This is a genomic window from Bacteroides timonensis (assembly GCF_000513195.1).
GTDB lineage: Bacteria > Bacteroidota > Bacteroidia > Bacteroidales > Bacteroidaceae > Bacteroides > Bacteroides timonensis.
Genome location: NZ_CBVI010000057.1, coordinates 57672 through 140836 on the forward strand (window position 1 = coordinate 57672; position 83165 = coordinate 140836).

Genomic DNA, 83165 nt, shown 5'->3' on the forward strand with positions numbered 1-83165 from the left:
TCAAGGTAGAAGGAAATGACTTTTCTTACTCAATGCCTGCTTATTCGTTTACAGTGATACGTATCCATCAGAATATTGAAAAGAAAAAATAAGATATAATAATGAGAAAGTTAACTGCCCTTTTTGCTTTGTCTCTTGCTTTGAGCATGCAGGCGCAGCAACATGTGATGACCGTCGACGTTTCCAAACCGACGGCAAAGATACAACCTGAAATGTATGGTATCTTTTTCGAAGATATCAACTTCGGTGCCGATGGCGGTCTGTATGCCGAACTGGTAAAGAACCGTTCGTTTGAATTCCCACAACCTTTCGTGGGTTGGGTACCTTTCGGTAATGTAACCATTCAGGATGCAAATCCTTGTTTTGACCGCAATCCTCACTATGTACGCATAGTGAACGACGGCCGCCTGCTGCGTGCCGGACTGGATAATGAAGGTTATCGCGGTATCGGTGTGAAGCAAGGCGAAGAATACCGTTTCTCCGTTTATGCCCGCACGCCGGATGCGAAGCCGATGAAGCTCTCCATTGAGCTCGTCAACTCCAATGCACAGAATCTGTTGAAGAAAGAAATCGAAGTCAGCGGCAATAACTGGCAAAAGCTGACGGCGGTGCTGAAATCTCCTTTCACAGACGCTCATGCCCGCCTGCGTATCGTCCTCGAAACACAGGGTACGGTAGATATGGATCATATCTCCCTGTTCCCTGTCGATACTTGGAAAGGACGTGAGAACGGTCTGCGTGCCGACCTCGCGCAAGCCCTTTATGACCTTAACCCAGGCGTATTCCGTTTCCCCGGTGGTTGTATCATCGAGGGTAACAGCCTTGAAACCCGTTACCAGTGGAAGAATTCCGTAGGCCCTGTTGAAAACCGCCCTCTGAATGAAAACCGCTGGAACTACACCTTCAAACATAAGGCCTTCCCTGACTATTTCCAGACTTTGGGACTTGGTTACTTCGAATACTTCCTGTTGAGCGAAGACCTCGGTGCAGAACCTCTTCCGGTAATCAGTTGCGGGCTCTCCTGCCAGTACGAAAGCAACGAAGTGGTTCCGATGGATGAACTCGATCCGTACATACAGGATGCACTCGACCTGATTGAATTTGCCAACGGCCCTGTTACTTCCAAGTGGGGAAAGGTGCGTGCCGATATGGGACATCCCGAACCCTTCAATCTGAAGATGATCGGTATCGGTAATGAACAGTGGGACAAGGTTTATGTAGAACGTTTGGAAGCTTTCACAAAAGCTATCCGTGCGAAATACCCTAATGTGAAGGTTGTAGGTAGTTCCGGCCCGAGTGCCGGCGGTGATAAGTTCGATTATCTCTGGCCCGAAATGAAGCGTATCGGTGTAGACCTGGTGGACGAACATTATTACATGAATCCTGATTGGTTCTTTGGCAATGCGTCACGCTATGACAATTACGACCGTAAAGGTCCGAAGGTTTTCGCCGGAGAATATGCTTCACACGATCATTCCACGAAGAAGGATAACAATTTCCTCGCCGCCCTTTCCGAAGCTGCCTTTATGACGGGGTTGGAACGGAATGCGGATGTCGTTCATCTGGCTACTTATGCGCCGTTGTTTGCTCATGTGGATGCCTGGCAGTGGAATCCGGACCTGATCTGGTTCGATAACCTGCGCATGATGCGCACACCGAACTATTACGTTCAGCAAATGTACGGCATGAATGCCGGTACCGATGTGCTCAGCCTGAAGATGGATGGCAAAGCAGTAGCAGGGCAGGACAGTCTCTATGCAACAGCTGCACTGAATGCACCTACCGGAGAAATCATCCTGAAACTGGTGAATGCAAGCAGTCGGCCTGCCGATGTTCAGATCGATTTCAATGGTTTGAAGAAACGTCAGTTGGTTGCCGGTTCCTGCACTTACTTACAGAACGACAATTGGCGCACAGTAAATACGCTGGATCAGGAAGCAATTGTTCCCCGTGTACGTCCGGTGCAGGTAGAAGGGCAATCTCTGAAACTGAAACTTGAACCACGTTCGTTTGGAGTGTACCGGATACAGTAGCTCTTTGAACTCTATTCCCCCTTTTTTGAACTATTATTCCCCCTAAAAAAGTTTATTTATCCTATCTTTGTAGCGGTATGCAGAAAATATTCTTCATACCGCTACAAATGTACTAATTTTATATCCATGAAGAAACATCTTATTACCGGACTCTTTGCGGCCCTGGCTCTGACTGCCAATGCACAGTCCTTTAAAGAGTGGCTTGATCCGGAGATCAATGCCGTGAACCGTGCTCCCATGCACACTAATTACTTTGCCTATGAATCGGCGGATGCCGCCATGCAAGGCAAGAAAGCCCAATCTACTAATTACATGACTTTGAACGGTACCTGGAAATTCTCTTGGGTACGCAATGCCGACCAGCGTCCTACCGACTTCTGGAAACTGGGTTTCAATGACAAAGGATGGGATAATCTGCAAGTCCCCGCTGTGTGGGAACTGAACGGTTACGGTGATCCTATTTATGTGAACACCGGCTATGCCTGGCGTAATCAGTTCCAGAACAACCCTCCTGAAGTTCCTACAGAGAACAATCATGTAGGTTCTTACCGTCGTGAAATCATTGTTCCCGCCGACTGGAAAGGGAAAGACATTATCGCTCATTTCGGTTCTGTAACCTCCAACATGTATCTCTGGGTAAATGGCCGCTATGTAGGCTATAGCGAAGACAGCAAGCTCGAAGCCGAATTCGACCTGACTCCTTATTTGAAACCCGGACAAACGAATCTCATCGCTTTCCAGGTATTCCGCTGGTGTGATGGAACCTACCTGGAAGATCAGGACTTCTTCCGTTACAGTGGTGTGGGACGTGATTGCTACCTCTATGCCCGCAACAAGAAACGCATCCAGGACATCCGTATCACTCCGGATTTGGGCGAGACATACAAAAATGGTTCTCTGCGTGTGACGCTCGACCTGAAAGGCAGCGGTAACGTAAATCTGGAATTACTCGATGCTGCCGGCAAGGCAGTAGCTACGGAAACAGCCAAAGGTAGCGGCACCATTCTGATGAATGTGGAAAATCCGCATAAATGGACAGCCGAAACTCCTTACCTCTATACACTGCGTGCCACTTTGCAAGGCAGCAACGAAGTGATCTCCGTAAAGGTCGGTTTCCGTAAGATAGAATTGAAAGGTGACCAGATATTAGTAAACGGCCAAGCCGTTCTCTTCAAAGGTGCCGACCGTCATGAACTCGATCCGGATGGTGGTTATGTCGTATCTCCTGAACGCATGATCCAGGATATCCAGGTGATGAAGAAATTCAATATCAACGCTGTGCGTACCTGTCACTATCCTGATGATAACCTGTGGTACGACCTTTGCGATCAATACGGCTTGTATGTAGTGGCTGAGGCTAATGTCGAATCACACGGTATGGGTTATCGTGAAAAGACACTGGCTAAACGCGCCGACTATGCCAAGGCTCACATGGAACGTAACCAGCGCAACGTACAACGCGGCTTCAATCATCCCAGCATCATTTTCTGGTCGTTGGGTAACGAAGCCGGCTTCGGACCTAACTTTGAAGCTTGCTACCGTTGGATTAAGAATGAAGACTCTAGTCGTGCCGTACAATACGAACAGGCACACGGAAATGAATTTACCGATATTGACTGCCCCATGTATGCCGATTACAAGCACATGGAAAGATATGGTCAGCGTACAGATGCCAAGAAGCCTCTTATCCAGTGTGAATATGCCCATGCTATGGGTAACTCACAGGGCGGTTTCAAAGAATATTGGGATTTGATCCGTAAATACCCCAACCTGCAAGGCGGTTTTATCTGGGACTTCGTAGATCAGTCCGTTCGTTGGAAAGGTAAAGACGGTGTGACTATCTACGCTTATGGCGGTGACTTCAACCGTTACGACGGTTCGGACAAGAACTTCTGTGATAATGGTCTGATCAGCCCTGACCGTGTTCCCAATCCGCACATGTACGAAGTGGGTTACTACTATCAGAACATCTGGACAACTCCCGCTGATCTGAAGAACGGCGAAGTGAACGTGTACAATGAAAACTTCTTCCGTGACCTTTCCGCTTACTGCCTGGATTGGCAATTGCTTGCTAACGGTAAAGTAATCCGTACCGGTCGTGTAGAAGACCTCAACGTAGCTCCGCAGCAGACTGCCAAAGTGAAATTGAACATCGGCAAAACCTGCGAATGCAAAGAATGGTTGCTGAATGTAACTTATCGCCTGAAGAACCGCGAAGGTCTACTTCCTGCCGGATATGCCGTAGCCAAAGATCAACTTGTGCTGAACCCTTACAAGGCTCCTGCCATGGACCTGAAGAATGTGGAAGTTGTGAACACCCCCACCATTGCTCCTCAAATCCAGGAAAACGACTGGCGTTATCTGATTATTAACGGTGATAACTTCCGTCTGGAATTCAATAAGCATACCGGTTACCTGAATCGCTACAACGTAGCAGGCACGGAATTGATGAACGAAGATGCCGAACTGGCACCTAACTTCTGGCGTGCACCTACAGACAATGATTTCGGTGCAGGTTTGCAACAGAAATTCGCTGTCTGGAAGAACCCGGGTCTGAAGCTGACTTCCTTCAAATGGGAGACAGTAGACAACCAGACAGTGGTACGTGCAGAATACGAAATGAAGAATGTTTCCGCCAAACTGGATCTCACTTATGCAATCAACAACAAGGGGGCTGTAAAGGTGACTCAGAAAATGACTGCCGATCCGCAGGCTAAGGTATCTCATATGTTCCGTTTCGGCATGCAGATGCAGATGCCCAAGACTTTTGAAACAGTAGAGTACTATGGTCGTGGCCCGGTAGAGAACTACAGTGACCGCAATCATTGTACAGATCTGGGATTGTATCGCCAAAGCGTAGATGAACAATTCTACTCTTATATCCGTCCGCAGGAAACAGGTACGAAGACCGATATCCGCTGGTGGAAGCAACTGAACGATGCCGGACGCGGTTTGCAGATTGTAGCTGACGCTCCATTCTCCGCATCAGCCCTGCACTATACTATCGAGTCTCTGGATGATGGTTGGGACAAAGGTCAGAGCCACTCTCCCGAAGTGAAAGAAGCTAACCTGACAAATCTCTGCATCGACAAGGCTCAGATGGGCTTAGGATGTGTGAACAGTTGGGGTGCATGGCCGTTGCCACAATATCAGTTGCCTTATGGTGACTATGAATTTACGTTCATCCTTACTCCGGTACAACACGGTATAGAAATTGAATAAGTAAATCTATCTCAATTCTCCTCCTCCTGGGAGGAGGAGTACCCGAAGGGGGAGGTGGTAGGTGAGATAATAAAATACCTATTTAGCATGAGTCAAAGGTATTTTGTCTTTCCTACCACCCCACCCTAAAGGGTACCCCTCCTCCCAGAAGGAGGGGAATTGAGATACTCTTTATTATACTCATTATTATTATAGCATGAAGAAAAGAGAACTATTACTCCTTTTATTCTCCTTGTGTTCTGTCCTTGTATCTGCGCAGCAGAAGGTCCCAAACCGCTTCCGTACCAACATCCCTCTTGATTCCATCCACTTGAGTGACCCCTGCATACTGGCCGATAAGAAAACCTCCACTTATTACATGACCGGTACCGGCGGCCTCCTCTGGAAAAGCAAAGACCTTGCCCATTGGGAAGGCCCTTATCGTGTAGCAGAAACTGATCCTGACTCCTGGATGGGCCCTAAACCCGAAATTTGGGCAGCCGAACTACACGAATACAACGGAAAATATTACTATTTCGCCACTTTTACGAACAACGCCATCAAGATTGATACCGTAAAAGGAAACGTCATCCCCCGTCGTGCCAGCCACATCTTGGTCAGTGATAAACCGGATGGCCCTTATAGGTCTATGAAAGACCCCACTTACCTGCCCGAGAATATGCCTACCCTTGATGGTACATTCTGGGTAGACAGTGACGGCAAGCCTTATATGGTCTATTGCCACGAATGGCTGCAAAACTGGAACGGTACGATGGAAAAGATCGAATTAAAGCCCGATTTAAGCGGTTCCATCGGCAAAGGAAAGATTCTTTTCCGCGCCAGTGACTCTCCTTGGAGCCGCGAGAAGATGGGAGACAAAGTATTGCCCAACCGTGTAACCGACGGACCATGGCTTTTCCGCACAGGTACAGGTCGGTTAGGTATGATATGGACAAGCTGGGTATTCCAGGACTATACACAAGGCGTTGCCTATTCCGAAAGCGGAACTCTGGATGGCCCCTGGATACAAGAGAAAGAACCGGTCACTCCGCCTAACTTCGGACATGGAATGTTGTTCCGTACTTTGGATGGTGAGTGGATGATGTCGGTTCATAGTCATAAAGATGTGAACGGGCGATATATTCGTATTCCGCACCTGTTTAAAGTCGATTTATCGGGGGATAAACTGAAAATTGACTGATTTATCACCTTTTATGAAACAATTGTGCTACTACTGAATAGAAATTTCACCCTATCTTTGCAACATCGACAATAGGTTATAGATTAACATAAGATTGGTATTAATAAACAAAGGGTAGTTTTTTAAGTCACAGTTTTCAGTAGGTAGTATTTATAAGAGAGGGCAATCTTCGAATCAGAAGATTGCCCTTTTATATTAACCATATGAAGATTCCTTGTACTGTTTAGGCGACGTACCCAAATGCTGTTTTACGTACTTTCCAAAAAAAGACAGATTGGGGAAATTCAGTTCATTGGCTATTTCTTTAATACTCTTCTGAGAGTTTCTCAATTTTACAGCCTGTTCTATATTTAAACTTTGCAATTCATCAATGATAGCTATGCGGTTGTCATTATATACAGATATCTTTTTTACCAAGACATCATCCAAACATCCTGATCTCAGTTTTGCCTCCATACACTATATTTCTTTTGGGTTGCAAATAAACAGAATATCCGGTAGATGTAGATGATAGATATTTCCAGAATAGTGTCCTATTTAGCTTATTTGATATTTGTTTTGAAAAATAGAACACTTCTGTGGTAATATGGAAATTAAGCTCTTTCGAAAAATCATTTTCCTTTGCACCGGAAATAACGAACTAAAAATGGAAAAAAGTATGAGACAACTTTGTAATGTAACGGTGCTATTGCTATTATTTGGCCTGACGAGTTGCCAGAATAATGGAGACAAACAGACTACTATGAGTCCGGTAAAGGTGAAAGTTTTACGGGTTTCTTCTTCTGAAATAGATGGAACGGAACGTTTTTCGGGTACGGTGGAAGAAGCGAATAGCACTTCGCTTAGCTTTTCGATCATGGGAACGGTGAAAAAGGTACACGTGGGTTTGGGTGACCGGGTAGTGAAAGGCCAACTTATTGCTACGGTCGATCAGCTTTCCATGCAGAGCAGCTACGATGCTGCCAAAGCCTCACTGGCACAAGCGGAAGATGCCTATCGGAGAATGAAGGAATTGTATGATAAAGGAAGCCTTCCCGGGATAAAGTGGGTGGAAGTGCAGAGTAAGTTGCAACAGGCAAAGTCAATTAAAGAAGTGGCTCGTAAGAATCTGGATGATTGCAAACTCTATGCGCCCTTCAGTGGAATTATATCGGAAAAGATGGCAGAGGTAGGGCAGAATATAGTGCCGGGCTTACCGGTGGTCAAATTAGTGACAGCCAATCAGCTGAAAGTGAAGATTGCCATTCCAGAGACAGAGATTGCCGCCATTGCCACGGGACAAAAAGCAACGATTACCGTCTCTGCCTTGAACGGGCGTGTCTTCGCGGGACCAGTAACAGAGAAAGGAATTGTTGCCAATCCGCTTTCACGCTCATACGATGTCAAGATACGGGTGGATGATGCTGATAACGAGTTGATGCCGGGTATGGTGGTGGAAGCGGTCTTGTCCGGTACGGGGATGGGAACACTTCATGTTATTCCTGCCCACATTGTCCAACTGGACGAACAGAACCGTTCCTTCGTCTGGATGAATGCCCGAGGAAAAGCCAGTAAACGCATTATCCAATGCGGAGGATTTACAAATGAAGGAGTCGTTGTGCTGTCCGGTTTGGAGGAGAGTGAGGAAATCATTGTGGAAGGACAGCAGAAGGTATGTGAGAATACATCCGTAGTTTTATAACTATTTAATGAGGAACAATCAAAAGATGAGCCACATCACCGACAAAATATTAAGATAATGAATAAGAAACGTAACGCAGTAGAATGGGCGATGCACTATCGCCAGATTATAATTCTCGTTGTGTGTTGCCTTGTTGCTTTTGGAATTTACAGTTTGCCGAATATGCGCAAGAATGAATTTCCTGACTTCACAATCCGTCAGGGTATTGTAGTGGCAGTAGCTCCGGACAACACGGCAGAGGAAATGGTGGAACAGGTAGCCAAACCCTTGGAAAATTATATTTTCAGCTATAAAGAAGTGAAGAAAGATAAGAATTTCTCCATGAGCCGCGATGGCATTGTCTACATTCAGGTACAGCTCAATGACGAGCTGAATAACAAAGATGAGTTCTGGAGCAAGTTCAAGCATGGTGTTTCCACTTTCAAGGCGCAATTGCCCAAGAATGTACTGGCTGTACAGGTGATGGATGATTTTGGCGATACTTCCGCCTTGCTCATCACTATGGAAAGCGTGGACAAGACTTATCGTGAACTGGACGACTATATGGATGCCCTACAAGACCGCCTGCGCCGTATCAACAGCATCGGGCGTATGACGGTAAGCGGAATGCAAAAGGAACAGGTCTCCATATATCTGGATACCCATAAACTTTCGCAATACGGGCTGACTGAACAGACACTCGCCGTTACCCTTTTTACGAAAGGTTTCACTACTTCAGGCGGTCGGGTGAAGAATCCTGTATATGTTCAGCCTGTCTATGTGGCTAAGTCATTGAATACGGTACGCGATGTGCAGGAACAAATCGTTTATACCAATCCGATGGGAAATAACATTCGCCTGAAGGACGTGGCCCGTGTGGTAAAAGAATATCCTGCCCCCGACAGCTATATCACTAACAATGGTAAAAAATGCCTTTTGCTAAGTATAGAGATGAAGAAGGGTAAGAACGTCGTTCAAATGGGAGAGGAGATAAACCGGACGATTGCAGAGTTCCAACCGTCATTACCGTCGGATGTCAACCTTTTCTGCATCACCGATCAAAGCCAGGTAGTAGGAGATAGTGTGGATAATTTCCTGCACGAACTGTTGGTTGCTATTATAGCGGTGATTATAGTGGTGATGCTCCTGTTGCCTATGCGTGTGGCACTGGTAGCCGCGTCAGATTGTACGTCGCAACGGCATTTATACAATTACTGTCATGGCAGACATCCCGATGATACTGGGAGGCAGCGGACTGTGGATGCCAATGGGAACCGTTATTTGCTACGGCACACTCATCACAATGGTATTTTTGCTTACAGTACTTCCGGTCTGCTACTGGTTCATGTTCAGTGGCTCTACACGTAAATGCATAGCTATGGAGAAAATGGAAAATGAGTAAAACAATCAATAGATACAGCATTATGAAACAGAGATTGAATCGATATATATTTCTTTTGTTAGTAGGTTTCACACAGTTGATTCCGGTTTCTGCCCAGCGTGTGTATACTCTGGGCGAATGCCTGCAACGGGCTCTTGAAAACAATGTGCGGATAAAGAATGCCGGAAATAATCTGGAAATAGCCAAACAAGGCAGTCAGGAAGCATTCACTAAATATTTCCCTTCTTTGAGTGCTACAGGTACGGGATTTATGGCTGATAAAGGATTACTCCAGTTGGACATGGGACCTGGAATGCAAATGTCACTTATGAAGAAAGGAGTGGTAGGAGGCGTATCGGCCTCAATGCCGCTTTTCACGGGAGGGCAGATTGTAAACGGTAATAAGTTGGCGAAGGTAAACATTCAGGTTTACCGGTTGCAACATAACCAGTCGGAAAATGAAGTGAAACTTACTACTGAGAACTATTACTGGCAGGTTGTGATGTTGAAAGAGAAGTTGCAGACCATTACCGTGGTCGAGGCACAGTTGGCTAATCTGCTGAAAGATGTCGAAGCTTCGGTAAATGCCGGAGTGACAACGCGCAATGATCTGCTCCAGGTACAGTTGCGGCAGAACGAGATAGAGAGCAGTCGCAGCCAGATTGAGAATGCGTTGACGCTTTCACAACAAGTGCTAGCACAGTATATAGGAGAAGATTCCGGAATTGTGGATGTTCCTCCTGTCGCTGGCGAAGTCTTGCCGGAACATCCGCAGGGACTTTACCGTAGCCCTGAGTCCTCCCTGGTTCTGACCAATGAATATCACTTGTTGCAGCAAAACCTCAAAGCCAATAAGCTGCAACGCCGCATAACCGTTGGCAAATATCTGCCTACCGTTGCCATTGGCGGTGGATATATGTATGACAATCTGATGGATAAAGACCACCCTTTCTGGATGGGTTTTGCCACAGTCTCAATCCCTTTATCCGGTTGGTGGGGCGGCTCGCATGACGTGCGGAAGCAGGAACTCCAGGTACGCAATGCCGAGAATCAGCTTACGGACCAGAGCGAACTGCTTATCCTCCGTATGCTACAGAATTGGAACGACCTGACGGATGCTTACAAACAGATGCAAATATCCATGCGATCCATTGAACAGGCCACAGAGAATCTTCGCCTGAATACGGACTACTACAAGGCCGGAACCTGTACGATGAATGACTTACTGGATGCCCAAACGCTTTTCCAGCAAAGTAAGGACCGCTATGTGGAGTCTTATGCCCGGTATGAGGTGAAGAAGTGCGAATATTTGCAGGCTACGGGGCGTTAGTCTTACGATTTCCGTAACCTGATATATTCCGATGGTGCCATTCCATATTCCTCCCTGAAGCAGGAGCGGAAATATCCAAGGTCATTGAAGCCGCTTGCATAGGCTGCTTCTGAAATATTATGCCCTTCTTCCATCAATAACCGCAAACTGTTTTTCAGTCTGATTTTCCGGATGAGTTCATTGCCTGACATTCCGGTCAGGCTCTTGATCTTCCGGTAGAGTGTGGAATGGCTCATGTTCATTTTCTCCATCATGAAGGACATGTCCATCTTTTCCATGTCTATATTCTCCTCCACAATGGTGGTGAATTTAGTCAGGAATTCTTCATCCAGCTTATTAAGTTTGATGGTTTCTTTCTGTTGTTCCGGTTTCAACTCTTTGGTGCGGTTGGCTACTATAAGTGCCAGCTTTTTGCGGGATTCCAGCAGGTTGTGTACACGGCTGTTCAACAGTTTGGCACTAAAGGGTTTAGTCAGATAGGAATCTGCACCACTTTCGTATCCTTCTTCTTTATCTTGGATGGAATCTTTGGCTGTGAGCAGGATGACGGGGATATGGCTGGTGCAAACATCTTCTTTCACCAGTTTGCAGAGTTCGATGCCATCCATTTCCGGCATCATGATGTCACTGATGATGATGTCCGGAATATATTTCTGCGCTTGCTCTAAGCCCTCATTACCGTTCGTTGCTGTTAAAATGCGGTAGTTGCTGCTGAATGAAGTGGCAATATATTCGCGTATATCGTCATTATTTTCCACTACCAGTACTACAGGGCGGGTATCAGCCTCTTCTTTTTCTTCTTCCACCGTTTCCGCGATTTCTGTCTCTTCCTGTGCAAGCGTTTCCTTTTCCTCTCTATGTAGTGCATTCGGGTACGTGTTTTCAGTCAGAAGACGGAAGGTGAAAGTAGTTCCTTTACCTATTTCACTTTCCACTTGGAGTGTTCCTTCGTGCAGGTCGGCAAGCGACTTTACTAAAGCAAGTCCTATACCCGTACCGGATGCTTGATGCTTCCCCTTTGCCTGATAGTAACGGTCGAAGATATGAGGAAGTGCCTCAGCATCTATGCCATATCCGGTATCGCTTACGATGATTTCCGTATATTGATTTCCTCCATTATCGGCAGAACGCAGGATAAGGTTGATTTCTCCTTCTGAGGTATATTTTATCGCATTACTCAGCAGATTGTTCAATATGGTGGAAATGACATCGGTATCGAAATAAATCTTTGCATCTTTTGCTGCAATATTGATGCGGAACTTCACTTTCTCATTTCTGTTCAGTTCTTTATAGCGCAGTCCTGTTTCTGTCACCAAGCTACTCAGATTCCCTTTCGCTACGGTCAGTTTCCGGTTTTGCGTTTCTGTTTTGCGGAATTCCAGTATCTGATTGATAAGGTTCAACAATCGTAGTGCACTGCTGTGAATGACTTTAATCTTATTACCGTAAAAAGCCGGTATTTTCGGATCATTAATCAGATCCTCCAACGGACCGAGTATCAATGTCAGCGGTGTGCGTAGCTCATGCGTGATATTGGTATAGAAGCGCAGGCGTTCGTTATTGAGCTCCTGTTCGTTCTGGCTCTTCTTCTTCTCCAGTTCGAGTGAACTTTCCAACAGCAACTTGCGTTTGTAGAAACGGAACCAACAGTAGATGCCCAGCAATACCAGCAGGATATAGAAAATCTTTGCATACCACGTCAACCATAGTGGTGGATGGATATATACTTTCAAAGTTGCCACATGACTGTCGTCCCATTCCTGATTTCTCAAACGCGCCTTTACCTTAAAGGTATATTCACCGGGAGAAATGTTGCGGAATGTAATCTGGCTCTCGCCTAAAGTATTGGTCCATGTATTCTCCAAGCCTTCTATCAGATATGCATACTCTACCTGCCCACTTTGTGAATAGTCCGATATGGAAAATGTGATCCGGAAAGAATTTTGGTCGTACGGTAAATCAATGTGCCCGTTTGTAATTGGAATCAATGCTTCCGCCCGGCGACTTTCTATCTGGTTATTGAGGTGCCTGCATTCCATAATCTGTACAGGGGCTACTTGGCGGTCCGTAGTCAGGCTTTGCGGATTGAAGTAACAGACACCGTTCAGTGAGGCGAAGTAGAGAGTACCGTCTGGTGTGCAGCAGGCTGAACCTTCTATGAAATTTCCCATCGGTATCCCATCCCGGTAATCATAGTTCTCGAATTGCAGTTTTTGCTTGTTCCATAAAGAAATGCCATTGTTGGTACTGATCCAGATATTTCCTTGTAAATCTTCCTGGATGCTGCGTACGAAAGTATCTTCAAGCCCGTGGCTGTAACCATAGAGTTCAAACTCTTCCGGTTTACTGGTATCTTTTATATAACCAATTCCATTGCGGGTTGCTGCCCACACACCACCTTGCGAGTCCATAAAGAGATCATTGATTCCGTTGGTTTTGAATCCGTTGCTGTGATCTAACCGCGTAACTACTTTATAATCTTTGTCGAATATTGTTATTCTGCCACCATAAGATCCCATCCATAACCTTCCTTGCCGGTCGCGCAAAATGCCATATATCGATTTATCGGACAGTTCCCGGATAATATCTTCCTCTTTCCGTATGACTCCGTTTTTATAGGTGTATATGCCGTATTCGGCACCTATCCACATGGTTCCGTCGTTGTCTTTGAAAAAGGAAAGAATGTCTATGTTGCTCATGTCGAGCTTAATACGTTCTATTCGGTTGTTTTTTGTATCGAGTTTCAGCAGGCCGTCATCGTATATTCCAAGCAGAAAAGTGCCGGGAATCATTTCATGGAGGGAAAATACTTGCCCGTAAGGTCTGGACAAATACTTTGTGATATCGAAACTTTTCAATTTTTTATTGTCTTTAAATACGACTGCCTCATTTTCTCCACCCAGCCATATCTCTCCTTCACTGTCCTGAAATAGTCCCCAAACCGGTTTGTTTTTCTGTTTATCTTTGCCCTGGGTGGTATAGGGAAGTGTATGAAAGATAGGTTGGGTATGACTGATAAAGTCTACTCCACTGCTATAATTACCTATCCATATATTGCCAAACTTGTCTTGTAACAGGCTTCGTATATTTCCCGATGAAAGTCCATATTTATCCATCGTTGCAGTGATGTTATAGAACTGTACGTTTTGGGGAGATTTGAAAGTGATGTTATGCAAATCGAGTATACTGATTCCGCCGATGTCACTGGCTATCCATAAGGTGCCGTCTTCCATTTCCTTTATGTCATATATATGGTCGGCTATCAATGAATATGGATTATTGGACTCATGTTTGAAGATGGTAAATTCATCCGTCTTAGGATTGAGCAGCCCGAGCCCTTGATTTGTGCCCACCCAGATATTCTCCAGATGGTCTTTATAGATTGCATAAACGCTGTTTCCGGGCAGACTGTTGGGATTCTCGGGAATGTTGGATAGAGTGCGGATTGTTTTGTTTTCCAGATCAATGATGCTCAATCCACCTTGTGCATGCCCTATGTACAGATGCCCGTCTTCATCATCGAAAGCGCACCAGCTTGACGGTTTCAGTTCTCCTTTGATTTGATCTGATAATAAGGTGTACTTCTCATCTTTTTTGTTATAGTGTACTATCTGCCCCGTGTGGGCAACAATCCATATTCCGTCGTTAGAAGCGGGAGTTAGATATGAAACATTGTTGATCGCTATCCCTTCTGAGGGCGTGCATCTTCTGATTTTCTCTGTAGAGCAATCGAGTATATACAGTCCGCTATTGCTTCCTATCCATAGTTCATCTTCTTCTTCATCGTAGAGTAACGCATTCAGCGCATCATTCCCTAATTTAGAATTGGTACTTTTGTAAGTGGTGAACTTAAGTCCGTCGAACCGGTTCAGCCCTAGTACGGTTGCAATCCAGATACATCCCCGTTTATCTTGCGCAATGTCCTGGACATAATTATTCGATAGTCCATCTTCTATACTTAGGTGTTGTAATATGTAAGGCTGCGCTGTGCCGCTTGTTGTAAAAAGCAGCAAAAACAATAGAATCAATAGGGATGAATGTCGTTGCATAATCAGTTTGGTTATGAATTTGTCTTTGCAACAAAAATACAATAAATTCGCATTGCAGCTATCTTAAACAAGTGTTTTGCCCAATCTGTCACTGCTGTTTGACGAATTTACCTTTGTATATACACCTTATGTGTGCCTCGTCCGGAAGTTGTAATACCACTTTCCGGATTCTCTGCCCATTTCCTTAACTCTACAGAGGCGGTAGTGGGCCGCAACCCTGTTAGCTGGACATAATCCCTGACCGTCATATAAGGATGTCCGGTAAGATATTGCTTTGCCCGTTCCAGGCGTTCTTCCGGTGTGCATTTCTACGAGGAACGGCGGAATTTCTACTGTGAACGTTCCAGATCATAGTTATAATTGGTATTGTGAATCAATGATTTCTCTGCTCTGAAGTTGATGCTGCCTACTACGATGCTTCTTGCATTTCTTCGGGTGTTATCTGCTTTTCCAGTTTCCCGTTCCTTGTCCCATTTGGTAAGCCAGTTCATCGGCCAGTTCCTGTAGCAAACCTTTGATGTCACCTCTGGTAAATGAACTCTTTTCGGACAGTATCTTTGCGATGTAATCCGTACTTGCTTGTCTGGATTGTACGAGGCGGGGATAGAGTATGGGGTTCCTGTCTTTGTTCGGCAGGTTCATCTCCTGCATTTCATATTCAGCCATAAATAGATTTATTTAGTAGTTATATGTTTCCTGTTTGCTCCGTATAGGGAAGAAATCTGCTCTCTATTCGTACAAAACTTATTTTCTCTTTATACAAAACCTGTCAAAGTTAATAGAAAAGTATATTCTTAGTCTGCGAATATAAAAATGTAATTTACGAATTTATATTTGTAGATTACGAATATATAAATGAGACTGCAATTTATAGTTTGTCTCCTTTCATTATGGACGAATTGTAGTTTACCATTCAGATTATGCAGTCCGGAGACTATGAGCTAAGAATCGGGGTAAAATGGTCAGAAAAGAGTGACAAAATGGGCATGACGAATTTGTCCTTTATCGAAGCAATATTTGTCATCGGTTCTTTTAAATTAGTTCCTATACATTTGCATATCCCTTTTAGGGGGAGACTCAAGAGATTTAATTAACCTTTTTAATTATCTAATTTAAAGAAAAACAATGAAATCAAATTCTTTAAGGAACAATCGGAAGGCGCTTGCAGCCTTGTTGCTTTGTACTGGTTTCATTGCAGGACATCCTCTTTCGATGATGGCTGGAAGCAATGAAACAAGTCTGGAAATCGTTCAGCAACAAATTAAGGTTTCGGGAGTTGTGAAAGATTCAATGGGAGAACCGGTAATTGGTGCAAGTGTGGTGGAAAAAGGAACTTCTAATGGTATCATTACCGATATAAACGGTAATTTTTCCCTCTTGGTAACTTCGGGCGCAACACTCGCTATTTCCTATATTGGTTATAAAACGCAGGAAGTACAGGCCGTTACAGGTAAAGTCATAGATGTAACTCTGAAAGACGATACGGAAATGCTTGAAGAAGTTGTAGTCGTGGGTTTTGGTACACAGAAGAAGGTAAATCTGACCGGATCAGTAGGGATTGCTACAGCCAAAGAATTAGAGTCTCGTCCGGTATCGTCGGCGACACAAGCCCTGCAAGGTTTAGTACCGGGACTTAAAATTACCACTAGTTCCGGAGCTTTGGACCAAAATATGGATATTTCCGTGCGTGGTACCGGAACTATTGGTTCTTCAAGTGGATCTCCACTCATCTTGATTGATGGTATGGAAGGGGATATTAACACTGTGAATCCGCAGGATATTGAGAACATTTCGGTATTGAAAGATGCGGCTGCATCTTCTATTTATGGTTCCCGGGCACCGTTTGGGGTCATACTTATTACTACAAAGAAGGGGAAAGCTGGAAAAGCTACGATCAATTATAATAATAGTTTCCGTATAGCCAGCCCTATAGGGTTACCGGAATCTATGGACTCGTATACTTTTGCTGTTTTTATGAATGAATCTCTCAAGAACAGTGGTAAGGCAGTCAGGTTCTCCAATGAAACTATGCAGAAGATGCTTGACTATCAGTCTGGCAAACTAACGGCTGGTATGGATCCCAGTCCCAGTAATCCCGCAGCGTGGAATGATGTGTGGCAGTATGCTTATGGTAATACGGATATTTATGGTGAGCTTTATAAAAGTACGGTATTCTCTCAGGAACACAATGTGAGTGTATCGGGTGGAAGTGAGAAGATGACCTATTATGGTTCTTTTAATTATCTTGATCAGGGCGGTTTATTGAAGATAGGTGAAGACGGTATGAAACGCTACAATGCAACCGGTAAATTCACCAGTGAACTGACTGATTGGTTGAAGTTTAACTTTACCGCACGTTTTACTCGTAATGATGTTTGGCGCCCGCGTAAATTCAATGATACTTTTTATCGTATGTTTGGTCGTCAGAACTGGCCCAATATTCCTATGTATGATCCAAGTGGTAATATCTTCGGTTATAATGCTGTGGAACTGGAACAGGGTGGGCAACGTGATGTACAGACGGACCGCCATTATTATCAGGCGGCTCTTATCTTTGAACCTATAAAGAACTGGGTAACGAATGTGGAGTTCAACTATAGTATCATGAACCAGAAAGTTAAAGAAACAACTTTGCCTTCCTATCAATTGGGACCCACCGGAACCGAACTCTATCGCGAAAAAGATTCGGGGTTGTATCAGGAGGATAAGAAGGAAAATTATCTGAATCTGAACGTTTATAGCGAATACGCACGTACATTCAATGATTCCCATAATTTAAAAATAATGCTTGGATTCCAGGCGGAAGAGATGGAACAAAGCGATTTGAATGTATTTAAGAATGGATTGATAATGGCAGATATGCCCGAATTTGACCTGACGAACGGACAATTGAACAGTGGCCTGTCCAAAGATGCTACTGTACATGGTTATAGTAACAGATGGGCTACTGCCGGTTTCTTCGGACGTTTGAATTATGACTATCAAGGGCGCTATCTGGCAGAAGCCAATATTCGTTATGATGGAACTTCCCGTTTCCGTCGTGGTAACCGATGGCAGTGGTCTCCTTCCTTTTCTTTAGGTTGGAATATTGCACAGGAGAAGTTCTGGCAACCCATACAAAATGTGGCAAACTTGCTAAAGCTTCGTTTTTCTTATGGCCAGCTGGGTAATCAAAATACGAATCAGTGGTATCCTACTTACCGGACTATGACGTTAGGTATCTTGGATGGAGGATGGTTGCAAAATGGGACAAAACCCAATACGGCAAGAGTCGGTGACCTGATCAGTACGGTTTTGACTTGGGAAAAAGTACGGACTTGGGATATTGGACTTGATTACGGTCTTTTCAACAATCGTCTGACGGGCTCGTTCGATTACTTTATCCGTTATACGAAAGATATGGTGGGCGATGCTCCGGAGTTACCTTTGACTTTGGGAGTTAAAGCACCTCAAACGAATAATTGTGATCTTAAAACAAAAGGTTGGGAAGTCTCGCTTGCTTGGAGAGATCGCCTGAAGAATGGATTGAATTATGGTGTCAGCGTATCGTTGTCCGATCAACAGACCTACATAGACAGTTATCCAAGTAATAAAACCGGATCATTGACTTCGGGAAGTTCCAATACAGGTATAAAGTGGTCGTATATCGCCGGACAGAAAATAAATCAGATTTGGGGATTTGAAACAATTGGCATAGCTAAAACACAAGCTGAAATGGATGCGCATATTGCTTCGTTGCCCAATGGTGGACAAAGTGCTATCGGAACACAATGGGGAGCCGGTGATATCATGTATAAAGACCTGAATGGTGATGGCAAAATTTCTACAGGAGCCAATACATTGAATGACCATGGTGATTTAAAAGTACTGGGTGATGCCAATCCGCACTATTTCTTTGGGATTGACCTTACTGCTGATTGGAAAGGATTCGATTTCCGTTGTTTTCTGCAAGGAGTATTGAAACATGATTTCTGGGCTGGAGGTGACTCTACGACGAACAATGATAATGCGGGTGGTTACTTCTGGGGTGCTCGCGGTAATGTAAGTGAATGGCATATACGCGGATTTGTACAACACAATGACTATTTCCGCGCAGAGTCGGTTGGACTGGAAGGGTATGAAATCCCGGCAAATGTAGATTCGTATTTTCCCCGTCCTCTTCTAAGTTATGCAGATGGTGGTAAAAACCAGCGTGTACAGAGTCGTTACATGCAGAATGCGGCATATATGCGTTTGAAAAATTTGCAATTAGGCTATACCCTGCCTGCAACATGGACCAAGAAAGCCGGTATTTCAAAATGTCGTTTGTTCGTTTCAGGTGAGAATTTGCTGACTTTCACTTCCTTATTTGATGTGTTTGATCCTGAAACATGTACCGGAGGTGTCGGAGGAAATGTTTATCCGTTGTCAAGTACATGGTCATTCGGATTAAGTTTAACTTTTTAAATAGATTAGTAATATGAAAACATTATATAGAATAGCTTTAGCTGCAATCTTCACTATGGGTCTCACGGCTTGTGATGATTTTCTGGATAGTGAACCGAAATCTTCTGTAGATCCGGATAAGTATTTTACGGAAGCTTCCCAGTTGCAAGCCTATGCGGACGAGATATATCCCCGTATTCTTCCGGGCAGTAATTATGGATATTACGGTACCGACGATCAGTATACTGACAATCAGATACCGGAGACGGCTCCCGACCGTTTCTTTGAAGGCCAGTGGAAGGTTCCGTATTCGGAAGGAAACTGGTCGTTTGAAACAATTTATAGATTGAATTTCTTCTTTTCGGAAGTATTACCTCGCTTCGGGGAAGATTTAAGTGGTTCACAGAATACAATTTCGGGTGATTTGGTGAGTATCAAACATTATATCGGAGAGATGTATACCTTGCGTGCGCTCGAATATTTCAAACGCTATCAAAATTTCGGTGACTTCCCTATCATTACCGAACCTCTGCCGGATGATGAAACGGCACTGATTGAGGCCAGTAAGCGTATGCCACGTAACGAAGTTGCACGCTTCATCCTGTCAGATTTAGATAAGGCAGCTGTTTTGATGAATGGGAAAGATATGGTAACTACTCGGATTAACCGCGATCTGGCTCTTTTGATAAAATCTCGTGTAGCTCTTTATGAAGGTACATGGCTGAAATATTTTAAAGGTACTGCATTTGTTCCCAATGGAGAAGGCTGGCCGGGTAAATCAAAAGAATATAATGCCAACTATCAGTATCCGAGTGGAAGTATTGAAAATGAAATTAATTACTTTCTTGATGAGGCTATCTCAGCTTCGAAGGAAGTAGCTGAGAAGTATAAGAATTCGTTAACTGCTAATACAGGTACATTGCAACAAAATTCAGGAGATTCAGAAAACCCGTTTTATGAAATGTATGCAGTGGAAGATCTTTCTTCCTATCCTGAAGTTTTGCTTTGGAAGCAATATACGTATGGCGTATCTACACATGGGATATGTGTCGGTGCCAATCAGGGTAACTGGGCTTTAGGCATAACTCGTGCTTGCGTGCAGAATTTCCTGATGGCGGATGGTACGCCTGTTTATAAGAACGGTTCCTATTCCGATGGTAATGGAGTTTATAAAGGAGACAAAACAATAGCTGATGTCCGTGCCAACAGAGATTCCCGCTTATCTGTTTTCCTGAAAGAGCCGGGACAGAAAAATATTCTTGTTGATGGAACAAGCCCACTTAGTACTTTTTATCGTACTGAACCTTATCCGGGAATCACAGATGGTGCCAATCAGACACGTGCAACCACTGGTTATCTTTTACGAAAAGGGGGTGCTTTCGATGTTAAGCACTATCAAGATGTGTGGGCTGGCTTTGTAGGGGTAGTGCTTTATCGTTCGGCAGAAGCATTATTGAATTATATGGAAGCCAGTTATGAAAAGAATGGGACATTGGATGGTACTGCACGTGAATATTGGCAGATTCTTCGTCGTCGCGCTCATGTCAGCGAAGATATTGATGCGACAATTATGGCTACTGATATGGCAAAAGAAGCGGAAAATGACTGGGGAGCTTATTCAGCAGGACGGCTTTTGACAGACAAAACATTGTATAATATCCGTCGCGAACGCCGTTCGGAATTCCTTTCAGAAGGTTTACGATATATGGATGTATGCCGTTGGAGAGCTATGGATCAGATGCTTTCAACCCCTTATATTCCCGAAGGTATGCACCTCTGGAATACACCGATGGAAGAATGGTACAATGGTTTGGTGGCAGACGGTTCTGCTAATGCAACTGTATCACAGAAGTCGGATAGTGAGTATCTTCGTCCTTATCGTAGAACCAGTACTCAAAAGTGCTATGGAGGCTATAAGTGGAAAATGGCTCATTATTTGGAGCCGATAATGGCCAAACAATTTCTGATAACGGCTTCTGATGGAGTAACGATTGAAAGTTCTCCTATTTATCAAAATCCTTATTGGAAAACTGCTGCTGATACTCCTGCTGAACAATAAATAGGGATAGGTGAGATGAGTATTCTAGAAAGGTCACTTGCCTTTATGTAAGTGACCTTTTTAAAAGCTATTTATGACTTTTAATAAGACGAGAATGCAAAAAGAATTCTTAAAAAGGGCTTTATCTGTGTTAGGTGTATTTATGGCCTCTTTATTCCCGGTTTTCGGACAATATATTACGGTGAATGTTGATGCTCCTTTTCCTATGGATCCGATAAAAGAGTTTATCTATCCTCAGAATGATTTTTCTATTTTAGAATATGGTGCTGTAGAAGGAGGAAAAGTCGATAATACCTTTGCCATAGCTAAAGCCATCGATGCCTGCCATAAAGCAGGTGGCGGCAGAGTTGTAATTCCTGAAGGAGAATGGTTGACCGGTCCTGTGCATTTGAAAAGTAATGTCAACTTATACTTATCGGAAAATGCTGCGTTATGTTTTACGGACAATCCATCTGATTATCTGCCTGCTGTAATGACTTCATGGGAGGGTATGGAATGTTATAATTACTCTCCGCTGGTCTATGCTATTGGTTGTGAGAATATAGCGATTACCGGAAAAGGCATGCTGAAACCTAAAATGGATACTTGGAAAGTGTGGTTTGCACGTCCGGAAGCCCATTTGAATGCATTGAAAGAGCTCTATACGATGGCCTCTACGGATGTTCCCGTAGAGAAGCGGCAAATGGCGGTGGGAGAAAACAATCTTCGTCCGCATCTGATACATTTCAACCGTTGCAGGAATGTATTGCTTGACGGATTTAAAATTAGGGAAAGCCCGTTTTGGACTATTCATATCTACATGTGTGATGGCGGCATTGCACGGAATCTGGATGTAAAAGCACACGGTCACAATAATGATGGAATCGATCTGGAAATGACCCGTAACTTCTTGGTAGAAAACTGTACTTTCGATCAGGGAGATGATGCGGTGGTTATCAAGGCAGGACGCAACCGGGATGCATGGCGACTGAATATACCAACTGAAAATATAGTGATCCGTAATTGTAACATTGTGGAAGGGCATACTTTACTGGGTATCGGTAGTGAAATATCAGGAGGCATTCGGAATGTGTATATGCATGATTGTAAGGTGCCGCAATCTGTCAGGCGACTTTTCTTTGTGAAAACCAACCACCGCCGGGGAGCATTTGTGGAAAATATTCACATGGAGAATATCAGGGCCGGCCATGTACAGCGGGTACTTGAGATAGATACGGATGTGCTTTACCAATGGAAAGACCTTGTGCCTACGTATGAAGAACGCATTACGCGCATTGATGGCATTTACATGAAAAATGTGGTGTGTACTTCGGCCGATGCCATCTATGAGTTGAAAGGAGATGCGAAGCTGCCGGCCAGAAATGTAGTGATTGAAGACGTGCATGTAAATGAAGTGAGAGATTTTGTGAAAAAGATAGATAATACGGAAAATGTGACGGAAAGGAATGTGACTTATTCATTCTCCGAGCACTAAAGACGATAAAATTAATGGGTTTATTAATCAACATTGATATGGTGAAATTAATATTGTTATTAGCTTTTTTTTGTGTAGGCTGTTCGGACGCCTTCAATGAAGGTTCTGAAAAAATTGTTTATAATGGTATCCCCTGGTTTGACGATCAAGGCAATATAGTCAATGCACATGGTGCCTGTATCGTGGAAGACGGCGGCAGATATTATCTTTTCGGGGAATATAAATCGGACAAAAACAATGCCTTTCCGGGATTTAGTTGCTACTCTTCGGATGATTTGGTGAACTGGAAATTCGAAAGGATAGTGTTACCCGTACAATCTGACGGAATACTGGGGCCTGATCGTGTAGGTGAGCGTGTGAAGGTGATGAAATGCCCTTCTACCGGAGAGTATATCATGTATATGCATGCTGATGATTTAGGTTATATGGACCCATACATAGGCTATGCTACCTGTAGCACGATCAATGGGGAATATAAATTGCAGGGGCCGCTGCTCTATGAAGGTAAGCCTGTGAAACGTTGGGATATGGGAACATTTCAAGATACGGACGGTAAGGGATATCTGCTGATTCATCATGGACCTATCTATCGTTTGAGTGACGATTATTGTTCGGTTGAGGCGGAAGCTGCTTATATAAAAGATTCGGGTGAATCGCCTGCCATGTTCAAGAAAAATGGCATGTATTATATGCTGTACTCTAATCTGACCAGTTGGGAGAAAAATGATAATTTCTATTTTACAGCACCGAAGATTGAAGGCCCATGGACGAAGCAAGGACTATTTTGTCCCGAAGGAAAACTGACTTATAACTCACAAAGTACTTTTGTTTTTCCTTTGAAAAGAGGGAATGATACAATCCCGATGTTTATGGGCGACCGTTGGTCTTATCCTCATCAGGCCTCGGCCGCTACTTATGTGTGGATGCCTCTGCAAGTGGATGGAACGCATATTTCCATTCCGGAATATTGGCAATGCTGGGATATCAACCGGCTGAAACCTGTAGATGCATTACGCAAAGGAAAGCAGATTCCTGTTTCAAAGATGGAATTTACACCCGACTGGGAGAAAGACAACGGGCGGTTACTGTCGAATGTGAAGGGCAGTGTTCTGAGTATTCCTTTTAAAGGGACTCATACTGCGGTGATCGGGGAATCGAATCCTCATAGCGGATATGCAAGAGTGAGTTTGCTGGATGCAAAGAAGGATACGGTATATGTTTCTTTAGTGGATTTTTATAGTAAATATCCGGAAAAGGCAATTCGTATCATGACTCCGGAAATGCCGGAAGATAATTATACCTTATTAATAGAAGTGACAGGTATTATGCCTGTGTGGACTGATAAAACAAAGGCTGTTTATGGAAGTGACAATAGTTTTGTGACTGTCGATAGTATTTATTATTTTTGAAAAGTCAAAAAAGAATAGAGAGCCAAATTATTAAAAGCCATAACTATTGCCATGAAGAACGAACTGATAAAAAGAATCGGAATTTTTGTTTGTCTGTTGATCGCAGTCAATTGTTTATCTGCCGGGAATTTTCCTGTGGAGATGCGTATTAATCCCTCTACCGGTGCCATTAGTGAACTGACCTTGAAGGGCGATAATCGTAGTATGAACTGGGTAGTGAAAACTGATGGGACTCAATATCCCTGGGTTAAAGATAACTATGGTTGGGGATTGGGATACTTTACGGTGGTTAAAGGAAGGGAAACTGTAAAGCGGGAATGGAGGATACCTGTGGAAATCAGTCCTGACGGAATGAAGGTTTTATATCGTGAAAGTGATATATGCATTCTGGTAAAAAGAGAAATAAAACAGGGCGATTTGGTAGAAGAATATTCTTTTACCAATGAAGGAGAAGAACCTGTGTCTTTATATGATGTGGCTATCTATACTCCTTTCAATGATAATTATCCGGATGCACAACAATGCATTAATTCCCGTGCTCATACGCATATTTGGAAAGGTGGAAGTGCTGCCTATGTCAATGCTATCCGTATGGGAGCTTTTACTCCCCATCTGGGACTGGTGGTGACGAACGGAGCTATCAGGAACTATGAAATCTGGGAACGTGGACGTAAAAAGGCAAACTCACAGACAAGAGGTATCATTGCATTGGATCTACCGGATTTGTTGTTGCAGCCGGGAGAAAGCTATTCATTAGAGTGGCATATCTTTGCTCACAATGGGAATGATGATTTCCGCTGTAAGCTTCTGGAAAAAGGGAGTGTACTTGTATCCTGTAATAAATATGTGTTTGAGAAAGGAGAGAAAGTCCGTGTGGAATGTCGGAGTCTGGAACCTTTGAAAGCGTGTACCGCTAAAATGAATGGAGTACCTGTCCCCGTAAAGCAGGAAGGGAATCTTTGTTTTGTGGAAGTACCGATGGAACAGGCTGGAGAGGTACGTTTTGATTTCTATTACAATGGAAATAAGCAAACTCATGCAGACTGTCTGGTCATCAGCAATATGGCTGATTTAATCCGAAAGCGTGTCGATTTTATTCGTACCCGTCAACAGATGAACAATCCGTCTGATTTGCGTGATGGGGCTTATATGGTTTATGATAATGAAGGTGATAGCATTTATCTGAATGATACGCCAAACTGTAATCCGGTGGATCGCGATGAAGGAGCGGAACGCCTGGGTATGGGGGTATTACTGGCAAAACAGTATTTGCTGACTAAAGACCCGGAATTAAAGCAATCTCTTTTGAGGTACGCTAATTTTGTACGCCGGAAACTGCAAACGGATAATTACGTAACCTATTCGAGTGTAGGCCAGAAGAATCGCAACCGTGGGTATAATTATATGTGGGTAGCAGAACTCTATTTTCAGATGTATAAAGTGACTGGCGACAAACAATTTGTAACTGATGGCTATAAGACTCTGAAATCTATGTTCCAGCAGTTTGGTTATGGCTTTTATGCAATAGGCATTCCTGTTCGGTTGGGACTACAAAACCTGAAAGAAGCCGGAATGAAGAAAGAATACACGGATTTGCGGAACGATTTTATAAAGACAGGTGATGTGTTTGTAAAAAATGGTTTGAATTACCCTGCGCATGAGGTAAATTATGAGCAAAGCATTGTGGCTCCTGCCATCCAATTCCTTGCACAGCTTTATCTGGAGACAGGCAGTCAGAAATATCTGGATGAAGTGAAACGGCAAATGCCTGTACTGGAAGCATTCAATGGTTTCCAACCCAGCTACCATCTGAATGAAGTTGCGATTCGTCATTGGGATGGTCATTGGTTTGGCAAACGTGAACTGTTTGGTGATACTTTTCCCCATTATTGGAGTACGATAACCGGTGCGGTGTATTATTACTATGCGTTATGTACCGGTGATAGCTCTTATCAGAAGCGTGCGGAAAATGTAGTGAGGAATAATCTCTGTCTTTTCTTCGAAGATGGGAAGGCGTCTTGTGCTTATATGTACCCCTATAAGATTGACGGTGTGAAGGCGGAATTTTACGACCCTTATGCGAATGATCAGGACTGGGCGTTAGTCTATTATCTGTTGGTCAATAAGGGATTATAGAAAAAAGGTACTTCTTTATGTACGATAATACATCTAATTGTACGTAGCTCCATACGCCGTATCTATGAACTTACTTATTTTTACTGAAATTTTTTTAGCATGAAAAATCTGAAAATAAAACTACTGTTTGCACTCTGTGTGATATTACTCTTTTCAGCCTTTATAACGGAAAAGAAGGACGTTATCACCATCTTTATGATAGGCGATTCTACTATGGCTAACAAAAGCCTGAAGAATGGTAACCAGGAACGTGGTTGGGGACAGATGCTTCCCTGTTTTCTGACGGAGGATGTCGCAGTGGACAATCATGCCATGAATGGACGGAGTTCATTGAGTTTCATCAATGAAGGGCGTTGGGATGCGGTGCTTGCCCAATTGAAAAAGGGAGATTATGTATTTATTCAGTTCGGACATAATGATGAGAAAGCTTCCAAAAAATTGCATACCGATCCGGGAACTACATTCGATGATAACCTGCGTCGTTTCGTAAGAGAAACCCGCGAAAAGGGGGCTTATCCTGTACTGTTTAATTCCATTGTACGGAGAAACTTTCCTCCCGAAGGGGTGACGGAGCCTAAAGGAAGTTATGAGGTGGAAGGGAATGTGCTTGTGGATACACACGGAGAGTATCTGAATTCTCCCCGCCGGGTAGCTGAAGAAATGGACGTGCCTTTTGTCGATCTGAATAAACTGACGCATGACCTGGTGGTCAATATGGGCGTAGAAAAATCAAAAAGCCTCTTTATGTGGATACCTGCGGGGATTTATGATTTTTGTCCAAAAGGAAAAATAGACAATACGCATCTGAATATTTATGGTGGAAAGATAGTGGCTGGCATTGCTATGGAAGCTGTAGCTAAGGTTGTTCCGGCACTGGCACCTTATGTCCGGCACGATGATTCGGAAGTATATGTGGCCGATTATAAGGATAATAGAATCAGTTTTTGAAGAAATGTATAGAATATATCTTTGAAAAATAAATTGAAATATATGAAGAAGGGATTTATAGGTTTAGTTTTTCTTTGGGTGACACAGATTTGTTGTGCACAGTTTAGTCTGCGTTCCGACCAACCGATCAAGTTGGCTTGTGATAATGCGGAAGAGAAGGTAGTGCAAACTGCATTGAAACTGTTTATACGTGATTATCAATCGGTATTTTCTGCATCTGCCGCCGTAGATGTCCGACAAGGGAATATCATAGTAGGTACGGTTGGAAAAAGCCCATTGCTGAAAGCTGTGAGTGCGGACATAAGTGCTTTGGCAGGCAAGAAACAGGCTTTCCTTTTGCAGGTTCTGCCGGATGGAAAATTGCTGGTAGCAGGTAGTGATCCGCATGGTACGGCTTACGGTATCATGGAATTATCCCGCCTGATAGGTGTATCTCCCTGGGAATGGTGGGCGGATGTAACACCGGAGAAGAAGACTTCTTTTGTGCTGTCGGCAGAGTATCAGACATTGCAATCGCCTTCCGTGGAATATCGGGGTATATTTATCAATGACGAAGACTGGGGATTGATGCCTTGGAGTAGTCAGACGTATGAACCGTCGGATATAAAAGGACATATCGGTCCGAAGACGAATGCACGTATCTTTGAACTGTTGCTGCGTTTACGTGCCAATACCTATTGGCCTGCGATGCACGAATGTACTTTGCCTTTCTTCCTAACGGAGGGAAACAGGAAAGTTGCGGAAGAATATGGTATTTTTATAGGTTCATCGCATTGCGAGCCGATGGTGTGTAGTGCTGCCGGTGAGTGGCGCCGTCGCGGTCAGGGGGATTATGACTATGTGAATAATAGTGCGTCTGTTTATAAATTCTGGGAAGACCGGGTGAAAGAGGTTGCTCAACAAGGTAATATCTATACTTTGGGTATGCGTGGTGTACACGACGGACAGATGCAGGGAGCCAAAACCGTAGCAGAACAGAAAGCTGTATTGGAACGTGTGCTTAAAGATCAGCGCGGACTCTTGCAGAAGTATGTCAATAAAGATGTTACAGCTATTCCGCAAGCATTTATTCCTTATAAAGAGGTGTTGGATATTTATAATGCCGGCTTACAAGTGCCTGATGATGTAACGTTGATCTGGTGTGATGATAATTACGGGTATATCCGTCACTTCCCGACGGTGGAAGAGCGTGCCCGTAAAGGAGGTAACGGTATTTATTACCATGTATCTTACTGGGGCCGTCCTCACGATTATCTTTGGTTGGGAACTTTCAGTCCTTATCTACTCCATCAACAAATGAAGTTGGCTTACGACCGTGGCATTCAGAAGATATGGGTATTGAATGTAGGTGATATCAAGCCTGCGGAATATCAGATAGAGCTTTTCCTGGATATGGCGTGGAACATAGATGAAGTGAACGAAATAGGAGTCACTGCCCATCTGAAATCCTGGTTGGAGCGGGAATTTGGAAGTAATTGTGCTGAGGAACTGTTGCCTGCCATGGAAGCACATTACCAGCTATCTTACATCCGTAAGCCCGAATTTATGGGAAATACGCGTGAAGAAGAGCGTGATCCGAAATACAAGGTAATTAAAGATCTGCCTTGGAGCGAGCAAACCATTAGTGAGCGTCTGAGATCTTATATCGTCTTGTCCGATGTTGTCGAGAGAATGGAGAGTAACATTCCGGCGGACAGGCAGGATGCTTACTTCCAGCTTGTGAAATATCCGGTGCAGGCCGCTGCACAAATGAATCGGAAAATTCTGACTGCCCAGCTTGCCCGTCACTCTAAGGCTGACTGGAAACAAAGTGATGCTGCCTTTGACAGCATTACATCCTTGACGCAGCAATATAATTCATTGCAGAATGGCAAATGGAACCGCATGATGGATTTTCAACCCCGTAAGTTGCCGGTATTCAAGCGTGTAGAGCATACTGCCGCTACCGAGCCTATGGTGACAGACCGGAAAATGCTCTGCAAATGGAATGCTATGGAGTGTACGTATGGGAAACCTGTTCCGTGCGAGGGCTTGGGGTATGAAAGAAAAGCGGCGGGTATCCGTAAAGGTTCTTCTCTGACCTTCGCTTTTGATGATTATGGAAAAGATTCTGTTGAAGTTGAAATCAGACTATTGCCAAGTCATCCACTGGATGAGAAACAGCTTCGTTTCGCTATATCTGTAGATGAGGCTATTCCGCAAACGGTATCTTATGAGACGAAAGGACGCAGCGAAGAATGGAAAGAGAATGTATTGCGTAATCAGGCTATTCGGAAAGTGACTTTACCGATTAATAAACAGGCTTCTCATAAGTTGGTTATTACGGCTTTGGATGAAGGAGTGGTGCTGGACCAGGTGATACTCTATTAAGATCTCACCCCAGAGTAGCACGGAGTCCCACGGAGTTCTATTGATTTAAAATCAAATGAATGAACTCCGTGGGACTCCGTATTACTCTGGGGTGAAACAGATTAGTATTTGAAGTTTTCCCCCTTCACATAAATCTTGAAATCCTTGATGCCTCCCGGTACTTCGCTTTCCATTCGGGGCAAGCATTGGAAACCTGTCAATGCATGACTGGCGCCCAGATCGATTACAATCGTATGCGGATAAGGACTACCTTTCTCTGTGCTCCAATAGGTGGATTCCTGAAGATCGAAAGTCTTGTCGGCAGAGCGGTTGACGTGAGCTACGTCTTCGCTGTCGGAATACTTCACAGTCCAAGGCTCGCGGGACAGACGGCTACCATCCTTGTCCAAGAAATACATTTCGGCAATACAAGCCAGGTCTTTTCCATCCTGTGAGTTTAATGCTTCAATGCAAACATAGCGTCCGGTGACCGGTTTGTTGAATTTAACTTCCTGCCAGCCGTTACCCGGTTTGAAACTTCCCGTAAATATAGGCTTTTCACCTGACAAGTTCAGGTTTTCGCCTTCATTGCGATGTGTCAAGGGTTTCTGTACAAGCAGCTGGTCAAGGAGCGGTTCACTTAAACCTTCGGACTTAGCTTCTTTAGGACCTACGATATCGAAAACTACGATTTCATTCTCACCTTTCTTCAACCAGCATCCCGGTACATAAAGAGTCTGCTGAGGACCGATCTCCCAGATACGGCCTAATGCATAACCGTTCACATAAACCAATCCTTTGCCCCATGTCTCGAAGTTCAGGAAAGTATCGCTCGGTTTCTTCACCTGGAATTTAGCACGGTAAACACCCGGAATACGTTGTCCGAGACGGTCTGTCAATGACTCTATCGGCTGGAACTTCATGCCCTGATAGAATTCATAGGTATCTTCAATGTTGAAAACTTCCCAGTTCTTCAGGTTGCAAACGAAAGGATATCCGTTGATGTCCATAGAAAGTTCTACGTTTTTCGTGATTCCTTTGAAGTCTTTGATGGCACGACCGAAGTTGATGCGACCCATGGCTTCTACCAGAATATCAAGTCTAGAACCTTTGACGCAGGCGGGGAGTACCAATTGCTTTTCACCGTTTCTTCTATCGAGTTTGCCGATGTATTTCCCGTCTAGGAATACCTGTGCATAGTCGTGCGCATCGTTCACTGTGAGGGTAGCGGGCGACTTCAATTCAGGCAGGGTAGTGCGGTAGAGGATGCTTCCGAAGCCTTGGTTGTATTCTTCCATGGTGCGGATGTTTTCATCCTTCTTTGCTGTGGGCAGGTTCTCGAACAATGGCGCCATTTCTGTGAATCTGAAAGCAGGGATGCTGATAGGTTTGATCAGTGCAGGTACTTTCGCCTGTTTCTCACCATCCATGTATTTCGCCATGGCTTCTCTCAGCGCCCAATACTTAGGAGTTGTCTGACCGGATTCACTGATAGGCGCATCGTAATCGTAAGACGTCACGTCGGGTGCAAAGCCGGGAGAGTTGGCGCCTGCCCAGTGTCCCCAGTTCGTACCTCCGTGTGTCATATACAGGCTGAATGAAATGCCTCTCGATAACATATCATCGATACCTTTGATCATATCAGCGGCAGGACGCGTTTCGTGGTTGGCACCCCATTTGTCGAACCAACCGCTCCAGAATTCAGAACACATCAGCGGACTGTTGGGACGAAGTTGTTTCAGTTTGGCAAATTGCTGGTCGACGTTGGCACCTGTACCGAAGTTCATGGTCCAGATCAGATCGTCGAGTCCGTTCAGGGTGAAGTTAGAGGCCCAGTCGCATTGGAACAGAGCGATGTCATTTCCGAAGTTGGCACGTACGATGTCTCTGATTTGGGATACATAACCCTTATCTTCTCCGTAAGATCCATATTCGTTTTCTACCTGTACCATGATGATGGGGCCGCCATTGGCAATCGTCAGGTCTTTCACTTGCTTGGCTACGGCTTCTTCGAACAGAGCTACACGTTCAATGAAGTAAGGATCGGATTCGCGCAGACGTACATCCTTTTTCTTAAGCAGCCACCACGGCAGACCACCCATTTCCCATTCGGCGCAAACATACGGTCCGGGGCGGAGGATGACATACATATCATTTTGCTGGCACAGACGGCAGAACTCGGCCAGGTCGTTTTGCTCCGTAAAGTCATATACGCCGGGTTGCGGTTCGTGAGAGTTCCAGAACACATAGAGGCAAACGGTATTCATACCCAGTGCTTTGCACAACTTGATGCGTTGGTCCCAATAAGGTTTCGGGATGCGTGGGTAGTGCAGTTCGGCGGCTTTAACTACAAATGGTTTGCCATTTAGCAGGAAAGTTCCTTTGCCGGCTTCAAAACGACCTTGATCGGCAAAGCTGTCGAAGTTCCATTTGTCACGCCAGGGAATGGTGATTTTATCACCTTCGAAGGAGAAAGGAAGCCATACATAACGTGAGTTTTCCAGGTCTTTCTTATTCCAGCGGTCGAACATGGCAATGTACATGTCTTTCTTGTCCATAACTTTCTGCACGTAAGTGCTTTGAGCATAGAATGTCTTGTCGGCATCTGTTCCGGTACAAGGGTTGCCGATTGTTTTCCATTCACCCATAATGGAATCTGCCACAGCCAGTTCAGCCTGGTTGGGATCCCAACCGGTACAGCCGGAAGAGAGCATGTAGTATTTTCCGTTACGCTTGAAGACGGCGGGAGCTTCGCGGCTTTCCTTGACGAAGTTACGGGTGTAGCGTCCGCTCGGTCTTTGATAATCGTCCGTTAATTCGCTAATGTACAGCGTTGCATTGTTTTCTGACGAATAAAAGTGGTAGGCACGGCCATCATCGTCTACGAATACGGTTTGGTCGCGGCTCATGGCACCGTTGGGGCGGAAACTGCCCAGATAGGTGAATTCTCCGGTAGGGGAGTCACTGATGGCTACTCCGGCGCATGCCTTGCTGTAGTCGGCACTTTCCACGTGTGCCCACATCACGAATTTCTTGGTTTTTGGGTTATAAATCACCTTCGGACGTTCCAGTACCTTGCTGGTGTGCAGGTCGTGGCCTTGGTCGTCCTTCACTGCGGGAAGCACGATACCTTCGAACTTCCAGTTCAGCAGGTCTTTGGATGAATAGCAACTCACGCCGGTTACATCCGTGCGGTAACACTCCCATGTGGCCCATTCGGGCAGGATGGTTTTACCTTTTTTGTACTCACCGTACCAGTAGTACGTTCCTTCATGGTAGAGGATACCGCCGCCATGTGCATTGATGGGGTTACCGTCGGTGTCGTTCCATACTTCACCCGGTACGATGGCATTGTTGGTGGTTACTTGTTTTTGGGCTTGCGCTGTAGCGGCTCCAAACAAACAGGCAACAACTAATGTCATACTCCAGAAAATGTTTCTCATGATTTGAATGGTTTATTGTTAGTTTACGAATTAATTTCTGTTGCAAAGATAAGAACGACTTATCATTTAATGTTCCACAAATAATTCAATATAGGTAGACAGATGTTTCAATTTAATACGATTTATAATTTATATCTTTGTAGTCAGTAAACGAAATTATAGAAAACATTAACATGAAACACTTACAATGGTTATTGGCAACTGCTTGTATGCTTGCGGTTTGTCTGTCTGTCTCTGCTCAAAGTGGCAAGAAAGTAAAAAGTATCTCGCCTGAAAAATGGGTAAAATCGAAAGTCTGGAGTGAAGGTTTGAAGGCGAAGCCCCATTCTTCTACGAATTTAGCGGAATTCAAAGCGCAGTACGAAGCGAATCCGGAACAATGGAAGGCGGCTTTTCGCTGGTTGGCGTCGCACGACCTGACTACTATCGAGAAGGGAAAACATCCGATAGAAGGAACGTCACTTGTGGTTTCTGTTGAAGATAGTAAGAATGAACCGTTAGAGAAGCGGACATCCGAATCACACCGGAAACATATAGATTTGCAATATGTGGTGAAAGGAACGGAACGTTTTGCATTGCTGGATCATGAGTCTTCAAAGGCTAATTGCGAATATAGCGAGAAGAAAGATGTTATTCACTATGATTTTGATCCGGAAAAAACTACCTTTATCGACTCTGTTCCCGGTGAGTTTTTCTTGTTCTTCCCGTCCGACTGGCATATTGCAAAGATAGCTACGGATAAGGAAGATCAGGATATAAGGGTGATCGTGATTAAGTTGGATTATATGTGATACACGCGCGTACCTATATTATAATAATGGCCTCATCTTATGAAATAAGTCTATTGATAAAAGTAAAGGTGTAGTCGTAAGATTGCGCCCTTTCTTGTGATTAGGAGGAGAGATACTTTAGCTTTGTCAGGCTCTTGTTTGTTTCATTTTGTTTCTTCCCACTGAAACAAAAGTTTCTTGCCTGAGAAACAAGAGTGCCTTAACTGAGAAACAAAAGTGCCTTGCCTATGCCTTTCGGGATGAGTAGGCACCGGGTTTATTTATTCCTTCGAAATGCCGCCGCTTTATCAACCAGAAAGTGGAAGAACCTGGCAGATATACTATCGCCTGCTACTGTTAATGCTTCCGGGTGGAACTGTACTCCCCAAATGGGCTTTCCATTGATATTTTCAATGGCTTCAGGAATACTATCCGTGGCCCATGCCGTGATGCGGAAACCGGGTGCTGCCAGCTTCACCGCCTGGTGATGATGCGTATTTGTGAAAAGCTCCGTTTGCCCCGTAATCTGAGCTATCGTGGAGCCTTGCAGGAGATGAACCGTATGCGTGGGCACGCTGCTCGGTTCTTTTTGATTATGTCGTACGGTAGTGTCCGGGTATTGTGCCGGTATGTCCTGATAGAGTGTCCCGCCGAACGCTACATTTATCAATTGCTCACCCCTACAGATGCCTAACATCGGTACATTGCGCTGTGCTGCAAGACGAATCAGGGCGATGTCGTAAACATCGCGTAGCGAATCAACCTCCCCCAGTTGCTCGATAGGTTCTTCATTATAATAAGAAGGGTGAATGTCAGCCCCTCCTATTAATATAATTGCATCCAGCCGGCTGACGATATCCGCCAACACCGTACTGTCCGTTGTGATAGGGATGAGCATCGGGGTACCTCCGGCTTGTATCACAGATTCTGTGTAAGTCATTCGGGCAGTCGAATAATCATTGGGGTGGGAGCAGGATATGCCGATCAATGGCCGTTGCCTGTGCGAGGCACCATTGGATTGGCATCCGCTGAACAATAGAAGAATCAACAGCGTGGTGACGGATAGCAGTGCTTTCATTGTAAGTTTAAAGATTAGTGATTTACGCTGTAAAGTTAAGAAAATCTTTCTGTTAGTCGTGATGTGTTACATAACATAGTTTAGTAACACTATCGATTTATTGCTTTTCTTTTGATAAATTCATAATTTGCGCCTCACAAAAATTAAGGGTATGCGAAGGCATACTGAGTTATTCATTTTAAATCTTATATATCATGAAAGTATATCAGACGAATGAAATTAAGAACATTGCCCTGCTTGGCAATGATGGCTCGGGTAAAACCACTCTCACAGAAGCGCTGCTCTTTGAGAGTGGTATTATAAAACGTCGCGGCAGAATTACTGCCAAGAATACAGTCAGCGATTACTTCCCGGTGGAGCAAGAATATGGCTATTCTGTGTTTTCCACCGTTTTCCATGTGGAGTGGAACGGTAAAAAACTTAATATTATAGACTGTCCGGGAAGTGATGACTTTGTTGGAGCTGCCATGACAGCACTCAATGTTACCGATACTGCAATATTACTTCTGAATGGCCAATATGGTCCTGAAGTGGGTACCCAAAATCATTTCCGATATACAGAAAAGTTAGGCAAACCGGTGATTTTCCTGGTGAACCAGCTTGACCATGAGAAGTGTGATTATGATATGGTACTGGAGCAGTTGAGGTCTGCTTATGGTTCGAAGGTAGTTCCCGTGCAATATCCGTTGGCTACCGGACCGAACTTTAATTCGTTGATTGATGTACTTTTGATGAAAAAATATTCGTGGGGCCCCGAAGGTGGTGCACCCACCATTGAAGATGTTCCTGCAGAGGAATTGGAAAAAGCAACCGAACTGCATAAAGCATTGGTAGAAGCTGCTGCTGAACACGATGAAAGCCTGATGGAGAAATTCTTTGAACAGTATTCACTGACAGAAGACGAAATGCGCGAGGGTATCCGTAAAGGTTTGGCTTCACGTGGCATGTTCCCCGTATTCTGTGTTTGTGCAGGTAAAGATATGGGTGTGCGTCGTTTGATGGAATTCCTGGGTAATGTGGTTCCGTTTGTAAACGAGATGCCGCCCGTACACAATACCCGTGGCGAGGTTGTGGAACCGGATCCGAATGGACCTACTTCTCTCTATTTCTTCAAGACCGCTGTTGAACCTCATATCGGTGACGTTCAATACTTCAAGGTTATGAGCGGTAAAGTGCACGAAGGTGAAGATTTTACGAATGCCGACCGTGGTTCGAAAGAGCGTATCGCTCAGATTTATGCCTGTGCAGGTGCCAACCGTATTAAGGTGGAAGAAATGGTGGCCGGTGATATCGGTTGTACTGTGAAATTAAAAGATGTGCATACAGGTAATACTCTGAATGGTAAGGGTACTGAAAACCGTTTCAACTTTGTCAAATATCCCAATTCAAAATATTCCCGTGCTATCAAACCCGTGAATGAGGCCGATACGGAAAAGATGATGGCCATATTGAACCGTATGCGCGAGGAAGATCCGACTTGGGTGATAGAGCAGTCCAAGGAATTGCGCCAGACTATTGTTCACGGACAGGGTGAATTCCACTTGCGTACGTTGAAATGGCGTTTGGAGAATAATGAAAAGTTGCAAATCAAATATGAGGAACCGAGAATTCCGTATCGTGAAACCATTACAAAGGCGGCTCGTGCAGACTATCGCCATAAGAAACAATCGGGTGGTGCAGGCCAGTTTGGTGAGGTGCATCTGATTGTAGAACCTTATTACGAAGGTATGCCGCTGCCTGATACTTATAAGTTTGGTGCGCAGGAGTTTAAGATGAACGTGAAAGGTACCGAAGAAATCCCATTGGAATGGGGCGGTAAATTGGTATTTATTAATAGTATCGTAGGTGGTTCTATTGACGCGCGTTTCATGCCGGCTATCCTGAAAGGTATCATGTCTCGTATGGAACAAGGTCCGTTGACCGGTTCGTACGCTCGTGATGTACGTGTTATCGTGTATGATGGTAAGATGCACCCGGTAGACTCCAATGAAATTTCCTTCATGTTGGCCGGCCGTAATGCATTTAGTGAAGCATTCAAGAATGCAGGACCGAAGATCCTTGAACCTATTTATGATGTGGAAGTATTTGTTCCGTCGGATAGAATGGGTGATGTGATGGGTGACTTGCAGGGACGCCGTGCCATGATTATGGGTATGAGTAGTGAAGCCGGTTATGAAAAGCTGAGTGCTAAAGTACCTTTGAAGGAAATGGCATCTTACTCCACAGCCTTGAGTTCTTTGACAGGAGGACGTGCTTCGTTTATCATGAAATTTGCCAGCTATGAACTTGTTCCAAGTGATGTACAAGATAAGTTGGTTAAGGAGTTCGAAGCTAAGCAAGCTGAAGAATAAAAGACTTCACTTCGTCTGTTTTTATAATTTGTTAAAGCCGTTACTCCCTCAGAACGAGGGGTAATGGCTTTTTTATTAACACTGATTAAGAACATGCGTAAATGTGAACGAGAATGATTAATTTTTTATTAAATTTGCAAACCAAACACACGCTGATTTGTTATAATGCTCGTAATGCAACTTAAAAAACTCTTTTCGGTTAATTTACGAGAACTTGCGGTTAAATCAGGTTAATAGGTTAGGAGTGTTAATTAGGGAGTGTTAATTTTGTGACTATGAAGAAGTCAACAATATGGATATTAGGTATCGTTATGGGGTTATCTTTCCTCAGCCTCTTGTATCTGCAAATCAGCTACATAGAGAAGATGGTAAAGATGCGTAACGAGCAATTTGATGAATCTGTGAAGCGTGGACTGATGGCTGCTTCTAAAGAAGTAGAGTCCGCTGAGGTTGCCCGTTGGTTGCGGGAAGACATCTCTGAGGCAGAAAAGAGAGCGTGGGAATTGACTGAGCAAGGGCAGGCATTGGTGCAAACACAACGGTTTACGGTGACGTCGCCGGATGGTTCCAAGTATTCGGCCATGGAACTTCAGACGATCACAAATAAGCCGTCAGAGCTGCCGAGAGCGATGATTTCGCGTAAGCATGGCGCTAAGACGATTCCTAAAACAGCTCGTACACAAATCGATTTAATGAAAGAACGTTATGTGTACCAGCGTGGTTTGTTGGATGAAGTTGCCTTGCAGATGTTATATACGGCAAGTAGCAAGCCGATTGAGGAACGCATCAACTTTAAGAATCTGGATCAGTACTTAAAGTCGGGCTTGGTAGATAATGGCATTGATCTGGAATATCACTTTAAGGTGATCGACCGGGATGGACGGGAAGTATACCGTTGTTCGGACTATGTCGATGAAGGTAGCGAGTATTCTTACTCCCAGCCTTTGTTCCTGAATGATCCACCTGCCCGTATGAGTATCGTAAAGATACATTTTCCGGGCAAAAGAGATTATATTTTCGACTCGATCAACTTTATGATACCGTCGATGATATTCACCTTTGTGTTGCTGATTACGTTTATCTTCACGATTTATATCGTGTTCCGCCAGAAGAAACTGACGGAGATGAAGAATGACTTTATCAATAATATGACGCATGAGTTTAAAACGCCGATATCGACCATTTCGCTGGCGGCGCAGATGTTGAAAGACCCTGCAGTGGGTAAGTCGCCTGCCATGTTCCAGCATATATCGACGGTCATCAATGATGAGACGAAACGGTTGAGGTTCCAGGTGGAGAAGGTGCTCCAGATGTCGATGTTCGACAAGCAAAAGGCTACTTTGAAAATGAAGGAACTGGATGCCAATGAATTGATTACAGGTGTTATTAATACATTCACCTTAAAGGTGGAGCGTTATAACGGTAATATAGAGTCGGAACTGAACGCAACAGACCCGAATATCTTTGCAGATGAAATGCATCTTACGAATGTGATTTTCAATCTGATGGATAATGCGGTGAAGTATAAGAGACCGGATGCGGATTTGGAATTGAAAGTGAAGACCTGGAATGAACCGGGAAAGCTGATGATTTCTATTCAGGATAACGGTATAGGTATTAAGAAAGAAAATTTGAAAAAGATATTTGAAAAGTTCTACCGCGTGCATACAGGTAATCTGCACGATGTGAAAGGCTTTGGATTAGGATTGTCTTATGTGAAGAAGATTATTATGGACCATAAGGGAACCATCCGGGCAGAGAGTGAACTAAACGTTGGAACTAAATTTATTATTGCATTACCTTTACTTAAAAATTAATGATATGGACGAGAAACTGCGTATTTTATTGTGCGAAGATGATGAAAATCTTGGCATGCTTTTAAGAGAATATTTACAGGCAAAAGGTTATTCTGCGGAGTTATATCCCGACGGCGAAGCTGGATACAAAGCTTTTCTGAAGAATAAATATGACTTGTGTGTGTTTGACGTGATGATGCCGAAGAAAGATGGTTTCACTTTGGCTCAGGAAGTGCGTGCTGCAAATGCCGAAATTCCCATCATCTTCTTGACCGCAAAGACACTGAAAGAAGATATTCTGGAAGGCTTTAAAATCGGTGCGGATGATTACATCACCAAGCCGTTCAGCATGGAAGAGCTGACCTTCAGAATTGAAGCAATCCTGAGACGTGTACGTGGAAAGAAGAACAAAGAGAGTAATATCTACAAGATCGGTATGTTTACTTTCGATACACAGAAACAGATTTTGTCAACGCCTGAAAAGCAGACGAAGCTGACTACGAAAGAGTCTGAACTCTTGGGTTTGCTCTGTGCTCATGCTAACGAAATCCTACAGCGTGACTTTGCTTTGAAGACCATCTGGATTGATGATAACTACTTCAATGCACGTAGCATGGATGTGTATATCACGAAGCTGCGTAAGCATCTGAAAGAAGATCCTTCCATTGAAATCATCAACATCCACGGAAAGGGATATAAGTTGATTACACCGGAACCGGAGTCTTGATAGACTCCTTGCTTAAGAATAAAAAAGGCGGTCGCTATCAAAGCAACCGCCTTTTTTTATTCTTTTTCTGACGATTAGTCTGCCAATTTCTTATTGATGATAATGTATGTAACCAATCCCAATACCAACAGGACAGCTGATGTTCCTAAAATGGTATTGTTGTTTACATTACCGGTAAAGGAACATGCAACCAAGATTACAGCTCCCACCAAGACTAATATCAAGCCCAGATTTTTTAATAAACCTTTCATGTGTGTGTATTTTAATAGATTATTATATTCTTGTCACAAAGAAAAGCATAATTCTTTAACAAGCGAAATTATTTTTGCAAAAAAACCATATTTTAATAAAGAATGAAGAATGATGAATGAAAAATGAGGCTGAATACCACATCTTTTGCCTGAACCTCCTCATTCCTCATTCTTCATTCTTCATTTATTTCAGTCTTTCGTATTGAAAAATATTTTTCTTAATACTTCCTGGCTTATGCTCAGCTCTTCTACGGTGATACCGTGTAATGCCTCTTTCAAAGTTTGGTTAGCGATTACCCGTGCGCGTTCTTCCAGTTCTTTTCCATCTTTGGTGAGGTGGATAAGATTGGTGCGGCGGTCTTTTTTATCAGAAATGCGGACTACCAGATGTTGACGTTCCATGTTATCAATCAGGCGCGTCATACTGGGCTTATCCTTAAAAGTTGCATTACACAACTCTTGTTGCGTCACTCCGTCTTTTTCCCACAAAAAGATGAGGACAGTCCACTGTTCCGGAGTAATCTCCAAACCGTTCTGGCGGAAGTTGCGGGACAGTTTTCGGTTGATTGCAGCGGAAACTTTACCGTTCAGGATGGCAAAAATCAGCCGGATGTCAAAGTTAAATTGCTCGATCATGAAATTATTGTTTAAACAACTTTGCAAAGGTAAGTCACTTCTATGATAAATCCTACCTTCGGGCACAAAAAAACATTAAATGTTTGTAGATCAAAATAAAATCCCTACCTTTGCACCGCAAATTTTTAAACGAATTATTAATTCATTAATTAAACAAGTATGAATCAATACGAAACCGTTTTCATTTTAACTCCCGTTTTGTCTGATGTTCAGATGAAGGAAGCGGTAGAAAAATTCAAAGGCATCCTTACTGCTGAAGGTGCTGAGATCGTAAATGAGGAAAACTGGGGACTGAAAAAACTGGCATATCCTATCCAGAAGAAGTCAACTGGTTTCTATCAGCTGATTGAGTTCAATGCAGACCCTACTGTAATTGACAAGTTAGAGCTTAACTTCCGTCGTGATGAGCGCGTTATCCGTTTCTTGACTTTCAAGCAAGACAAGTACGCTGCTGAATACGCTGCGAAGAGAAGAAGTGTTAAATCAACTAAAAAGGAGGATTAATCATGGCACAAGTTCAATCAGAAATCAGATATTTAACTCCGCCGTCAGTGGACGTTAAGAAGAAAAAATATTGCCGTTTCAAAAAGAGTGGTATTAAGTATATCGACTATAAGGATCCTGAATTCTTGAAGAAATTCTTGAATGAGCAAGGTAAGATACTTCCGCGTCGCATCACCGGTACTTCTTTGAAGTTCCAACGTCGTGTAGCTCAAGCTGTAAAGAGAGCCCGTCACTTGGCATTGCTGCCTTATGTAACTGACATGATGAAATAATAGGAGGAGGAAAGTATGGAAATTATATTGAAAGAAGACATTGTAAACTTGGGTTATAAGAACGACATCGTAACTGTTAAGTCTGGTTATGGTCGTAACTACCTCATCCCGACAGGTAAAGCTGTGATTGCTTCTCCTGCTGCAAAGAAAATGTTGGCTGAAGATTTGAAGCAACGTGCTCACAAATTGGAAAAAATCAAGAAGGATGCTGAAGCATTGGCAGCTAAATTGGAAGGCGTATCTTTGAAGATCGCTACTAAAGTTAGCTCAACCGGTACTATCTTCGGTTCTGTTGGTAACATCCAGATTGCAGATGAATTGGCTAAGTTAGGTCATGAAATTGACCGTAAGATCATCGTTGTAAAAGATGCTGTGAAAGAAGTTGGTCAGTACAAAGCTATCGTTAAGTTACACAAGGAAGTTTCTGTAGAGATTCCTTTCGAAGTTGTTGCTGAAGAAGCATAATTGAATACTTCATATATAGAAAAAGTCCGGTTTCCGAAAAGGAGCCGGCTTTTTTGTTTTACTTACTCATATTCTTTCTCAATGGCAGCTACTGCTTTATCAATGGCTTGTAAATATTGACCGTATATTTGGACAGGATTCGAGTGGGTATCATAAATGCTCTTTATTAAGGTAGTTCCTTCCGGACTCCTCTGTTCATTTTGTTGTTTTTATAGGATGTAGCTGTTTTGTAAGCCCTCTCTATAGTCGTATAAGTTTTTATAAGTTGGGTGGCTATTTTTTTATTATCAATACTTTGTGATTGTATTTGTTCCTTTGGTTTGTGCAGGATTACTTATACTCCTTGTCAATTGCTGCAATGGTTTCATCAAGTTCTTCTATACTGGCAAAAAAATGAGTTTTGGGATTAAGGATATTGGGCATGGTCTGGAGTAGACCTAAGCCTTCTGGTAAAGTGAGTACCAGGTAAAGTTCTTCCGACAGGTCATTTTCTTCAGAGTATTCAACTTTTTCTCTTTTTTTTATTTGGTTGTAAAAGCAAGCAGCTACTTGGGGATTGGCATTGAATTCATCTTGTGCCTGTTTTTTGTACTCCTTATACATTTCGAAAGAGGATTCTGCGGTTTTGATTGTTCCGTATGCTTTTATAATTTGCAGGGAAAGTTCCTTATTCTTGATCTTTTGGATGAGTGAAGATGTTTTGAGCATTTCCATGGCATCATTGATGAATGTGTACTTACTCCATTGAAAAATAACAGGTAAATATTGTTTCACAGAGTCTTGAGAGATTTCATCCTTCTTGTTTTTATGTTCAAACAGATATCGTGCGGCATTTTGTTCGAATACTACTCTGCTTCCCATCTCCTTCAATGTTTCTCTGTTTAGAATTAGTTCGCTTTTAACCAACTGTATAGACTTCTCAACTTCTTTTTGGGTATTTCGTTCTGAAATCCAGTCACTTCCAACAAAGGTGATAATGATGCCTAATACTACGGCGATGAGATTGCGGACGAAATCACCTAACTTATACTCTTTGGCTATGTACTTTAGTTTGTCTGACAGTTTTATTTTCATAATATTATTATTTAGTGTTTTAAGGCAAAGATAGGCATTATTTGAAACAAAAAAAGAAAAGAAGTATAAGAAATAATGTTGTAGGGCTAAGGAAACAAAAGGGCATAAAAAAAGTCTGTTCGTGCTTTTGCACGTCAGACTTTCAATTCTCTCAGTGTGTTGTTCTGAAATTATTCAGCTACAACTGCTGCGCTATCTACTGCTACAGTATCAGCTGCTGCGGCTGCCTCAGCTGCTGCGGCTGCTGCTTCTTCTACTGCTGCGATTGAATCAGCAATACGGATAGAATCTGCTGCTGCTTTTTCAGCGTCAGCTTGTTTGTTACCACAAGATGCGAAAGATACTGCTACGATAGCTACAGCCATCAAAACTAATTTTTTCATTTTCTTTGCTTTTTAAAAACGTAATACAATCAATTGCTTTATTAAAACGTTGCAAAGGTATGTACTTTTTCGATATGTTGTTCTCCAAATCCCAACTTTTTTTATGTTTTTTTTGGAGGTTAGCCCCTTTTGACTACTTTTTGTATGTTTAATAACATACTAATCTTCTGCAATACTGTTATATAAGTAGCGTTTGATGCTCCTTTTAGGAGTTTTCTCAAACTCGGTAGGATAGAGCTGAATCTGGCTGACTTTCTCGTAACTGGCCACACTGCTATTCAGGTTCTTCAAGTTCTCGTTCATGATGGTTTTGAGGTTTTCCTCTTGGTTCAGTCCCAGGGAATCCAAAGCTTCGTAATCTGCATAGACTAAAGCTACCAGTTTTTTATTGCGTTCGATAACAAGACTTTCTAGTACGAAAGGCAGGTTGTTGAGCCGTGCCTCGATTTCTTCGGGGAAGATGTTTTGTCCGCTGGAACTCAGGATCATGGTCTTACTGCGGCCACGAATATAAAGGTTTCCTTTTTCATCCAGTTTACCCAAGTCACCGGTACGTAGCCAGCCGTCTTCGGTGAAGACTTCTTTAGTGGCTTCCGGATTCTTATAATAACCTGTCATTACATTTTCGCCGCGTACCTGGATTTCACCGATTTCTACCTCCGGATTTTCTTTGTAGATACGGGCTTCCATGATGTCGAGCACTCGCCCGGAAGAAGTCGGGATGAATTCGTTCCAGGGAGCGTAACTGATTAACGGCGCACACTCCGTCATGCCATAGCCGATGGTGAACGGGAACTTGATGCGATGGAAGAATTCTTCCACTTCCGGGTTCATGGCAGCACCGCCGATAATGACTTCTTTGAAACGTCCGCCCAGAGCATCTATCAGTTTCTTCCGGATTTGCCCATAGATTTGTCCGTCGAGCAAAGGAATGCTGAGCGCCCATTTCATTGTCTTTTTATTTATGATGGGCTGAATGACATTCTTATAGATTTTCTCGATAACGAGTGGCACGGTAATAATCAAGCTGGGTTTTACCTCTTCAAAGGCTTTCATCAGAATCTTTGGAGAGGGGACTTTGCCCAAAAGTGTGACGTGAGTACCCACGGCAGTAGCCGTAAGAAAGTCGAAAGCGCAACCGTAGGCGTGAGCCAAGGGTAAGAAGGAGAGTACTTTATCTCCCTTTTTCAATAATTCGGTGCGGATACCGAAAGTGACATTTCCTGCGAGATTGTTTCCTGTCAGCATCACGCCCTTACTGAAACCGGTGGTGCCCGAGGTATAGTTCAGCAGCATTACCTTATCATTGGAAAGAGTGGTATACTGCACGTCTTCCCGGTGGAAACCTTTCGGGTAAGTTATGTGCATTTCTTCATCCAGGTGTTTGAGGAAACGATTGATTGTTTCACCGTCGCGCTGATGCAGGCAACGGAAATCGGAAAGGGAGAATACGGCACGCAATCCGGTCAGGCGTTCTTCTTCCAGATGTTCCCAGATGGAATCGCTCGTAAAGAGGAAAACAGACTCGGAGTGGTTGACGATATGATGTACATCATTCGGATTAAAATCCTGAAGAATGGGAACAACGATAGCTCCGTAAGTGATGGTGGCCATATAAGCGATGCACCAACGGGCATTGTTCTTACCGATAATAGCAATTTTGTCGCCCCGGCGCAGACTGCAATGTTTGAATAGCAAGTGCAATTTAGCTATCTCTTGCGCCACTTGTCCATAGGAATAACTCTCGTCTTCACCGTAATCGGTATAGCAAGGAAGGTCCCAGTTTTCACGGAAACTCTGCTCGTAGAGTTTGATAAAGTTCTCTTGTATCATTGCACGAAAATTGATGATTTGTGCAAAAGTAGGAAAAATCTAATAATTATATGTAACTTTGTAGCAGAAATGTGTTTAGAATAGATATGATTGATACCAATATATTTCAAGATAAGACAGCGGTTTACTATACATTAGGTTGTAAGTTGAACTTCTCGGAAACCTCTACTATCGGTAAGATTTTGCGGGATGCAGGTGTGCGTACGGCACGTAAAGGGGAGAAAGCGGACATCTGTGTGGTGAACACTTGCTCGGTGACGGAAGTGGCGGATAAGAAATGCCGCCAGGCTATCCATCGCCTGGTGAAGCAGCATCCGGGGGCTTTCGTGGTTGTGACCGGATGTTATGCCCAGTTGAAACCCGAAACCGTTGCAAAGATTGAGGGGGTGGATGTGGTGCTTGGTGCCGAACAGAAAAAAGACTTGCTTCAATATCTCGGCAACCTGCAAAAGAATGAGTCGGGAGAAGCTTATGCTTCGGCGCTGAAAGATATCCATTCGTTTGCACCGTCCTGCTCACGTGGCGACCGTACCCGCTATTTCCTGAAAGTACAGGATGGTTGCGATTATTTCTGCTCCTACTGCACTATTCCTTTCGCCCGCGGGCGGAGTCGCAACGGAACAATTGCATCCATGGTGGAACAAGCGCGCCAGGCAGCAGCTGAGGGAGGAAAGGAAATTGTGCTGACAGGTGTCAATATCGGGGATTTCGGTAAAACCACCGGAGAAACTTTCTTCGATCTGGTGAAGGCGCTGGATGAGGTGGAAGGTATCGAACGTTACCGTATTTCCTCCATAGAGCCCAATTTGCTGACTGATGAGATTATAGAATTTGTTTCTCATTCCCGCAGTTTCATGCCTCATTTCCATATTCCGTTGCAGTCCGGTAGTGACGAAGTGCTGAAGCTGATGCGCCGACGATATGATACGGAACTTTTCGCTTCCAAAGTGCGGAAAGTGAAAGAAGTGATGCCCGATGCCTTTATCGGCGTGGATGTGATTGTGGGTACACGTGGTGAAACGGATGAATATTTTGAGCAGGCCTACGAATTTATCAAAAGCCTGGATGTGACCCAGCTTCATGTGTTTAGCTACTCCGAACGTCCGGGTACGCAGGCATTAAAGATAGACCATGTGGTAACTCCCGAGGAAAAACACCGTCGGAGTCAGCGCCTGTTGGAACTTTCGGACGAAAAGACGCATGCATTCTATGCCCGTCATATCGGACAAACCCTGCCTGTGTTGTTGGAACGTTCCAAGCCGGGAACTCCTATGCATGGCTTCACTGCTAACTATATCCGGGTGGAGGTTCCCCACAATGATACATTGGATAATCAGGTGGTGTCTGTTCGTTTAGGCGATTTTAATGAAGACGGAACCGCATTGCAGGGAACTGTGCTATTATAATAAGGTATAAGAAAAGTATGAAATCGAAACTTGTCTACTGGCTGACTTACGCCGGCATGTGGCTTTTGGCTTTGCTTCCTTTCCGGGCACTTTATATCTTGTCCGATGGGTTTTATTTTCTGATGCGTCATTTGGTGCATTACCGTCGGAAGGTAGTTCGTAAGAATCTGAAGAACTCTTTTCCCGAAAAATCCAAGGCTGAACTGCGCGAGATTGAGCGTGAGTTTTATCACTATATCTGCGACTACATGCTGGAAGAAATAAAGATGATGCGTATGTCGTTCGAAGATCTTTCCCGCCGTATGGAATATGGTAATACTGAAGAATATCTCGGCATGCTTGAAAAACATGGAGGCATTGTTGTACTCATTCCTCATTATGCCAATTTTGAGTGGCTGACGGCGATGGGAGCCTTCATGAAGCCGGAAGATGTACCCTTGCAAGTGTATAAACCTTTGCGAAACAAATATATGGATGAAATGTTTAAGATCATCCGTGCCCGTCATGGCGGCTATAATGTACCGAAACATTCCACTGCCCGCGAAGTGATCCGGTTGCGTCGTGAAGGGAAGCATGTAGTGATCGGACTGATTACCGATCAGTCTCCCAATCGCAATGAAGCCCATCACTGGACTACTTTCCTGAATCAGGATACCGTGTTTATGGATGGTGGTGAACGTATTGCCAGAATGATGAATTATCCTGTTTTTTATTGCGAATTGGAAAAACAGGGTAGAGGATATTGCAAAGCATACTTTGATCTGTTGACTGAAACCCCGAAGCAAACTGCCGAGGGAGAAATAACCGAACTATTTGTGCGTCGCTTGGAGCAAACCATTCGCCGTGCTCCTGCTTATTGGTTCTGGTCGCATAAACGGTGGAAACTCACACGGGAAGATTTGAAGAAACAACATGAATAAGATAGCAGTTGTCATATTAAACTGGAACGGGTGCGATATGCTCCGCTCGTTTCTTCCTTCCGTAGTACGCTTTTCCGAGGCGGACGGTGCGGCAGTGTATGTTGCTGATAATGGTTCTACGGATGCATCTGTTGATATGCTTTGTCGTGAATTCCTTACCGTCCGATTGATTCTGTTGGAAGAAAATCAAGGTTTCGCTGATGGTTATAATATGGCATTGCAAGAGGTCGATGCCGAGTATGTAGTACTTCTCAATTCAGATGTGGAAGTGACGGAACATTGGCTTCAGCCACTGATTGGCTATATGGATGCTCATCCTGAAGCAGCGGCTTGCCAGCCGAAGATACGCAGTTGGAGGCGGAAGGAGATGTTCGAGTATGCCGGTGCGGCGGGCGGTTTTCTTGATCGTTACGGTTATCCGTTCTGTCGCGGTCGGATTATGGGTGTGGTAGAAGAGGATAAGGGACAATACGACACTATCATTCCCGTCTTTTGGGCTACAGGTGCAGCTTTGTTTATCCGCTTGAAAGATTATCGTGAAGCCGGTGGACTGGATGGACGTTTTTTTGCCCACATGGAAGAGATCGATCTTTGCTGGCGGCTTCGTGCACGTGGCCGGCAGATTGCCTGTGTGCCGCAAAGTGTGGTTTACCATGTAGGCGGTGCTACGCTGAAGAAAGAAAATCCCCGAAAGACTTTCCTTAATTTTCGTAATAATCTTGTCATGCTCTACAAGAACCTGCCATCCCGGGATTTTGCTTCCGTGATGCGTACCCGTGCAGTTCTTGACTATATAGCTGCATTGAGTTTTATACTTAAACTACAGTTCCCCAATGCATTGGCAGTGCTTCGTGCACGGCGTGAATATCGTTTGTTACGTTCTTCTTTTACTCCTGCACGTGAAGAGAACCTGAAAAAAACTTCCCTTTCCGTGATACCGGAATGGACAAAAAGCAGTATCTTGGCGCAGTATTATTTACGTGGAAAGAAATTTTTCTCGCAATTATAGCTTTTTCTTTTTACCGATTGTTTATTATTTAAACGGTATTGGCTTATGATAAAATTAGTTAGAAAGATTGGATTGGTGGCGCACGACGCCATGAAGAAAGACCTCATCGAGTGGGTTCTCTGGAACTCCGAATTGCTTATGGGGCACAAGTTTTACTGTACAGGTACTACGGGAACTCTTATTCTTGAGGCTCTTAAGGAAAAGCATCCCGATGTTGAGTGGGATTTTACCATTCTGAAATCCGGTCCCCTGGGTGGTGATCAGCAAATGGGATCCCGCATTGTGGATGGCGAGATTGATTATCTTTTTTTCTTCACTGATCCTATGACGTTGCAGCCGCACGATACGGATGTGAAAGCGCTGACTCGTCTTGCCGGTGTTGAGAATATCGTTTTCTGCTGTAATCGCAGTACGGCAGACCATATTATTTCAAGCCCGCTATTCGTTGATCCAACGTATGAACGCACTATTCCAGATTACACCGGCTACACCAAACGATTTGAAAACAAACCGGTGGTTGCCGAGGCTGTGGAATCTGCAAAAAAGCGGAAGAAAAAGAGAGGATAAAGTAAGTTCTCCGATAAGAATAAAAAAGGGGAGAAGGACTTCACATCGGAAAGTCCTTCCCCCCTTTTCTATGTGAAGCTTTCGGATAGTTATAACAAAAATAAGGACGACTTTCTGTATATATCATGTTTTTTGCAGAGTTAATTCCGCAAAAAACATGATATATCGGGATTTGGGATTGAAGTGTGTTTACAATATATATCCCAAAGAGAAAGTGAAACTTCTATTTTTGTATGTATAGTCTTTAGCTTTAGATACATTCATTAAACTCCAATCAGCTCCGAATGAGAGTTGAAAATGTTTTGCATACTCTACGCCCACATTGAATCCGCATCCCCAATCGAATCTTTTGTACCCATATTCGCCACTGAAAATGTCACTTTCAGTGTGAAACTTCTTCCCGTCTCTATAAGATTTCTCTTTGCCCCACAATGCTACTCCGGCATATGGACCTACATTGGCGAAAAGTGAAACCGATTTACTGCATTCTATTTTATATCCTATATGGATAGGAACAACTAAATAGTTGAGATTCTCTGTAAAATACCTTCCATTAGTTCCGTATTCATACTTGTAACCTTTTGCGGACAGATGTAATCCGAATTCGGTATAAAAACCTTTTGTAACGGACGGTATTCCTAGTTCTCCTTTGGCTCCCAAGAGAAGTCCTGCTTGGCATTGGGGTTCTATGTCTCCCATAGGTTTACTTAAATTGACACCGCCAGTAAAGCCGTATCTGAAATTTTGTGCGTACGATAATGAAGATATCATACACAGTAGGCAAATTGTAGCGAATAGTTTTCTCATCATGAATAAAGTTTTTGTTTTCATCTTGAACTTGTTTTATTGGTTTATGGCGGCAAAGGTAGAGTAATAAAATAGTCTAGAAATATATTTAATTAGACTTTTCTCTTTACTTTCTTTTGTTAGTTAAGCTTTCATTTTTAACTCTCTTTGTTCGCCAGGTTTACTAATAAATTAAAAATATCATGGTTTTTACGAATTTTGCTCCGTAAAAACCATAGTATTGAGTATGTTTTCGGAAATCTATGATTATATTCTCATTTATTTCCTGAAGTGAGTTTTATTTATGGTATATATACAGTAAAATCTACGTTTCCAACTTCTCCTTCGCAACATCCGGTTGTGAAATTTCTGAATGCACATTTTACATTTCTCTTGCTGTATTGTCTTGCATTTATTGCAACTGGCTCTTTTTTAGGGCTACTACTACCATTATTTGCTAACGAAATATGAACATGACCTCCTTCTACCCATAAGTCTGCTTCATAGTTTGTAGGGTGTCTTCTGCTCCATAGTTTCTTTTTTTTCTGTGAGGCAGCTCGTACCATAAAAATATTGCCATATTCGTCAATACCAAGGCTAATATCACTTCTATATTTCCCTTTCTTAATTGTTACACCAAGCACATCTCCCACAAGTGCTTTCCATGTAGGATTAGTAGACGGGACTCCAGCGCGCGTACTTACACTCATTGCGTCTTGTTTATAATTCGGCACATCGTTATTCGGTGCAATGACTTCATTACCTATAATCAGATAGCCTTGATTACTACCCAAGAGTTCGAGTTTAGCATCTGTAAAAGGAAGATACGGAGATAAATCATACGTATTTTCTGTATTAAAGAGGTATGTATCCTCATATTTATCTTTGAATTCCTTGTATGCTTCAAGAAAAGCATTGTCATCTTCAATATCGAAAATTTTGTCTAACTCGTCATCAGCTTCTTTTAACGATGAGTAAGCACCTTTAAATCCCAAATCATTGAAGAATGCTTCCTTCTGTTCCAGACTCATTTCTTGCAGTTTATTCAAAGTCTCTTGGTAAACATTGTAATCTTTAAATCTCAAAACAGCTTGGTTCTCTACGTTACTGGATCTTGTCGTGTTGCCATTGTTGATAAAGTCGTTTAAACTCACCACTTCCAAGTCTTTGGAATTACTTGTGTTTTCTAATGTTTCATCATTAGAGCACGAAATGCATAATAGTAGTAATGCAATAGAAATAATACTTTTAAATTTCATTTTTAGTTATTTAATTGGTTAATGTATATAATTGATTTCTCATCGTTTAGTTAGTGAGAATCAATTTATCGTTATTGATAAATTAAATCTCTTCTTGTGTGATTTCTCCTGTTATATCCATAGCGGGTGAAGTTATCTCTATAGTATAGGGATAAGTTTCCGGTACAGGAATACTCACTGTCTTTCCTTCATAAATGGAGGTTTGTGTTTCAGAAATAACCGTCTTTCCATTCTTATCAGTCACGTAAATGTCTGCTTCCTCTAAAGAGGATTGGAAAGTAATAATTAAGGTATTATCTACTTCATCAGCGGTTAGGTTAAAAAATAAAGGGCTGCGAGTGGTAGCTTTTTCTTGAAAACTAATAATATGGGCCTTCACTTTGTGCCGATGTCTTTTGTATGGCATTGCATTCACTGGTATAATGAATAATACCGATAATAGAATCAATAATACTTTTGTTTTCATTTCTATATTTAATTAATTGTTTACGGCTGCAAAGTTAGGGCAAACAATTATCATAAATGCATTTTTGTAATCACACTATAGAAATGTAATGTATTGATAAATAGGAAGATAATAAAAGTGGTAATCACATCTTGCTTTCTTCTTCAATCATTCTTTCTTTTATTCTATATTTTTTCTGATTGAGAGGATGTGTATCGCTATAACCAAAGCAAATAGCGATGGATTGCGAATCAAGAGAGGTTTCCTGCAAACAGAGGTATAATAAATCGCTTTCTGTCAATTTGGAATATTTTTCTTGAAGGAAAGATATGTAATCATGGTATATTTCAAATATGGTCTTTTTTAATTGTTCTTGCTCGGCTGTGGTCAACACTTTCATTGCTTTTTTATTCGAAACAGCTTGTTTTGAAAGAGTAATCACTCTCTTATAAATATTGCTTTGCTCCAATAACCAGTTAAGTAGTCGTTGCTTTTCTTTCTTTAAGTCAGCTATACTTTGCTCTCTTTCTTCTATTTGCCTTTTTTTATTTTCTTGTTCTTGCTTTAAGTTATTCTGCTCTTGGTGTAATAAGTCAATTATTAATTGATTATTTTCAATTGTACCTTGTAGAGAAGATAATTTATTCTGTGTTTGCTCTAATGATTGTTTGTATTGGAGTTGAATACGTTTCTTTCGATTAATACGATTTTGATAGACAAGTATAATTAGGAGGCTAATTAGTATAAAGCCTGCGGCAGTGCTTCGTACAATGCGATTTCCTTTTATTTGTTCCTCTCTTACTCTCATTTTAGTGTTGTATTCATAAATCAACTGTTGTATTTCAGTTGACTGCTCCATGTAATATAGAGAATCTATGATGGCGGCATGTTCTTCTAAATAAATATTTGCTGTCTTGTAATCTCCGTTTTCTTTTTCAAGGTTGTATAAATTATTTAAACATGTAGACTTGCCTTCAATAGATAATCCTTCTAGGCTTTTATTCAAATAATGACGGGCTGAGTCTTTATTTCCTCCTGTTTTAAAAATTAAATATCCTAGATTACTATAATAATTTCCATGATTCTCCTTTTTAGGTAGTTCTTTAAGGGCACTTTGTGCATAAAATAAGGCAGAATCAAGTTCATCAAAACTATCAAACTCCAAACTTAAATTGTGCTTAGACATTGCAATCTGTAGAGAATCTCCCGAAGAGATAGCATAATTTAGTGCTTTATGCTGGAACATGAGTGTGGAGTCCTTTTCATCTATTAAGCAGTAATATGTACTAATATTGTTGAGGGCTATTGATTTATCCAGCTCTGTGATGGAACATTGATACATAGCTTCGTACATTTCTATAGCTTCGTCATAATATCCGGCATCAAAGTAGAGATTTCCTAATGAGCTGAGGAACAGGCTTTTGGTTTTAAGCTCTTTCGGAAAATTTTGTATGATGGTCAATCCTTCCTGAAGATATGAGATAGCTTCTTTTTCCTCTTCCATTTCTACCGCCAGTCTTCCTTTATAAAGCAACGCTACTGCTTTTTCTTTCTCGTCATCGTCATAATACTCTAATGCTACATTCAGCAGTGAGTCGCAAGGTAGCAGAGATTGTTTGCATTTATCCGTTGCACGTGCAAGTAGCAGTGCATAACGCGCGCATTCATTGTCGGAAAGTTCTTCTATTTCTTCCGGCGGTAAATCCAATAATCGGAGTACACTGTCGGGATGTTCCTCCATCAATGCATCGGCATGTGAGAATAAAGTTTCTGTTTCGCTTTTGTGTGAACAGGAAAAGACTAGTAATAAAATGGTAAATACCGTTGCTGTTATTTTTAGGTTTGTCATAAGGTAGGTTGCTTTGTCGGCAGCAAAGGTATGAATAATTATTTATATAAGTAGTCAATCAGAATTAATTCGTAGTATAAATGGGAATTTAGCGAAGCGGAGCTTCGTAATTATAAATTATGAATTACCATGCTGTATTATAATTGAGATAGTACTGCTTGTCATTTGACTCATTACCGCCCCGAAAGAGAGAAACTACGCATATCCGTAATGACACTATTATATTAGTATTCATAGCAGAATAACACAGCATTCTTCTTTTTCCTGACTTACGCCTTTTTACAAATTTACGTTCCAGAGAATTTTGTAAATAAAGAAAGGATAATAATGCACCACTATTGCATATTCTTTCGCTTTTCGGTGCAGTTTATGCAGAAAGGATTACTACTTCCGGGTGAAAGGGTTACTACATTTAGGCAAAAGGGTTACGGCATTTGGGTAAAAGGGTTACTACATTTGGGCAAAAGGGTTACGGCATTCTGAAAATGTACTTATTTGCATCTGGTTTAGGGTTATAAGTGTGCTGTTTAGGGAGCATTTCATTCTAAAATAAATGTAGTGATTTCGATATCCATCTTATAGTCTGCCACTTATCATTTTTTAGTGGCGTATTTTCAATTTTGCGGGCATCGACACGGAAATACGGCGCTCTCAGCAGGCTAAAAATGCAAAGTGACAGAATGAAAGTATTACAATAGGGGATAATCGGCAGAGTATGATTTTGCTCGTTTCTGTAGGGTTTTGAGGTAAATATTTATTTAGTGAGTCGCATCCAAGTCCGCATCGGGGGATGCTCCCATAATAACAGAGGTACATTCCCATAACGACTGAACCTATTTCCCATAACGACAGAAAGCATTTCCCATAACGACTGAATGAGCGTTCCACTACGACTGAGCAAGGTGGAACACCAACCATTCATCCAGTCAGCAACTTACGTATTCCTTCATGAGGATGACTTAGCTCTGGTTTTACACATTCCTGACGGCTAAAGAAGTATTTGCCGGTAGTTACTTCTGTAATAACCGGCGGTAGGTGATGTTACAATAGAAACTCCTCTACATTATCTCGTGTGATAACTTTGAATGTGGCGTTCGGGTAACTGTTAGTGAATGTTTTTGGAACTTTGGCGATTCTCTTGGGATTCCATTTAAACTCATAAGCTGTCAGTTGCCCGTTGCCTTCTTCGATGAAGTCAATTTCCTGCATGGCAGTAGTGCGCCAAAACCATGTATTATACCACAGGTGGTGGTAATGCAAGAACTTCATTCGTTCCGATACTACAAAGTTTTCGAATAAGGCTCCGATATCGGGACGGGTTTCGGCTAATGCAAAATTGGCGATGACTGCGTTGCGGATGCCATTGTCATAGAAGTATATTTTTCGGCTACTCTTTAACTCGTTTCTTAAATTCCGGCTGAAAGAACCTAAACGGAAGATGATATATGACTGTTCCAGTAGAATTATATAGCGTTCCACCGTCTTTGGGTCTAAATCACATAGTTGCCCTAACTCATTGTATGAAACTTCTGAACCCAACTGGAAAGCAAGGGCTTGCAATAGTTTCACTATTTTATCGGCTTTTTTGATGTGTTCCCAGTCTAAAATATCTTTATATAAATAACTGTCGGAAAGTTGTTTCAGTATTTCGATTTCCGTGCCGGGATGATTCACTACGTCCGGGTAATATCCATATACCAGTCGGTGGGGAAGTAGTCTTTTTTCGTCCATAAGTCCGTGAACATTTACCATCTCTTCAAAGGAGAGGGGATACATTTTATATTCCCATTTCCTTCCGGTCAGCGGTTCATTGATTTTGTTGGCGAGGTCGAAGGAAGAACTTCCGGTCGCTATCAGTTGTATGCCAGGCAGTTGGTCGGTGATGAGTTTGAGTCTTATTCCGATGTCTTCGATGCGTTGTGCTTCGTCAATGATAACGGTTTTTTTATTTCCGAAGATATACTTCAGGCGGGTTGCTGAAATACTCTCAAAAAGTGCACGGGTATCTTGTTCGTCTCCGTTGAGCCATAATACATCTTCTTTTCCTTTGAATAAGTGTTTTAACAAGGTCGTTTTACCTACCTGGCGTGCTCCCATAATGATGATTGCTTTATCTTGCCCCAACTTATTCCGGATACTTTCTTCTAATATTCTTGTTATCATACTCTTATAGCTTTATTTATGAAAACAAAGATAATAGATAATAAACGTAAATCCAAAAATATCATGTTTTTTACGGATTTCATTCCGTAAAAAACATGATATTTTTGGATTTGAGAACGTCCTTTTCACCGTTTACCTTATTGTTTTCAACCCACTCTTCCTTAATCTTTGCTGTTTTGTCCGGGTGATACACTGCAGAGTGATATTTGTATACAAAGCATTTCTTGCGAAATAATTCAGCTTAAGTTCTCTCGCAGTGCACCTCCACCCCTGCCGCATCCATATCCGCTCCCATAGGCGGATTGCGCTTGGCAAGTTTCAGCTCAATACCCTTGATAGCAGGGAATGTACGGAACAACCGTTTCACGATCCGCCCGCAAACATGCTCCAACAGTTTGGATGGAATCTCCATTTCGGACTTCACATTTTCGTATACATCGGCATAGCTCACGGTATGCGTCACGTCGTCCGTTTCGGCTGCACGGGCAATATTGACTTTCAACCTCAGGTTAATGACAAATTCATTACCCACTATGCGTTCTTGTTCACCTACGCCGTGATAGGCAAAGAATCGGACATTTTCAAGGAATATATAACTGTTCATAATCAATATAGAATAATCGATGCGCAACAAAAATAAGAATAACCTGCCAGCAAACAAAGAAAACAGGTATATTTGTGGCAACAACTAAAAAAGACAAGACATGAAACACTTGTATTGCTTTCTTTTGTTCGCCTTCGTCTGCGTTTCTCTCCCGGCACAGGACAAGGTAAATGGCGACTCTCTTGCAACCGATTTCCGGTATCTGGTGAAGCAACTTGAAGTCACGCATCCCGATCCGTACACAGGTTTCGGTGGAAAGGTTTTCTTCCATAAACAAGCATTCGAGTTGGAGAATGAGTTGCGAAGTCAGCCCCACACCCTTCAGCAATTCTGGAATAAGTCGATGGCTTTCCTTTCTTCCATTCAGGATGGGCACACTTATCTTCGTCCTCTTGCACCCAAGCAGCAACAGCAACAACGTTTTCAACTTCTTGGTTTGAGGTGTATTCCCGACGGGGTGATTGTGCAAACGCTTCCGGCTTCGCATAAAGATTTATTGGGTAGTCTTCTTGTTGAAATCAACGACAAGAGCCTGGACGAGCTGTTAGCGCGTACGGCTAATCTTTTTGCGTGCGAGAATCAATATAACCGTTATTCTATTTTCTGTCGCCATGTATCGGGAGAGCAATTCTTGCGACAATTGTTACCGGATTTGGAAGATACGATTTCTCTCAATCTGCGTATGCCGGACGGAAAGGAGGTAATTCTTGAATTGCCTTTTATGGAAAGAGCCGAACTGGAAAAGGTTGAAAAAGCAAGTCTGCCGTCTTGGGACGGATGCCCTACCGAACAAATGGCTTATCGCTACATTGACGAGCAGCAGCAGGTGATGATGTTCAAGGTAAACAGCATAATGGCGCGTGATAACTTTGAATATATGTACCAGTATATGAAGGGTGATTTGCTTCGGCAGCTTGGATTCTATTATCAGCAGGTTTTGAAAACAGAAATGCCTGCGGACACTTTACAAGCCATCCGCGAATTACCTTCGTTCTCGGGAACCTTTGGTGCGATGCTGAAAGAGATGAAAAAGAATCATTCGGAATATCTCATTATCGACCTTCGCGGCAATAGCGGCGGCTGGACTCCCATTGTCCTTGCCACTTTGTATCAGCTTTATGGTGATAGATATTTGCAGACGGATATGAAGACTGAATATTACCGGATTGTTTCTCCTCTCTATATGAATAAGTTGGAGACAACTCTGGAGGAATTCAATAAAAAGCGCGGAACTCATTATGCTTTCGGTGATTACACCTTTAGTGAGGAAGAAGAGGATGATGCTACTCCGCTCGATACTTTGCGGCAGCAGTTCATAGATGGATGTAAGTAGTGTGAAGGAAGAGTTGCGCGCGCAGCAGGGTGCTCCGGTGTATACTCCAAAGCAGATTTTTGTGGTGACGGACGAGCGGACTTTCAGTGCTGCATTTCACTATGCTTTTATGTTGTGGAAGATGGGCGCCACAGTGGTAGGCATTCCCAGCGGTCAGGCTCCGAATACTTTTATGGAGCAGACGCTTTTCAAACTACCTTATACCGGAGTGGAAGGGTCTATTTCTAATTCGATGCAGATATTCCTATCGGGAAAGGATAAGCGTGCAAAGACTTTCTGGCCGGACATGATGCTAACCTATGATGAGTATAAAAAGTATAGTTTTGATAAACAAGCGGAAATCCTCTTTTTGCAGGAAAAAACAGGAAAGCTTGAAGGTGATTTGCGTTCCCGCTAAGCATAATAGTAACCTGTTGAGGGCGTTGTAGATCCGGTTAAGTGAGATGACGCTTCCAGTCAAGAGGAACAACGCTTCCAGTTAGGAGGAACAAAACTTTCAGTTAAGTGGAATTATGATTTCAGTTAACTGAAACAACTGTTCCAATTAGGTGAAACAAGAATGGAACAATCTGTAATAGGAAAGGCGCCCATTAAGAGCGCCTTTTCTATTGTTATATTTCAGGGATTTTATCCTTTCCGTCCCGTCTGTTCTATCAATCCTTTAATCTTTTCGTTCAGGCTTTCCGCTTTCATCAGTTGTTCCAGCGTCAGGTGCATGCGGTAGCGCCAGTAGTGTCTGGGATTGGCAGGCACGTTGATGCGCTCTTCCTGTACATTGGGGTTGCGCCATTTTTCGTCCATAGCCATCCAGTCCTGCAGAGAGAGGATGCACAGGATAGAGTTGCTGTAAAGATGGTTGCGTACCACTTGTTCGCAAAGTTCCGGAGTGGCAACGGCAGGTGCAGCGCCGTAATGTCCCAGCATGCTGTTGTAGTACCGTTGAGTTTGCTGGAAATCTTCTTCCCACCAGCCGCGCAGCGTAGACATATCATGCGTAGAGATGGTGCAAACCGAGCGGTACGGATACCAGTCCGGATGTCCGAATTCCTGTGAAGGATCTTTCGGCATACGCTGTATCTCCAGACTAAGGATGCGCAGGTCGTTCATCACCCAAGCTACACAGTCGGGGATCATGCCGAGGTCTTCGCCACATACCAGCATACGGGTGGATTGCGTCAGTTGCGGCAACTTCTTCATGGCTTGTTCACGCCAGAACTCATTGTGGCGATGATAGTAATACTGATCGTACAAACGATTGAACGCCGCCTTCTCCCAATCATTCAGGGCACGGTAGATATAATCGTGTTGCACCCCGATGCGTGGATGGAATTTGTGCGGGTCTTCGCGGTCGGGCACAAACAGTACATCACTGATTAATGCGTACAGTCCGTCGCGTATCCAGATGCTGTCTTCGTCCGTCTTTCCGGCAAAGTAAGCCTCTACTTTGCGCTGTGTGTCGAACTCGGGACGCATGCGATATATTTCCCATGTTTCCGTAGGCTCTATGAAGGTCTGCTTTACATAATCAGTATGCGGGCCGAACATTTGTCCGAGGAAGTATTCATGGATATAGGGTTTCGTAAAGAAATCTTCGCGGAATGCCATTCCGTAGCCTTCTATTTCTTCGCGCGTCATCGGCAGGGCGGGAACAAACTGACCCAGCAGTCCGTGTACGGCATGCATCGGGATTTCCCAAATACGGAAGAAGCCCAGGATGTGGTCGATACGGTAGGCGTCGAAGTATTCCGACATCTTGCGGAAACGCTTCATCCACCAGGAATAACCGTCTTTCTCCATTACGTCCCAGTTGTAAGTAGGGAAGCCCCAGTTCTGACCGTTCACGGAGAAGTCATCGGGTGGTGCACCCGCTTGTCCGTTCAGGTTGAAGTAGTAGGGTTCTGTCCATGCTTCTACGCTGTTGCGGCTGATACCGATAGGAATGTCACCTTTCAGTACTACACCATTGGCTCGTGCGTGTTCCGTTGCAGCCAGCAGTTGCAGGTGCAGGTGGAACTGGATGAAGAAGTAGATGGCGATATGCGGATAGTCGGGAGATTCCGGCTGGCATAACTTTTCTATTTCTTCTGCTTTATATTCTGTGAATTTCGGCCATTCGCGGAAATTAGGTGTCTTGTAGGCATCGCGCAGATAGCTGAACACAGCGTATGGCTGTAACCATTCTTTGTTGTTCTCGAAGAACTTCCGGAAGGCATCGGATGCCAGAACTTGTTCGCCTTCTTGTTTGTATATCAGGCGGAAAAACTCCCATTTTGTCTGGTTTACTGCTTCATAGTCTACGGTAGGCAGGGCATTCAGCTCTTTCTGCCGTTTGTTGAATTCTTCCATTGCCTTTTTGTCCTTCAACGTACCCATCTGTTTCAGATCGGCATACATGGGGTGGAACGCATAAATGGATATGCTGTTGTACGGATAAGAATCTGTCCATGTATGTGTCATGGTGGTGTCGTTGATAGGTAATATCTGTACGGCTTTCTGGCGGGTAAGCACAGCCCAGTCTATCATCTGTTTCAGGTCGCCAAAGTCACCTACGCCGAAGCTCTTTTCGGAGCGCAGCGAGAAGATGGGCACGGCTACTCCGGCGCCTTTCCAGTCGGGTAGGGCGAAGTAAACGTAACGGTCACCGATCACCAGTGTTTCGTTAGCGCCTATCTGCGGATCGGCCATGTAGCGGTTGGGATTGTTCTCCCATGCCACGGCACGACGTTCTTTCTTATTATAAAGGATGAATTTATACTCCAGCGGGAAGCTGATTTTCGAGGCGTCTACTTCAACCTGCCATTCCGGGAAGTTGGCGTCGCTCATCAGAACGGCTTTATCCGCGTCCCAATCTCCCAGAATTTTCTGGTTGCCGCAAATGCCCAGACAGTGCTCATTGTCGATGCATGGAGCATACGCCTTGATCAATAATCCTTTCTTGTGGCTCTTTGGAGCGGCGCTACGTTCGGGATGTGCAAGCAGGGACTCCGTGAAAGCAGACGTGTAGAAGTATTGCTGTTCGGGCAGATTCTTCCAGCAGTCTTGCAGGCGGTAGACTTTCTTCTTGTCAGCCGATACATAGAGCGTGCGGGGAAGGCTGTTCCACTCCGTACGTGTATCTTTGCCGTCGCGATAAATGTGATAACTGTATTGTACGATGCCGTTTTCAGGCGCTTGAATGTCCGCATCTAAAGTCCAGTGAATGCCATCCACTGTTTGTAAAGGTATGGCTTTACCAGGCTGATTGTTACCCAGTTCAAGAATAGATCCTAAGACTCTGACCTCTTCACCCCAACTTGTGCGGTACTCGATATGAAAAGATAGTATCATATAATATTAGATTTAGTAATAGCTGCATTGACTATGCAAGTATAGACATTATTCCGCATAATCAAGCAGCTACCGCTATCTAAGTTTTTTAAATTCCTATGCAAACGTTTGTGCTTGCATTTCGCAGATCTGTTTTTATCCGCAACGTGAAGCTCCGCAAGTGGTACAAATGAGGCAACCTTCCTGATATACAAGTGTTTCGTTGCCGCAGTTCGGACATTTCTTGCCTTTGGCTTCTGTGCCGTCCGTTATGTATTTCTTCAATGCGCGTTCCACACCGTTCTTCCAGGTATTGATGCTTTCGCTGTCCAGTTGCAAAGAGCCGACCAGCTTGATAACCTGTTCGATAGGCATACGATAACGCAATACTCCGGAGATCAGTTTGGCGTAGTTCCAGTATTCCTTGTTGAACTTTTCGGACAGACCTTCGATGGTGACTTTATATCCGCGTTTGTTCTGGAACTGGAAGTCGTAACGCTTACTGCCGTCTTTGTCCACCTTCTTAATAATGTGTCCGGAAGTAACGTTCTTCGGCAGGATAATGCCTTCATCGTCGTCCTGAAGACCGGTGAAGATTTCGTAAGGATGTCCGTCCAGCAAACCGACGAATGCCACCCACTTTTCTTTATTATTCTGGAAACGTACGATGTCGGCGTCCAGAACTGACGGACGGGTTTCTACTACCGTAGGCGGTTTGCAAGGAGGCATTTCTTCTTTCTTATCGCTCTTGGCAGAAATGAGCACGCCCGAACGTGAACCGTCACGATAAACCGTACAACCTTTACAACCGGATTTCCATGCCTCTACATACAGGCGGTTTACCAGGTCTTCATCCACATCGTTCGGCAGGTTGATGGTCACGCTGATGGAGTGGTCTACCCATTTTTGGATACGTCCCTGCATCTTGACTTTCATCAGCCAGTCTACGTCGTTTGAGGTTGCTTTATAATAAGGTGATTGCTCAACCAATACGTCGATCTCTTCTTGTGTGTAACGTTTAGAAGGATTGTGTCCTTGTGCTTCCATCCATGTAACAAACTTGGGGTGGAAGACAATATATTCTTCAAAAGCATCTCCTGTTTCATCCACGAAGTCTACGTGTACGTTGGTGTCGTTCGGATTTACTTTACGGCGACGCTTGTATACGGGCAAGAATACAGGCTCGATACCTGAGGTAGTCTGAGTCATCAGACTGGTGGTTCCCGTCGGTGCAATGGTGAGGCAGGCAATATTGCGGCGACCGTATTTCTTCATATCCTCATACAACTGGGGATCTGCTTCGCGCAAACGATTGATGAACGGATTATTCTTTTCACGTTCGGTATCGTAAATTTCGAATGCACCACGTTCTTTTGCCATTTCTACCGATGAACGGTAAGCGCTCAGGGCAACGGTCTTGTGTACTTTTTCAGAGAATTCGGTAGCTTCTTCCGTACCGTAACGCAATCCCAGTGCAGCAAGCATATCACCTTCGGCAGTAATACCTACACCGGTACGGCGTCCTTGTCCGCTCTTCTTATAAATCTTGTCCCACAATATACGTTCTGTATGTCTCACATCTTCGCTTTCGGGGTCAGCATCAATCTTTTCCATGATGCGTTCTATCTTCTCCAATTCCAGATCGATGATATCGTCCATAATACGTTGAGCTAACGCTACATGTTTCTGGAACAATTCAAAGTCAAAGTATGCATCCGGTTTGAAAGGATTTACCACATAAGAATAAAGATTGATAGCCAGCAAACGGCAGGAATCATACGGGCACAAAGGAATTTCACCGCATGGATTGGTGGAAACAGTGCGATATCCCAGGTCTGCATAGCAATCGGGTACGGATTCTTTTAATATGGTATCCCAGAACAATACACCCGGTTCTGCCGATTTCCATGCATTGTGAACGATCTTCTTCCACAAATTGGTTGCATTGATTTCCTTCTGCACAGTTGGTTCAGCAGCATTGACAGGATATTGTTGAATATATGGAGTACCTGTGATAGCAGCGGTCATAAATGCATCGTCCAGTTTCACAGATACATTGGCACCTGTTACTTTGCCTTCCGTCATTTTAGCATCGATGAATGCTTCTGAATCGGGATGTTTGATAGATACACTTAGCATCAGTGCGCCACGCCGTCCGTCCTGAGCGACTTCACGTGTAGAATTGGAGTAACGCTCCATAAATGGCACCAGGCCGGTAGAGGTTAAAGCCGAATTTTTCACCGGAGAACCTTTCGGGCGGATGTGCGACAAATCGTGTCCTACACCACCACGGCGTTTCATGAGTTGTACTTGTTCTTCGTCTATTTTGAAGATGGCACCATAAGAATCCGCCTCTCCATCTACTCCGATCACGAAGCAGTTAGACAAAGAGGCTACCTGATAGTTGTTACCAATTCCGGTCATCGGACTTCCCTGCGGAACGATGTACTTGAAGTGGTCGAGCAGATCGAATAGTTCCTCTGCACTTAATGGATTAGAGTATTTAGCCTCGATGCGGGCTACTTCATTGGCTATTCTCCAATGCATGTCTTTCGGAGATTTCTCGTAAATATTTCCGAAAGAGTCTTTTACTGCGTACTTGTTTACCCAAACACGTGCAGCTAACTCGTCGCCCTGAAAATATCGTAAAGATTCTTCATAAGCTTCCTCGTAAGAATAAGTTTGTTTTTCCACGATTCTTTTTTCCTTAGATTTATTTTTTAATAAGTAAGAGTGTAGAAGTAATACCTATCATTAACAAATGCGATTGCAAAGCTAAGAATGTTTTTTATTATAGCAAAATAAAAATAGAATAAATTATGAACAGGCTGTGAGATTTCCATTTCTGAATAATAGTTTGCTGATTTATAAAATATTAGCATTGTTGTATGAACAAAAAGTTTCCAAAAAAGAAAATTGTTTTTGGACTTTGATTAAACAGGCTAATTGATTTTAGAAAACGTAGATAAACTTTAAACTCGTTCTTTGACAACAATTTGCTATTCTTTTTCTATATTTGCAAAAAAATAAAAGAATGGAAATCCTAAAACAGAGAAGAACAATCCGCAAATATCAACAGAAAGATATTTCTTCGGATTTGTTAAATGATTTGCTTGATTCTGCATTTCGGGCCTCTACAGTCGGAAATATGCAGGTGTACAGTGTAATTGTAACGCGTGATGCAGAACGGAAAGCTAAGTTGGCACCGGCTCATTTCAATCAGCCGATGGTGAAAACTGCACCTGTGGTTTTGACATTTTGTATAGACCTGCGCCGTTTTACTAAATGGTGCGAACAGCGAAAAGCAACTCCCGGGTATAATAACTTAGAGTGGTTCGTAACTGGCTCTGTAGATGCCCTGCTGGCAGCACAGACTTTTTGTGTGGCTGCGGAAGAAAAAGGATTAGGTATATGTTATCTGGGTACGACGACTTACAATCCGCAAATGATAATCGAAGCCCTGGAGTTACCAGAATTGGTATTTCCTATTACAACAGTGACGGTAGGTTGGCCTGCCGAGGAGCCTGCACAGGTAGATCGATTACCGCTGGAAGCTATTGTACATGAGGAGACGTATCATGATTATACTCCTGAAGACATAGATCGTCTGTATGCCTATAAGGAATCTTTGCCCGAAAATAAGCAATTTATTTTTGAAAACAACAAAGAAACTCTGGCTCAAGTCTTTACGGATGTACGTTATAAGAAAGAAGATAACGAAGTGATGTCGGAGAATCTTTGGAAAGTAATAAAAAAGCAGGGTCTTTAACCCTGCTTTTTTAATGATGTTTGGATATCATCTATTTCTGCGCGGAAAGTTTTGTCTACTTCCCGTAATTCTTTAATGGTTTTGCAGGCGTGCAATACGGTTGCGTGATCTTTGTGGCCTATTAATGCACCTATCTTAGCCGTCGAAAAATCTGTATAGGATTTAGCGAGAAACATGGCTATTTGGCGTGCCTGTACCACTTCGCGTTTTCGTGATTTAGTATGGATAGTAGCGGTATCCAGTGAGAAATGCTTGCATACCACGTTGATGATGTCATCAACGGTAACAGATTTACTTTCACTTTTTACTACCTTCCGTACAATGCGTTGCGTCAGTTCCAGGTCAATTTCCTTATTATATATAGTAGAATGCGCCATGATGGAGATGACGATGCCTTCCAGGTCACGCACGCTGTCACCCACATTTTCTGCAATATAATCGATTACTTCCGGAGGGAACTGTAACCCGTCACGGTGTATCTTATTACGCAGGATGTTCTTACGCAATTCTACGGTTGGTCTTTCCAGCTCAGCTACCATACCCCATTTGAAACGGGTGATGAGTCGCTCTTCCATGCCTTGCAGTAATACGGGAGCACGGTCTGAAGTCAGAATAAGCTGTTTACCGTTTTGGTGTAAGTGATTAAAGATATGAAAGAATGTATTCTGTGTTTTGGTGACACCGGCAAATTCTTGAATATCATCAATAATCAATATGTCAATTGATTGGTAGAAGTTGATAAAATCGTTTGTAGTATTGTTGCGTACAGAGTCGGTATATTGTACCTGGAACAGATGTGCCGATACATATAGCACTCTCTTGTCCGGATAGAGTTCTTTGATTTTTGTGCCTATAGCATTTGCAAGGTGCGTCTTTCCCACACCCGACGCTCCATAGAAAAACAACGGATTGAAAATTGTTTTCGCCGGGTTCTGAGCGACAGCTTCTGCTACGCTGCGTGAAAGTTTGTTGCTATAGCCTTCTATAAATGTTTCGAAGTTGTATTCAGGATTCAGATGCGGATCTAAATCTGCAATAGGAGCTTGCGGTATTTCTCTGCCGATTACCTTTTTCTGTGGAATAATAGTGCGGGGAGTAGATTCGAGATTGACGGTAGTACGTGAACTCTTATCCACCATAACATTATACAATAACTTGGTGCCATCACCAATAACTTTATATAGAGTTTTACGCAACAAGTCAACAAACTTGTCCTCCAAAAACTCATAGAAGAACTGGCTGGGTACCTGTACGACCAGCGTCTTGTCCTCATATTTTAAAGGTATGATGGGGAGAAACCATGTTTTGTATGTCTGCTCCGGAACATTGTCTCTGATGATTTCAAGACAGCGGTTCCATAGCCCGACATGATTTAATTCACTCATAACGGCTTTAAATACATTTATTAATTAAGCAAAACTTCTACGCATGCAAAATTCGCAATCTTATTTGAGAAAAACAAATGTGTTTTTTCTTGCTTTTTATCTAAAAACAATAATCTCTTTACTTTCAACTACTTATCTTGTTTCATGTAAATAGCCCCACAGGGAGGCTATTGTATTTTTATAAGTATCTGTTTTTTAGGATGATATACAAGAAGAGAATAAGTTTTTTAACTTTTTAAATAATCTGACAGATGGGAATACTTTAGTTTCTACATGGACTTACTGAGGCTTTTTCTTCCAATTCTGTTTGCTCCTATTATTTAGACTTATTCTATTTAAAGAGATTTTTCCTACTTATCTTTTTTGCCGAACAGGGAGAAATGAACATACCTTTTCGGATGTGATTTCAGGTCTTCAAGAAGGCTAGCAGCATTGGCTGTTGTGGCATTCAAATTATTGTAAAGCGATGGATCGTTTAACAACAAGCCGATTGTATTGTCTTTCCGGCCTAATTGGTCTGTAATCATTTTTGCATTTGCTAAAGTCGAATCTATTCTGGCAAATGCGGCAGCGTAATCTATTTCTTTCAGATTATCACTGATAGTGACGAAATTATCTCCTATAGTGTTCAGCTTTTTAGTAAGCTGGGGAATATCTTTACTCATAATGGCCTGTAACTGTCTGCTGGTGACTTCCATGCTTGCCATTGTGTTTTGCACGCTGTGCAGTGTACCGGGAATTGCCGGGTCTCCAAGGATTGTATTCAGTGAAGCAAGGATGGAATCCAGTTTGGGAAGCATCTTTTCTACCTGAGGCATGATGGTGGCTACCTGGTCCATTACACCATTGTTGACATTGCCTTGTAGGGTATCACCTGTCAGATACTTTTCGCGTGGATTATTGGCAAGTAGTAAGTTCATTTTTACACCACCCATCAGTTCGGAGGCTAATTCAGCGGTACTGCCTTTAGGAATACGCAGTTCCGGGTCTACATCTATTTCCGCTACCACTTTTCCCGGTTCATTGTAGTCATAATAAAGGTCGCGTACAATACCTACGCGAAAGCCATCGGCAAAGACCGGACTTGATTTGGTCAGTCCATTAATGTTATGGAACTTGACGTAGAAATAGTTGGTAGGCTTAAACATATGAATGCCTTTCAGGTAGTTAATACCATATACCAATATGCAGAGAGCAATAATGCCCGCAATTCCTATTCTAACTTCTTTAGTAAGATACTTCATCATGATGTTATAGTCTTATTATTTATTTCTTTTCTTTTTAAATTCTTCGATAGCAACGCTGACGCTTGTCTTCTTTCCGTTTTTGAAAGCAATGATAAATGCGTCTTTGAATTTTGGTGCTATCTCCCGTTTAGTTCGTAATACCTTATTATAATCGGTCGATGCACCGTATGTGTATTTACAAAGTCCGCCTTCCTGATAATACTCTACACCTTTCAGCCCTTTTAGTCGTTTGTCATTGGCGGCAAGCGGACGGGAAGAAGTAAGTATCTGTATTTTAAACACTGGAGCAGCACTATCGGTTTGCCTGTCAGCTACTTTTTCTGTATTTTGTTTGGTTTCGGTGTTATTGGAAACGGGGGGGGCAGGTATCTCTTCTTCTACCCTGCCGGCGTCCGTATCCTCCGGTAGTAGGGTGCGGCTGCTTCCTGTCATCCGTATTTCATGTTCACGTTTATAAGACAGGAAAGCACGGAATATTCCGTTGGCAAGCGTAGTGGTTCCCGCTTCCGAATTAAGGTAACGTTCTTCTTCCGGATTGGATATGAAACCGAGTTCTACCAGGATGCTGGGCATGGCACTTGCTTTCAATACAAGGAACCCCGCCTGGTGTACACCACGGTCTGCACGCTTACAGGTATGGCGGAATTCTTTCTGTACCAATGAGGCAAGGTGTACGCTCTGAGACATGTATTTATCTTGCATGAATTCAAAGATGATATAAGATTCGGCTGAGTTTGGATTGAATCCTGCGTACCGCGTCTTGTAATCACTTTCGTATAAAATTACGGAGTTCTCCCGTTTAGCGACTTCTAAGTTGGCATCCGACTTGGCTAAACCGAGCGTCCATGTAGAGGCTCCTTTGACTGTTTTACCGCCCGCTACGGAATTGGTATGAATGGAAATGAATAAATCTGCTTTAGCATTATTGGCTATTTCCGCGCGTCTGTCAAGTGGGATAAATACATCTCTTTCACGGGTATATACCACTTTTACATCAGGGCAATTCCTTTTTATCTGTTTGCCTAATTTGAGGGCAACATTCAGGTTGATAGTCTTTTCTTTAGAGATTCGGCCTAAAGCACCAGGGTCATGACCGCCATGTCCGGCGTCAATAACGACAACGAAGTCTTTTGCTTCGATGCTGGTAGTGCAAAAAGGAGAGATGAACAGCCCGAAGCAAATACAGATATATAATATGTGTCGTTTATATAGTTTCATACCCAAAAGTCGTTGCAAATGTAGTGGAAATTTATAGAAAACTCACGTTTTACATGAAGTTTTGTTACTTTTCCCCGGGATTTGTGAGAGATTTCTTTAAAACAGACTAACTTTGCACCCGCAAATTAAATAGAAAAAAGGTATGTTAGTTCGTTTTCTTAAGAACTGGACATTGCCACTGGCGATGCTTTCAGGTACTTTGGGATACTTTATCCTTGCAAATGTCCCTTTCTTGGCGCCTACCAAACCATATATTAGTGATTTGATTGCGTATATTACTCCGCTGCTGATCTTTGCCCAACTGTTGCTTACTTTTTGTAAAGTAGAAAAACTGAATGAACTGAAACCTAAAGCATGGCATGGCTGGTTGCTGCTGTTTCAGACAATTTCATGTCTGGCGATTGCCGCTTTGCTGGTATGCTGTCCGATGGATGAAATATATCGGGAAGTATTTGAGGGGGCGATGGTTTGTGTGATTTGTCCAACTGCTACTGCAGCGGCTGTCATCACTGGCAAGTTGGGAGGCAGTGCATCTACGTTGACTACTTATACCTTATTGTCTAATTTGCTGGCGGCAGTAGCGGTTCCTTTGGTTTTTCCGTTAGTAGAGCCTCATGCTGACATGACTTTCTTTGCCGCTTTCTTGAAAATCCTGAGTAAAGTGTTCCCGTTGTTGTTGTTCCCTTTCTTCCTGGCGTGGTTTCTGAGAGTATTTATGCCCCGTGTACACCATTTTTTATTGGGTTTCCATGATCTTGCTTTTTATTTGTGGGGCGTAGCGCTTGCTATTGTATCCGGACAAACAGTTCGTTCCCTGGTAATCAGTGATGCACCGGTTTCGGTGGAAATACTGATAGCCTTTGCCGGATTAGTGGCTTGTTGCCTGCAATTCTTTCTGGGTAAGAATATAGGTGGACGTTATAATGACCGCATCAGTGGCGGGCAGGCACTGGGACAGAAAAATACGGTTCTTGCTATCTGGATGGCATATACTTATCTGAATCCACTTTCCTCCGTGGGACCGGGATCTTATGTCTTATGGCAGAATCTGATCAATAGCTGGCAGCTATGGAAAAAAAGAAAGAGGGAAGAAGCGCAACATTAACGCAACAGCAATTCTTCCTCGTTATATCTTGGTCTGTCCTTTACTTCAATGTAGATTTTACCGATATATTCGCCTACAATTCCCAGGGATACCAATATTGTACCACCTACCAGCCAGAGGGAAATCATCAGAGATGACCATCCGGGCACAGTGTCGTGGAAATAGTAAGCGCGTAGCGTCCAGATGGTGACGCATACGGCTATCAGTATAAAAATACAGCCCAGCCAGAAAACCATGCGCACAGGTTTGACTGAGAAAGATGTGATTCCGTCGATGGCAAAGTTCAACATCTTCTTGAATGGATATTTCGATTCTCCGGCAAAACGCTTGTCGCGATTATAGTAAACACAGGCGGTTTGGTAACCGATGAGAGGCACCAGTCCGCGCAGATAGAGATTGCGCTCGCGAAAACGGCAAAGTTGTTGGATAGCACGGCAACTCATCAAGCGATAATCCGCATGGTTATAAACCGACTTTACTCCCATTATTTTCATCAACTTGTAGAAAGCGAGTGCAGTGGTACGTTTGAAGAAAGTGTCAGTTTTGCGTTCCCGGCGTACGCCATAAACAATGTCACATCCCTCCCGGTAGCGTTCGAGCATTTCGGGAATGGCGTTGACGTCATCTTGCAAGTCGGCATCTATGGAAATGGCAACATCACATCGTTCTTTGACGGCATTCAGTCCGGCCATGAGTGCATTTTGGTGTCCCACATTTCCGGCTAGATTCAGCCCGCAGGCATAGGGGGTATTTTGGTGTAAATCCTTGATGATAGGCCAAGTCTGATCTGTACTGCCATCATTTACATATAAGATATAGCTTTCCTGGGAAATGCGCTGCTCAGCTATCAGTTTATCCAATAGGAGACTGAGTCTTTTATGTGTTTCGTGTAATACAGCTTCTTCTTTGTAGCAAGGTACTACGATAGCGAGTACTGGCGATTTTTCCATAATCAATTATTCTTTTTGCAATATTCGTAAGAAATCGGGAGAAAAACAAATTATCTTTCTTTGTATTTGAAAACAAATCTCACTAACAGGAAGTTTACCGGAATGGCAATAGAAAATACCGGTATAGGGGCGAGGGCTTTAGAAAAGCCTAACCAAAGGAACAGATTCAGTAAACTTATATGCAGGATATAGTTGATCAGATGGGCTCCCCCGAAGCCAAAAGCTTTCTTCCAAGATGGTTTCTTTCCAAAAGTGAAAAAAGATGTCAGATAAAAATTAGCAATAAAACTGAGTATGTAGCCTATGCTGTAGGCTATATTCACATTGATGAGCCGCTGGAATATAAAATATAAACCATAGTGCAGAGCGGTGGCAAAGACGCCTACCATAATGAAACGAATAAATTCCGGAAGTTTTTTCAGTCTCTTCATATTCATGGAATTGAAATGGCAAAGTTAGGGATTGTTGCAGAATAATTTGTATTTTTGCGCACAGAAATCATTAAAAACAGAAATATATGTCAGATGATAGGAAGAAAGCATTCTGTTTTATAGCGCTACTCAGTATGCTTGTGGTGCTCCCTTTTTTGGGGGAAACCATTTTTTATTCTAAGGGGGAACCGCGTGAGGCCATTGTTGCCTTTTCTATGTTAGAGAGTGGTAACTGGATACTTCCGGTGAATTATGGAACCGATATAGCTTATAAGCCTCCTTTCCTTTACTGGACCATTGCTGCCATCTCTTCCCTTTTTGGAGGAGTGTCAGAGTATTCATCCCGTCTGCCGTCTGCCATTGCATTCTTGGCTATGCAGTTGGTGTTCTTCTCTTTTATAGCAAAACGTAAAGGTGCAAAAACGGCTTTTCTGACTTCTATTCTTCTTCTGTCTTCTTTTGAAGTACATCGGGCAGCGGTCGCTTGTCGTGTAGATATGGTGCAGGTATCGCTTATTGTTATTTCATTGTGTTTGCTGTTTCGTTGGGATGAGAAAGAGTGCCGCGGCATTCCCTGGCTGGCTGTTTTGCTGATGGGCTGTGCCACATTGACCAAAGGACCGGTAGGCTCTATATTTCCATGTGTCTGTATCGGTCTTTACCAGTTGTTACGTGGACGTTCTTTCTGGAAGACATTCTTTTTGCTATTGCCTGTAGGAATCCTTTCTCTGATTCCTTATGCAGCCTGGGCGGGCGCTGCTTATGCACAAGGCGGACAGTCTTTTGTCGATTTAATGTTGGAAGAGAATACCGGGCGTTTCATGGGAAAGATGTCCTATGCCTCACATGAGAATCCGATATGGTATAATTTCCTGACTATAATCTGGGGTTGGATACCTTGGACCCTGGTATTGCTGATTTCTCTCTTTGGACTGAAATGGAAGAATATGCGTGTATTACCTGAGGGAACGTCTTTCAGTGAACGTATCGGAAAAGCCTGGAAAAAATTCCGTTCACAGTCGCCCTTGCAATTGTTCACATGGGTGGTAATTCTCTTTATTTTCATATTCTATTGCATCCCCAAGAGTAAACGTAGTGTTTATCTGCTTCCCATCTATCCATTTATGGCAGTGCTGATAGCTGAATATTTATTAGCTTTGGTGCAGCGTGGGGCAAAAGTATTTAAAATCTCTGCACATATATTTGCGTCTCTGTGTTTGATACTTACGGTTACTTTCATAGTGGTACGTTTAGGGCTGATACCGGATAGTCTTTTTGGAACCGGCCGTCATGCTGCTGAAAATGTATCTTTTATGCATGCTTTGGAAGCGGTTTCTCTGTCTATTCCTAAATGGTGTCTGGTGGTGCTTCCTTTGATAGCGGCTGTCTGCACATGGATGGGAGTAGCGAAGCGGGCCGGCGCTTACTCCTTATTATATAGTATCGCCGGATGTATGCTTTGTCTTTTCGTTTCTCTGGATGGGGTCTATCAACCTACAGTGTTGGCAGTTAAATCGGACAAGCACCTGGTTAACCAAATCAGGGAATATGTGCCGCAGGGAACGGTCTACTCATATGATGGCATGAGCTTCTATTGTGCAAACTTCTATATGAATGATCAGATGCGTCATTTTGAGAAGGATTTGCCGTCCGGTGAGGGATATGTTGTTTTGCCGGAGAGAGGAAAAGAACTGTTGTTTGAAGAATTTGGAAATACATACGACTTTGAAGAGATTTTCCTTACGAAGAAGCGCAGTTGCGATTTGCGTGATGAGATTTATATGTATAAGTTTAAAAAGAAATAAATGTCACCCGTTACAATCATCGATAAATATTATCCGGAGGATAATGAACGGAAACACATCTTGTTGGTGCATAGTCGTTTGGTGGCCGAGAAGGCTCTTTCAATTGCTGATCACCATCCGGAGCTTCAGTTAGATAAAGACTTTTTATATGAAGCCGGCATGCTGCATGATATAGGCATCTTTCTGACTAATGCTCCGGGCATCTTCTGTTTTGGCGATCAGCCCTATGTCTGTCATGGTTATTTAGGGGCGGATCTGATGCGTCAGGAAGGATATCCCCGTCATGCATTAGTATGTGAAAGGCATACGGGTGCAGGACTATCTTTGGACGATATTATTTCGCAAAACCTGCCAGTACCTCATCGGGATATGCTCCCGGTCAGCTTGGAAGAGCAAGTTGTTTGTTTTGCCGATAAGTTTTATTCCAAGACTCATCTGGAGCGGGAAAAAACAGTGGAGAAAGCCCGAAAAAGTCTTTCTAATTTCGGTAATGCAGGTCTGAAACGTTTTGATCGCTGGTGCGAACAGTTCTTGTAGCAATCTAAATTTCTTTAAAAAGGGAGATTATCCGTATAATTTACGTACTTTTGCCCCTTCAAGCGGAAACTATAAGTTGATTACGCCATTGAAAGCAAATACATTCATATCATTCATACTACTACTTGTCTTACTCCTGCTCTCCGGCGAGGCTTTTTCGCAACGTCGGCGTGGAAGGACTGTTCCCACAGGAAGCGAGCGGACAGATACCTTTAATATAGAAGGTGTACAAAGAAGAGATACTTTGTTGAAGGGGGATACTCTGCAAAACGATACGATACAATTGCAGTCTGCCGGTAAGAAAAAGCAGCCTTTGGATGCTCCGGTGATTTATGAAGCTACTGACTCTATTGTGTTCACTCAGAATGGTATTGCCAATTTATATGGAGATGGGAAGGTGAACTATCAGAAGATAGAGTTGGCTGCCGAGGTGATTACTATGAATATGGACAGTAGTACGGTTTTTGCCCATGGTGTGGAAGATTCATTAAAAGTCATACAGGGAAGACCGGTCTTCAAAGATGGGGATACACCTTATGAGACGAATACGATTCGGTATAATTTTAAGAGTAAAAAGGGGCTGATCAGTAATGTAGTCAGTCAGCAAGGCGAGGGGTATGTGACTGGTAATAATGCTAAGAAGGGTATGAACGATGAGCTGTACATGAAGAGTGGCCGTTATACTACCTGTGATAATCACGATCATCCTCACTTCTACATGCAGATGACCTATGCCAAAGTACGCCCCAAGAAAAATGTAGTGACGGGCCCTGCTTATCTGGTTATTGAGGATGTCCCGCTACCTCTTGCCGTACCGTTTTTCTTCTTTCCTTTCTCCAGTAGTTATTCATCAGGTTTCATCATGCCAAGTTATATGGATGACTCTACCCGTGGATTTGGCTTGACGGACGGCGGTTACTATTTCGCTATCAGCGATAAGATGGATTTGAAGCTGCGCGGTGATATCTTTACAAAAGGTTCCTGGGCTTTGAATGCGGAAACTAATTATAATGTTCGTTATAAATTCTCCGGTCTGTTTCAAGCCAGCTATCAGGTTACTAAAACCGGTGATAAAGGCCTGGATGACTATGCAGTAGCAAAAGACTTCAAAGTTGTTTGGTCACATCGCCAGGATCCCAAAGCCAGTCCAAATTCGTCATTCTCGGCCAGTGTGAACTTCTCGTCCAGTAGTTATGAGCGTACTAATATCGGTAATATGTACAATGCGCAGGCTATGACGCAGAATACCAAAACATCCAGTGTCAGCTACTCACGTAACTTCCCCGATCAGAAACTTTCTATTGCGGCTACCGGTAATATTGCGCAGAGTATGAAGGATTCTTCGATTGCCGTAACTTTACCGGATTTGAATATTACCTTGAGTACTATTTTTCCTTTCAAACGGAAAAATGCTGTAGGTAATGAGAAATGGTATGAAAAGATTTCTCTCCGCTATAGCGGTCGCCTCTCTAACAGTATTACTACGAAAGATGATCTTCTGTTCAAGTCTAATCTGGTGAAGGACTGGAAGAACGGAATGAAGCATGAAATACCGATCAGTGCTACGTTTACATTGTTCAAGTACTTCAATGTAACTCCATCGGTGAGTTATACGGAGCGTTGGTATACACGTAAGGTGATGAAAGACTGGGATCCGAATATAGGTACTAGTGGGCGGGAAGTAGAAACTGATACTATTTATGGTTTCCATCGAGTATATAACTATAGTGCCAGTCTGGGTGTTAATACAAAGATTTATGGTATGTATAAACCTTTGTTTATGAAGAAAAAGGAAATACAGATTCGACATGTCATAACTCCTTCTGTCAGTATTAGTGCAGCTCCTGACTTTGGTTCTTCCCGCTATGGTTACTATGATACTTATATTAAACCCAATGCTGATGGAACACAAGATACGATCACTTATTCTCCATATGCCGGACAAATGTTCGGAGTGCCTGGACAAGGAAGATCTGGAAATATTTCATTCCAGATATCCAATAACTTGGAAATGAAATATAAGGATAAGAATGACTCAATACGCAAGGTCAGTCTGATTGATGAGTTGGGTGCGAGTATTTCTTATAATACGGCTGCTAAGGTGCGTCCATGGAGTAACCTGACATTAAATTTGCGTTTGAAATTGAGTAAGAACTATACCTTCAGTATGAGTTCAGTCTTTGCTACTTATGCTTATGCCTTTGATAAAAACGGTAGGGTTGTAACGAGTGACCGCACAGAGTGGTCTTACGGGCGTTTTGGGCGTTTCCAGGGCTATGGGAACTCTTTCAGTTATACGCTTAATAACGATACATGGAAGAAGTGGAAAGCATTCTTTACCGGAGAGAAGAGTGAAGATGATGGAAAAGGAAACGAACAGACTGATGCGGACAGTGAAAGTGACGAAACTGATGATGCGGGAACAAGTAATACGCCTACCAAGCGGAAGAAGGAAAAAGCTGCTGTAGATGATGACGGTTATCAGGTTTTCAAAATGCCTTGGTCTATAAATCTGAGTACAGGCTTTAATATAACAGAAGATACCTCCAGACCAATCAACAGAGAGAGCATGCGTTATCCGTATAAGTTTAGTCTGAATGCGCTTAATATTAATGGTAATGTTAAGATTTCCAATAAGTGGGCAGTCAGCTTCAACTCCGGTTATGACTTTAATGCTAAAAAGATAGTGCAGACTTCTTTCAATATAACGCGTGACTTGCACTGTTTCAGCATGTCTGCCAGTCTTTCTCCATTTGGTACATGGAAATACTATAGCTTCGTAATCCGTGCCAATGCCAGTATTCTGCAAGATTTGAAATATGATAAGAAGAGTCAGACACAGACTAATATTAAATGGTATTAAGAATCCATTTGATATTTCTTTCACTGCATTTGCTTTTTCATAAAAAATATCCCCTTCTATACTGTTGAAACGATTTATTTATCGGAATGCTTCAGTGTAGAAGGGGATATCTTTATTTCTGATTAGGAATTGCTTTTTACCAAGCTATTTCTTGTTCTCCATGTTCTTTCAAATAGGCATTCGCTCTGCTGAAATGCTTATTTCCAAAGAAGCCATTGTAGGCAGATAGGGGAGAGGGATGCGCAGAAGTCAGAACAAGATGCTTGCTCCGGTCGATGAATGCACCCTTACGCTGTGCATAAGATCCCCAGAGGATGAATACGAGGTGTTCACGTTGTTCGGCAAGGATGCGTATGGCGGCGTCCGTAAAAGTCTCCCAACCGCGGTTCTGATGAGAACCTGCCTGATGGGCACGGACAGTTAAGGTTGCATTCAGGAGCAGGACACCTTGCTCGGCCCAGCGGGTCAGATTTCCAGTGGTGGGAGCATCTGTACCAATATCATCTTTTATTTCTTTGAATATATTAATCAATGAAGGAGGGAAACGAACTCCGTCGTTCACAGAAAAGCATAAACCATGAGCTTGTCCGGGACCGTGGTAAGGGTCCTGACCGATGATAACTACTTTCACCTTATCGAATGGGCAAAGATTGAAAGCGTTGAATATGAGCTTTCCCGGAGGGTATATCGGATAATGGCTGTATTCTTCCCGTACAAAATCCGTTAGTGTATGAAAATAATCTTTTTCAAATTCCGGTTCCAAACGTGCTTTCCAACTTTCTTCTATTTGAACGTTCATAATTTTGTGTGTTAAAAGTTTCGGATGCTAAGATACAATTTTAATCTGATTCCCGTAATAGAGCATTCTTTTTATTTCTTCGAACAGAGATAAACAGAAAAGGCAGAAATCATAAAACCTCTGCCTTTTCTATTTGTATCTGGGTATTAAATCAAGTAAATATTGTGTTCCTTACATTCCTCACGCATATCTTCCGGCCAGATACTGGCTTGAATTTCGCCGATATGAGCTTTTCTTAAATAGAACATACAAAGACGTGATTGACCGATACCACCACCTATAGAAAGGGGCAATGTGTCATTCATCAGGCGTTTATGGAAATAGAGTTCCAGTCGTTTTTCTTCTCCCTCTTGTTGCAGCTGGCGTTGCAGAGCTTCCTTATCTACACGGATACCCATGGATGATAGCTCAATGCTGCGCTGCAATACATTATCCCATAATAAAAGGTCACCATTCAGGCCCGGAAGACCATTCAACCCTTCTGTGGTATAGTCATCGTAGTCCGGGGCACGTCCGTCGTGTTTCTCTCCATCGCTTAGTTTGCAGCCAATACCGATAATGAATACAGCACCATATTTTTTCGTAATGGCATGTTCGCGACATTTGGGTTCCAGATTCGGATAAAGTTGACGTAACTCTTCCGCATGAATGAAATGTAACTTCTGAGGCAGACAAGGCTTAATCTGAGGGTACATTTCATACACCATATATTCTGTACGTATCATGGCTGCATAAATACGGGTCACAATTTCTTTCAGGAAGTTCACGTTCCGGTCTTCGGTAGTGATGACACGTTCCCAGTCCCATTGGTCTACATAGAGAGAATGAAGATTTCCCAACTCTTCGTCTGAGCGTATGGCATTCATGTCCGTATAAATACCATATCCGGATTCAATATTATAGTCTGCCAATGTCAATCGCTTCCATTTGGCAAGAGAATGTACTACTTCGGCTTGCGCATCTCCCAAATCTTTGATAGGAAATGATACGGCACGTTCTACGCCATTCAAATCGTCATTAATACCCATACCTTTCAATACGAAAAGCGGGGCTGTGACGCGACGCAAACGTAATTCCGATGAAAGGTTCAATTGGAAGAACTCTTTGATCTGTTTGATTCCTAATTCTGTTTGTTTTAAGTCCAATAAGGGTTTATAACCCTCTGGTTTTATCAGATAACTCATAAGTGTGTACTATGTTTTTGTTCGGCAAATATAGGTATAATATTTATATTTGCATCGTATTTGGCTAATTTTATGAGCAATTTGTTTCTTATTAACCAGTTGTGGCTCTCAAAATAATATTCTTATTTATAGGCTTTTACTGTAAAAAAAGACAAATCATTAGGAATATGCCCGATTTTTTTATACTTTTGTCCCCGCATTTAGGCTCCGTAGCTTAGTGAATAGAGCGTCAGATTCCGGTTCTGAAGGTCGTGCGTTTGAATCGCACCGGGGTCACTTAGAGAATCCTTGGTAATCAGTAGATTATCGAGGATTTTTTGCGTTTAAGAGTGACTGTTTTAGTGCTGAAAGGAGGCTAAATTCTACTTAAATTCTCTTGTTGTTGACCTATTGTTGACCCCAAATGACCTACTTAAAATGCTAACAATTAAAGCAGAAGTCCAACAGGACAAACAGCGAAGTGACAAGACGTATAACGTCAAGGTAAGATTTACAATGGACAGAAAGGTGAAAAGGTTATCCACAAGCCTGTTCGTAACCTCCAATGAACTCACTAAGAACTTTAAGTTTAAAGAGAACACTCCCACCAAAAAGGAAATTGATGACCTTGTGATGTACTACAAGGAGCAATGTCGCAATTTCCGAGTAGACCAACACAACTACTCCCTAGATGAGATTTTCGACCTCTTAAACCATGAACAGGAGAAGCAACAAACCATTGATTTTATAAAGTTCAGTCGTGAATGGATAGCCTCAGCCACAATAAAAGGTGCACCCAATTACACGACTGCAATTAATGCTTTGGTACGTTTCATTGGCAAAGAAGAATTAGACGTAAATCTGATTACTACCGACTTTCTGGAGAACTTCAAAGCATTCTTGAATAAAGAGTGTGAAGCACGAACAAAAAGATTAATGCAACAGGGTAAGCGTGTTCCTTCTAATCGCTCCCTATCCCTTTACTTGGTAAGTATTAAGAAGCTGTTCAATGAAGCTAAACGCAAGTTCAATAAGAAGGACAAGAACCTTATTCTTATTCCCAACTCACCCTTTGAGGACTTCGAGATACCTAGACAGGAAGCTACCCGTAAAAGAGCCATTCCAGCAGACATCATAAAGAAGGTGTGGAAGCTGCCTTATAAAGACATTAAGAAAGGCTACAAGTCTACTTGTCGCTACAACTTGGCTAAGGACTGTTTCATTCTTTCCTTCTGTCTGATGGGTATGAACTCAGCAGACCTTTATAATGCCACAGAAAGAACAGGGGACACCATTACTTACAACAGAACCAAGACCAAAGCTCGTAGGCTGGATGGTGCAAAAATGATGGTGAACATTCCTAAAACAATTCTTCCACTGGTTGAGAAGTACAAAGACCCAAGTGGCAAACGACTCTTTAACTTCTTCCGCTACTATGCAGATGAAGGAAACTTCAATAAAGCCATCAACTACGGTTTAAAAGAAATTGGTGAATTGTTGGGTGTGTATGATTTAGAATACTACGCAGCAAGGCATTCATGGGCTACCATTGCACTCAACAAAGTAGGTATTGACAAGTACACTGTACACGCTGCATTAAACCATGTTGATGAATCAATGAGAGTAACGGACATCTACATTGAACGAGACTTTGTTAATGAGAACAAGGCTAATGCTAAAGTAATGAAGTACGTATTTAAAGAATAGTTCTCAATTTCTCCCACTTACGATTATTGTAGGTGGGAGTTTCTTTTTAACTTAGCAGCCTAAACGTAAACCAACATGGAAACACTTACTATCTCAATCCCCCAATTAAAAAGATTAGAACCTGTACTGACTGAGTACTTCGGTTACAGACGTGCTATGTTTACAGGCGAATTACTCGCAACTTACCAAAAGCACTACCCCAATGGAGTTAGTAATGAAGTCGCTAATAATTACATGATTGCCTGCCCATTCTTAGATGAATACGCAGTTGATAATGGCGCATTCGATTATCACCGTTACGCACCAAGACCAGCCTCAACAAGCACCCAATTCGATGAAATCAGTTTCATTATGGACACAGAGCATGAAGTTATCATTCCCTTCTCCAATGATACCATCTCAAAGCAGTTGGACAAGTTGTTACAGGATTATGAAGAGGAAGACAGCAGCGAAACAATCAGAACAACTCTTTTAATCGTAGCTGCCATTTACGACAAGCATGTAAAAGGAGAACTCTACACAGACATTACCATGTCAGAGGACACTCTTCCTTACCTCCAACAAGTCCGTCCAGAAATGCTAAAGCTCTATGAGTTGCTTAATACTAAGAGGTCTCACCTAGTAAGAAAAAAGAGTTGAGAGCACTTAATTCTATCACCATTGATAATGGAGTTAAAAAGATTACTCTTAATAATTCATATCATTGGCTTACTGATTTACTTGATAACTACCTATACATCTACTTGGGAGTTAATGGTCTGGAGGAAGCCCAAGAAGAATTAAAGGAAGTGTATTCAGAAAAGAAAGGCAGAAAAACCAATAACGCAGCCTACAATCTTACCATGTATGGCACTTTTCACCTATTACAGAAGTATTCTTCACTAAAGACAAAGAATGAACAGATACGTATGACACTGGACTACATGAAACTATTGTTTAAAGAAGATAGTTTTAATAATGATGAGAACTCAACCAATGCGGCAATAGCCTACTTAGTGAAGCAAGGCTATGAACCTATGTGGAAGCCCAAACAGACAGAAGACTATAACTTCTCGCCAAACAATCAATCCACAGAACATCTCTGGTAATTAATAATCTATCAATCCTCACAGACTACCATGTAATTACGTGGTAGTTTTTTTATGTCCTTAAATTAGCTAAATCGCTGATAATTTGCCATCTAAAGAAATCCCTTCAAATCGCTTCTTATTCTTTATTACCCACCTTCTAAGTATTCCCCAACTTTGCAACGTAATCGAAAGACAAACGGTGCGCACCACTCTCGATTAGATTACATAATTAATAATTTTAACAATTATAATCATGGTAGAAATGATTAAGACAGCAGGAGAGACTGCAATTGAGAGTGGTAAAGAAGTAGATAATACTTCAAGTGTTGAACCCGCTAAAAGCTTAAAGGTAGACAAGGACAATGGAGGTAAACTGAGAATTACAGCAATGAAAAATGAGCCACCTGTGTATGTTGACCTAGCTGTCATTGTATGGTTGTATAACGCAGTTTTCAATTTTGCTAGGATAACGGTTGTACCCTACAACACTAAAAGTAAAGCATACCTCTACATCATTGCTGAACTTGATGGCATAGTGGAGAAGAGGGGTACATTCGTGAACGACAAGGCGATTGATGTTATACTGGAGTTACTCAATGGTAAAGGTATCAGCACTGAGGACAAGTTTTTCAAACAGGAGCAAGAGGTAAACGATACCAGTAACTTCCAATTGAAACTTCTGCAACGTCTGAGAGGAGACTTCAAACGTTTCTATCGTGAAGCAGACAAGGAAAGAAATGGTATCACCTACTTCCGTGGAAGTTTCCAGTTCTACAGAGGTGAAGTAAAGTTCAACATACCGTTCACCGACGATGTTAAGAAGTTCATCCACGAACAGTTGACTATTAACAAGCTAGACTACTTCAATCTGTAACAATGGGGAATAAAGGGGGAGTGCGCTCCCTCTCCTCTCTAAAATCCACTTTTAAACATACTTCTACATTAATAATCCCAGTTAGGAGCAAATTTGCAAAGTGCCCATACAAGCAACTTTCGAAAGATTTCCTCCTACTAAAAAACAAGATTATGGAACTCTCATTCAATACAATCAACCTCGAACGTGAGGAGCTAACAATTAGTAAAGGTGAAACACTCTTAGACCTTTATACACGGGAAGGTTATCCCGATAACGGCACTCCGACTAATCGTATTATTGAGAAAGTTGAGCCGGGCATTGGTGCTACTTATGCCGAATTGGAATGTAAACGCAACTCTGTCGTATTAGAGCCTAATGTTCCTGTAATTATCGGTAAGACGGAAGGAACTGATTACTTGGGTATTTATGAAAAGACTACTCCAAAACAAATAGAAGCCTATTTACAGAATGACAAATGTATGCCTAAGAAGTTAGTTACTACTCCCGAAGGCTACAAGACAAAACTAATACCCACATTTAAGAAGTTAGGAATTGACTGGCATAAGAATTACTTTTGCTTGTATGATGAATGTGAGAAGCTAATACAAGATACAGGTTTCAGACCAACCATCCGCATCAAGGATTTCTTCGATTATGAACGTAAAGCATACGTTTCAGCTACTCCGTTAGGGACACGTAACCGTAAATTTTTAGTTGATGGTTTTAAATGGTTGAGAATTGTCCCCGATTATGACTACAAGAAAGATGCAACATTGATTATTACTCGTTCATTTAACAGAACTCTACTCGAAGAGTTAAGGAGATTGCTCTCCACTTCCAAATGTATCTGTATCTTTTATAAGACTACTGACGGTATCGCTCGCATTGTACAGAAGCTACTGACAGACGGATTGATTAAGGACGAAGATTACAAAGTATTCTGTTCAGATAAGAGCGTGAAGAAGCTTAAAAAGGGAGAATTACATAATACACATGATCATTTAGAATTGCCATTAGCTAAGGTTAATCTCTTCACCTCACGCTTCTTCTCAGCAGTGGATGTTAAGATTAATAAGTTAGCAGACATACTTGTACTTAGCAATTACAAGCAAGCCAACCATTCAATGATTGACCCATTTACGGAATCAGTTCAGATACAAGGACGTTTCCGTAACAAGTTGGACGGAGACAGAAGATACAACTCTCTTACGTTCATTACTAATACTAATGATGAATTGAAAGTAAAGAGTGATGAAGAGATTAAAACGGAGATTACTACCCAACTCAGTACTTACACCTCCATTAAGGAAAGGTATGACAATACTACTAATGCAACCGAAAAGAAATCTATTAAGAAGGACTTGAAGAAACTTAT

Annotated in this window: 59 protein-coding genes, 1 tRNA gene and 3 pseudogenes (1 of these 63 only partly in view); 38 read left to right on the forward strand and 25 right to left on the reverse strand. The window is 42.7% G+C overall.

The features are described from left to right. The 4 genes from BN161_RS11815 to BN161_RS11830 all read left to right on the forward strand — a co-directional run. On the forward strand, nucleotides 1-92 hold the final stretch of the coding sequence (locus BN161_RS11815; protein WP_044266332.1) for an alpha-L-arabinofuranosidase C-terminal domain-containing protein. It extends 2434 nt beyond the left edge of the window; the window shows 92 of its 2526 coding nt (coding positions 2435-2526); its start codon lies off the left edge, out of view; its stop codon occupies nucleotides 90-92. Nucleotides 93-101: 9 nt separating this feature from the next. Beyond that, nucleotides 102-2033: an alpha-L-arabinofuranosidase C-terminal domain-containing protein gene (locus BN161_RS11820; RefSeq protein ID WP_044266337.1), complete on the forward strand. Its 1932-nt coding sequence runs from the start codon at nucleotides 102-104 to the stop codon at nucleotides 2031-2033. Nucleotides 2034-2159: 126 nt separating this feature from the next. Beyond that, entirely contained in the window at nucleotides 2160-5255 is a 3096-nt protein-coding gene (locus BN161_RS11825) for a glycoside hydrolase family 2 TIM barrel-domain containing protein (RefSeq protein WP_044266340.1), read from the forward strand. A 196-nt stretch (nucleotides 5256-5451) separates the two neighbouring features. Then, complete coding sequence (locus tag BN161_RS11830; protein ID WP_044266341.1) at nucleotides 5452-6435, forward strand: glycoside hydrolase family 43 protein; 984 nt, start codon at nucleotides 5452-5454, stop codon at nucleotides 6433-6435. Nucleotides 6436-6630: 195 nt separating this feature from the next. Here the strand turns inward: BN161_RS11830 and BN161_RS30495 are convergent, their stop codons facing one another. Continuing rightward, nucleotides 6631-6891 (reverse strand): helix-turn-helix domain-containing protein, encoded by a 261-nt coding sequence (locus BN161_RS30495; RefSeq protein WP_044266342.1) that lies wholly within the window; start codon nucleotides 6889-6891, stop codon nucleotides 6631-6633. Between the two features lie 202 nt (nucleotides 6892-7093). On the opposite strand from BN161_RS30495, the gene BN161_RS11840 reads away from it, so the two are divergent. The 3 genes and pseudogenes from BN161_RS11840 to BN161_RS11850 all read left to right on the forward strand — a co-directional run bounded on the left by BN161_RS11840 (nucleotide 7094) and on the right by BN161_RS11850 (nucleotide 10806). Beyond that, nucleotides 7094-8116: an efflux RND transporter periplasmic adaptor subunit gene (locus BN161_RS11840; protein WP_044266459.1), complete on the forward strand. Its 1023-nt coding sequence runs from the start codon at nucleotides 7094-7096 to the stop codon at nucleotides 8114-8116. A gap of 57 nt (nucleotides 8117-8173) precedes the next feature. Continuing rightward, nucleotides 8174-9277: pseudogene (locus tag BN161_RS11845) on the forward strand (efflux RND transporter permease subunit); the annotation flags it as partial. A 212-nt stretch (nucleotides 9278-9489) separates the two neighbouring features. Further along, complete coding sequence (locus tag BN161_RS11850; protein ID WP_044266345.1) at nucleotides 9490-10806, forward strand: TolC family protein; 1317 nt, start codon at nucleotides 9490-9492, stop codon at nucleotides 10804-10806. 2 nt (nucleotides 10807-10808) lie between these two features. On the opposite strand, the gene BN161_RS11855 is transcribed toward BN161_RS11850, so the two are convergent. Both BN161_RS11855 and BN161_RS31015 read right to left on the reverse strand, forming a co-directional pair. Next, nucleotides 10809-14855: a hybrid sensor histidine kinase/response regulator transcription factor gene (locus tag BN161_RS11855; RefSeq protein WP_044266462.1), complete on the reverse strand. Its 4047-nt coding sequence runs from the start codon at nucleotides 14853-14855 to the stop codon at nucleotides 10809-10811. A 438-nt stretch (nucleotides 14856-15293) separates the two neighbouring features. Next, nucleotides 15294-15521, reverse strand: coding sequence for an HU family DNA-binding protein (locus BN161_RS31015; RefSeq protein WP_394332291.1), 228 nt, complete (start codon nucleotides 15519-15521; stop codon nucleotides 15294-15296). Between the two features lie 459 nt (nucleotides 15522-15980). Between BN161_RS31015 and BN161_RS11865 the strand changes: the two genes are divergently transcribed. The 7 genes and pseudogenes from BN161_RS11865 to BN161_RS11895 all read left to right on the forward strand — a co-directional run bounded on the left by BN161_RS11865 (nucleotide 15981) and on the right by BN161_RS11895 (nucleotide 29676). Then, the gene (locus BN161_RS11865) at nucleotides 15981-19301 is read left to right on the forward strand and encodes a SusC/RagA family TonB-linked outer membrane protein (RefSeq protein WP_044266347.1); all 3321 of its coding nucleotides are present in this window, start codon (nucleotides 15981-15983) and stop codon (nucleotides 19299-19301) included. A 13-nt stretch (nucleotides 19302-19314) separates the two neighbouring features. Beyond that, the gene (locus BN161_RS11870) at nucleotides 19315-21339 is read left to right on the forward strand and encodes a RagB/SusD family nutrient uptake outer membrane protein (RefSeq protein WP_044266350.1); all 2025 of its coding nucleotides are present in this window, start codon (nucleotides 19315-19317) and stop codon (nucleotides 21337-21339) included. A 94-nt stretch (nucleotides 21340-21433) separates the two neighbouring features. Then, on the forward strand, nucleotides 21434-22813 hold the full coding sequence (locus BN161_RS11875; RefSeq protein WP_044266352.1) for an alpha-d-galacturonidase: 1380 nt from the start codon (nucleotides 21434-21436) through the stop codon (nucleotides 22811-22813). A gap of 38 nt (nucleotides 22814-22851) precedes the next feature. Then, a complete protein-coding gene (locus BN161_RS11880; RefSeq protein ID WP_125910800.1) occupies nucleotides 22852-24222 on the forward strand; it encodes a family 43 glycosylhydrolase in 1371 nt (456 codons plus the stop codon). Between the two features lie 51 nt (nucleotides 24223-24273). Next, nucleotides 24274-26358 (forward strand): six-hairpin glycosidase, encoded by a 2085-nt coding sequence (locus tag BN161_RS11885; protein ID WP_044266356.1) that lies wholly within the window; start codon nucleotides 24274-24276, stop codon nucleotides 26356-26358. Nucleotides 26359-26457: 99 nt separating this feature from the next. Then, nucleotides 26458-27258, forward strand: a pseudogene (locus BN161_RS11890) (rhamnogalacturonan acetylesterase); the annotation flags it as partial. 90 nt (nucleotides 27259-27348) lie between these two features. Next, on the forward strand, nucleotides 27349-29676 hold the full coding sequence (locus BN161_RS11895; protein WP_044266359.1) for a glycosyl hydrolase 115 family protein: 2328 nt from the start codon (nucleotides 27349-27351) through the stop codon (nucleotides 29674-29676). Between the two features lie 101 nt (nucleotides 29677-29777). Here the strand turns inward: BN161_RS11895 and BN161_RS11900 are convergent, their stop codons facing one another. Beyond that, nucleotides 29778-33098 carry a beta-galactosidase gene (locus BN161_RS11900; protein WP_044266361.1) on the reverse strand — a complete coding sequence of 1107 codons (3321 nt, stop codon included), beginning with the start codon at nucleotides 33096-33098 and terminating at the stop codon, nucleotides 29778-29780. A gap of 173 nt (nucleotides 33099-33271) precedes the next feature. Between BN161_RS11900 and BN161_RS11905 the strand changes: the two genes are divergently transcribed. Beyond that, nucleotides 33272-33889, forward strand: a complete 618-nt coding sequence (locus BN161_RS11905) for a YhcH/YjgK/YiaL family protein (RefSeq protein ID WP_044266363.1) — start codon at nucleotides 33272-33274, stop codon at nucleotides 33887-33889. 256 nt (nucleotides 33890-34145) lie between these two features. Here the strand turns inward: BN161_RS11905 and BN161_RS11910 are convergent, their stop codons facing one another. Next, on the reverse strand, nucleotides 34146-34946 hold the full coding sequence (locus BN161_RS11910) for a gamma-glutamyl-gamma-aminobutyrate hydrolase family protein (protein WP_044266364.1): 801 nt from the start codon (nucleotides 34944-34946) through the stop codon (nucleotides 34146-34148). 194 nt (nucleotides 34947-35140) lie between these two features. Between BN161_RS11910 and BN161_RS11915 the strand changes: the two genes are divergently transcribed. The 3 genes from BN161_RS11915 (at nucleotide 35141) to rprY (ending at nucleotide 39820) form a co-directional block, all read left to right on the forward strand. Further along, entirely contained in the window at nucleotides 35141-37297 is a 2157-nt protein-coding gene (locus BN161_RS11915) for an elongation factor G (protein ID WP_044266366.1), read from the forward strand. A gap of 275 nt (nucleotides 37298-37572) precedes the next feature. Next, on the forward strand, nucleotides 37573-39114 hold the full coding sequence (locus BN161_RS11920; protein WP_044266368.1) for a sensor histidine kinase: 1542 nt from the start codon (nucleotides 37573-37575) through the stop codon (nucleotides 39112-39114). 4 nt (nucleotides 39115-39118) lie between these two features. Continuing rightward, nucleotides 39119-39820, forward strand: a complete 702-nt coding sequence (gene rprY / locus BN161_RS11925) for a response regulator transcription factor RprY (RefSeq protein WP_007210274.1) — start codon at nucleotides 39119-39121, stop codon at nucleotides 39818-39820. 74 nt (nucleotides 39821-39894) lie between these two features. Here the strand turns inward: rprY and BN161_RS29820 are convergent, their stop codons facing one another. Together BN161_RS29820 and BN161_RS11930 are read right to left on the reverse strand one after the other, a co-directional pair. Further along, the gene (locus BN161_RS29820) at nucleotides 39895-40071 is read right to left on the reverse strand and encodes a hypothetical protein (RefSeq protein WP_167332524.1); all 177 of its coding nucleotides are present in this window, start codon (nucleotides 40069-40071) and stop codon (nucleotides 39895-39897) included. Between the two features lie 189 nt (nucleotides 40072-40260). Next, entirely contained in the window at nucleotides 40261-40707 is a 447-nt protein-coding gene (locus BN161_RS11930) for a MarR family winged helix-turn-helix transcriptional regulator (protein WP_044266371.1), read from the reverse strand. A 159-nt stretch (nucleotides 40708-40866) separates the two neighbouring features. On the opposite strand from BN161_RS11930, the gene rpsF reads away from it, so the two are divergent. From rpsF to rplI, 3 genes are read left to right on the forward strand one after another with little or no spacing between them, the layout of a single operon-like run. Next, the gene (gene rpsF, locus BN161_RS11935; protein ID WP_007210277.1) at nucleotides 40867-41211 is read left to right on the forward strand and encodes a 30S ribosomal protein S6; all 345 of its coding nucleotides are present in this window, start codon (nucleotides 40867-40869) and stop codon (nucleotides 41209-41211) included. Nucleotides 41212-41213: 2 nt separating this feature from the next. Then, the gene (gene rpsR, locus BN161_RS11940) at nucleotides 41214-41483 is read left to right on the forward strand and encodes a 30S ribosomal protein S18 (RefSeq protein ID WP_007210278.1); all 270 of its coding nucleotides are present in this window, start codon (nucleotides 41214-41216) and stop codon (nucleotides 41481-41483) included. A 15-nt stretch (nucleotides 41484-41498) separates the two neighbouring features. Beyond that, entirely contained in the window at nucleotides 41499-41948 is a 450-nt protein-coding gene (rplI, locus tag BN161_RS11945) for a 50S ribosomal protein L9 (RefSeq protein ID WP_044266373.1), read from the forward strand. Nucleotides 41949-42278: 330 nt separating this feature from the next. Here rplI and BN161_RS11950 read toward each other — a convergent pair whose 3' ends face one another. The 3 genes from BN161_RS11950 to BN161_RS11960 form a co-directional block, all read right to left on the reverse strand. Continuing rightward, on the reverse strand, nucleotides 42279-43022 hold the full coding sequence (locus tag BN161_RS11950) for a hypothetical protein (RefSeq protein WP_044266375.1): 744 nt from the start codon (nucleotides 43020-43022) through the stop codon (nucleotides 42279-42281). Nucleotides 43023-43192: 170 nt separating this feature from the next. Next, the gene (locus BN161_RS11955; protein ID WP_007218925.1) at nucleotides 43193-43405 is read right to left on the reverse strand and encodes a hypothetical protein; all 213 of its coding nucleotides are present in this window, start codon (nucleotides 43403-43405) and stop codon (nucleotides 43193-43195) included. Between the two features lie 159 nt (nucleotides 43406-43564). Continuing rightward, entirely contained in the window at nucleotides 43565-45238 is a 1674-nt protein-coding gene (locus BN161_RS11960) for a long-chain fatty acid--CoA ligase (protein WP_044266377.1), read from the reverse strand. Between the two features lie 86 nt (nucleotides 45239-45324). Here BN161_RS11960 and mtaB point away from each other — a divergent pair, with 86 nt between their 5' ends. From mtaB to BN161_RS11980, 4 genes are read left to right on the forward strand one after another with little or no spacing between them, the layout of a single operon-like run. After that, on the forward strand, nucleotides 45325-46644 hold the full coding sequence (gene mtaB, locus BN161_RS11965) for a tRNA (N(6)-L-threonylcarbamoyladenosine(37)-C(2))-methylthiotransferase MtaB (RefSeq protein ID WP_044266380.1): 1320 nt from the start codon (nucleotides 45325-45327) through the stop codon (nucleotides 46642-46644). A gap of 17 nt (nucleotides 46645-46661) precedes the next feature. Next, nucleotides 46662-47564 carry a lysophospholipid acyltransferase family protein gene (locus tag BN161_RS11970; RefSeq protein ID WP_044266383.1) on the forward strand — a complete coding sequence of 301 codons (903 nt, stop codon included), beginning with the start codon at nucleotides 46662-46664 and terminating at the stop codon, nucleotides 47562-47564. Beyond that, the gene (locus BN161_RS11975) at nucleotides 47557-48573 is read left to right on the forward strand and encodes a glycosyltransferase family 2 protein (RefSeq protein WP_044266386.1); all 1017 of its coding nucleotides are present in this window, start codon (nucleotides 47557-47559) and stop codon (nucleotides 48571-48573) included. Before BN161_RS11970 ends, BN161_RS11975 begins: the two co-directional genes overlap by 8 nt. Nucleotides 48574-48618: 45 nt before the next feature. After that, a complete protein-coding gene (locus BN161_RS11980; RefSeq protein ID WP_044266388.1) occupies nucleotides 48619-49140 on the forward strand; it encodes a methylglyoxal synthase in 522 nt (173 codons plus the stop codon). A 189-nt stretch (nucleotides 49141-49329) separates the two neighbouring features. Here the strand turns inward: BN161_RS11980 and BN161_RS11985 are convergent, their stop codons facing one another. The 6 genes from BN161_RS11985 to folB form a co-directional block, all read right to left on the reverse strand. Next, a complete protein-coding gene (locus tag BN161_RS11985) occupies nucleotides 49330-49971 on the reverse strand; it encodes a porin family protein (RefSeq protein ID WP_074435129.1) in 642 nt (213 codons plus the stop codon). Nucleotides 49972-50228: 257 nt separating this feature from the next. Beyond that, nucleotides 50229-51185 carry a DUF4848 domain-containing protein gene (locus tag BN161_RS11995; RefSeq protein ID WP_044266394.1) on the reverse strand — a complete coding sequence of 319 codons (957 nt, stop codon included), beginning with the start codon at nucleotides 51183-51185 and terminating at the stop codon, nucleotides 50229-50231. Nucleotides 51186-51267: 82 nt separating this feature from the next. Continuing rightward, nucleotides 51268-51651, reverse strand: a complete 384-nt coding sequence (locus tag BN161_RS12000; protein ID WP_044266397.1) for a DUF3244 domain-containing protein — start codon at nucleotides 51649-51651, stop codon at nucleotides 51268-51270. Nucleotides 51652-51775: 124 nt separating this feature from the next. Next, nucleotides 51776-53479: a tetratricopeptide repeat protein gene (locus tag BN161_RS12005; protein ID WP_044266399.1), complete on the reverse strand. Its 1704-nt coding sequence runs from the start codon at nucleotides 53477-53479 to the stop codon at nucleotides 51776-51778. Nucleotides 53480-54520: 1041 nt separating this feature from the next. Then, nucleotides 54521-55642 (reverse strand): ATP-binding protein, encoded by a 1122-nt coding sequence (locus tag BN161_RS12010; protein ID WP_044266400.1) that lies wholly within the window; start codon nucleotides 55640-55642, stop codon nucleotides 54521-54523. Between the two features lie 241 nt (nucleotides 55643-55883). Beyond that, complete coding sequence (gene folB, locus BN161_RS12015) at nucleotides 55884-56246, reverse strand: dihydroneopterin aldolase (RefSeq protein ID WP_044266468.1); 363 nt, start codon at nucleotides 56244-56246, stop codon at nucleotides 55884-55886. A 100-nt stretch (nucleotides 56247-56346) separates the two neighbouring features. Between folB and BN161_RS12020 the strand changes: the two genes are divergently transcribed. Both BN161_RS12020 and BN161_RS30500 read left to right on the forward strand, forming a co-directional pair. Then, a complete protein-coding gene (locus tag BN161_RS12020; protein WP_244436478.1) occupies nucleotides 56347-57579 on the forward strand; it encodes a S41 family peptidase in 1233 nt (410 codons plus the stop codon). Further along, nucleotides 57566-57976, forward strand: coding sequence for a hypothetical protein (locus BN161_RS30500; RefSeq protein WP_244436479.1), 411 nt, complete (start codon nucleotides 57566-57568; stop codon nucleotides 57974-57976). The genes BN161_RS12020 and BN161_RS30500 overlap by 14 nt, the downstream gene beginning before the upstream one ends. Nucleotides 57977-58206: 230 nt before the next feature. On the opposite strand, the gene BN161_RS12025 is transcribed toward BN161_RS30500, so the two are convergent. Together BN161_RS12025 and BN161_RS12030 are read right to left on the reverse strand one after the other, a co-directional pair. After that, nucleotides 58207-60906 carry a 4-alpha-glucanotransferase gene (locus BN161_RS12025; RefSeq protein WP_044266402.1) on the reverse strand — a complete coding sequence of 900 codons (2700 nt, stop codon included), beginning with the start codon at nucleotides 60904-60906 and terminating at the stop codon, nucleotides 58207-58209. A gap of 135 nt (nucleotides 60907-61041) precedes the next feature. Then, the gene (locus BN161_RS12030) at nucleotides 61042-63579 is read right to left on the reverse strand and encodes an adenosylcobalamin-dependent ribonucleoside-diphosphate reductase (RefSeq protein ID WP_044266405.1); all 2538 of its coding nucleotides are present in this window, start codon (nucleotides 63577-63579) and stop codon (nucleotides 61042-61044) included. A 340-nt stretch (nucleotides 63580-63919) separates the two neighbouring features. Here BN161_RS12030 and BN161_RS12035 point away from each other — a divergent pair, with 340 nt between their 5' ends. Next, nucleotides 63920-64654, forward strand: coding sequence for an NADPH-dependent oxidoreductase (locus tag BN161_RS12035; RefSeq protein ID WP_044266408.1), 735 nt, complete (start codon nucleotides 63920-63922; stop codon nucleotides 64652-64654). Here BN161_RS12035 and dnaA read toward each other — a convergent pair. The 3 genes from dnaA to BN161_RS12050 form a co-directional block, all read right to left on the reverse strand. After that, entirely contained in the window at nucleotides 64651-66039 is a 1389-nt protein-coding gene (dnaA, locus tag BN161_RS12040; RefSeq protein ID WP_044266410.1) for a chromosomal replication initiator protein DnaA, read from the reverse strand. The genes BN161_RS12035 and dnaA overlap by 4 nt on opposite strands. A 350-nt stretch (nucleotides 66040-66389) precedes the next feature. Further along, nucleotides 66390-67283: an MlaD family protein gene (locus BN161_RS12045; RefSeq protein WP_044266469.1), complete on the reverse strand. Its 894-nt coding sequence runs from the start codon at nucleotides 67281-67283 to the stop codon at nucleotides 66390-66392. An 18-nt stretch (nucleotides 67284-67301) separates the two neighbouring features. Further along, nucleotides 67302-68504 (reverse strand): N-acetylmuramoyl-L-alanine amidase family protein, encoded by a 1203-nt coding sequence (locus BN161_RS12050; protein WP_044266413.1) that lies wholly within the window; start codon nucleotides 68502-68504, stop codon nucleotides 67302-67304. 142 nt (nucleotides 68505-68646) lie between these two features. On the opposite strand from BN161_RS12050, the gene BN161_RS12055 reads away from it, so the two are divergent. Next, nucleotides 68647-69609 (forward strand): transporter, encoded by a 963-nt coding sequence (locus tag BN161_RS12055; protein WP_044266416.1) that lies wholly within the window; start codon nucleotides 68647-68649, stop codon nucleotides 69607-69609. On the opposite strand, the gene BN161_RS12060 is transcribed toward BN161_RS12055, so the two are convergent. Together BN161_RS12060 and BN161_RS12065 are read right to left on the reverse strand one after the other, a co-directional pair. Beyond that, complete coding sequence (locus BN161_RS12060) at nucleotides 69606-70559, reverse strand: glycosyltransferase family 2 protein (RefSeq protein WP_044266419.1); 954 nt, start codon at nucleotides 70557-70559, stop codon at nucleotides 69606-69608. The two genes, BN161_RS12055 and BN161_RS12060, sit on opposite strands and share 4 nt — an antisense overlap. A 50-nt stretch (nucleotides 70560-70609) precedes the next feature. Further along, nucleotides 70610-70990 carry a GtrA family protein gene (locus tag BN161_RS12065; protein ID WP_044266471.1) on the reverse strand — a complete coding sequence of 127 codons (381 nt, stop codon included), beginning with the start codon at nucleotides 70988-70990 and terminating at the stop codon, nucleotides 70610-70612. Nucleotides 70991-71076: 86 nt separating this feature from the next. Between BN161_RS12065 and BN161_RS12070 the strand changes: the two genes are divergently transcribed. The 3 genes from BN161_RS12070 (at nucleotide 71077) to BN161_RS12080 (ending at nucleotide 76195) form a co-directional block, all read left to right on the forward strand. Then, entirely contained in the window at nucleotides 71077-72795 is a 1719-nt protein-coding gene (locus BN161_RS12070; protein WP_044266422.1) for an ArnT family glycosyltransferase, read from the forward strand. Further along, a complete protein-coding gene (locus BN161_RS12075; RefSeq protein WP_044266424.1) occupies nucleotides 72796-73332 on the forward strand; it encodes an HD domain-containing protein in 537 nt (178 codons plus the stop codon). Nucleotides 73333-73411: 79 nt separating this feature from the next. Next, nucleotides 73412-76195 carry a putative LPS assembly protein LptD gene (locus BN161_RS12080; protein WP_044266472.1) on the forward strand — a complete coding sequence of 928 codons (2784 nt, stop codon included), beginning with the start codon at nucleotides 73412-73414 and terminating at the stop codon, nucleotides 76193-76195. 136 nt (nucleotides 76196-76331) lie between these two features. Here the strand turns inward: BN161_RS12080 and BN161_RS12085 are convergent, their stop codons facing one another. Together BN161_RS12085 and asnA are read right to left on the reverse strand one after the other, a co-directional pair. Next, on the reverse strand, nucleotides 76332-76994 hold the full coding sequence (locus BN161_RS12085) for a uracil-DNA glycosylase (protein WP_044266427.1): 663 nt from the start codon (nucleotides 76992-76994) through the stop codon (nucleotides 76332-76334). Nucleotides 76995-77140: 146 nt separating this feature from the next. Then, nucleotides 77141-78178 carry an aspartate--ammonia ligase gene (asnA, locus tag BN161_RS12090; RefSeq protein WP_044266429.1) on the reverse strand — a complete coding sequence of 346 codons (1038 nt, stop codon included), beginning with the start codon at nucleotides 78176-78178 and terminating at the stop codon, nucleotides 77141-77143. Nucleotides 78179-78381: 203 nt separating this feature from the next. Between asnA and BN161_RS12095 the strand changes: the two genes are divergently transcribed. The 6 genes and pseudogenes from BN161_RS12095 to BN161_RS12115 form a co-directional block, all read left to right on the forward strand. Beyond that, nucleotides 78382-78454, forward strand: a tRNA-Arg gene (locus BN161_RS12095). 141 nt (nucleotides 78455-78595) lie between these two features. After that, entirely contained in the window at nucleotides 78596-79864 is a 1269-nt protein-coding gene (locus BN161_RS12100) for a phage integrase SAM-like domain-containing protein (RefSeq protein ID WP_044266431.1), read from the forward strand. A 75-nt stretch (nucleotides 79865-79939) separates the two neighbouring features. Further along, nucleotides 79940-80503, forward strand: a complete 564-nt coding sequence (locus tag BN161_RS30505; RefSeq protein ID WP_244436480.1) for a hypothetical protein — start codon at nucleotides 79940-79942, stop codon at nucleotides 80501-80503. Beyond that, entirely contained in the window at nucleotides 80500-80952 is a 453-nt protein-coding gene (locus BN161_RS30510; protein ID WP_244436481.1) for a hypothetical protein, read from the forward strand. Before BN161_RS30505 ends, BN161_RS30510 begins: the two co-directional genes overlap by 4 nt. 235 nt (nucleotides 80953-81187) lie before the next feature. After that, complete coding sequence (locus BN161_RS12110) at nucleotides 81188-81808, forward strand: hypothetical protein (RefSeq protein WP_044266433.1); 621 nt, start codon at nucleotides 81188-81190, stop codon at nucleotides 81806-81808. A 152-nt stretch (nucleotides 81809-81960) separates the two neighbouring features. After that, a pseudogene (locus tag BN161_RS12115) lies at nucleotides 81961-83165 on the forward strand (hypothetical protein); the annotation flags it as partial.

Coding starts and splice junctions, on each gene's coding strand:
- BN161_RS11960 (WP_044266377.1), bottom strand. CDS start 45,238: ATGATACAAGAGAACTTTATCAAACTCTACGAGCAGAGTTTCCGTGAA.
- BN161_RS11855 (WP_044266462.1), bottom strand. CDS start 14,855: ATGCAACGACATTCATCCCTATTGATTCTATTGTTTTTGCTGCTTTTT.
- BN161_RS12075 (WP_044266424.1), top strand. CDS start 72,796: ATGTCACCCGTTACAATCATCGATAAATATTATCCGGAGGATAATGAA.
- BN161_RS11955 (WP_007218925.1), bottom strand. CDS start 43,405: ATGAAAAAATTAGTTTTGATGGCTGTAGCTATCGTAGCAGTATCTTTC.
- BN161_RS29820 (WP_167332524.1), bottom strand. CDS start 40,071: ATGAAAGGTTTATTAAAAAATCTGGGCTTGATATTAGTCTTGGTGGGA.
- BN161_RS11905 (WP_044266363.1), top strand. CDS start 33,272: ATGAAACACTTACAATGGTTATTGGCAACTGCTTGTATGCTTGCGGTT.
- BN161_RS12005 (WP_044266399.1), bottom strand. CDS start 53,479: ATGACAAACCTAAAAATAACAGCAACGGTATTTACCATTTTATTACTA.
- BN161_RS31015 (WP_394332291.1), bottom strand. CDS start 15,521: ATGGCTGAATATGAAATGCAGGAGATGAACCTGCCGAACAAAGACAGG.
- BN161_RS11900 (WP_044266361.1), bottom strand. CDS start 33,098: ATGAGAAACATTTTCTGGAGTATGACATTAGTTGTTGCCTGTTTGTTT.
- BN161_RS12060 (WP_044266419.1), bottom strand. CDS start 70,559: ATGGAAAAATCGCCAGTACTCGCTATCGTAGTACCTTGCTACAAAGAA.
- BN161_RS12110 (WP_044266433.1), top strand. CDS start 81,188: ATGGTAGAAATGATTAAGACAGCAGGAGAGACTGCAATTGAGAGTGGT.
- BN161_RS11915 (WP_044266366.1), top strand. CDS start 35,141: ATGAAAGTATATCAGACGAATGAAATTAAGAACATTGCCCTGCTTGGC.
- BN161_RS11950 (WP_044266375.1), bottom strand. CDS start 43,022: ATGAAAATAAAACTGTCAGACAAACTAAAGTACATAGCCAAAGAGTAT.
- BN161_RS12065 (WP_044266471.1), bottom strand. CDS start 70,990: ATGAAGAGACTGAAAAAACTTCCGGAATTTATTCGTTTCATTATGGTA.
- BN161_RS11985 (WP_074435129.1), bottom strand. CDS start 49,971: ATGAAAACAAAAACTTTATTCATGATGAGAAAACTATTCGCTACAATT.
- BN161_RS11825 (WP_044266340.1), top strand. CDS start 2,160: ATGAAGAAACATCTTATTACCGGACTCTTTGCGGCCCTGGCTCTGACT.
- BN161_RS11995 (WP_044266394.1), bottom strand. CDS start 51,185: ATGAAATTTAAAAGTATTATTTCTATTGCATTACTACTATTATGCATT.
- BN161_RS11980 (WP_044266388.1), top strand. CDS start 48,619: ATGATAAAATTAGTTAGAAAGATTGGATTGGTGGCGCACGACGCCATG.
- BN161_RS12045 (WP_044266469.1), bottom strand. CDS start 67,283: ATGAAGTATCTTACTAAAGAAGTTAGAATAGGAATTGCGGGCATTATT.
- folB (WP_044266468.1), bottom strand. CDS start 56,246: ATGAACAGTTATATATTCCTTGAAAATGTCCGATTCTTTGCCTATCAC.
- BN161_RS11970 (WP_044266383.1), top strand. CDS start 46,662: ATGAAATCGAAACTTGTCTACTGGCTGACTTACGCCGGCATGTGGCTT.
- BN161_RS11910 (WP_044266364.1), bottom strand. CDS start 34,946: ATGAAAGCACTGCTATCCGTCACCACGCTGTTGATTCTTCTATTGTTC.
- BN161_RS11840 (WP_044266459.1), top strand. CDS start 7,094: ATGAGACAACTTTGTAATGTAACGGTGCTATTGCTATTATTTGGCCTG.
- mtaB (WP_044266380.1), top strand. CDS start 45,325: ATGATTGATACCAATATATTTCAAGATAAGACAGCGGTTTACTATACA.
- BN161_RS11930 (WP_044266371.1), bottom strand. CDS start 40,707: ATGATCGAGCAATTTAACTTTGACATCCGGCTGATTTTTGCCATCCTG.
- BN161_RS12055 (WP_044266416.1), top strand. CDS start 68,647: ATGTTAGTTCGTTTTCTTAAGAACTGGACATTGCCACTGGCGATGCTT.
- BN161_RS12070 (WP_044266422.1), top strand. CDS start 71,077: ATGTCAGATGATAGGAAGAAAGCATTCTGTTTTATAGCGCTACTCAGT.
- rprY (WP_007210274.1), top strand. CDS start 39,119: ATGGACGAGAAACTGCGTATTTTATTGTGCGAAGATGATGAAAATCTT.
- BN161_RS11830 (WP_044266341.1), top strand. CDS start 5,452: ATGAAGAAAAGAGAACTATTACTCCTTTTATTCTCCTTGTGTTCTGTC.
- BN161_RS11895 (WP_044266359.1), top strand. CDS start 27,349: ATGAAGAAGGGATTTATAGGTTTAGTTTTTCTTTGGGTGACACAGATT.
- BN161_RS11880 (WP_125910800.1), top strand. CDS start 22,852: ATGGTGAAATTAATATTGTTATTAGCTTTTTTTTGTGTAGGCTGTTCG.
- BN161_RS12000 (WP_044266397.1), bottom strand. CDS start 51,651: ATGAAAACAAAAGTATTATTGATTCTATTATCGGTATTATTCATTATA.
- BN161_RS11885 (WP_044266356.1), top strand. CDS start 24,274: ATGAAGAACGAACTGATAAAAAGAATCGGAATTTTTGTTTGTCTGTTG.
- BN161_RS30495 (WP_044266342.1), bottom strand. CDS start 6,891: ATGGAGGCAAAACTGAGATCAGGATGTTTGGATGATGTCTTGGTAAAA.
- BN161_RS11975 (WP_044266386.1), top strand. CDS start 47,557: ATGAATAAGATAGCAGTTGTCATATTAAACTGGAACGGGTGCGATATG.
- rpsR (WP_007210278.1), top strand. CDS start 41,214: ATGGCACAAGTTCAATCAGAAATCAGATATTTAACTCCGCCGTCAGTG.
- BN161_RS12050 (WP_044266413.1), bottom strand. CDS start 68,504: ATGAAACTATATAAACGACACATATTATATATCTGTATTTGCTTCGGG.
- BN161_RS11865 (WP_044266347.1), top strand. CDS start 15,981: ATGAAATCAAATTCTTTAAGGAACAATCGGAAGGCGCTTGCAGCCTTG.
- dnaA (WP_044266410.1), bottom strand. CDS start 66,039: ATGAGTGAATTAAATCATGTCGGGCTATGGAACCGCTGTCTTGAAATC.
- BN161_RS30505 (WP_244436480.1), top strand. CDS start 79,940: ATGGAAACACTTACTATCTCAATCCCCCAATTAAAAAGATTAGAACCT.
- rpsF (WP_007210277.1), top strand. CDS start 40,867: ATGAATCAATACGAAACCGTTTTCATTTTAACTCCCGTTTTGTCTGAT.
- asnA (WP_044266429.1), bottom strand. CDS start 78,178: ATGAGTTATCTGATAAAACCAGAGGGTTATAAACCCTTATTGGACTTA.
- BN161_RS12100 (WP_044266431.1), top strand. CDS start 78,596: ATGCTAACAATTAAAGCAGAAGTCCAACAGGACAAACAGCGAAGTGAC.
- rplI (WP_044266373.1), top strand. CDS start 41,499: ATGGAAATTATATTGAAAGAAGACATTGTAAACTTGGGTTATAAGAAC.
- BN161_RS11870 (WP_044266350.1), top strand. CDS start 19,315: ATGAAAACATTATATAGAATAGCTTTAGCTGCAATCTTCACTATGGGT.
- BN161_RS11850 (WP_044266345.1), top strand. CDS start 9,490: ATGAGTAAAACAATCAATAGATACAGCATTATGAAACAGAGATTGAAT.
- BN161_RS12010 (WP_044266400.1), bottom strand. CDS start 55,642: ATGATAACAAGAATATTAGAAGAAAGTATCCGGAATAAGTTGGGGCAA.
- BN161_RS12020 (WP_244436478.1), top strand. CDS start 56,347: ATGAAACACTTGTATTGCTTTCTTTTGTTCGCCTTCGTCTGCGTTTCT.
- BN161_RS12025 (WP_044266402.1), bottom strand. CDS start 60,906: ATGATACTATCTTTTCATATCGAGTACCGCACAAGTTGGGGTGAAGAG.
- BN161_RS11875 (WP_044266352.1), top strand. CDS start 21,434: ATGCAAAAAGAATTCTTAAAAAGGGCTTTATCTGTGTTAGGTGTATTT.
- BN161_RS11920 (WP_044266368.1), top strand. CDS start 37,573: ATGAAGAAGTCAACAATATGGATATTAGGTATCGTTATGGGGTTATCT.
- BN161_RS12035 (WP_044266408.1), top strand. CDS start 63,920: ATGGAAATCCTAAAACAGAGAAGAACAATCCGCAAATATCAACAGAAA.
- BN161_RS12085 (WP_044266427.1), bottom strand. CDS start 76,994: ATGAACGTTCAAATAGAAGAAAGTTGGAAAGCACGTTTGGAACCGGAA.
- BN161_RS11820 (WP_044266337.1), top strand. CDS start 102: ATGAGAAAGTTAACTGCCCTTTTTGCTTTGTCTCTTGCTTTGAGCATG.
- BN161_RS30500 (WP_244436479.1), top strand. CDS start 57,566: ATGGATGTAAGTAGTGTGAAGGAAGAGTTGCGCGCGCAGCAGGGTGCT.